Annotated in this window: 77 protein-coding genes and 3 pseudogenes; 56 read left to right on the forward strand and 24 right to left on the reverse strand. The window is 45.5% G+C overall.

From position 1 onward, the window contains the following. Nucleotides 1-378 precede the first annotated feature (378 nt). A pseudogene (locus QZZ36_RS05010) lies at nucleotides 379-954 on the forward strand (glycoside hydrolase family 16 protein); the annotation flags it as partial. 84 nt (nucleotides 955-1,038) lie between these two features. Here the strand turns inward: QZZ36_RS05010 and QZZ36_RS05015 are convergent. From QZZ36_RS05015 to QZZ36_RS05025, 3 genes are read right to left on the reverse strand one after another with little or no spacing between them, the layout of a single operon-like run. Then, complete coding sequence (locus QZZ36_RS05015) at nucleotides 1,039-1,689, reverse strand: hypothetical protein (RefSeq protein ID WP_295077781.1); 651 nt, start codon at nucleotides 1,687-1,689, stop codon at nucleotides 1,039-1,041. After that, nucleotides 1,679-2,752: an iron-containing alcohol dehydrogenase family protein gene (locus QZZ36_RS05020; protein WP_295077784.1), complete on the reverse strand. Its 1,074-nt coding sequence runs from the start codon at nucleotides 2,750-2,752 to the stop codon at nucleotides 1,679-1,681. Before QZZ36_RS05020 ends, QZZ36_RS05015 begins: the two co-directional genes overlap by 11 nt. A 24-nt stretch (nucleotides 2,753-2,776) precedes the next feature. Next, on the reverse strand, nucleotides 2,777-3,916 hold the full coding sequence (locus tag QZZ36_RS05025) for a glycerate kinase (RefSeq protein WP_295077786.1): 1,140 nt from the start codon (nucleotides 3,914-3,916) through the stop codon (nucleotides 2,777-2,779). A gap of 379 nt (nucleotides 3,917-4,295) precedes the next feature. On the opposite strand from QZZ36_RS05025, the gene QZZ36_RS05030 reads away from it, so the two are divergent. The 7 genes from QZZ36_RS05030 to QZZ36_RS05060 all read left to right on the forward strand — a co-directional run bounded on the left by QZZ36_RS05030 (nucleotide 4,296) and on the right by QZZ36_RS05060 (nucleotide 12,292). Further along, the gene (locus QZZ36_RS05030) at nucleotides 4,296-5,720 is read left to right on the forward strand and encodes an exopolysaccharide biosynthesis polyprenyl glycosylphosphotransferase (protein WP_295077789.1); all 1,425 of its coding nucleotides are present in this window, start codon (nucleotides 4,296-4,298) and stop codon (nucleotides 5,718-5,720) included. Nucleotides 5,721-5,747: 27 nt separating this feature from the next. Beyond that, nucleotides 5,748-6,908: a glycosyltransferase gene (locus QZZ36_RS05035; protein ID WP_295077791.1), complete on the forward strand. Its 1,161-nt coding sequence runs from the start codon at nucleotides 5,748-5,750 to the stop codon at nucleotides 6,906-6,908. After that, on the forward strand, nucleotides 6,905-7,951 hold the full coding sequence (locus QZZ36_RS05040; protein ID WP_295077793.1) for a glycosyltransferase family 1 protein: 1,047 nt from the start codon (nucleotides 6,905-6,907) through the stop codon (nucleotides 7,949-7,951). Before QZZ36_RS05035 ends, QZZ36_RS05040 begins: the two co-directional genes overlap by 4 nt. A gap of 31 nt (nucleotides 7,952-7,982) precedes the next feature. Further along, a complete protein-coding gene (locus QZZ36_RS05045) occupies nucleotides 7,983-9,680 on the forward strand; it encodes a hypothetical protein (RefSeq protein ID WP_295077796.1) in 1,698 nt (565 codons plus the stop codon). 10 nt (nucleotides 9,681-9,690) lie between these two features. Continuing rightward, nucleotides 9,691-10,197: a class D sortase gene (locus QZZ36_RS05050; RefSeq protein WP_295077799.1), complete on the forward strand. Its 507-nt coding sequence runs from the start codon at nucleotides 9,691-9,693 to the stop codon at nucleotides 10,195-10,197. A gap of 243 nt (nucleotides 10,198-10,440) precedes the next feature. Then, nucleotides 10,441-10,995 carry an RNA polymerase sigma factor gene (locus QZZ36_RS05055; protein ID WP_295077802.1) on the forward strand — a complete coding sequence of 185 codons (555 nt, stop codon included), beginning with the start codon at nucleotides 10,441-10,443 and terminating at the stop codon, nucleotides 10,993-10,995. Further along, nucleotides 10,988-12,292, forward strand: coding sequence for a hypothetical protein (locus QZZ36_RS05060; RefSeq protein ID WP_295077805.1), 1,305 nt, complete (start codon nucleotides 10,988-10,990; stop codon nucleotides 12,290-12,292). Before QZZ36_RS05055 ends, QZZ36_RS05060 begins: the two co-directional genes overlap by 8 nt. 34 nt (nucleotides 12,293-12,326) lie before the next feature. On the opposite strand, the gene QZZ36_RS05065 is transcribed toward QZZ36_RS05060, so the two are convergent. From QZZ36_RS05065 to murC, 14 genes are all read right to left on the reverse strand, one after another. Continuing rightward, entirely contained in the window at nucleotides 12,327-14,843 is a 2,517-nt protein-coding gene (locus QZZ36_RS05065; RefSeq protein WP_295077808.1) for a heavy metal translocating P-type ATPase, read from the reverse strand. Nucleotides 14,844-14,985: 142 nt separating this feature from the next. Then, a complete protein-coding gene (locus tag QZZ36_RS05070; RefSeq protein ID WP_295077811.1) occupies nucleotides 14,986-15,723 on the reverse strand; it encodes a glycosyltransferase in 738 nt (245 codons plus the stop codon). A gap of 138 nt (nucleotides 15,724-15,861) precedes the next feature. Next, nucleotides 15,862-16,641: a M23 family metallopeptidase gene (locus QZZ36_RS05075; RefSeq protein ID WP_295077814.1), complete on the reverse strand. Its 780-nt coding sequence runs from the start codon at nucleotides 16,639-16,641 to the stop codon at nucleotides 15,862-15,864. A gap of 221 nt (nucleotides 16,642-16,862) precedes the next feature. After that, nucleotides 16,863-19,160, reverse strand: coding sequence for a penicillin-binding transpeptidase domain-containing protein (locus QZZ36_RS05080; protein ID WP_295077817.1), 2,298 nt, complete (start codon nucleotides 19,158-19,160; stop codon nucleotides 16,863-16,865). A 52-nt stretch (nucleotides 19,161-19,212) separates the two neighbouring features. Beyond that, entirely contained in the window at nucleotides 19,213-19,791 is a 579-nt protein-coding gene (mreD, locus tag QZZ36_RS05085) for a rod shape-determining protein MreD (RefSeq protein WP_295077820.1), read from the reverse strand. Continuing rightward, nucleotides 19,781-20,647: a rod shape-determining protein MreC gene (mreC, locus tag QZZ36_RS05090; protein WP_295077823.1), complete on the reverse strand. Its 867-nt coding sequence runs from the start codon at nucleotides 20,645-20,647 to the stop codon at nucleotides 19,781-19,783. Before mreC ends, mreD begins: the two co-directional genes overlap by 11 nt. A gap of 11 nt (nucleotides 20,648-20,658) precedes the next feature. After that, complete coding sequence (locus tag QZZ36_RS05095; RefSeq protein ID WP_295077826.1) at nucleotides 20,659-21,675, reverse strand: rod shape-determining protein; 1,017 nt, start codon at nucleotides 21,673-21,675, stop codon at nucleotides 20,659-20,661. Nucleotides 21,676-21,854: 179 nt separating this feature from the next. Then, entirely contained in the window at nucleotides 21,855-22,115 is a 261-nt protein-coding gene (locus tag QZZ36_RS05100) for a DUF4321 domain-containing protein (RefSeq protein ID WP_295077829.1), read from the reverse strand. A gap of 230 nt (nucleotides 22,116-22,345) precedes the next feature. Then, nucleotides 22,346-22,786: a dUTP diphosphatase gene (dut, locus tag QZZ36_RS05105; RefSeq protein WP_295077832.1), complete on the reverse strand. Its 441-nt coding sequence runs from the start codon at nucleotides 22,784-22,786 to the stop codon at nucleotides 22,346-22,348. Further along, nucleotides 22,783-24,819, reverse strand: a complete 2,037-nt coding sequence (locus QZZ36_RS05110; protein WP_295077835.1) for a U32 family peptidase — start codon at nucleotides 24,817-24,819, stop codon at nucleotides 22,783-22,785. The genes dut and QZZ36_RS05110 overlap by 4 nt, the downstream gene beginning before the upstream one ends. Continuing rightward, on the reverse strand, nucleotides 24,819-25,181 hold the full coding sequence (locus QZZ36_RS05115; RefSeq protein ID WP_295077839.1) for a cell division protein ZapA: 363 nt from the start codon (nucleotides 25,179-25,181) through the stop codon (nucleotides 24,819-24,821). The genes QZZ36_RS05110 and QZZ36_RS05115 overlap by 1 nt, the downstream gene beginning before the upstream one ends. 87 nt (nucleotides 25,182-25,268) lie before the next feature. Further along, entirely contained in the window at nucleotides 25,269-25,769 is a 501-nt protein-coding gene (locus QZZ36_RS05120) for a hypothetical protein (RefSeq protein WP_295077842.1), read from the reverse strand. 24 nt (nucleotides 25,770-25,793) lie between these two features. Beyond that, complete coding sequence (lexA, locus tag QZZ36_RS05125) at nucleotides 25,794-26,375, reverse strand: transcriptional repressor LexA (protein WP_295077845.1); 582 nt, start codon at nucleotides 26,373-26,375, stop codon at nucleotides 25,794-25,796. A gap of 1 nt (nucleotide 26,376) precedes the next feature. After that, the gene (gene murC, locus QZZ36_RS05130; protein WP_295077848.1) at nucleotides 26,377-27,795 is read right to left on the reverse strand and encodes a UDP-N-acetylmuramate--L-alanine ligase; all 1,419 of its coding nucleotides are present in this window, start codon (nucleotides 27,793-27,795) and stop codon (nucleotides 26,377-26,379) included. A gap of 261 nt (nucleotides 27,796-28,056) precedes the next feature. On the opposite strand from murC, the gene spoVG reads away from it, so the two are divergent. After that, nucleotides 28,057-28,356 (forward strand): septation regulator SpoVG, encoded by a 300-nt coding sequence (gene spoVG, locus QZZ36_RS05135; protein WP_295077851.1) that lies wholly within the window; start codon nucleotides 28,057-28,059, stop codon nucleotides 28,354-28,356. Nucleotides 28,357-28,393: 37 nt separating this feature from the next. On the opposite strand, the gene QZZ36_RS05140 is transcribed toward spoVG, so the two are convergent. Next, nucleotides 28,394-28,930 carry an NUDIX hydrolase gene (locus QZZ36_RS05140; RefSeq protein ID WP_295077854.1) on the reverse strand — a complete coding sequence of 179 codons (537 nt, stop codon included), beginning with the start codon at nucleotides 28,928-28,930 and terminating at the stop codon, nucleotides 28,394-28,396. Continuing rightward, on the reverse strand, nucleotides 28,930-31,455 hold the full coding sequence (locus QZZ36_RS05145; protein ID WP_295077858.1) for a YfhO family protein: 2,526 nt from the start codon (nucleotides 31,453-31,455) through the stop codon (nucleotides 28,930-28,932). Before QZZ36_RS05145 ends, QZZ36_RS05140 begins: the two co-directional genes overlap by 1 nt. A 208-nt stretch (nucleotides 31,456-31,663) precedes the next feature. Here QZZ36_RS05145 and QZZ36_RS05150 point away from each other — a divergent pair, with 208 nt between their 5' ends. From QZZ36_RS05150 to QZZ36_RS05310, 33 genes are all read left to right on the forward strand, one after another. After that, complete coding sequence (locus tag QZZ36_RS05150) at nucleotides 31,664-32,794, forward strand: cysteine desulfurase family protein (protein WP_295077861.1); 1,131 nt, start codon at nucleotides 31,664-31,666, stop codon at nucleotides 32,792-32,794. A 30-nt stretch (nucleotides 32,795-32,824) separates the two neighbouring features. Then, nucleotides 32,825-34,009 carry a tRNA uracil 4-sulfurtransferase ThiI gene (gene thiI / locus QZZ36_RS05155; RefSeq protein ID WP_295077865.1) on the forward strand — a complete coding sequence of 395 codons (1,185 nt, stop codon included), beginning with the start codon at nucleotides 32,825-32,827 and terminating at the stop codon, nucleotides 34,007-34,009. Nucleotides 34,010-34,072: 63 nt separating this feature from the next. Next, the gene (locus tag QZZ36_RS05160; RefSeq protein WP_295077868.1) at nucleotides 34,073-34,609 is read left to right on the forward strand and encodes a CinA family protein; all 537 of its coding nucleotides are present in this window, start codon (nucleotides 34,073-34,075) and stop codon (nucleotides 34,607-34,609) included. Then, a complete protein-coding gene (locus QZZ36_RS05165) occupies nucleotides 34,609-36,519 on the forward strand; it encodes a sortase (RefSeq protein ID WP_295077871.1) in 1,911 nt (636 codons plus the stop codon). The genes QZZ36_RS05160 and QZZ36_RS05165 overlap by 1 nt, the downstream gene beginning before the upstream one ends. Before the next feature lie 5 nt (nucleotides 36,520-36,524). Next, nucleotides 36,525-37,487, forward strand: coding sequence for a class B sortase (locus QZZ36_RS05170; RefSeq protein WP_295077874.1), 963 nt, complete (start codon nucleotides 36,525-36,527; stop codon nucleotides 37,485-37,487). Nucleotides 37,488-37,520: 33 nt separating this feature from the next. Then, complete coding sequence (locus QZZ36_RS05175; RefSeq protein ID WP_295077877.1) at nucleotides 37,521-38,822, forward strand: SpoIID/LytB domain-containing protein; 1,302 nt, start codon at nucleotides 37,521-37,523, stop codon at nucleotides 38,820-38,822. Nucleotides 38,823-39,242: 420 nt separating this feature from the next. Further along, nucleotides 39,243-39,674 carry a division/cell wall cluster transcriptional repressor MraZ gene (locus QZZ36_RS05180; protein WP_295077880.1) on the forward strand — a complete coding sequence of 144 codons (432 nt, stop codon included), beginning with the start codon at nucleotides 39,243-39,245 and terminating at the stop codon, nucleotides 39,672-39,674. 59 nt (nucleotides 39,675-39,733) lie between these two features. After that, nucleotides 39,734-40,675 (forward strand): 16S rRNA (cytosine(1402)-N(4))-methyltransferase RsmH, encoded by a 942-nt coding sequence (rsmH, locus tag QZZ36_RS05185; protein ID WP_295077883.1) that lies wholly within the window; start codon nucleotides 39,734-39,736, stop codon nucleotides 40,673-40,675. Beyond that, on the forward strand, nucleotides 40,668-41,168 hold the full coding sequence (locus QZZ36_RS05190) for a hypothetical protein (protein ID WP_295077886.1): 501 nt from the start codon (nucleotides 40,668-40,670) through the stop codon (nucleotides 41,166-41,168). The genes rsmH and QZZ36_RS05190 overlap by 8 nt, the downstream gene beginning before the upstream one ends. A 313-nt stretch (nucleotides 41,169-41,481) precedes the next feature. Further along, nucleotides 41,482-43,902: a penicillin-binding transpeptidase domain-containing protein gene (locus tag QZZ36_RS05195; protein ID WP_295077889.1), complete on the forward strand. Its 2,421-nt coding sequence runs from the start codon at nucleotides 41,482-41,484 to the stop codon at nucleotides 43,900-43,902. A gap of 80 nt (nucleotides 43,903-43,982) precedes the next feature. Continuing rightward, nucleotides 43,983-45,422 (forward strand): UDP-N-acetylmuramoyl-L-alanyl-D-glutamate--2,6-diaminopimelate ligase, encoded by a 1,440-nt coding sequence (locus QZZ36_RS05200; protein ID WP_295077894.1) that lies wholly within the window; start codon nucleotides 43,983-43,985, stop codon nucleotides 45,420-45,422. 24 nt (nucleotides 45,423-45,446) lie between these two features. Continuing rightward, on the forward strand, nucleotides 45,447-46,490 hold the full coding sequence (gene mraY / locus QZZ36_RS05205; RefSeq protein WP_295077897.1) for a phospho-N-acetylmuramoyl-pentapeptide-transferase: 1,044 nt from the start codon (nucleotides 45,447-45,449) through the stop codon (nucleotides 46,488-46,490). Nucleotides 46,491-46,524: 34 nt separating this feature from the next. Continuing rightward, a complete protein-coding gene (locus QZZ36_RS05210) occupies nucleotides 46,525-47,802 on the forward strand; it encodes a putative peptidoglycan glycosyltransferase FtsW (protein WP_295077899.1) in 1,278 nt (425 codons plus the stop codon). Nucleotides 47,803-47,804: 2 nt separating this feature from the next. Next, nucleotides 47,805-48,938, forward strand: a complete 1,134-nt coding sequence (gene murG, locus QZZ36_RS05215; RefSeq protein WP_295077902.1) for an undecaprenyldiphospho-muramoylpentapeptide beta-N-acetylglucosaminyltransferase — start codon at nucleotides 47,805-47,807, stop codon at nucleotides 48,936-48,938. After that, nucleotides 48,935-49,813, forward strand: a complete 879-nt coding sequence (locus tag QZZ36_RS05220; protein ID WP_295077905.1) for an alpha/beta hydrolase — start codon at nucleotides 48,935-48,937, stop codon at nucleotides 49,811-49,813. The genes murG and QZZ36_RS05220 overlap by 4 nt, the downstream gene beginning before the upstream one ends. A gap of 52 nt (nucleotides 49,814-49,865) precedes the next feature. Further along, a complete protein-coding gene (murA, locus tag QZZ36_RS05225) occupies nucleotides 49,866-51,125 on the forward strand; it encodes a UDP-N-acetylglucosamine 1-carboxyvinyltransferase (RefSeq protein ID WP_295077909.1) in 1,260 nt (419 codons plus the stop codon). Between the two features lie 22 nt (nucleotides 51,126-51,147). Next, entirely contained in the window at nucleotides 51,148-52,365 is a 1,218-nt protein-coding gene (locus QZZ36_RS05230) for an FtsQ-type POTRA domain-containing protein (protein ID WP_295077912.1), read from the forward strand. A 187-nt stretch (nucleotides 52,366-52,552) separates the two neighbouring features. Beyond that, entirely contained in the window at nucleotides 52,553-53,701 is a 1,149-nt protein-coding gene (gene ftsZ / locus QZZ36_RS05235) for a cell division protein FtsZ (protein ID WP_295077915.1), read from the forward strand. A 199-nt stretch (nucleotides 53,702-53,900) separates the two neighbouring features. After that, nucleotides 53,901-54,518 (forward strand): helix-turn-helix transcriptional regulator, encoded by a 618-nt coding sequence (locus QZZ36_RS05240; protein ID WP_295077918.1) that lies wholly within the window; start codon nucleotides 53,901-53,903, stop codon nucleotides 54,516-54,518. Nucleotides 54,519-54,910: 392 nt separating this feature from the next. Then, the gene (locus QZZ36_RS05245) at nucleotides 54,911-56,374 is read left to right on the forward strand and encodes a hypothetical protein (RefSeq protein WP_295077921.1); all 1,464 of its coding nucleotides are present in this window, start codon (nucleotides 54,911-54,913) and stop codon (nucleotides 56,372-56,374) included. A 77-nt stretch (nucleotides 56,375-56,451) separates the two neighbouring features. Further along, nucleotides 56,452-57,051 (forward strand): sigma-70 family RNA polymerase sigma factor, encoded by a 600-nt coding sequence (locus tag QZZ36_RS05250; RefSeq protein ID WP_295077924.1) that lies wholly within the window; start codon nucleotides 56,452-56,454, stop codon nucleotides 57,049-57,051. A 97-nt stretch (nucleotides 57,052-57,148) separates the two neighbouring features. After that, complete coding sequence (locus QZZ36_RS05255; RefSeq protein WP_295077928.1) at nucleotides 57,149-57,424, forward strand: zinc-ribbon domain containing protein; 276 nt, start codon at nucleotides 57,149-57,151, stop codon at nucleotides 57,422-57,424. A gap of 99 nt (nucleotides 57,425-57,523) precedes the next feature. Beyond that, nucleotides 57,524-58,969 (forward strand): Nif3-like dinuclear metal center hexameric protein, encoded by a 1,446-nt coding sequence (locus QZZ36_RS05260; RefSeq protein WP_295077932.1) that lies wholly within the window; start codon nucleotides 57,524-57,526, stop codon nucleotides 58,967-58,969. 9 nt (nucleotides 58,970-58,978) lie between these two features. After that, on the forward strand, nucleotides 58,979-59,806 hold the full coding sequence (locus QZZ36_RS05265; protein WP_295077935.1) for a putative RNA methyltransferase: 828 nt from the start codon (nucleotides 58,979-58,981) through the stop codon (nucleotides 59,804-59,806). Between the two features lie 192 nt (nucleotides 59,807-59,998). Further along, a complete protein-coding gene (locus QZZ36_RS05270; RefSeq protein WP_365685718.1) occupies nucleotides 59,999-61,765 on the forward strand; it encodes an NFACT RNA binding domain-containing protein in 1,767 nt (588 codons plus the stop codon). A gap of 1 nt (nucleotide 61,766) precedes the next feature. After that, entirely contained in the window at nucleotides 61,767-62,285 is a 519-nt protein-coding gene (locus QZZ36_RS05275; protein ID WP_295077938.1) for a DNA-3-methyladenine glycosylase, read from the forward strand. A 423-nt stretch (nucleotides 62,286-62,708) separates the two neighbouring features. Beyond that, entirely contained in the window at nucleotides 62,709-63,518 is an 810-nt protein-coding gene (locus tag QZZ36_RS05280; RefSeq protein ID WP_295077941.1) for a polyphosphate polymerase domain-containing protein, read from the forward strand. 5 nt (nucleotides 63,519-63,523) lie between these two features. Then, the gene (locus QZZ36_RS05285) at nucleotides 63,524-64,267 is read left to right on the forward strand and encodes a DUF4956 domain-containing protein (protein WP_295077944.1); all 744 of its coding nucleotides are present in this window, start codon (nucleotides 63,524-63,526) and stop codon (nucleotides 64,265-64,267) included. A 103-nt stretch (nucleotides 64,268-64,370) separates the two neighbouring features. Then, nucleotides 64,371-65,729: a carbohydrate-binding domain-containing protein gene (locus QZZ36_RS05290; RefSeq protein WP_295077947.1), complete on the forward strand. Its 1,359-nt coding sequence runs from the start codon at nucleotides 64,371-64,373 to the stop codon at nucleotides 65,727-65,729. A 515-nt stretch (nucleotides 65,730-66,244) separates the two neighbouring features. Then, on the forward strand, nucleotides 66,245-66,889 hold the full coding sequence (locus QZZ36_RS05295) for a hypothetical protein (RefSeq protein WP_295077950.1): 645 nt from the start codon (nucleotides 66,245-66,247) through the stop codon (nucleotides 66,887-66,889). Between the two features lie 51 nt (nucleotides 66,890-66,940). After that, the gene (clpB, locus tag QZZ36_RS05300) at nucleotides 66,941-69,538 is read left to right on the forward strand and encodes an ATP-dependent chaperone ClpB (protein ID WP_295077953.1); all 2,598 of its coding nucleotides are present in this window, start codon (nucleotides 66,941-66,943) and stop codon (nucleotides 69,536-69,538) included. A gap of 594 nt (nucleotides 69,539-70,132) precedes the next feature. Then, the gene (locus tag QZZ36_RS05305) at nucleotides 70,133-70,408 is read left to right on the forward strand and encodes an HU family DNA-binding protein (protein ID WP_294752033.1); all 276 of its coding nucleotides are present in this window, start codon (nucleotides 70,133-70,135) and stop codon (nucleotides 70,406-70,408) included. Between the two features lie 19 nt (nucleotides 70,409-70,427). Continuing rightward, a complete protein-coding gene (locus QZZ36_RS05310) occupies nucleotides 70,428-70,898 on the forward strand; it encodes a DUF6465 family protein (protein ID WP_295077956.1) in 471 nt (156 codons plus the stop codon). 128 nt (nucleotides 70,899-71,026) lie between these two features. Here QZZ36_RS05310 and QZZ36_RS05315 read toward each other — a convergent pair whose 3' ends face one another. Then, a complete protein-coding gene (locus QZZ36_RS05315; protein WP_295077959.1) occupies nucleotides 71,027-72,925 on the reverse strand; it encodes a dockerin type I repeat-containing protein in 1,899 nt (632 codons plus the stop codon). Between the two features lie 391 nt (nucleotides 72,926-73,316). On the opposite strand from QZZ36_RS05315, the gene QZZ36_RS05320 reads away from it, so the two are divergent. The 4 genes from QZZ36_RS05320 (at nucleotide 73,317) to QZZ36_RS05335 (ending at nucleotide 80,383) form a co-directional block, all read left to right on the forward strand. Continuing rightward, nucleotides 73,317-75,374 (forward strand): dockerin type I domain-containing protein, encoded by a 2,058-nt coding sequence (locus tag QZZ36_RS05320; RefSeq protein WP_295077962.1) that lies wholly within the window; start codon nucleotides 73,317-73,319, stop codon nucleotides 75,372-75,374. 37 nt (nucleotides 75,375-75,411) lie between these two features. After that, entirely contained in the window at nucleotides 75,412-77,586 is a 2,175-nt protein-coding gene (locus tag QZZ36_RS05325; protein WP_295077965.1) for a glycosyl hydrolase, read from the forward strand. A 306-nt stretch (nucleotides 77,587-77,892) separates the two neighbouring features. Beyond that, the gene (locus QZZ36_RS05330) at nucleotides 77,893-79,860 is read left to right on the forward strand and encodes a GGDEF domain-containing protein (protein WP_295077968.1); all 1,968 of its coding nucleotides are present in this window, start codon (nucleotides 77,893-77,895) and stop codon (nucleotides 79,858-79,860) included. Next, the gene (locus QZZ36_RS05335) at nucleotides 79,832-80,383 is read left to right on the forward strand and encodes a GNAT family N-acetyltransferase (RefSeq protein ID WP_295077971.1); all 552 of its coding nucleotides are present in this window, start codon (nucleotides 79,832-79,834) and stop codon (nucleotides 80,381-80,383) included. The genes QZZ36_RS05330 and QZZ36_RS05335 overlap by 29 nt, the downstream gene beginning before the upstream one ends. A gap of 27 nt (nucleotides 80,384-80,410) precedes the next feature. Here the strand turns inward: QZZ36_RS05335 and cls are convergent, their stop codons facing one another. Continuing rightward, the gene (cls, locus tag QZZ36_RS05340; protein ID WP_295077974.1) at nucleotides 80,411-81,943 is read right to left on the reverse strand and encodes a cardiolipin synthase; all 1,533 of its coding nucleotides are present in this window, start codon (nucleotides 81,941-81,943) and stop codon (nucleotides 80,411-80,413) included. Nucleotides 81,944-82,017: 74 nt separating this feature from the next. Here cls and QZZ36_RS05345 point away from each other — a divergent pair, with 74 nt between their 5' ends. Then, complete coding sequence (locus tag QZZ36_RS05345; protein WP_295077977.1) at nucleotides 82,018-82,461, forward strand: acyl-CoA thioesterase; 444 nt, start codon at nucleotides 82,018-82,020, stop codon at nucleotides 82,459-82,461. Nucleotides 82,462-82,512: 51 nt separating this feature from the next. Here QZZ36_RS05345 and QZZ36_RS05350 read toward each other — a convergent pair whose 3' ends face one another. Both QZZ36_RS05350 and QZZ36_RS05355 read right to left on the reverse strand, forming a co-directional pair. Beyond that, complete coding sequence (locus QZZ36_RS05350; protein WP_295077980.1) at nucleotides 82,513-83,919, reverse strand: family 16 glycosylhydrolase; 1,407 nt, start codon at nucleotides 83,917-83,919, stop codon at nucleotides 82,513-82,515. Between the two features lie 180 nt (nucleotides 83,920-84,099). Next, on the reverse strand, nucleotides 84,100-85,620 hold the full coding sequence (locus QZZ36_RS05355) for a glycoside hydrolase family 3 protein (protein ID WP_295077983.1): 1,521 nt from the start codon (nucleotides 85,618-85,620) through the stop codon (nucleotides 84,100-84,102). A gap of 325 nt (nucleotides 85,621-85,945) precedes the next feature. Between QZZ36_RS05355 and QZZ36_RS12935 the strand changes: the two are divergent. The 3 genes and pseudogenes from QZZ36_RS12935 to QZZ36_RS05365 form a co-directional block, all read left to right on the forward strand. After that, nucleotides 85,946-86,200 (forward strand): annotated as a pseudogene (locus tag QZZ36_RS12935) (DUF6076 domain-containing protein); the annotation flags it as partial. Between the two features lie 391 nt (nucleotides 86,201-86,591). Next, nucleotides 86,592-86,921, forward strand: coding sequence for a hypothetical protein (locus QZZ36_RS05360; protein ID WP_295077986.1), 330 nt, complete (start codon nucleotides 86,592-86,594; stop codon nucleotides 86,919-86,921). A 323-nt stretch (nucleotides 86,922-87,244) separates the two neighbouring features. Further along, nucleotides 87,245-88,033: an NAD(P)-binding domain-containing protein gene (locus tag QZZ36_RS05365; protein WP_295077989.1), complete on the forward strand. Its 789-nt coding sequence runs from the start codon at nucleotides 87,245-87,247 to the stop codon at nucleotides 88,031-88,033. A 96-nt stretch (nucleotides 88,034-88,129) separates the two neighbouring features. On the opposite strand, the pseudogene QZZ36_RS05370 reads toward QZZ36_RS05365, so the two are convergent. Beyond that, nucleotides 88,130-88,494, reverse strand: a pseudogene (locus tag QZZ36_RS05370) (transposase); the annotation flags it as partial. Between the two features lie 301 nt (nucleotides 88,495-88,795). Between QZZ36_RS05370 and QZZ36_RS05375 the strand changes: the two are divergent. From QZZ36_RS05375 to QZZ36_RS05400, 6 genes are all read left to right on the forward strand, one after another. Further along, nucleotides 88,796-89,926 (forward strand): FtsX-like permease family protein, encoded by a 1,131-nt coding sequence (locus tag QZZ36_RS05375; protein ID WP_295077992.1) that lies wholly within the window; start codon nucleotides 88,796-88,798, stop codon nucleotides 89,924-89,926. A 2-nt stretch (nucleotides 89,927-89,928) separates the two neighbouring features. Further along, nucleotides 89,929-91,149: an ABC transporter permease gene (locus QZZ36_RS05380; protein WP_295077995.1), complete on the forward strand. Its 1,221-nt coding sequence runs from the start codon at nucleotides 89,929-89,931 to the stop codon at nucleotides 91,147-91,149. Further along, entirely contained in the window at nucleotides 91,142-91,795 is a 654-nt protein-coding gene (locus tag QZZ36_RS05385) for an ABC transporter ATP-binding protein (RefSeq protein ID WP_295077999.1), read from the forward strand. The genes QZZ36_RS05380 and QZZ36_RS05385 overlap by 8 nt, the downstream gene beginning before the upstream one ends. 156 nt (nucleotides 91,796-91,951) lie before the next feature. After that, the gene (locus QZZ36_RS05390) at nucleotides 91,952-92,152 is read left to right on the forward strand and encodes an antitoxin VbhA family protein (RefSeq protein ID WP_295078002.1); all 201 of its coding nucleotides are present in this window, start codon (nucleotides 91,952-91,954) and stop codon (nucleotides 92,150-92,152) included. Beyond that, nucleotides 92,152-92,754 carry a Fic family protein gene (locus QZZ36_RS05395; protein ID WP_295078005.1) on the forward strand — a complete coding sequence of 201 codons (603 nt, stop codon included), beginning with the start codon at nucleotides 92,152-92,154 and terminating at the stop codon, nucleotides 92,752-92,754. Before QZZ36_RS05390 ends, QZZ36_RS05395 begins: the two co-directional genes overlap by 1 nt. A gap of 623 nt (nucleotides 92,755-93,377) precedes the next feature. Further along, nucleotides 93,378-94,684: IS1182 family transposase (locus tag QZZ36_RS05400; protein ID WP_295078008.1), on the forward strand; the 1,307-nt coding region annotated here is incomplete at its 3' end.

A 94,684-nucleotide genomic window follows, 5' to 3' on the forward strand; every position in this document is an offset into this window, starting at 1 on the left:
AATAACAATCAGCAGAATAACTGGTACAACTGGGGCGTAAATGACTGGAATAACCAGCAGAACAACCAGAACAATGACTGGAACAACGGTCAGCAGAACAATGACTGGAACAACTGGAATAACGGTCAGCAGCAGAATAACGACTGGAACAACTGGAATAACGGTCAGCAGCAGAATAACGACTGGAACAACTGGAACAACGGTCAGCAGCAGAATAATGACTGGAATAACTTGAATAACGACCAGCAGCAGAATAATGACTGGAATAACTGGAACAATAACCAGCAGTCAGGCAATGCGGCAGCAGGCACAGAAATGAACCAGTCCGCTACAATGGCTGATGATTTCAGAACCGGTTCATCACGTTATTTTATCGCTTCTGACGGCTGGGAGAACGGTGATCCCTTTGACTGCGGCTGGTATGCTTCACAGACCGGCTTCAGAGACGGTACACTTAATCTCACGATCGACAGGGATAATACCGGCAAGTACAACTATGCAGGCGCTGAGTACAGGACCACTGCATTCTACAGCTATGGTTACTATGAGACTTCAATGCAGCCTATCAAGAATACAGGTGTAAATTCGTCCTTCTTCACATATACAGGAGAGTCCGACGGAAATCCATGGGACGAGATCGACATTGAGTTTCTTGGTAAGGATACCACAAAGGTACAGTTCAACTACTATACCAACGGACAGGGCAACCATGAGAAGATGTACGATCTTGGTTTTGACGCTTCACAGGGCTTCCATACTTACGGATTTGACTGGCAGCGCGACCATATAACATGGTATGTAGACGGAAAGCCTGTTTACACCGCATATGACAACATTCCTCAGACACCCGGAAAGATAATGATGAATGCATGGCCCGGAAGAGGCGTTGATGAGTGGCTTGGTCATTACGACGGAAGAACACCTCTTACAGCGCGTTACCAGTGGGTAACATACAATAAACAATGATTACTTCCCCCCAGGTTTAATACTATTTCTAAGGGAAAAAGGAGCAATACGCAGGTATTGCTCCTTTTTCTTTTATTCTGTACTGATATCGAGTTTATCCATCATGAAATCGAACAGGTTCTTGTTCTGATCCTTGGCGTCAAGGTCAACGTCCTTCGCGCTTTCCTTCCAGCTGCCGTCGGGAAGAAGGTAGTAGGCGATGTTGTGCTGAGACCATTCATAAGCCATATCCTCCGCAGTCCGGTAATTCTCCATATCGGCGCTGTGTACCGGATGAACGTATATAAGTGCCTGACATATGATAACTATGTCATCATAGTCTGTGATAAGGTACGAGTCTGAGATATGCCAGTTGTCAGGTTCATAGGCGGCACTGAATGTACTGCCGTTGTAGGTGAACTCATAGCTCTGGCTGCTTTCGTCTGTACAGTGCAGACCTGTATCCTCCGGAGAGCTCAGTATATGATGAGCTTCTGTGGTGACTGCCGGAGCTGTTGCCGTGACTGATGTGGTATAAGCAGTAACGGCTTTTGTCGTGACAGTCGTTGTAGATGCCGTGACAGTCGGTGCGGCTGTTGTTTCTGCTGCCTGAACAGTGTCATCTGTCGGTATATTGTTATCGCTGCAGCCGTAAACCAGAGCGGCAGCCGCCGCGGAAAGCAATAACAGGGGTATTATCTTTATGAAACGCATTTCCTGTGCCCTTTCCTTATCAGATGTCAATGATATCCGCCATGATATCCTCAGTCATCTTATAGGGGCAAATGTCAAGCTTAGCCTTATTTGCGAGGACACATACGGCGGACCTTTCAAGCAGTTTACGGCTGACGGACACAGGCGCAAGCTCAGAGATGAACTTTCCGAGTTCGTCGGTATCTGTGAATCCGGCAGCGCTGAGGATAGCTTTCTGTCTGTTGGTATCCGCGTATTTCATGTACTTTGCAAGGAACACACCCACAGCCGGACCGTGAGGGATACCGGCCTCATAGGTCAGCATATAGCTGAGAGAATGGGGGATACCTGTGCCTGTCTGTGCAATGGACATACCTGCAAGAGCGGCTGTATCCATGAGCGACTGGGCAGCCTCCTCGCTGAGCTGTCTGCTGCCGTCGATGTACGGGCGGCATTCTGCCCATTTGGCAAGTCCTGCAAAAACGATCATATCGCTGTATGTGTCCGCGAGGGTATTCACACCGCTTTCAATAAAATGTGAAAGCGCGTCTGTTGCAGTATTTACGATCATCTTTGCCGGAGCGGAAAGGATATACCTTCCGTCTATAAGGGCAATATCCGGGAATATCCTGTGTTTTGCCGACAGCTTTGTATGCAGGTCATGCCTTGTGAGAACAGATACCCCTGTGACCTCAGAGCCTGTTCCGCAGGTTGTGGGTACTGCCGCTAACGGGAGAGCGCCGGCAGGAACATTTTCATAAAGAAAGTCCCATTCCTTATCGCTGTTTTTCATCATCAGCGCTATGGCTTTTGCGGCGTCCAGCGGAGAACCTCCTCCTATACCGATGACAAAGTCGGCGCCGCAGCGGAGACCTGTGTCCCTTGCTGACATGACGGTCTCAACGGAAGGATTTTCTTCTGTCCTGTCGAAAACGGTATAGGCTACGGAGTGCTTTTTCAGAGCGTTTATAACGTCGTCAAGCGAGCCGTTGAGCTTTGAGGAGTTCTGTCCCGTTACTATGAGAGCGTGGGAGCCCAGTGCGGCAAGCTCTGCGGAGTGGCTGGCGATGCAGTTTATTTCACTGAATACTTTGGTTGGCATATAGAATTTCATTTTATCCCTCTTTCATAATGTGTTTCAGCGGCGGAACGTCTTTATTGTCCTGAATACCTGTTCTGCGGTATCTGCAAGGTTACGGGCGGCGTTTCTGCTGTCCATCGCCTCTTCCGCGGAAGAAACCTGCCTGAGTATAGGAAAGAAAGCGTCTATCCCTTTTTCATTGCAGAGAGAAGCGTCTTTCCCTGCCACGCCGCAGAAAGCGATCACAGGCTTTCCGTATTTCTTAGCCAGTGCGGCAATACCGGCTGGAGCCTTACCCATAGCAGTCTGACTGTCTATGCAGCCCTCGCCTGTAACGACTATATCAGCGTTTTTTACCGCTTCTTCCATGCCCGAAGCCTTTATCACAAGGTCTATACCTGACATAAGTCTGGCGTTAAGGTAGTACATAAGGGCGAATCCGAGACCGCCTGCTGCGCCTGAGCCTGCTGTATCGGGGTCAGCGGCAGGGCAGAATCCCTTTGTGAGCTGAGCGTATCTTTTCATATAATCGTCCATCAGTCTTATCGTATCGTCATCTGCGCCCTTCTGACGGGCGAAGACAGCGCTGCAGCCGTTCTCACCGCAGAGTGGGTTGCTGACATCGCAGGCGACATGGAAGCTGCATTCCCTGAGCTGCGGAATAACGTCATTATCGTTTATAGCTGTCAGATGTGAGAGTCCCTCAGCGCCGAAGCAGACCTGTTTGCCGTCAGCTCCCAGCATACCGAAGCCGAGAGCCTGCAGGCAGCCTATGCCGCCGTCGTTGGTGGCGCTGCCGCCGATACCGATAATAAAGCTGCGGCAGCCCTGCTCTGCGGCGTCACGTATCATTTCGCCTGTGCCGTATGTAGTGGTATGCATGGGATCACGCTCTTCTTCGGCAAGGAGGGTAAGTCCCGAAGCGGCAGCCATTTCTATGACCGCTGTTCCGTCGGGGAGAATGCCGTAAGCGGCGTTTATGGACCTTCCGAGCGGGTCAGGCACATTTATCCTGCGGAACTCTCCGTTCAGACCGCTGACCAGCGCTTCCGCAGTACCCTCGCCGCCGTCCGCAACAGGAAGCACAATAGTCTCAGCATCTGTGAAGACCCGCTTTATCCCTTCGGCGGCGGCTTTTCCCGCCTCGGCGGAGGAAAGGCTACCCTTGAATGAATCTATTGCTATAACTACTTTCATTTTACACCTCATACTGTATGTATCAAACATATTATAGCACGAAAGAAGAGTTTATGCAAACCTGCCTCTGAACGATATGCAGGCACATTTTATTTGGCTTTTTTGACTATGAATTATACGGAGTTTTGTTAAAAGTGACAAGAAAAGCCTTTGACCTTCTGTTTGGCTTGCTTTTTTTTAGTTCAAAGGTTATAATAATTAGTGTATACACAATAACCGACATAAGGCGGTTATTGCCCCGTAACTTGCTCAGGTGGCGCAGGATCCTTATAAAAAACGGGAAGTCTGCGCGGACACTGATAATAAATGACCTATACCGGAAAACGGACGTTGCTTTAAGGAACGTAATATATATATGTCGGAAAGACAGGTGTGTTTTATGCATACGAAAAACAAGTATTCATGGCTCGGACATCTTGATTTTATGGCAGTTGACCTGCTTGCGATGATAATATCGTTTATCTGCGCCTATTTCATAAAATTCCGTGACTTCAGCTTCATCAGCAGTCCTGACTGGCTGAGGCTCATACTTCTTTTTTCGGGCTTCAATATAATCATAGCCCTTGTAAAGAATCCCTACAGCGGAATACTGAAGCGTTCCTACTATATGGAAGTCATAAGGGCGATGCAGCTGACATTCTATAACCTCATCGCGGTCGCTCTGGTGCTTTACATATTCAAGATAGGAGCTACCTATTCCCGTGCTGTATTCATTATGATGTACAGCTTTTATCTGCTGCTGTCGCTGCTGATGAAGTATATATGGAAGCAGTTGGTGGTGTCAAAGAAGGTAGTGCTTTACAACACGAGACCTGTTTCGCTGTTTATCGTCGGAAACAGGACGGATATCGGAAACATACTCACAAATGTCGCTGCAGGAGACTTTGATATCTATGATGTGAAGGGGATATATTTCCCTGACGACGGCAGCTGTACCGATTATAACGGCATACCTGTTGTAAATAAGGATTTTGCGGACTATGTTGTAAAGAACAATATAGACGATGTACTTATAGCCGTTCAGCCTGCTGCGGTAAGCAGTGACGAATACAGGAAGCTGATAGGCAATGCGGTGAATATACATATAAGTGTCGAGTCTGTGGTAGGTATGCAGACAGAAGACCAGTTCGTATCAGATGTGGGAGTATACAGGACGCTCAGTGTCGGGGCATATTCGTTCACTCCCAGTACGCTTCTTTATCTTGCTCTGAAAAGAGTGCTGGATATTATTATCGGCGCTGCCGGACTTGTCCTGCTGATACCTGTATCTGTCATTGTCAAAGCGGCTTCGCTGTTATCCGGAGACAAGGGCAGCATATTCTACACTCAGAAGAGAGTGGGACTTAACGGCAGGAGCATAAGGATACTGAAATACCGCACAATGGTGACAGACGCTGATAAAAAGCTGAAGGAGCTGCTGAAGGAAGAAAAGTACCGCAAGGAATGGGAAGAGAACCAGAAGCTCACCAATGATCCGAGGATAACAAAGGTCGGAAGGGTGCTCAGAAAGCTGTCGGTCGACGAGTTCCCCCAGTTCCTCAATCTCATAAAGGGAGATATGAGCCTTGTCGGTCCCCGTCCTCTTGTTGAGGGCGAGCTTGAAGCCCATGACGGACTGAAGCTCTACCAGAAGGTAAAGCCTGGTATAACAGGCTGGTGGGGCTGCAACGGCAGGTCGAATATCGAGTACCGTGAAAGACTTGAGCTGGAATATTACTACATAAAGCATTTCTCCATGTATCTTGATATACTCTGCGTTTTAAGAACGATCTTCGCAGTTCTGAAGAAGGACGGCGCGGAATAAAACCATAGATTAAGGACGGTCGCAAAAATGAAGATACTACAGATATCCAATTATCTATATCCGCATATAGGCGGCATAGAGCAGGTGGCGAGGGACATTGCCGCTTCACTGCATGACAGGGAAGATACCGAGCAGATGATAATATGCTTCAACGAGGACGCGCAGGACGGTGAATATACCTGCCGCCGCGGTGAAAATGTCACTGACGAGGTGGACGGCGTAAAGGTAGTCCGCTGCGGCTGTATAGCGAAAGCAGCGTCGCAGTCCATATCCCTTTCATATCCCTGCGGACTGAAAAGGACGCTTGCTGATTTTGCGCCGGATATAGTGATATTTCATTATCCGAACCCCTATGTTGCCAGCTTTCTGCTTCCGATGCTGAAAAAAGAAACGAAGCTGATAGTGTACTGGCACCTTGATATAACAAAGCAGAAATACCTCGGCAAGCTGTTCCATTTCCAGACCCTCAGGCTTTGCCGGCGCGCCAGCAGGATAGTTGCCACCAGTCCGAACTATATCGACGGAAGTCCCTATCTTTCAAGTTTCAGGGATAAATGCACGGTCATACCGAACTGTATTTCTGCCGACAGACTTAAAACGACTCCTGCCATTGAGGAAAAGGCAGAGAAGATACGCAGAAGGTTTGCGGGAAAGACCATTGTATTTGCAGTCGGCAGGCACGTGGAGTACAAGGGCATGAAATATCTTGTAAGAGCCGCTAAGTTTCTCGGTTATGATTTTGCGGTGCTTATCGGAGGAAAAGGTCCGCTTACCGGCGAGCTGTTCCGTGAGAGGGCAGGAGATAAAAATGTGCGTATGCTTGGCAGGATAGACGATGAAACTCTTGCAGCCTGCCTGACGGCCTGTGATATATTTGCTTTCCCGTCGATAACAAAGAACGAAGCCTTCGGAATAGCTCTTGCTGAGGGAATGTACTTCGGAAAGCCTGCTGTGACATTTACAATAAAGGGCAGCGGCGTCAATTACGTGAGCCTTGACGGAGTTACAGGCACAGAATGTCCCAACGCGGATACTGAGGCTTATGCAGAGGCGCTGAAAAAGCTTGCATACGATGAAGAGCTCCGCGGCAGATACGGTGCAGCTGCAAGGCAGAGAGTCATGGACAATTTTATGTTTGAGGGATTCAGGGACAGAGTAAACAGACTGATAACAGAGGTGGAGCCGTGAGGACTATAATAATAAACGGAAAATTTATGGCTGAGAGGATGCAGGGCATAGTGCGCTATGCCCGTGAGATAGTCTGCGCAATGGACAAGCAGCTTTGCAGCGGAGAAAGGGTCCTGCTCGTTATCCCGGAAAACGCTTTTGATATACCTGAATTCAGGCATATAAAGGTAGTAAGATACGGCAAGAGGACAGGGCTTCTCTGGGAGCAGCTCGAACTTAGACATTTCGCGGCACGCCGCAAAAAGGCAGTTCTGCTCAATCTCTGCAATATATCTCCGTTTTTCACCGGAGACAGCGTAACAGTCATACATGACGTGATGTACAAGGTCAATTCGGCAGATTATACCACTCTTCGCAACCGTGTCTCACGCTTATGGCACGTGCTCCAGTACAACTACCTCTGCCGCCACGAGAAAATGATAATAACGGTCAGCAGGTTCAGCAAGGGGGAGATAGAGCGCTGTTATCCCAGTGCAAATGGAAAGATAAGGGTGGTATACAATGCTTGGCAGCATATACGCACTTTTCATGAAAGCAGCGACTGGCAGGAGCGTTATCCCATGCTGAAGAGCGGAGAATACTTCTTCTCTCTGTCTACTCTTTCGAGGAACAAGAACGGCAGCTGGATAATTAACGCCGCAAGGAAGAATCCGGACTCTGTCTTTGCGATGGCAGGAAAGATATATGAGACAGAGTATGACGAGCTTCCTGAGAATGTGCATCTTCTCGGTTTCATATCCGACGATGACGCCTGTGCGCTGATGAAGAACTGCCGGGCTTTTATATTCCCGTCGCTGTATGAGGGCTTTGGTATCCCTCCCCTTGAAGCTATGGCGCTCGGCGCTCAGGTGATCTGTTCTGACGCGGCGTCGCTGCCGGAGGTATACGGAAGCAGCGTACATTATATAGATCCCCGTAACAGCGATATCGACCTTGAGGCTCTGCTTGCGCAGGAATGCGGTGACAGGGAGGAGACTCTCGCCCGGTACAGCTGGGACAGATCGGCAAAAAAGCTGCTTTATCTTCTGAGAGGTATGGGATAAAAGGAAAAACAGTTATCAGAGGTGATCTAACATGAAAAGCAGCGTTGGTTCTGACATAAGGGAATTCAGTCTGCTCTTTCCAAATGAAAACAGGGAATGCTTCCGGCTTGGCGCAAATACGGCAAATGACCTTTCCGTAAACTTTATTGCCGAGAGTATCTGCGGCAATTCCACTGAGCAGGAGGTAGTGAAGAATATCCTTCTTGAAATGCCGACGAGCGAGAGGATAATAAATTACCGGAGGGAGATATATTCCGAGCTGAAGGAAAAAGAGGAGCTGTGCGGAAAGCTTTATGGCATATTTGACGTCATGCGCTTTTATGCCGGCGAGCGTCCAGTTCAGATAGGTGAAAGCTCGACCCTTATTGAATTCCTTAACCGGCTAAGGGCGCTTGAGGGCTATATCAGTTCCGTGATAAGGATAAGTGAAGCGATAGAGGGGCAGGAGTTCCGCTCGGAGGGCATGAAGAAATTTGCCGGATATGTAAATGATATCTGCAACAACAGCGGATTTAAGGAGCTTTTGGAGGACATCTCCGCAGTAGGCGACGATGTCCATGACATAAAGAGCATAACCATAGGCATAAATCTTGACGCTGAGTTCTATCCTCTGGAGTCGGGTATAATCTCGCTGAACAAGTATTATTTTGACCGTCAGAGCGTTTTGAAGCGCTTTATAAAGTACCGCCTGAAGGACCAGAAGAACGATAAGGACCTCAGACAGTTCACTATGGAAATGCCCAGCAACGAGCTTAACTGGATACATCAGAAATACCGCGGTATACCGTCTCCGACGAACCGTCCTACAGATACTCCTCTTATGAACAATCTCAACACCATAATGGAGCGTATGCTCCCGTCAATGACTTCAAAGCTTAAAAAGGTGCTGAATAAGTATGTTGACGTAAGCGGAAGAGCTCTTGCGGGACTTGCGGACGAGCTCCTGTTCTATTTCCGCTTCATAGGTCTTGAGAAGAAGCTGACTGAATACGGCATACCGTGCTGTTCAGCGGAGGCGTCGGACAGCGATACTGTACTCAGGGATTTCTGCAATTTAAAGCTTGCGATATGCCGTATGAAAGGAACTGTTGAGGAAGATATAGTATGCAATGATATGGAATTCACTGACGATAAGACGGTACAGGTACTCACAGGCCCCAACCGCGGAGGCAAGACCATACTGACACAGGGCATAGGACTTGTGTTCCTGCTGTATCAGAGCGGAGTGTTCGTACCTGCCTCATCGGCGAAGATACGCCCCTGCAATGGTATATACACTCATTTCCCTGTGGAGGAGGAAAAGACTGTTTCTCTCGGAAGACTGGGTGAGGAAGCCGAAAGATTCAATGAGATATGCAGGACAGCCGATCATAACAGCCTTCTGCTCTTCAACGAATCCTTTGCCACCACCAGTCATACCGAGTCTCTTTACATAGCCGAGGACGTTCTGAAGTATCTCTGCTGTATCGGAGCAAGGACGATATTCAATACGCATATGCACGAGCTTGCCGAGAATGCGGATAAGCTCAGCGGCAGCGCAGGCTCCGGATACGGTGCTGTGAGCGTTGTGATGGAGAACGATAACGGAAAGCGCTCCTACAGGATAAGCTACAAAAAGCCTGACGGCAAGAGCTATGCGCATGAGATAGCCTGCAAGTACGGCATAACCTTTGAGCAGCTAATGGAGAGAACGGCTGCCCATACCGACAGTCGGGACCTGAACGGGTAAACGTAAGAATATGGATAGAAAAAAACTGCACATTATCGGTTACGTGATGATATTCTGCGGATTGTCGGTGCTTTTGTTGTTCGCGTACAGAAAGATAAGCAGGGAACTGTATCTGCGGAAGCTGCTTAGGGAGAATATAGTATTTGAGATACCGAGCCTTGATATACGTGTTCCTGTTCTGGAGGGGACGAGCCAGAAGGCACTTCAGGCAGCGGCAGGACATTTTGAAGGGACAGGAGCTCCCGGCAGAGGGAATTACTGTATAGCGGGACATAACAGCACTGTTTATGCCGAGATATTCAACGACCTTGACAAAATACAGGCAGGCAGCGAGATGATACTGACGGACAACGATGAGAAAAGGACGAAATATACCTATATCGTTACCGGGTATGATATAATCGCACCGAGCAAGGTGGGCGTGCTTAACGATTTCGGAGATGACAGGCTCACTGTTATCTCATGTACTGACGACGGAAAGTACAGGCAGGTCGTGGTAGGTATGCTGAAAAAGTGACTTTGATTCAACAGCAGAATAAATGGCAAAAGGCAGTCAGTATGGACCGACTGCCTTTCGCGCGTATATGGAATAATTAGAAAAAAGCATATTTCCTTCTATATAATAAAACGAAGCATGAGACCAGAATGTGACAAAAAAATCTCACTTAAAAAATTTTTTCGGAACTGAAATATTCCGCGCTGAAATTCGACTGTATAGACAAGAGGACCTCAGAACCTGATGAAAGGAGGTTTCCCGGTTATGAATGATGCATCTATCATGGAACTGCTCCGTAACAGAGACGAAAGCGCTCTGAGGGAGCTGAAAAACAAATACGACGGACTGTGCCTTTATGTTGCGGGAAATATCCTGTCAGGGCGCGAGGACGCGGAGGAGTGCGTCAATTCCGCATACTATGACCTGTGGAAGAAGATACCGCCGGAAAGTCCCTCAGACCTGAAGACCTATCTTTGCCGCATTGTAAAGAACAAGGCTATAGACAGGCTGAAGTATAACTCCGCACAGAAGCGCGGCAGGGGATATGCGGTCTCGCTTGACGAGCTTGCGGAATGTATCCCTGACAGGGGAGGCGACGATATATCCGCGGAGAAGCTTGCGGTGGTGATCAGCAGCTTTCTCAGGGAGCAGGACGAAAAGCACAGAAAGGTATTTGTAAGGCGATACTGGTACGGCGACTCCCTCGCGCAGATAGCAGGATATTACGACATGAACGAAAAAACAGTAGCGACTTATCTTTTCCGGACAAGAAAGAAGCTAAGAGAATATTTGAAGAAGGAAGGTTATGATTATGGATAAGCAGAAATTTTATGACGCTGTGAATATGATCGACGATGACCTTATAAAAGAAGCGGAGGTAACTCCCGATAAGCTTACGGAAAGCGACGGCGAGGGCATTACAGTATCCGGCGTTGAGGTGTACAGCAGCAGGATAAAATGGCACAGGATAGCCGCGGCTGCTGCTGTTGTCGCACTTGTTGCAGGCATTGGAGCATCGGTGAATATGCTGATGAAGCACCGCCCGAACGTAGTGCATAATCTGACAGATGATACACTGGAGGACAGCATAGGCAGCGATCCCGCAGAAGAAGTTACAAAAGAAAGTGAACATAAACAGGGAGCAGGGGGCGAGACGACCGCAGCTCAGCACATCGAGGGGCCGAAACCTGTTGATACCTCTGAAAATACAAGCACGGCTCCCGATAATGGCGAAGAGCCCACAGCTGTTCCGATAGTGGAGAACAACGGCAGACAGCAGGAGACAGTACAGACAGCGGCACAGCAGACCACTAAGCCGGCAGAAAATACTGCCTCAAAGACTACTGCCAGAACCACATCAAAGACAACTGCAAAGACCACGACCAAGCGCACAGAGCCCGTTACTACGACGACAAAGTCCGTAACTACAGAGAAAATGGACGTTTTCGCACGTCTCAATGAGCTGACCTATTCTCCCGATTTCTGTGACGGACTTCCCGAGTATGTGCTGAACGCTCCCGGAGATACGGAGATATTCTATTTCAATTTCAGAGAAAAATGGGTATGGCGCAACGGTTCGGCAAGCAATCCTGTACTGAAGGAAGCCGTTCTTCCAGATGACCTTGCCGAATACCTTATGGCTCACGGCGAGGAGATAGGAATGTATCCTTCACAGTACAGCATTCCGGTGCCTATGCAGGGCTATAGCTTCAATGCTCAGTATATCCGCACTAACGGTTACAGTGACGGTGCAGTATATCCCAAGAAAAAGCTCATAACGAGCCGTGCGGAGCTTGATAGCTACATTGAGGCTAATAAGGACATATATGATTTTAAAGGCTGGGATACAATAACAGGCTTCATGAACGCGACTGCCAAATATGACGATAACTGGTTCAGCAGCCATAAGCTTCTTGTAGTTGTACTGGAAGAGGGAAGCGGTTCTGTAAGTCATACAGTAGCAGAGGTCAACGGACTCGGTGTAACGATACAGCGTGAAATACCAGAGGTCGGCACTTGTGATATGGCTGAATGGCATATCCTTATAGAGGTAGACAAGGACGTATATGTCCACAGCGACTTTATGGTAAGCACCTACGAAAAACACATAAGATAAAAAGCAGAAGGCAAGCGTAAAAGCTTGCCTTCTTTTATACTATCTTCGTGACCTTGTAGCCTGCGGCTTCAACAGCCTGTTTCAGCTCGTTATCGGAGATATCGCCGCAGAGCTCGACAACAGCCGTTCCGCTCTTATGGCTGACTTCTGCGCTTTTCACGGCACTTAGCTCATCCAGAGCCTTTTTGACGCGAGCCTCGCAGTGTCCACACATCATGCCCTTTATTTTTATGGTCTTTTCTGTGCTGCTGTCGGGATTTCCCTCAGCCTTTACCTGTACCGACCGCTTTTTATCGCGGCTTGCGTCATATGGGTTGAACATATTGAGCCTCAGCGCGTTTGTAACCACGCAGAAGCTTGAAAGGCTCATAGCCGCCGCCCCGAACATGGGGTTCAGCTCCCACCCGAAAAGCTTTATATAAGTTCCCGCGGCAAGGGGGATACCTATTATATTGTAGAAGAACGCCCAGAAAAGGTTCTGTTTTATATTCCTGAGAGTTGCCCTGCTGAGTCTTATTGCGGCAGGAACGTCATTGAGACTGCTCTTCATGAGGACTACGTCAGCCGCGTCTATGGCAACGTCAGTGCCTGCGCCGATGGCTATGCCCATATCTGCCGAGGTGAGGGCGGGAGCGTCGTTTATTCCGTCACCCACCATTGCGGTAACTCCCTGCTTTTTCAGTCTGCGTACAGCGGCTTCCTTCTCATCGGGAAGAATGCCCGCAATGACCTCGTCCACGCCAGCCTGCTCGCCTATAGCCTTTGCGGTAGTTTCATTGTCCCCGGTGAGCATTATCACCCTGATACCCATATCTTTCAGCTGCTTCACGGCTTCCGGACTGTCTTTTCTGACTACGTCAGCAACAGCTATAAGACCTGCTGTTTTTCCGTCCTCCGCAAAGAAAAGTGGAGTTTTTCCCTCTGCGGAAAGCTTTTCGAAAGCAGCCCTGATATCCTCAGGAATCTCTGCGGAAGCCCCTATAAATCTGGGATTTCCTCCCGTTATTTTTACACCGTTTCGTTCTGCTGTAAGACCGTTTCCCGAAACCGCCATGAAAGAGCTTACTTCATCTGCTGAGATATTTTCCTCTCCGCACCGTCTGACAACAGCCTTTGCGAGAGGGTGTTCGCTGTGAGATTCAAGGGCAAGGGCGAGGCTGAGGAGCTCCTTTTCCGTGTATCCCTGTGCAGGGATAATATCTGTTACTACAGGCTCGCCGGCGGTTACAGTTCCCGTCTTGTCGAGAGCCACAATGCTGACCTTTCCCGTCTGTTCGAGAGAAACAGCGTTCTTGAAGAGTATGCCGTTCCTTGCGCCTGTGCCGCTTCCCACCATTATCGCCACTGGAGTTGCAAGACCGAGAGCGCAGGGACAGCTTATAACAAGGACGGATATCGCCCTTGCAAGGGCAAAGCCAGCGGACCTGCCCACAAGCAGCCATATTACAAGAGTTACCGCAGCGATTATTATTACCGCGGGAACGAAGATTCCCGATACCTTATCCGCGGTCTTGGCAATAGGAGCTTTTGTGGCAGCCGCGTCGGAGACAAGTTTTATTATCTGAGACAGGGTAGTGTCAGCTCCAACCTTTGTTGCTTCACATCTGAGATATCCCGAAGTGTTTATGGTAGCGGCAGTTACGGCTGAGCCGGCTTTTTTATCGGCGGGAATGCTTTCGCCTGTTATGGCAGCTTCGTTTACAGAGCTTTCGCCATCGATTACTATACCGTCAACGGGTATGCTCTGTCCGGGACGGACTATGAATATATCGCCCTTTACCACGTCATCGGCGGCTATCTCGGTCTCCTTGCCGTCCCTTACCACCACGGCTGTTTTCGGGGACAGCTTCATCAGTCCCTTCAGAGCGTCCGTTGTCTTTCCCTTTGAGCGCGTTTCAAGGAGCTTTCCCACAGTTATGAGAGTTACTATCATTGCAGCCGACTCAAAGTAAAATTCGTGGGTATAGCTCATGGCTTTTTCGATACTGCCCTTTACCTGTGCGTCAGCCATTGCAAAAAGGCTCCACGTGCTGTAAATGAAAGAAGCCATTGAGCCCATAGCCACAAGGGTATCCATGTTAGGAGAGCGGTGAAGCAGTCCCTTTGTGCCGTTTATGAAGAATTTCTGATTTATGACCATTACCGTCGCCGCAAGTATCAGCTGTGACAGTCCGTTTATGAGGTGATTGTCAGCCATTACTGCCGGAAGCGGAAGACCCAACATGGAATGTCCCATTGAAATATACATCAGTATCAGCAGGAATACAAGAGAAGCAGCAAGCCTGCGCTTCAGTGTGCGGAGCTCCCCATCGTTTGACAGAGCGTCATCGGAGCTGCGCTTTTTCTCTGCTGGATCTGCCGGAGAAGCTCCGTAGCCTGCGTCTGTGACGGCTTTTATAATAGCGCTTTCCGTAGCGCTGCCCTCAACTCCCATGGAATTAGTCAGCAGGCTTACAGAGCAGGAGGTAACGCCTTCAACGGAGGAGACAGCTTTTTCCACCCTTGCACTGCACGCCGCACAGCTCATGCCTGTTATATTGTATTTTTTCACTTTTTCACCCCTGTCTGTAATCTGTAAGGTTAGTATATCACAGAACGGCAGTTTCGTCAATCAGAGCAGCTAAACTGTTATACAAGGCTAATAAATATCAAGCTCCGGGGCAGTGCCTCAGAGCTTGTCAGTTGTTTGCAGTTCAGCGCACATCATAGTAAAAACTATCCGCTGCGGCACGGTCTTTGCCGGTGAAGATACGTTTTGTGAGCTTACGCTCTTTTATAAGGTACCAGTCTCCGAATTCGTCGAATTTGCGGGCAGAAGTCAGTACATATGACCGCTTGAGAGTTCCGTATTTTTTCCCTCTTTTTTTTCCGTGTTTTTTGAGCCTTACAGCGAAATCCATATCCTCAAGGCTTATAAGGCTTTCGTTAAAGCCGTTCACAGCGTTAAAGTCACGTTTATAAAACCAGAACATGGCACCGCTCAGGTAGCCGCCGTTTTTTATCATAACAGGCAGAAGCTTCAGAAGGACATATACAGATGAACAGGCTATCCCGACGGACATTCTGTCAAACTTAGGATTGGTGCCGCCGCCGATATACTTTCCGCTTTCGAGTTTATCCCTTATTTCCGCAAGGGAGTATTTCGTCATCAGGCTGTCAGCGTCCACAGTTACGATTATATTGCCTCTGGCAGCCCTTATGCCGGTATTTCTTACGGCGGCGATACACTTGTCGTTATTGACAAGTACCCTCGCACCGTAGCGCTTTGCGATAGCGCAGGTCTTATCAGTACATCTGTTTGCGACAACAATGATCTCGACTATGTCGGGTCTGACATATTTTGACGCGCTAATTACAGCCCGTAAGCACCTGCCGATGTATTTTTCCTCATTGTGTGCCGGAATAACGACGGAAAAAGCAGTTTTGCCCATAGTACACCTCCGGATCAGGATATTTCATAGGAATATTATACATCGGAGCGTTATTGCTGTCAATAGAAAAGCCATGATACTTCTGAAAATGATATCAGGAATATCATGGCATTTTTAGTCCTGTATGAGCGGTATAAATCAGCTGGCGAGCATACTCATAGGGTCAATGAATTCGCCGTTGTGGATAAACTCAACATGGAGATGAGGCGGAGTACCGCTTTCGATGTCGGCAGTTTCGCCCACTGCACCCACAAGGTCACCGCCGTTGACCTTATCTCCCTGTTTTACCGCAAGATCAGAGCCAAGTCCGCAATATTTCGTAGTATACCCGTTCAGGTGGTCGATCGTCACGGTAACGCCCCACAGGGGATCGTTTGAGATCTTTTTGATCTCTCCCGCAGCCGGCGCATATACATCGGTACCAACTTCCGCGGCGATATCTGTTCCATTGTGGGTCTGCCACGTTCCCGTGGTGGTGTTTTTCACCAGCTCTCCGCCGCTGAACTCGCAGAGGATACTGCTCATATCGTCGAGAGGAGGCCTTGCGGCAGTGAATATTGCAGCTGCAGGTTCAGGCTGTTCAGAGTAGCTGTTTTCCTTGAACGGTGCGTCAACTGTTATTTCCGCGGCAGGCACTGTAGACTGTACAGTTCCGGTCATGACCGCAGAAGCTGCAGTTGTTGTGACTCTGTATGCCGGAGCAGTGGACTTAGGTATGTTGGTAACGTATCTGTCAACGGCAGCCTCATGCACTATGGTATTATTTTCGGAAGAGGGCTTGACCTGCGGCAGTCTGTCACCCTGTTTATGTGCGAAAAGGCAGGCGGCGCCTATCATTACAGCGCTTATGCCGAGTGCGGCATAGAAGCCTTTTGAGCCTTTTTCGTAATGTTTTTCGGTCAGTTCATTTTTTTTCACACTAACACCTCCGACCATATTATTGGCTGCGTGGTCGGAAAATATACACATTTTCTGAAAAGCGGAAAAGTAATGCACAGAATGTCCACTTCAGGTGTATCTTTTTCAATATTCAACTGTTTTTGGTTGAAAAAAGCCTCATTTCAGCCCTTTTATAGAAATGCATTTTCATACTTTCCTTGTCAATGAAAAAGAGGTGTGAAAATCACACCTCTTGGTTATCAGTTATTGTCCGGTTCCTGTGAAGCCTCCGGAGCTAAGCCGCTTGTATCTACTGAAGAAGCCGGCGGCAGTGTTGCGGCAGGAGCCGTCCACGGCTCGGTTGCCTGAGTCCACGGTTCTGTCGGCTGAGTCCAGGGCTCGTAAGGAGCGGTCGTCTCAGGCTCGGTATATGGCTGATATGCCGCAGTTGCTGTTGTTCCGGCAGTATAAGCAGCAGACACCGTTGTAGTGGTGGTGGTAGTAGTTGTTGGTGTTGTGGTGAGTACAGGACGAACTTCGTCAGGGAGCTTGGGAGTTGTTGGCTTTACGCCGTTCAGACCGTAGCATTCCTGATAAGCGAGTATCAGGTCCCTTATCATATATTTGGAGTATTCACCGTGCTCAACAACGCCTGCAAAGGCAATCTCAGGGTCGTCTGCGGGAGCGAAGCCGATGAAGAAGGAGTTCTGGTCGTTAGGGTTTGCGCCTACCTGCGGAGTACCCGTCTTTATAGCCACGTCAAAGCCGAGGTTTGTGAGGGAGTATCTTGCGGGCATACTGCGTGAAGCGTCTATCATACCGCCTATGATATAGTCATAGAGGTCCGGGGAATTCATCTCGATCTGATTTGCGATAACCGGTTCGGTCTTTTTTATGAGCTGACGTGAGCCGTAGGAGTAGTAGCTGTCAACGATATACGGCTGATATCTCACGCCTCTGTTTCCTATGGTGCTTGCAACGACAGCCATCTGCAGGGGAGTGATACCGCAGTCCTGGTTACCGATACCTGCCTGGATAACATTTCCTATGACCCATTCCTGACCGTGTTCCTCAAAGGTCTCCGGGTTACAGAGATAGCCCTCTGCGTCGCCTGTTTCGATGCCTGTATGAGAGCTGAGACCGTACATTTTTGAGTATTTTGTGATATTGTCGATACCCAGCATACGTGACAGCTCATAGAAATAGCAGTTGCAGGATACCTCTATAGCATGGCGCATGGTGATGTTTCCGTGAGTACCCGTACATGAGTAATGACTGCCGTAGAACCAGTAGTCATGACCGCAGAAAAGGGGAGTACCGCCTGTTACAACGCCTTCGTTGAGACCTGCCGTAGCGGTAATGGTCTTGAAGGTGGAGCCGGGACGGTAAAGACCGTAGGTGCAGCGGTTTACAAGGGGAGAATCCTCAGCCTGCAGGAAGTATTCGTAGTTCTCAGAGTAATCCTTGAGGTTATATGTGGGAGCCGTAGCCATTCCCTTTACAGCGCCGGTTTTAGCGTCAAGGACGCATACTGCTCCGCATTTTCCCTTCAGCAGACTTGGCATGGGATTTATTGAGGGAAAGGTATAGTTCAGGAAGTTGTCGAGGATATTCTGCAATTTCAGCTGATAAGTGCCGTCAACGGTGAGCTTTACCGTCTCTCCGGAGTTTGCTTCGAGGATAGTTTTGACGTCTCTTACAACGCCGTCCTTGACGGCTATCTGTTCCTCGCCGTTCTGACCTCTCAGGGGAGTTTCCATAGCGGCTTCGATACCGCTCTTACCGAGGGTGTCGTTATAGCTGTAGCCCTTTGACTTCAGATCGTCGTATTCCTCCGCGTAGATTGGACCAACAGTGCCTATCTCATGGGGAAGGATATCTCCGCGGACTATCTTCCTTTCGGAAGCGTCAACAGCTTCGAGACCGCGGTAGAAATTGCTGAGCTCCTTCATATCAACGACGGTCTTGTCGTCAACGCCTTCAGCAAGAAGAAGGTCGTTGGTATAGGAGAAGTCCTTGTCTATCATCTGATAGCGCATACCTGCGATGATACGCTTTTCCTCGTCGGTATAGGTATCGGCTATCTCGTAATCTGATATGAGCTTGTCTATGCAGTTCTCTGCGGTAGCGTAGACATTGAGGTTGAGGTCTGATATGAGCTCCGAGTTATCTTCCTTCAGGAAGATGTAAGGCTTTGAAAAGGATACGGGGATACTTTCCTTGAACTTGTATCCGTGTTCCTCAAGCGCCCGGTAGATGCCGAGCAGTATTTTGTTGCCTTCCTTGAAGTCAGTGGGGAAAAAAGCCATCTGCAGCACTATATCGGTACGTGCGTCGTTGGTGACTATGGTATTTCCGTTGAAGTCTATTATTTCTCCACGGGTAGCCTTTATGCCCTTCTTGTAGGTAAGGGTGCCGGGCTCGTACTGCTGTGGAGTTTCGATGGCGTTGTCGCCGACCACCTGTATCCTCATAAGTCTCAGTGAACTCAGGAGCGCAAGTGATATGACAAGGAATATTATGATAATAGATTTGAGGTTTTCTGCAAATCCTTTCAAAAGGTCTGCCTCCTTTATTATTATGACCGCACCTTTGGTGCGGTCTGAGAGATTATCTTCTGTTTTCCGACTGGATGTTTGTATTCATAGCTTCCTCTACGGTGAGGTGTTCCTTTGGCATCAGCAGGCGGTTAACCAGCTTCAGCAGGAAGTATATCAGCACTGATGATATGACAGTATATATCCAGACTCTGAGCGTTACTCTTACGAAGATACGGTGTACGTGCTCGTATCCCCATATCTGGTAGTAGAACTTGTAGTCCAGCCAGCACTGTATGTACGCGGCGGCGGAAGCTATTATCATAAAGTTTATGAAGCGGTCTTTCAGGTAAAGCTCGAATACGAGATTTGCGGCGATACAGAAAAAAGCAAGTATCACAGCGTTGTATCCGAAAAGCTTACCGCAGCATATATCTATGAGAAAGCCGCAGACAGCTCCTGTTACAGCCGAGGCGTAGATATTGTTGTTTACAGCTATTCCTATCGCGAGAGGAACAAGGAGCACAGGCTTATATAGAGTGCCTGAACTCATAATTATGAAGCCGGCAAAAATGAGCAGATAGTATATGACCCAGCGGAGAGCAGTTTTTATACGAAAGATACGCTGCTCACGGGTAGTTCTAATCCTCATCTTCTTCGTCCTCCTTCTTGCCGCTGAAATCGGTTATAACGATGACAGAGGTAAGACGGGAAACATCCACACAGGGATTTATATCGGCGCAGACTGAAAGTCCGTTTGAGTCGTAGCCTATATCAAGGATAGTTCCGATAGGGTAGTCCTTGGGGAAAAGACCGCTGGAGCCGGCGGTTATCATAAGGTCGCCGCGCTTCAGCTTGTTCTTTTTAGGAACGTGTATGAGCTTGGTCTGACCGCTTTCCGAGGAGAGTACATTTCCCTCGATTATGCCCTGATCCGCATTTGACGATGAAGCCACAGCAGCAACTGACAGGTCGGGGGAGAGTATCGTTCTTACTGTTGAAAGGTGCTTTGAAACCTCAACTGTTATCCCGACGAGTCCTTCTGCGGTAACTACGGGACAGTTCACAAGGATACCGTCTGCCGAGCCCTTGTCGATAGTGAAGGACTTGAAAGGGTCATTTGTGACATAGCTCAGCACCTTGCAGGGCTGGGAGAGCTGATAGTCCTCGTTGTTTTCCTTTATGGTAACGAATTTGCGGAGCTCCTCCACCTCTGCCTTTATAGCGTCATAGTCGGTAAGCTGTGCGTTGAGTTCGCCGATCTGCTTTTTCAGGCGTTCATTCTCCTCATAGTATTTGTCAGCGTTTTCAAGTTTATCCACGGTGCGCTCCATTTTTGCGCTTATACTGTTTGAAGCGGTGCGGAAAGGCTTGGTGACGGTATTTATGAAGGAAGCTCCCGAAACGGAATAGCCGCCCTTTGTAACGGCGTAAACCATTATGCCGACGAGAAATGCGAGAAAAGCAAGCAGAACCTTGAATCTGGTGCTTTTTATGAAATCACGCATGGAGCTCCCCCTTAATAGTACTTGACGTTTTCGGTGAGAGCGTCCTGATAATCGTTGATATTTTCAAGTATCTTGCCGGTGCCCTCGGCAACGCAGTCAAGTGGATACTCGGCGATATATACCGGCATACCCGTCTCACGGTTTATGAGCTTGTCCAGACCGCGGAGCAGAGCGCCGCCGCCTGCAAGAGTTATGCCGTGGTCGATGATATCTGCTGAAAGTTCGGGAGGAGTTTCCTCAAGAGTTGACTTTATAGCGTCGATCACTCTTGAAAGGGGCTCAACGAGAGCGTCGCGGATCTCAGCAGAGGTCACTGTAATATTCTCCGGGAGACCGTTGAGCAGGTTCCTGCCCTTTATCTCCTGGGATTCCTCCTTCTCGCTTGGGAAGGCGGAGCCGATATCGAGCTTGATATTCTCAGCTGTCCTCTCACCGATAAGGAGGTTGTATTTCTTCTTGATATAATTTATGATAGCGGCGTCGAACTCGTCGCCTGCGCATCTTACAGAGCGTGAAGCGACTATGCCGCCCATTGATATAACGGCTACCTCGCTGGTGCCGCCGCCTATATCAACTATCATGCTGCCGGCAGGCTCGTTGGTGGGGAGACCCGCGCCGATAGCGGCAGCCATAGGCTCTTCTATTATAAGTACGTTGTTCGCGCCTGCTTTTTTGCAGGATTCGCGGACCGCACGCCTCTCGACGGCTGTAACGCCGGAGGGGATGCATATAATTACGTTTGCCTTTGTGAAGAAGGTACCCTTCAGGGCTTTTCTTATGAACTCCTGAAGCATTGTCGTTGCTATGTCGAAATCGGCGATAACGCCGTCCTTCAGAGGTCTTACGGCAACTATCGAGCCGGGAGTACGGCCGATGACGTCCTTGGCTTCCTTGCCGACATAGCGGCATTTGTCCGTTCTTGTATTTACGGCAACGACTGACGGCTCTCTTATTATTATACCCTTTCCTCTCATATATACGAGGGTATTAGCAGTGCCGAGGTCAATGCCAATATCTTTTGTAAACATTCTGTAGCTCCTTAAACTGCTTTGATTCTGATATACACATATTTATATTATATCACCAACGGGAAATATGTACAAGATTTTTTTCCGGGAAAATCCCATGGCTGCAAATTTTGGTATAATACGGTAACTGCTCCGCATAAACACGGGAAAAAACTGTCAAAATGGACGACAGCGCCATATCACTTGGAGGTGATGAGCTTGGGAGCAGTTTTTATGTATGCGTATATAGCTATGATTATGCATATTATCTGCGCGATGTTTATATTGAATGTGAAACCGAATGTAACGCTGAAAAGCTCCATTGAGAATGTGCTGTTATCAAGGCTTATACCTCTTGAATAGCCGAGCCATGCAAATGAGCCTGAAGCGATAGTACCGATAACTCCGCCGAAAATGCAGGCGCAGATGAAAAGAAGCAGAAAATAGAGTGTCTTTTTCATAATGAAATCTCCAATCTTTTGTTTTAGTGTATTTATCGGGTAAATAACATTTTACCTGGCTTTTTGAGCAACGGACGTTCGCAATTGCATATTATGCCACACACTCACAGCCGGTCAAGACCAGTGCAAGCGCCGTAAACGGCGGTCCTGACAGTCTGTGAGTGTGTGGTCCGGAGCAATTACGCAAACGTCTGCCTGCCTTCGACCACAAAAAAAGTTATATTCCCTGTTTATTTAATTCCCGATGAACCGAAGCCGCCGTTTCCGCGCTCTGTTTCGGAGAGCTCCTCGCTGACTTCGATATCAGGCATTAATATACGTGTTGGGATCACCTGAGCCACACGCATACCGTGTTCCACGGTAAATGTGGCTTTTCCGTGATTTATAAGGGGGACGAACCATGCGCCGCGGTAATCGCTGTCAACTACTCCCACGCAGTTGGCAAGGGATACTCCGTACTTTGAGGAGAGCCCCGAACGCGGGTATATCAGCAGGGCGATATCTTCTGAATCAGGCTCTGCCGTGATACCGATGGGTATCATCTTTATCTCGCCCGGTGCAAGAGTCACGGGAGAATCAAGGCAGGCGCAAAGGTCAAGACCTGCGCTTCCCGGAGTTGCACGGGAGGGGATAACAGCTCTCGGATCGAGCTTTTTGAAGGTAAGTTTCATGTTGCGATACCTCTGTAATAAAGTCCTCTTGTGATATTTCCCTGCGGCTTGAAGCCGCTGAGAGCGGCAAGTGTGCCTTCAGCGTCCTCGTCGGAAAGGTAAATGACGCCGTAGCTTATTCCGCGGAGCTCTTCTGTCCTGTCAAGCATATAAAGCCTGTCCGGATTGAGTATCTCGGTATAATCCTTTGAGCATACCACAGGGAGCTCCCTGCCTGTGCGGTCGGTGAGCTTCTTTGTGCATTTTCCGCAGCCCACCTCGTTTCGTATCGGGCAGTTCCTTGTGAGCATAAGCGGCAGTCTACCGTATACCACGGCTCCCAAAGGGAGAGCGGTATGTACGGCGGCAGTCTGCGCAAGAGTTGCCTCAACAGAGAAAACGCAGTCCTCAAGACCGAGCCCACGGAGATATTCCGCAGAGAAGGAATTGAAAACATTCAGCGTAAAGCTGCCGTGAAGCCTGAATCCGAGCTCTCTGCCTATTGCGATACAGTCAGGAGTGTGGCAGTAAAGCCTGTCAAGTCCCATAGTCTTCAGCTTTTTGAGCCTTTCCGCAAGGCTGTCCTCGTTTGCAATGAAACGGGGAGGCGAGACAATGAGCTTTTTCACGTCCACGCTGCCGAGTATTTTCTCGTTCAGCAGCTCTTCGGGTACTATGAGATACTCCGAAAGCTCTGCGGCAGTCTTTATCTGTTCAGCTGTGCGACAGAAGGTGCGGAGAGGAAGCTTTCCGGCAGTCTCTTCCCGGCTTTGCTGCGGGATATCCGGAGCATAGTCGGAAACTGTATATACAGGTGTATTTTTCGCAGTTATGGCGGCAGTAAGCTTTTCGGCGACGTCCCGGCGAAGCTCGTTGAGCTTTCCGGCAGGGACCATAAGTCCCTCATCTATGTCGGCGGTAAGTTCACCCATGCTGAAAACCGTATCTCCAAGCTTTGAGAGCTGTTTTTCAAGAGCGTCTATGTCAGTGGGGCGGCTGAGCGCCTTTTCGGGAGCTTCGCCCACGGAAGAGACCGTAATGCCGTTGCATTTTCCGGTCAGCTCCACCGGCTGTCCCTCTTTTATCACTGCGTGAAAATCAACTGTGTAAGCCTTGCGCTCGAAGCGGTAAAGCTCGTGTATCTTTGGTATCAGCTCATGTGCTGAGATAACATCATCCTTTTCACGGACTCCGAACATATCCTGCCTTTTGCCTGTGAAATAGCCGTCAGTAAAGCCGCTTCGGGAGAATACTCCGCGGAGGAGCTTCATATCGGGGGCATTGCCTTCAAGCGAAGCTTTCAGCTCATGTACAGCGGAAGCCACGTATTCGGGGCGCTTCATGCGTCCCTCTATCTTGAAGGAATCAACTCCCATAGCCGCAAGCTCACGGGCATTCGGAAGCAGGGAAAGGTCTTTCAGCGAAAGAGCAGCCTTATCCTTATTGCCGACAGCAGAAAAGGGAAGTCTGCAGGCTTGTCCGCAGCAGCCGCGGTTTGCGGACCGCGAGCCTATCATTGCCGACATATAGCACTGTCCAGAGACTGACATACACAGCGCACCGTGTACGAATATCTCGGTCTCAATACCTGTACCGCAGATACGGGAAATAGTATCCCTGTCAAGTTCCCTTGCGGGAACTACTCTTGCGTAGCCGAGCCCGCGGAGCATTGAAGCGCCTGCGGCGGTATGCACCGACATCTGCGTGGAGCCGTGGAGCACGGCATCCGGAACGCAGCGGCGTATCAGTTCCGCACAGCCCCAGTCCTGTACGATAAAGGCGTCAACACCGCTTTTGGCGGCGGTTTTTATATACTCGCAGAAATCAGCGGTCTCATCGTCGGAAATGACAGTATTCACCGCAAGATCGAGCTTTGCGCCGTACTTATGGCAGAGCGCTGCGGCTTCCGCTATTTCATCTTCCGAAAAGTTATTGGCACTGTTTCGCGCGGAAAAACGCTTTCCGCCTATGTATACAGCCTGTGCGCCTGCTCTGAGAGCCGCACGGAGAGTTTCCATGCTGCCTGCGGGAGCAAGTATCTCTGTTTGTTTCATTAAATGCTGTCGCTGAGCTGCTTGAGCTTGACCATATTTTCAAGCTGAGTTATCTTGGATTTGAGGACCTCTATCTCCTTCTGAGCAGCGTCGCGCTCTATACGTGTCCTGCCTGCCTCGTCAACATATTCCTTTGTCTGGTCGCGGATATTGTCAAGTCTCTGGTTTGACTTGTTGAGATCGTCGAGAAGAGCCATTGCCACCATTATGGAAGCTGCATAAGGCGAAGAACCGCTTGCTGCGGTGATCTCGGTGATCTTTGTTTCGAGAGCTCTTGCAAGAGCATAAACGTAGTTCGGAGCTTCGGCAGTCTTTATCTTGTACTCCTTGCCGCATATTATGACCTTTACTTCATTAAGCATAGTATCGTCCTTTCCGTGGCGTATTATTAACCACTCTACATTATACACTATTTCTCGCAAAAAGGGAAGTGTTTTTTGAAAAAAATTTTATTTACGGGATATAATAATAAAAATACATATATTGACAATAAAGAGCAGAACTGATGCGATATTTAATATGTATTTTTTCCTGCCCATTGCTCTTTTTACAAGGTACAGATCTCCGTTTCCGAAGAAAGAGCACAGTACCGAGTACCCCGGGTCGCTGACAAGGAACATGGCGGACATTATCCATAAGAATAGTCTGATATATCCGCTTGGAAGCAGCAGATAAACGAGAACAAGGATATACGCTGTCAGCGTTGTTCCGATTATACCCGCAAGAGACATATATATCCATGCTTTCGGAATATCCCTGTTATTCTCGTCGCATATCTTTTCCTCGTTTTCAAAGGTGACTTTGGTTCCGCCGTGATAGCTGAACCATTGTACGCTTACAAGTTTAAGACCTGCCTTCTGACCGGCTATGATGTGGAAAAGCTCATGGGAGACATGGTAAAGCAATCCTGAAATGGCTAAGAAAATTATTATCAGAGCATATATTTTCATAAGAAACAGAGTTCATAGCCTTTATCAGTAGTACCGCTTCAAGCCTATTACCTTGCCGAGGACCTCCACCTCGTCCACGATGATAGGCTCCATAGTGGTATTTTCCGGCTGAAGGCGGTAGTGTCCCTTTTCCTTGAAGAAACGCTTTACAGTAGCCTCCTCGCGGTCTATGAAGGCTACGACTATATCTCCGTTATCTGCGTAGTTTACACGCTTTACTATTACTATATCTCCGTCAAGTATGCCTGCGTCTATCATGCTCTCTCCGCGGATTTTCAGCGCAAAGAGCTCCTGAGGATCGACGCCGGGAGCTTCAAAGCCTATATATCCCGTGATGTCCTCAACGGCTGTGATAGGCTGTCCTGCGGTAACTGTACCCATTACGGGAACAGATGTGGTGCCGCTGTTGGGCAGGCGCAGGGTGCGGTTGAGATTGCCTGTTTTCTCGATAAGTCCCTCGCGGACAAGAGTTTCTATGTAGCGGTGAGCGGTGGACGTGGACCTGAAGCCCATAGCGTCCATTATCTCCCTTACAGACGGTGACATACCGTCGCTGAGACGGGATTTTATATAGTTGAATACCGCTATTTCTTTATCCTTCAGCATATTATTTCTCCTCCGAAAGCTTTTTCAGTACCATTTTGGCTATCTTGTATGCGTCTCCGCAGCCAAGTGTTATAACGAGGTCGCCCTCCTGTGCGTGGTCGCAGACATAGTCGCATATCTGCTCAAAGTTGGCGTACTTGCGCTCGTCTGTCCACTCTGCGGACTCGTCCTGCGGGAACCAGATACAGCCGGGTATCTTTTCTGCAAGATGACGGGTGAAAATACCGTAAGTGTTCTTCTCGCGGCTTCCCATGATATCGGTGAGCACGGCATGATCGGGTATCTGCAGCACTCTCGCGAAATCGTCAAGGAGCAGCTTTGTGCGTGAGAAGGTGAATGGCTGGAACACAGCCCAAACCTGCCTGAAGTTCATCTCCATTGCGGCGTTGAGGGTAGCTTCGAGCTCTGTGGGGTGGTGAGCGTAGTCATCGACTACGGTTATGCCCTTTTCAAAGCCCAGCTTTTCAAAACGGCGCTTGGCTCCGCGGAAGTCCTCAAAACCCTGCTGTATGAATTTGAAGTCAACTCCCACATAACGTGCAGCCGCAACAGCTGCAAGGGAATTGAGCACATTGTGTATGCCTGCTACATGAAGCGTCACGGTTCCCAGCTTTTCGCCCTTATACATCGCGTCATAGGTGGTGAGAAGTCCGTTCTCGTGCTTCACGTTTTCGGGGTAGTAGTCGCAGGAGCTGTCCTTGCCGAATGTGATTATCTCCTTGCCTGTGATACCCTCAAGCGATTTCATGGAATTTTCGTCGGAGCCGTTTACGATAATGCACTTCGAGGCGTTTTCGTTGAATTTACGGAAGGACTTTATTATATTTTCAAGTGTGCCGAAGTAGTCGAGGTGGTCGGCATCGATATTCAGGATAACGGCTATATCAGGGAAGAATTTGAGGAAGTGATCCTCGAATTCACAGGACTCGCACACCATTATATCGCTCTTGCCGGCAACTCCGCTTCCGCCTATACAGGGGAGCTTTCCGCCGATATACGCGGAGAGGTCAATTCCTGCGGTGAAAAGTATCTGCGTTATCATTGAGGTAGTGGAGGTCTTGCCGTGAGTTCCCGAAACACATATAGCATTGCTGTACCAGCTCGTGACTATGCCGAGAAGATCAGCTCTTTCGAGTACGGGGACTCCGCTTGCCCTTGCTGCCATGAGCTCCGGATTGTCAGCCATGATAGCGGCTGTGTGTACGATAAGATCCGCGCCCTCGATATTTTCGGCTCTCTGACCGATAAATACGGGTATGCCCATTTTCCTCACAGCGTCGAGAGTCTCGGTCTCGTTGTTGTCAGAGCCTGTGAGGTAATAGCCCTGAGAGTGGAGTATCTGCGCCAGGGGATACATTCCCGAACCGCCTATACCGATGAAGTGTATGTGCTTTTTTCCCTTTAAAATGTTGATATCCAAAATGATCACCTTTCCTGAATGAATTTATATAACACAGGGGCATAAGCCCTGAGAAACAGTCTGCGTAAGAAGTTTCAGCTGTATCTCCACAGAGTTGTTATAATATTTTTGACTTGGTTTCGCATAAAAAGCTTGCATTTTTACAAAATATGAGTTATAATAGTTTACAGGTTTACTTTCAACCGAAATTAATAGTTATAAAAATGAAATATTTCGGTGCTCGTACCGTTGATCACATAGAGTGTATTAAGGAGGAAAACTATGGAAATTACAGATGTAAAGATCAGAAAGATCATCTCTGAAGGCAGGCTGAGAGCGGTAGTTTCGCTGACTATCGACGATATGTTCGCTGTACATGACATTAAGGTCGTACAGGGCGACGAGAGACTTTTCGTTGCAATGCCAAGCAGAAAGGACGAAAACGGAGTGTTCCGCGATATCGTTCATCCCATATCGGCTGCGGCAAGAAAGATGTTTGAGGAAACCATACTCGAAGCCTATGAAAGACAGCTTGCCGTTCTCGAAACTGAGGAAACGTCTCCTTCAGAAGAAGCAGTTTAAAATTACTGTATAAGGACCTGCATTTTGCAGGTCTTTTTTATATTCCGAGGATACGCGCTGCCTTGAGTACCGCTATCTGAGTTTTTCCGTCGCGGATAGTTCCGTCCATTACCTGCTTTACAGCCTCTGAGAGCGGTATGCGCTCAACGTCGAGGAATTCGTCGGGGTCAAGATCCTGTCTGTTGAATTTCAGTCCTCTTGCAAGATACATATAGGTTATCTCGCTGTTGTATGCGGGAGTGGGAAGCATTTCGCCGAGATAGACATACTCCGAGCAGTAATAGCCTGTTTCCTCAAGAAGCTCGCGCCTGCCGCATTCGCTGTGATCCTCGCCTTTTTCAAGCTTTCCTGCGGGGACCTCCCGTGTGACCGTCTGGAACGGATAGCGGAACTGCTTCACGAGAAATATCTCATTGTTCTCGGTTATCGGTATAACACATACTCCGCCGTGGTGGTGGAGGACATCGCGGACTGCGGTCTTGCCGTTTTCAAGCTCGGCGCTGTCATGGGTTATGGTGAATATGGGACCTTTGTATATAAGGTCGCTGGATACTGTTTTTTCCTGTAAATGCATTACTGATTCTCCTTTTTATCGAAAAGACTGTCGCAGTGGCTGACTGCGGTCTTTATTTTACTGCATGAGTCGTAGCCGTACCAGTGCCTGAAGGCATAGTCGTTATCCTTTCCGTCTTTGCGGCGGAAGAGGAGCACATATACTGCAAGTGCTGCGGCTGCGCATATGCTTATTATAATGCCTGCTGTAAGGTAAGGCGTCCTGTACCAGAATACTATGGTGTTTTTGCCTGTTTCAGCCCTTATTGCCATGAAGCCCTCGTTTACACGCTCCACATCAGCCTTTTTGCCGTTTACCTCAGCTGTCCAGCCCTTGCTGTAGGGTACGCTGAAAAATATAAGCTGCGGTTTCGGGAGCTCTATTTCCGAAACGAAACCGTGAGAGTCATATGTGAAGCTGTCGGCGCAGCACTGCTGCTTCTGACGGCAGAAGAACTCGTATGTCCGGCGGTTCATTGCCGCGGACATGGACGGATCAAGCTCAATGAGTATATCACTGTACTTTTCAGCCTGCTTGTCGGAAAGTACAATGGAGCGGAGCATTATTATCTCGCGGTTGAGCTCGTTCTTTTTTTCTGCCGCGGACTTTGTGATGTATGTGTCGTAAGCCCAGCCCATAGGTATGAACAGCTTGTTTTCGTAGATCTCGAAGTTGTCGGTCTCACCGGCGTATTCAAAGCCGGTAAGCTCGTCGGGGATTATAACTCCGCTTATGTCTTCTGCGTCGGAGGAAGAAGTTATTTTTCTTACCTTTGGCGCGGAAGCGCCTGAAACCAGCTCGTCATAGCTGCAGCCCTTTTTCTTCTCCTTGTAGAAATACTTTACCGAGAGCAGACTGCGCAGAGGATAGTGGTGGAGTGTAGGACGTGATGCCACGTCGCGGTTTATGCCGACAAATCTGTAGAATTCCATTATGGACGGATCTACGACGCTGTGAAATGCTCTTATCGAGGGGATACCCCATATCATAGAGGCGTTTTCGGTGTTGAAGCCGGTGTCGATGCGGAAAAAACTGTTGCTGTCCGGCATTTCGTACACATCGTCCTCATAGTCTATGAACTCGCTGATGTATTCCCTTGCCGAGCTGACATTGTCAGCGGCATACAGTGTGGTGGTAAATATGCATATCAGAGAAGAGGCACAGGTCAGAAAAACAACGAAATCCATGCGGAGAGTGCCCTTTTTCTTCCTGCGGAATATAAGGAACGCGCAGAACAGCATTGCGGCTGCAACGCCTATAATCAGCCAGAAATAGGGGATATCCTCAGGCATTGAGAACAGACGGGGCTTTTTGCCCTTGTCGGGCTTTGCCGGCAATGCTCCTGTTACCGCAAAGGCTGCGAGAAACAGTGCGCTGATCTTCAGACCGCGGGAGCCGTCGGACTTTTCGTCGTCAATAGTATGTGCGGTCATCATTGCCATTATCAGTATCGGCATATAGAACCACCGCGCGTAATAGTAGGAGTTCATTGCCTGAAAAAGACTGTTCAGTATCGGTATGAATGCGAATATTATGCATATCACCGTAAGCTTTGAAGCCCAGTGCTTCTTCCTCAGATGCATGAAGGATATGACGCCTGCCATTGAGAATAACGGCAGATAGCCGCCTATTGACGCCCACATTTCATAGTTCGTACCGAAAAGCACAGGGTAGCCCGGCGGGTCGCAGGGCATGAAGAAGCTCTGTATTATCTTTGGTATCAGCGTTTTGTCCGCATATACTACCATATCAGTGCCGTAGAGCCTTTCGCTCAGACGGAAATTTCCCATCAGTGCCATTGCCGAGGGCAGAAGTATGAATGCTGCAAGAAGAGTGCCGAGAACGGCTTCAAGACAGAGTCCGAGGAATCTGCGCCATGAGGTATGAAAATCAGGACTTTTCCTGCGGCAGAGGTAGTATATCACAATGAATACTGCCTGACCTGCGAAGAAGTAATAGTTCACGCAAGCCATAAGCGCGACAGACAGCGCAAAGACGCCTTTTCTGCGGCAGTTGACACATTCCTCCACCGCTATGAGCATCAGCGGAAAGAGAGCGGTGACATCCTGAAAGTGATTGAAGAATATATTGAATATCTGAAATCCGGAGAACGAATAGAGCAGCGCTCCGGTAAGAGCGGCATACTTGCCGCGGACAAAACGCCTGATATAAGCGTAGGCGGTGAGTGCCGCAATTCCGTGCTTCAGCGCAAGCACGAAGGGTATGGCGTGGAGCAGTATGCTTCTCGGCAGAAATGCCATAAGCCAGAAAAACGGACTTCCGAAAAGGTAGAATGAGTAAGAAGTCATAAGGTCGGAGCCAAGATCCGTCAGCCAGTTCCAGCCGAACTGTCCGCTTTGTACTGCTGTGCTCGCAAGACAGTTGAATGGTATCTGCTGGGCGTTGAAGTCGCCGTAGTATATGAAATAGCCGCGCTCTGTCAGCAGCATGGGGAGCATTGAAAGCAGCATGGTGCAGAAGCCCGCAAGGAATGCTGCCAGATATTTTTCTTTGGTGCAGCCTGAGCCACCGAAGCTCCTTTTCACAATAATGTCCTCCGTAAAAAAAGATATACATATGAATTATATCACAAACCGCTCGAAAATGCAACAAAAATCGAATATATTTTCGACAAGCGGTCTTTGGTCAGCTAAAGTCTGACGGCTGAGGGCTGATAATGCGGCGGCGGTTGCTTTTTTTTTAATAGTGTGGTATAATTAAAAGAATGCTTATGACAAAGGAATGAAAACGTAAATGGAAGTTTACCTTGATAATGCGGCTACTACAAAGCCCTGCGCTGAAGCTGTTGCGGCGGCTGTGGAAGCCATGACCGAAAAATACGGCAATCCTTCCTCTCTTCACCGTGCCGGACTTGATGCGCAGCTCCTCGTTGATGACGCGAGAAAAGCCATAGCTTCGGCAATAGGTGCGGACAGCGGGAATATATACTTTACCTCCGGAGCTACCGAGAGCAATAACCTTGCGCTTCGCGGCGCTTCTGCGGCTTACGGCAGAAAGAGAAAAAAGATAGTTATATCGGCAGTTGAACACGCTTCCGTTGAGGAGACCGCCGCAGACCTCGAAGCAAAGGGCTTTGAGGTCGTGAGAGTTTCTCCCCGTGAGGACGGGCGGTACTACGCCGCGGATTTTGTGAATGCCTGCGATGATGATACCTGCCTTGTCAGCATGATGTACGTCAATAATGAAACAGGATATATCCTCCCCGTAAAGGAGACCTTTTCGGCGGTAAAGCGGAAATATCCCGATATAATCACCCATACCGACTGCGTACAGGCTTTCATGAAGCTGCCTGTCAAGGCTAATACCATGTGTGCCGACCTTATCTCCCTCAGCGGACATAAGATACACGGCGGCAAGGGCGTGGGAGCTCTTTATATAAAAAAGGGAGTGCGTGTGCTTCCGGTAGTTACCGGCGGCAAGCAGGAAAAGGGCATACGTTCCGGTACCGAGAGCGTTCCCATGATAGCGGCTTTCGGAGCGGCTGTGAAGAAGCTTTCTCCGACTGTAACGGAACGCTATGAAAAGGTGAGCGGACTTAAAGCTTATCTGCTGGATAAGCTCAGCGGAATAGAGGGAGTAACTGTGAACTCTCCGGAGGACGGCTCGCCTTATGTGGTGAATATCTCCGCAGTGGGAAAGCGGTCTGAGATAATGCTCCATTTCCTCGAAAGCAGGGAGATATATGTTTCCAGCGGCTCTGCCTGTTCAAAGGGACAGCAGAGCGGAGTTCTGGGGCAGTTCGGCATTAGGGACAAGCGTGCGGACAGCGCTCTGCGAATCAGCATGACTGCGGAGACCACGGAAGCGGAGCTTGATATGTTTTGCGAGGCACTCAAAGAGGGTATGGAAAAGGTAAGAGGTTAAGACATATTAATATAGTATAGGAGAAACGGAATGAAAGAGTTAATACTTGTAAAATACGGTGAAATGGCACTGAAGGGTCTCAACAAAAAGACCTTTGAGGATATGCTCATAAAGAACATAAAGCGCAGACTGAAGCCACTCGGTCACTTTCAGCTGACCAGTGCTCAGTCCACCACATATATAACCCCTCTTGACGAGGACATCGACCTCAATGAGGCAGCGGACAGAGTTGGCAAGATATTCGGTATCGCCGCATACTGCCGCGCCTGCGTATGCGAGAAGGACTTTGAGGATATATGCAATAAGAGCTATGAGTATCTTGACGAGGTGCTGAGCAGCGCAAGGACCTTCAAGGTCAACGCAAAGCGCTCGGACAAGGCTTTCCCCATGAAATCCCCTGAGATATGCATGGAGCTGGGCGGAAAGCTCCTTGAAAGGTTCCCTAATCTCACTGTTGATGTAAAAAATCCTGAGGTTACGGTAACTGTGGAGATACGTGACGAGAATGCCTTTGTTCACGCTGAGAATATCAAGGGAGCAGGGGGACTTCCCGTGGGAAGCAGCGGAAAGGCTCTGCTTCTTCTCTCCGGCGGTATAGACAGTCCCGTAGCAGGCTATATGATGGCAAAGCGCGGAGTTCACATAGCTGCAATACACTATGTCAGCCCTCCATATACCTCGGACCGCGCACAGCTCAAGGTGGAGCAGCTCTGTCAGAAGCTGACGGACTACTGCGGCGGCATAGCCTTCTACTGCGTGCCCTTCACGGAATTGCAGGAAGCTATAAAGGATCACTGTCCGGAGGAGTTCTTTACTATTATAATGAGAAGGCTCATGATGGAGATAGCTCAGCGCATTGCAGCGAAGGACAACTGTCTTGCTCTCATAACAGGTGAGAGCGTGGGACAGGTGGCAAGTCAGACTATGGCTGCTATGGTGTGTACGGACGCGGTGTGCCGCATACCTGTATTCCGTCCCTGCGTCGGCATGGACAAGACCGAGATAATCGAGATCGCACGAAAAATAGATACCTTTGATACATCAGTGCTCCCTTATGAGGACTGCTGTACAGTATTCACTCCCCGTCACCCTAAGGTGAGACCTCAGCTTGCGGATATCGAAAAAGCGCAGAATAGCTTCGATTTCGAGCCGCTTATACAGAAAGCTGTGGAAAATACTGAAATGAAGACGTTTAATTTCGAGGATTCTTTTTAAGTTTTTCACAAAATAATCACATCTTTTTTGTATAATGTAAACTAAAGCAAGGACGGCGATTTAGTGGTTAGCGTTAATTTTTCTGAATGTGACACCGATAAACTTGACAAAACAGTCACAAATGTTGTAAAATTATTAGAACGGAAAGGTCTGACTATCGCTACGGCTGAAAGCTGTACCGGCGGACTTCTTTCTGAACTTATAACATCAGTATCGGGCGCGTCTGCGGTCTTTGAACTGGGATTATGTACTTATTCCGAGCGCATAAAGACTGAATTTCTGGGGGTACCTGCCGGAACTATACGTGATTTCGGCGTGGTAAGCGAACAGACGGCACTTAGTATGGTCAGGGGACTTAAAAAGTGTTCGGGTGCAGATGTGTGTGTTTCCGTTACGGGTATAGCAGGTCCTTCGGGCGGAACTGCGGAAACGCCCGTCGGAACGGTGTATATCGGTTTCGATATCTGCGGCAGAGAGTTTGTCAGACTGCCGGAGCTTTGGAAGCTCAGCGATATGAGCAGGAGCAATATCAGAAAATGCGCGGCTGTTTATGCTTTTGAAACTGTAGAAAAAATGCTGATGGAGGCGATCACAAACTGATGAGCGACAAATTCAATGAAGTTAGCTCAGAGGCTCAGCGCAGAGCTGAGAAAATAAAGGCTATAAGAAGGTCTATACACGGAGAGGCTGAGGTCGCTCCCACGACCTATGAGAATAAAACGGAAATCGAACGCACGGAAAGTATATCCGAACGCATATTGAGGGCTAAAGAAAAAAAGCAGTCCACTGCGGCTGATATACTCGACGAGCTTGACGCTGCTATCGCATATGAAAAGGCTCTGGCTGCAAAGAGAGCTGAAGAGGCTGCAAAAGCCGCTGAATTATCAGCAGCTAATGCTGCTCCCGATATATCGGATCTTATCCCTGAACTGGGAACTCCTGTTCAGGCAGAGCTGAAGGAGATAGCAGAGGAGATAGCAGGCGACTTTACAGATACTGCCGGTACGGCCGCTGAGACAGGCGATCTTACCGGAAATGAGATAGCTGAATACGGTGAATATGTTCCGGAAGAGGCTATTTCATTAAATACTGACACTGAGGAAGCTGATGATCTCATTTATGAGGATCAGGTCTCTGATACTGTTTATGAGGAAACAGCTCCCGGTGTTGTTTACGGAGACGAAGCTTCAGACGTCATTGACGAGGGACAGGCTCCGGACGTTGTTTACGAAGATGAAGCTGCCGGTGTGCTGCCGGAAGATGAAACAGAGCAGGCTGCAGAGGTGACAGAGCCGGCGGCTGAAGAAATTATACCCGAAAAGAAAGAAGCTGTTACCGGGGGATTCAGTGTGCCTGATGAAAAGCTGCGCACGGATACTGCGGAAACTATTGATAATAAAGCGGAGATAAGCCCGGCGCCTGCAGAACAGGCTGCTGCTGCGGTCGAAGCTCCTGCGGAAAAGAAAAAACATAAGAAGAAAAGGAAGAAAAGTCTTAAACAGCGCTTTATCGGGCTTTTCCCTCATAAGGGAGACAGCGTCGGGGAGTGCATAAGAAAAGCTGTGTTCCTTTGCAGCATGATCGCGATAATCATCTGCGGCTGCCGCATAGCTGATTATTACTACGACCGCTGGACAAGCAAAAAGAAAAACAACGAGATCATGGAGATATATGATCTCTATGCGGAACGCGAACCCCAGGTAGTGATCGAGGATACCTCCGAGGGAGACCCGCGCAAGCACTATAACGGTATGCTTGACGGAGCAAGAAAGCTCTATGATATAAACAATGAGATCGTGGGAGTTATAAATATCCCTGATACTCCTGTCAATAACCCTGTGCTCCAGGCTGAGGACAACGACAAGTACCTCAGAATGAAGTACGATCTCACGGAAAATGACGCAGGTGAGATATTCCTCGACTACAGGAACCATTTCGACGACGTGGGAGAGGACGGATACCTTAAATACCCCAATTCCGACAACCTTATAATCTACGGACATAATATGTACGACGATCAGATGTTCGGATCACTTAAATATTACATCAGGAACGAGGCGTATTACGGGCTTCACCCCATTATAAACCTCAGCTCCAACTATGAAAAGTACCAGTACAAGATATTTGCATTTTTCGTACTTGACGCTGCAGATGAAACGGATACAAAGTTCAGATGCTGGGATATGCTGGACTTTGCCGATGAGACAGCTTTCTATGACTTTGTCAATGAGGCAAAGAGAAGATCTGTATTCCTCAACGATGTTGATGTTGAATACGGAGATCCTCTGCTCACGCTGTTTACTTGCAGTACCTATTTCCCTGATGAAAGGGGAAGACTTATCGTTCTTGCAAGACAGGTCAGAGAAGGTGAGGATCCGTTGAAGGGCACTCAGCACAGCTGGCTCAATCCGAATCCTAAGTGGCCTACTATCTACTATGCGGATTATCCGAATGAGCACTATGATCCCGACGCAGAATTCATTCCCTACGGTCCAAAGGGAGGAAAGTGACAAGTATGAGCAGATCTATCAAGATAATTTCAGCCTGTGCCGCCTGTGCGGCTGCGCTGGGACTCGGCGCTGTGGCTGTTTTTCTCAATAACGACAAGAAACAGGTACCGACAATCAGCAAAAGCGAGGAAACGACAGTCCCTGTGGAAACGACCACTGAGCCGCTGATACCGGAAAATCTCTCGGACAGGTACTCTTACGTTCCTTCAAGAACAGGTGAGTGCGAGAGGACAAAGTCACTTAAACGGCTCAACAAGGATATAATGGGTTATATCAAGATAGACGGTACACAGGTGGATTACCCGTTCCTGCTGGATCCGGGAGAGCTCAACGGAAGTGACCCGTATTACGGAGAGGGTAGTTATATACCCGATTCCTACTATCTTGAAAAGGATATTTTCAGACAGTATTACGACAGGGGAAGCCTGTTTGCGGATTACCGCAATATATTCGGCAGCAATGAAGCCGAGCATTCGGAAAACCTTGTTATCTACGGTCATAACTGGTACGACGGCACTATGATGGGCTCCCTCAGAAAATACCGCTCCGGAGCTGATTTTTACAATCAGTACCCCTTTATAAAGGTTAGCTCCAATTACAGGGATTACGATTACGTTATTTTTGCTTTCCTTGTTACAAGCGGAACCTATGACGCTACAGACTTCCATTACTGGAATATGGAAGAGATAGACACTGAAGAGGAATTCAACTTCTACATCGACTGCTGTAAACGCTCATGGTGTATAGATACAGGCATAGATGTGAAGTACGGCGATCAGCTCCTGACCCTCTCTACCTGCTATGCGGACTGGGACAACTCTCGTTTCATAGTCGTGGCAAGAAAGCTCAGGGACGGCGAGGTAGCAGGAGACCTTAATTCAGTGCAGCATACTGAGGAATTCCTGAAGGCACAGAAGGAAGCTGCTGAAAACGCTGCAAAGCAGGCTGAGGAGCAGCCTCAGCAGTAAGCGGCTATACTATTATAATAAAAGGAGATCGTTATGAAGGTACAGACAATGCTTAAACGTGCGGCAGCTCTGACTTCCGGCGCCCTGGTCATATCAGCTTCTTCAAGCGTGACCATTGCGGAGGAAGATACCACGTTGACCACTACGTCGTCAGTCACTGAGACGGCGACTGCTGATGTAACAACAGCTGCGGGAACGGAAGCAGTTTCTGAAGTCTCTGACGAAAAAGAGGACAGGGATATCACAATGCCTGAGGACTGGGAAAAAGCTGATGTCAGCGATTACGGTTCCAGTCTTTCGCTTGTAAGCTATGAGCTTGCTACTCCGGAAATGGCAAAAGTCGGCGAACCTGTTGATCCTTACGCCGGTCTTTCCGAGGAAGAGCGCAAGGCGCTTGAGGAAAGCATTGCTAAAAAGAAAAACGCTCTCAGAAAGGCTACGCCTACTCTGTCAAAACACGCGGCAACAAGCCATACAAAGGAGCCTACAGTCGTGGAGAGAGTTACCTCCGGTGCTGCTGTCGGTGATATACCGGCTGAAAGAACAGCTCCGGACGTTGAGGAGCAGCCCGGCAAATTCGCCTTTGTTACCTACGGCTGGGGACACGGCGTCGGAATGAGCCAGAACGGCGCTAATTTCTACGCGGCTTATGCCGGATGGACTTATCAGGATATCCTGTACCATTACTATCCGGGAACTGAACTGATGAATACAGAGGAGACTGAAGAGGAAGAACTCACTATAGCCCATCAGCCTGCAGGAGATACCCTGAAGGTGGTTTCGGAGATCGTTAACCGCGAGGTTGGCGGTAGCTTCTCCTATGAGGCTATCAAGGCTCAGGCAGTCGCTGTATATACTTATTTGAAATACAACGGAGATGATTCAAGCGATCTCAGAGGCAAGCCTGATCCTCCGCAGATAGTTATAGACGCCTGCAACGACGTTCTCGGCGAGGCTCTCTTCTACGACGGCAGCTACGCTCTTACAGTGTTCTCCGCTTCGAGCGGCGGCTGCTCCGCAAACTGCTATGAGGTATTCTACGCTGACTACCCGTATCTCAGAAGCGTGCCCAGCGATTTCGACGCAGCCTTTGATCCTCACTGGGGAACAGTTACATATATGAGCGCGGAGGACGTGAAGAAGAAGCTTGAGTCGCTTTATCACGTAACTCTTTCCGATGATCCCGGCAACTGGATCCAGCCTGTATACTCTGAAGAAACAGGCTATGTCACCGAAGTCTGCATAGACGGTCAGACAACGGTCAAGGGATATCCTTTCTCGCAGAGAATGGGACTGAAATCATCTAAATTCAATCTTACATATACATACGATTGATAAAACGGCTCAGTGCCGTATACGAACATAGAACAAAAGAAATAAGTCTTTGGGTATCAGTGGGGCAGGTGTCTCATCGTATTCAGAGACTTATTTCTCCTTTTGGGTGATGAAAGGTGAAGCCAAGAGGTGAAAAATTCCTTGAAATTATCCGAAAAGGTGAAAAAAGGTGAAATTACTGAAAAATATTTAACGAAAAAGAAAACGTTTGTTTCTTTTCTTGCTAACCGCAAGTTAATGATTGAACAAAATCGACGAAATATCTTTGATTTTGTGGAGAAAAATCATTGAAAACACGAATTGTTTTTTTGCTCTATTAATGCTAAAATAGGTTTAGGGTGAAAAAAGGTGATTGGATGTGAAATTTTCCAAAAAGTGGTGAATCATTCCTGAGGTTACAAGAAAGGAAGGCGAAGTTCTATGACAGATCTGTTATGCGGTACATATTACCCCAGCATAGATCAGAAGGGTCGTATGAGCTTCCCCACAAAGCTGCGAGAGATACTCGGAGCTGAATTCTTCCTTTGTCAGGGACATGATGACGCTTACATCGCCGTTTACTCGCCGGAAGCATTTCAGGACTACTGTGATAAGCTTTATTCCATAACAGGCAAGAAGGGCGCCGACATCAGGCGTAAGCTCCTTGCAGGTGCGGATAAGCAGACCCCCGATAAGCAGGGACGTATATTTATCACACAGCAGCTCAGGGATCACGCCGGGATCACCGATGAGGTGGTCGTTATCGGCTCAAACAACAGAGCTGAGATATGGAATAAGTCCAAGTGGGAAGAATTCAACAGTGGCATCAGTCAGGAAGAGATCAACGAGGCACTCGAGGATCTTGTTATCTGATGCGGACGTTTTTGCCTTCGTTGCCGATATAACGTCGGCTGTAAGGAGAGAATTGTTTAATGGAATTCAGCCATATACCTGTAATGCTTGAGGAATGTATCGAAGGACTTGACATTCGTCCCGACGGTATCTATGTTGACGGTACCGCAGGAGGAGCAGGTCATTCCTCTGCAATTGCAGCCCGCCTCGGTGAAAAGGGCAGGCTCATCGCTCTTGACAGAGATCCGGACGCAGTCGCTGTAGCGACACAGCGTCTGTCTGTATACCCAAATGCAAGGGTGTTCCACAGGAATTACTCTGAGATAAGAGCGGTCCTCGATGAACTTGATATCGACTATGCCGACGGTATCCTTATGGATCTTGGCGTTTCGTCATTTCAGCTTGACGAGGGAAGCAGAGGCTTTTCTTACCACTCTGACGCTCCGCTCGATATGAGAATGAGCAAGGAGGGAATGAGCGCAGCCGATGTTGTGAATAACTTTTCGGAAGCTGAGCTTGCAAAAATTATATTTGAGTACGGAGAAGAAAAATTCTCCAGAAGAATAGCTTCAAATATCATTAAGGCAAGGGAAGATTCACCGATAGAAACAACATTGCAGCTTGCGGACATCATAAGAGAAAGCGTTCCTCAGAAAGCGAGACGTGAAAAGAACCCTTGTAAGAAGACCTTTCAGGCAATAAGAATAGCTGTCAACGGAGAATTCGAGCACCTTGAAAAAGGACTTGAGGAGGCTTTCTTCAGTCTGAGGGCAGGCGGTCGCCTTGCAGTAATAACCTTCCATTCCCTTGAAGACAGACTTGTAAAACAGAAGTTTGCGGAATGGTGCAGAGGCTGTATTTGTCCGCCGGATTTTCCCCAGTGTGTATGCGGACGCAAGCCGCAGGGAAAACTTGTGAACAGAAAGCCCTTGGAGGCTAAAGAACAAGAACTCGAAAGAAACAACAGAAGCAGAAGCGCAAAGCTCAGAATAATAGAAAGGAGTGCGGAAAGCAATGGCTGAAAACACTGTACGCTATTATAACTACGAAAGCTATGACGATGCAGGCTCGGACGAGACAACCGGAACAGGCGACGTTATGCGTGATGGAACTGAGCGTAAGACCGAGATACAGATGAGAAAGAATGAAGCCCGCAGCGGCTCCGTGATGATGATCATATTTGTATCCCTTCTGGCAGCCGCACTGCTTGGCTCGGTCATCTATTCGCTTGACAAGCGCAATACAATGTACAACAAGGTATTCGCCCTGAACGAGAAGCTCGATAGCGCCGCAGCCGAAAATGTAAGACTCCAGTCTGAACTTGAAGGCAAGGTTTCTGCCAAGAGTATTGAGGAATATGCAAGATCTCTTGGAATGGAGAAGATAAACTCCTCACAGATAAATTATATTGCCATACAGACGGACGACGTCGTAACTATTCCTGAGCAGGAAAAAGGTCTGATAGCGAAAATAAAGTCCTTTTTCGACAAGTGCGTGGAATATTTCAGAGGGTAGTACCAATATAAATATAACAACGGACTGCCTGTATAAAATGAACACTATCGGCGAAACAAAATATATATAAATGCCGAAGTTATATGTAGAACAAGGAGATACAGCGGGTGATCGTAATAACGGAATCGCAGTTCCCGGATCCGGGCGGAATAAAGGATCCGGGAGCGGCAGTTCCACGCTTGAATAGCGATAAATCCTTCGTCGTATCAAAAGAAAGGACATCCCAGAAAAAAATAAGATGTTCAGAGGCGGGGCATATAAATACCCTGCCTTTATTTATTTATACAGATCATCACGGAAGGAAGATTTTTCAGTGATAAATACAAATCCGTCAAAGGCCATGAAGTTCAGGACGAAATTCGTAATGACGGCTGTATTCAGCGTACTCTTCGTGGCAGTTGCTGCGAATTTTTTCAAGATATCGGTCCTCGATAACAAGAAATATCAGAATATGGCAAATAATCAGCACTTTGCCTCTATGACGATATCAGCCCACAGAGGCTCTATATATGATTCAAAGGGCGTGGCTCTCGCAAAGAGCGCTACAGTGTATACAGTCTTTGTTGATCCCAAGCAGTTCAGCGAGGACGTAAAAAGGCTCCAGAATCGCATAGACAAGAGAAATCTTGACAAGGCAAACGGCAATTATGTGCCTAAGTTTGACGAGGAAGGAAACGAGCTCGATGTGCTGCCGGCTTCTTCAGATGAGTTTGTGGCAAAGGCTACAGAGTTCATATCCATAAAGCTTGAAATTGCTCAGAGCAAGTTCTCGGCGGCGCTGAAAGCGGATACACAGTACAAGGAACTGAAGAGCAAGGTGGAAAAATCCATTGTCGATGATATTAACGAGTATTTTGACAATATGGGATTTGTTTCCATAGGCTATGTCGAGGATACAAAGCGCTACTATCCTCAGGAGGATCTCGCGGCAAGCGTTGTCGGATATACGAACGGAAATATATTCTACGGCGTGGAAGCCTCCTACAACAAGTATCTTTCCGGCGTTGACGGCAGAACTATATCTGCCAAGGACTCCCACGGAAACGCTCTTCCGTACAAGTATTCAAAGACATATGATCCCAAGGACGGTTCGGACGTGTATCTCACCATCGACAGAGAGATACAGTACATACTTGAAAAAAATCTCAAGAAAATGTGCGATGAGCATTATATAAAGAACCGTGCCTGTGCTATACTCATGAATCCCAAGACAGGCGCTGTACTGGGTATGGCGCAGTATCCGAGCTATGACCTCAACAAGCCCGAAGAGATAAACACCGATATGCTGTATCAGAAGGTATACGCAGAAAAGGCGATATATAATCCCACCAAGGAAGACGAGGAGAAATACGAGTCAGAGGTGCTCGAAAGGCAGAAGAGAAACAAGTGCATCAGCGAGCGCTACGAACCCGGTTCGGTGTTCAAGATAATAACAGCTGCAGCAACACTTGAAGAAAAAACAATAGATACGGAGACATGGACCCATTACTGCAGCGGCGTTGAATGGTTCAAGGACGGTGATAAGGACTTCCCTATACATTGTCACGAAACAGGCGGACATAAAGTCGAGACATTTCAGCAGGCTCTTACGGATTCCTGCAATCCGGCGTTTATGGCGCTCGGAAAGCTGCTCGGCGCAGAGAAATTCCACAGCTATTTTGAAGCCTTCGGATTCAAGGAGGAAACAGGCATAGATCTTCCTGCGGAGGCTGTCGGCGATATACCTCCGCTTGTAAAAACTGAAGGCAGAGAGGCAATGACCCATATCGACCTTGCATATTCCTCATTCGGACAGTGCGAGACTGTTACTGCCATAGAACTCATAACAGCGTGCAGTGCCGCTGTAAACGGCGGTTATCTCCTCCAGCCCTATGTTGTTGACAGAGTAGTTGACGGCGACGGCAATATAGTTCTGAAAAACGAACGCACCGTAAGACGTCAGGTCATATCCGAGGACACCTCCGCTAAAATGCGTGAGGCTCTTGAAACGGTCGTTGTCGATAACCAGAAGGGCAATGTTTATATCAAGGGCTATGCTATCGGCGGAAAATCCGGTACATCGGAAAGACGAAGCGAACCGGAAGTAGTGCGCAATCTGAACGATAATAACATAACCGAAGGAAACGGTCTTGAGTACGGAGCTTCATATATATGCTTCACTCCTGCTGACGATCCGGAACTGATACTTCTTGTGCTTGCGGATATGCCGGACAACTCACCGGGTGCTTATTACGGAAGCGGCGTTGCAAAGCCGTGCGCGGCTGATATGCTCGACGAGCTCCTGCCTTATCTCGGAATGAGTCCGGAGTATAACGAGGAAGAACTCAAAAACCTTGACATAAATGTGCCTCAGCTCACGGGTTCGAGCATTGACGACGCTGTAAGGATACTGGACGAAAAGGGCGTAAAGCACGTTGAGTACGGAAACGGTATCGAAGTCGTTGAGCAGTCTCCGCTGACCGGCAGAACTATGGCCAAGGACGGCTGTATATACCTTTATACGGAAAAGTATACTGAAAGCGAGAAGATGGTACAGGTACCGTTTATCGTGGGCTGCTCTATGGAAGTAGCGAATCAGTCGCTGAGCCAGGCAGGTCTCAATTATATCGCAAAGGGAGTCCTGAACGTGCAGGACGGAGCATACGTAAAGAAACAGAGCTACGCCGGAGGGACGATGGTGCCAAAGGGAACAGTCGTGGAACTGGAATTTGAAACCGAAACATTTACCGACTGACAAAATGAACGCGGTATATTTTCAGCGGATATCATAAACATAATAAAGAAAGAGAAGCAGAAAGACAGGAGGCAGACAAGATGAAATTGAGCGACCTTATAGAAGATAATGCTGTTACAGCCATAGGCGATACCGAGATAAGTTCCGTGACTGATGATACGCGCAAGGTGACTGAGGGCAGCCTCTTTGTCTGCGTTAAAGGCGGAAGCTTTGACGGACATACCGCGGCTGCGGAAATGCTTGAAAAGGGTGCGGCGGCTGTAGTTTGTGAGCGCGATCTCGGACTTGGTGACAGACAGATAATCACCGGTAATTCAAGAAAGCTCTACGGACAGATCTGCTCTGCGTGGTTCGGCCACCCGGAGCGTAAGATGAAAATGATAGGTGTTACCGGTACGAACGGCAAGACCACTATTACAAACGTGATAAAGCATATCCTGATGAAGAACGGTCACAAGACCGGTCTTGTGGGTACTATACAGAACGAGATAGGCGACGAGGTGCTGCACACTGACAATACTACTCCTATGGCATATGATTTCATGGAGCTGCTGGCTAAAATGGCGGACGCAGGCTGCGAGTACGTTGTCATGGAGGTATCCTCCTTCGGTCTCTGCCAGTACAGGATAGGCTCATCATACTTCGATGTCGCTGTATTTACCAATCTTACGCAGGATCACCTCGATTATCACAAGGATATGGAGGACTATTATCAGGCTAAGAAGATGCTGTTCGATATCTGCGGCTGCGCTGTAGTCAACATCGACGACGATTACGGCAGACGTCTCATGGGTGAGATAAGCTGCAGGAAGTACGGCTTCAGTGTAAAGGAAAACGCGGATATCTATGCGGACGGCATAAAAATAAAGTCCACTGGTTCAAGCTTCTGGTTCTGCAGGGACGGAAAGTCCCACCTCATAAAGACAAGGATGCCGGGGCTTTTCAATGTATCGAACATAACCGCGGCTATCGCTGTCTGCATTGAGGAGGGTCTCGGCATAGACAGCATAATCCCGGCTATAGAGGAGTACAACGGCGTAAAGGGTCGCTGCGAGATAATCCCTACGGGCAGGGACTTTACTGTGATATGCGACTACGCTCACACTCCCGACGCTGTTGAGAATATCCTCAGAAGCGTAAAGGAATATACGGAAAACGACCTGATATGCCTTTTCGGCTGCGGCGGCAACCGCGACGCGGCAAAGCGTCCGAAAATGGCACAGGCTGCGGCAAAATACGCTGATAAACTCATTGTTACCTCGGATAATCCGAGAAACGAGAAGCCGGAGGCTATCATCGACGACATACTTGCAGGACTTGAAGGAATGTCCGTGAACTACGATGTTGTGACCGACAGACGGGAAGCTATATATCATGCCTTGAAAATTGCTGAGAAAGGTGATATAATAGTACTTGCCGGCAAGGGACATGAGGATTATCAGATACTTGCGGGCATGGAGCATATCCACTTCGACGAGCGTGAGGTCGTCGCTGACGGACTTAAACTGCTCGATCAATAAGAAAACTGGAGTTGTTATAAAAAAATGTCAATGTCTTTCTGGATAATCAACCTTCTGATAGTGCTTTTGTCATTCGTTATCGCAGGAGTATCTGGTATATTCCTCGTTCCTTTCCTGCACAGGATAAAGTTCGGTCAGCCTATAAAGACCGTGGACGGTCCGAAATGGCACGTGAAAAAGCAGGGAACTCCCACAATGGGCGGTTTCATGTTCATTATATCCACCATAATCGCCGCCATTGCCGGCTACTGGATATGCAGATGGAAAACAGGCATAGATGCCACCGATAAGGAGAGCTTCAACGGCTTTTACATGATGCTCAGCTGTATAGTATATGCGGCTTCCTTCGGACTTATCGGATTTATCGACGATTTCCTGAAGGTTGTCAGAAAGAAGAACGACGGTCTTACCGGCTGGCAGAAAATAGCCATGCAGCTTGTCTTTTCCGTGGGATTCCTCTTTGCTTTGCGCTGCTTCGGCGATAAATCCACAAAGATAGACCTGGGATTCTGGACCAGTCCTTCGCTTGGCATTTTCTATTATATACTTATGATGGCTTTGATAATTTACCTTACAAATGCGGTAAATCTCACAGACGGTATAGACGGGCTCTGCGGCTCCGTCACCTTTGTAGCCATGCTGATATTCACGGTATGCTGCTCAATACTTAAACAGTACGAGATGATATGCTTTGCTATGGCGCTTGCCGGCGGCTGTCTCGGCTTCCTGCTCTGGAATCTGAACCCTGCGAAATGCTTCATGGGCGATACGGGTTCGATGTTCCTCGGAGCAGCCGTAACAGGCGTGGGACTTATTCTCCACAAGCATCTGCTCCTTATACTTGTTGCAATGGTCTATATCCTCGAAGCTCTCTCGGTCGTTATACAGGTGCTTTACTTCAAGCGTACAAAAAAGAAGTACGGAGAGGGCAGACGTATATTCAAGATGACGCCGATACATCACCACTTTGAAATGAGCGGCTTCAGCGAGTACAGGATAGTGATAACTTTTTCACTCTGCGGCATTATTTTCGGAGTTCTGGGAATAATTACACTGCTGGTATTCTGAGCCGGCATAAATTCATCGTACCTTAGGAGGAAAAATGGCTGCAAGCAAAACTAAAACCAAAAAGAACAGTGCCGTTCCGAACCCGTTTTCGGGCGGCAGGCGCGGAGACCTGAGTCTTTCGTTCTTTGCTTATGTTATGATACTGCTTGTTGTCGGTATCGTAATGATGTCCTCTGCAAGCTATGCGTGGGCATACAGCGAGCACGGCGGCGATGGTCTTTACTATGCCAAGAATCAGGCAAAGAATGCGATAATCGGATTCATAGCCATGATATTTTTCATGAAGATGGACTATCATAATTTCAAGAACCTGAAGCTGCCCCTCCTGAAGAAGCTCAATATCGCAAGCATTATGTATATCGGCGGAGCGGTACTTCTTGTTGCGGTACTCCTGATAGGCAACGACGAAGGCGGCACCATGGGCGCAAGACGCTGGATAGATATAGGTCCCATCAACCTTCAGCCCTCTGAGGTGGCAAAGCTGGCACTGATAATCTTCTTTGCCTACAGCATGGAGCGCGACGGCAAGAAAATGAATACCTTCAGAACCGGTGTAGTGAAATATGCCGCTATACTCGGTGTGTATCTGCTGCTAATAGTTCTTGAGAAGCACATCTCCGGCTGTATACTCATAGGTACTATCGCTGTAGCTATGATACTCTGCGGCGGTGTGAACAGGAAGCATTTCATCGGACTGGGCGCTGCGGCTCTCGGTATCGCCGTTGCCTATATCTCATGGCAGGCACAGGTCCCCGGAAGCTATGTAAGCGTCCGTATAAAATCATGGCAGTCGCCTTTTGCCGACAAGCTCGGCGATACATGGCAGACGGCAAACTCCCTTATCGCAATAGGTTCAGGCGGACTCTTCGGTCTGGGACTGGGGAACTCCCGTCAGAAATATCTTTATCTTCCGGAAACAAAGAACGACTTCGTTTTTCCGATAGTATGTGAGGAGCTCGGCTTTGCCGGTGCCCTTGCCATTATAATCGTATTCTTCCTTCTCATAGTTGAAGGCTATTCTATCGCGGTCCGCTGCAAGGACCGTTTCGGTATGCTGATAGCTGTTGGCATCACAACTCAGATAGGCATACAGACGGTCCTCAACCTTGCCGTTGTAAGCAATCTCATACCCAATACCGGTATAAGCCTGCCGTTTTTCAGCTACGGAGGTACTGCTCTGATCATGCAGCTGGCGGAAATGGGAATAATGCTGAATATTTCACAGCAGAGGTATTACCCTGACGACAAGCCGCGGCAGAGTACAAGGAGATCGCGCAAAAACATGGAAATCAATGAGCCGGAGGGAGCATGAGCATGAAGGTTCTTATCGCGTGCGGCGGTACGGGAGGACATATCAATCCCGGCATCGCCATTGCTGATATAATAAAGGAAAAGTATCTGGACGCGGAATTCCTCTTTGCGGGAACTCCAAAGGGTATGGAGGCAAAGCTTGTCCCCAAGGCTGGATACAGACTTGAAACTATAAAGGTAGCTGGATTTCAGAGGAAAATATCACTTGAAAACATCGGCAGGAACGCCAAAGCCCTTGTATATCTTGTGACCTCAGGAAGAAGGGCAAAGCAGATAATTGAGGGCTTCAAGCCGGATATTGCTGTCGGTACCGGCGGCTACGCGGCAGGTCCTGTTATCAGGAAAGCCGCGAGAATGGGCATACCTACAGCTATACATGAGCAGAACGCCTATCCCGGAGTAACAAACAGACTCCTCTCAAAAGAAGTAGACTACGTTATGCTGACCGTTGAGGAAGCCTTGAAGTTCATGGACAAGAGCAGATTCGAGTACAGCGTTACGGGACTTCCCGTAAGGAGCAATATCAATACCATGAGCCGTGAGGAAGCAAGGAAGAAGCTGGGCTTCGACGACAGCTTCACTATACTTTCATTCGGCGGCAGTCTCGGTGCAGGGTGCATAAACGACACCATGACTGAGGTGATAAAGTGGCATACCGGCAAAAAACTTCCCATAAACCACATACACGGCTACGGCGGCATGGGTAAGGATACATTCCCGCAGGCTATGAAGGCTGCAGGGATACCTCTGAAATCAGACAGACTGCGCATAACCGAGTACATAAACGATATGGACGTGTGTCTTGCGGCGGCAGACCTTGTTATATGCCGGTCGGGAGCTTCAACTCTTGCGGAGCTTGAAGCCGCAGGAAAGGCTTCTATTCTTATACCTTCGCCTATAGTTGCGGGAAATCATCAGTACCACAATGCAATGGTGCTTGGAAATGCGGGAGCTGCGGTAGTTATCGAGCAGAAGGACGTTACCAATGAGCGCATGATATCTGAGATAGAAAAGCTTTACGGCGACAGAGCAAAGGTAAAGTCAATGTCCGAAAGTGCGGTAAAGCTCCACCTTTCGGATACTGATGAGAGAATACTTGCAGTTATAGATAAGCTTATCGAAAAGAGCAGAAAATGAACTACGAAAACAAAGTGCAGGTCGGCGAAACGGCTCTGAATGTGTATACCGAGGGAAGGGGCGCTCTTACCATAGTATTTATGGCAGGAAACGGCGTTACCTGTCCCGTGCTTGAATACAAGCCGGTATACAGGAGAATGTCCGCGAAATACCGGATAGCCGTAATTGAAAAGGCAGGCTACGGTCTCAGTGACCGTGCAAAAACGCCGAGGACTATCGAAAACCTCGTTTCAGAGGACAGGGAAGCTCTGCGCATGGCAGGGCTTGAACCGCCTTATGTTCTCGCACCTCACTCCTATTCGGGATTTGAGGCGGTATACTGGGCGAATACCTATCCTGACGAGGTAAAGGCTGTTCTCAGTATGGATATGGGCGTACCACGGCTTGCAGTATTGCAGGCGGAGGAGATACCTGAGGAAAAGCGGTCAAGGCTCCTTGAAAAGCAGCATAAACTGCTGAAAAGGATAGCTAAGGACGGCTTGCTTGCAAAGCTCGTAAGAAGCAGGACTGAAAATATATCGGGACTTATGACAGGCAGTGAGCTTACTGCCGCGGAAAAGTCGCTGTACCGCAGGCTCTTTTATCAGAATATTGCAAACAGCGAGTATACCGAGGAGTCGCGGCTCATGACTGAAAACGCAAAGAAGGCTCTTGAAACGGGCAGTCTGAAATGTCCCTGCTGCTGCTTCATCAGCGATATGAAAACTCTTAGCCGGAAGCTGTCATGGCGTCAGGCTGGTCTTGATTTTGCGGAGCAATGCGGCGCCGAGGTGCATCTTTCCGATAAGGGCCATACGATGTACGCGTTCATTCCGGACGAGATGTCGGATACATTCAGCAGATTCCTTGAAGCGCACGGTATAGGCGCTCAGTAACATATTACACCCCCAATGCATACTATACATAAAAATGCTGTGGGGTGGTATAATGCAGAAATTCATAATAAACGGAGGCAGACGGCTGAGAGGCGAGCTCGCATTGCAGGGCAGCAAGAACAGCTCGCTGCCCATAATGGCGGCGGCACTTCTGTGCTTCGGCGAATGTACGCTGCACAGCTGTCCAGCTCTTACCGATGTATACGCAGCCTCAAGAATACTTAACTTTGTGGGCTGCAAATGCACATTTTCCGACAATACGGCGGTGATAGACTCATCGGCGGTCGGCAGCACAGCCGTTCCCGAAGGACTTATGCGCGAAATGCGCTCTTCCATTATATTCATGGGGGCTATGCTCGGCAGAACAGGGGAGTGTACGGTAAGCGTCCCCGGAGGCTGCGAGCTCGGACCGAGACCGATCGATATGCATTTGTCCGCTCTCAGAAAAATGGGGATAGATATCCGCGAAAACGGTGGAGATATAATATGCAGAGCTTTCGGCGGCAGAGCAAAGGGCGCAAAGATAAGCCTTGCCTTCCCGTCAGTCGGAGCTACCGAGAATGTGATACTTGCAGCAGTCACCGCAGAGGGCGAGACAGTCATAAACAATGCGGCGCGTGAGCCGGAGATATGCGATCTTTGCAGCTTCCTCAGAAGGTGCGGAGCAGATATCAGCGGAGACGGTGAGAGCCGTATAATTATAAACGGAAAAAAACAGCTTCACGGCTGTGAATATACAATAATGCCCGACAGAATAGCCGGAGCGACATATCTCTCAATGGCAGCAGCCACAAAGGGAGAGATAATACTTACAAATGCCTGCGTTCCGGAAATGGAGCCGTTCATTTCTGTGCTTGAGCAGACAGGATGCAGTATCTATACATCTGAAAACAGGATATATATGCGCAGCGGTACACGCCTCAGAGCCGTAAGGGACAGGATAAGGACAATGCCTCATCCTGGATTTCCCACAGACGCGCAGGCTGTACTCATGGCTGCACTGACAGCAGCGGACGGTACCAGCGTCTTTGAGGAAAACATCTTCGACTGCCGTTACCGGCATACGGACGCTCTTTTGAAAATGGGAGCGGATATACAGGTGCTGGGCAAGGTCGCCGTTGTGAAGGGCGTTGAAAAACTGCACGGAGCAAATGTGGAAGCAACTGATCTGCGCGGCGGAGCTGCAATGGCTGTTGCGGCGCTTTGTGCTGAAGGATGTTCAGAGATCACAAAGATCTGTCATATCGACAGAGGATATGAAAAAATGGAAGAAGCCGTAAGACTCCTCGGTGGCGAAATGCGCAGGAGCTGAGGCGGAAAGATATGGAGAAAGTATGAAAGACGTCGAAAAAACCAGTGTTGAAAGGCAGAACAGCCGCAAAAGAATAAGAAGGCGGCAGAGATGGACCAATGTCTATGGTCTTGTAGTTTTACTCCTTGTTCTGACCATAGGTATAACAATAAGCTATACCTTCCTTTTCAATATCAGCGAGATACGTGTTACGGGTGAGTCGGATATGTATTCTGCGGAGGACATAGTTGCTGCTTCGGGTATAAATGAGGGCGATAACCTTCTGAGACTCGACTGCAAAAAGAGCGCAAACCGCATACTCGATGAACTTCTGTATGTGGAGACCGCAGAAGTGAAGAGAAAGTTCCCGTCGTCCCTTGAGATCTCGGTAACACGCTGCATACCTGCTTTCAATGTGAATTACGGCAGCGGTACTCTCCTTGTTAGCAAAAAAGGAAAGATACTTGCCGATAACGGGTTTATAACCGATGGGCTCCCGATAATATACGGGCTGGATCCTTCAGAGAAAAATCCGGGAAAGATCATCGCTTCGGACAATAAGCACAAGAATGAGGCCTTCAGCGAGCTAATTGCAAGTATCGTAAAAATGGGCGATGAAAAGATAATGACAGTGGATATGAGCGACGAACACGCTATTGTCGTGAAATACAAGAATGAAATGATATTCAAGATGGGCAACTGGAACGATGTGGAATACAAGCTGAAGCTTGCCGAAAATGTTATGAATCAGGACGACGTCAGAGGCAAAAAAGGCTATCTTACCATGATCGGCACCAATGAGATCGGTTTCAGGATAACCGATGGCCCTGTTATCGTTCCGGGGGCGTCCGAAACTACTACCGCAGCAGTCACCGATGAATACGGCAATCCTATCAAGGGTGAGCGTGATCCTAAACAGGAAGCACTCTTCGAGGAAGCTAACAACAAGCGTAAAACAGAAAATCAGACAACTACATCTTATTATTCCGGTTACACCGGCGATCAGTGGTCCGATAACAGCGGAAGCCAGTGGACGGACAACAGCGGAAGCCAGTGGACGGACAACAGCGGAAGCCAGTGGACGGATAACAGCGGCAGTCAGTGGTCCGATAACAGCGATAATCAGTGGTCGGACAACAATTACGGCAGCTCTGTGAGCGAAACTCAGTGGAGCGGCGACAGCAGCAGCGATTATGGCACCGTGACAACGGATAACAGCGGTTATACCGACAACAGCGGCGTTCAGGACGCTCAGTGGTAAAGGATTCTCCTATGTACAAAACGCTGTGTTTTCAATATGCGTTCTTGTTGAATTCGCCGAAAATAAAAAATGTTTAATTAGGACTTGAAAAAAGTGCTTTTATATGCTAAAATATAAAGTGTATTTATAGATTAATATATAAATTTAGATGAATTAAAGGATAATATAAATAGTAGGAGGAGTTCAAATGTCAGATTTCAATTACGAGGAAACACTCGAACCCGATGTTAACATTAAGGTCATCGGTGTTGGCGGCGGTGGTGGAAACGCCGTAAACTGCATGGTAGATTCGGGTGTCAATAATATAGAATATATCGCAATAAATACTGATGCCAAGGCTCTCAACAAGTCCAAGGCCACTACAAGGATACCGATCGGCGCAAAGCTCACAAAGGGCAGAGGCGCAGGCAACAAGCCTGAGATCGGTCAGCGCAGTGCCGAGGAGAACCGCGACGAGATCGAGACACACCTCAAGGGTGCTGACATGATCTTCATTACTGCCGGTATGGGCGGCGGTACAGGTACAGGAGCTGCTCCCGTAGTTGCAAAGATCGCAAAGGAAATGGATATCCTCACAGTTGCAGTCGTTACAAAGCCATTCCTCTTCGAGAGAGAGCAGAAAATGGCTCAGGCTGAAAGAGGCATCGCCGAACTCAGAAAGTATGTTGACTCCCTTATTGTTATCCCTAATGAAAGACTTCTCGTGGGCCTCGACAAGCCCCTTACAATGCTACAGTCATTTGCTCTGTCAGATGACGTGCTCAAGACAGGTGTAAAGAGCATCTCCGACCTCATCGTTGAGGAAGGATATATCAACCTTGACTTCGCCGATGTTTCCACTATCATGAGAAACGCAGGCTACGCTCATATGGCTATCGGTCACGGTACAGGCAAGGACAAGGCAAGAGACGCTGCAAACGCAGTTATCTCCAGCCCGCTTCTCGAAACATCTATCTCAGGCGCAAAGAGACTCCTTATCAATATCGCTATGTCTGAGGATATCCTTTCATCCGATGTTGACGCAGCTACAAAGATGATCACAGATACAGCTGCTGACGGAGTTGAGTTCATCTTCGGTACAGCATTCAAGGAAGATATGCAGGATGAGATGACTATCACAGTTATCGCTGCAGGCTTTGATGATATGGATTCTGCAAATGACGCGGCTGTTGCTGCAGCAAACGCAGATGAGACACATGAGGACGATATCATTCCGATCGACAATCCTCTTATTGACGGACTTGGCTTCGGCGCACCGAGCAGTGCTCCGAGACCGGCTTCAACAGCAAATCAGGATTACGATCTTGACGACATCTTCAAGATGCTCGGCAACTAACAGATATATAAAGCGGTTCGTTATGAACCGCTTTTGTTTTATGCGGAGAAAGCCGCAGAATGGCTTGAGATCTGCTTGCCAAATGATTTTGACAGCGTATTTTCGAGGTCTGCAAAAGACTTTTGGTTGAAAAGATATGCCGTGTCTGCTATGATGAGTTCAGACAAGGGAAGTACCCTTGCGGAAAGGAGTGGAACGTATGGAACTGAGCAACAGGATAAAGGAACTGAGAACTGAAAAGGGCTGGTCGCAGGAGGTACTGGCACAGCGCGCGTATGTCAGCCGTCAGACCATATCCAACTGGGAGACAGAAAGGAGTTATCCCGACGTACACAGTCTGCTTATCCTCAGTGACCTTTTCGGCGTTTCTCTCGATGAACTTATCAAAGGAGATGTTGATACTATGAAAGAAACGATTAACAGGAATGACGGGAAGGAAATGAAAAAGCTTTATAATCTTGCAGGTTTAGAAATGCTTGCAGGGTTGGCATCAGGGGTGCTCGCTTCTGTATTGAATGCCGAGCCGCTGAGAATGTTATGTGCGGTACTTACAGGAGTGTTTCTGACAGCCGATTTTATAACATTCCGCAGAATGGGGCAGATGCAGGAGGAGCACGATGTTCAGACATACCGCGAGGTCATTGCTTTCATGAACGGCGAAACTCTCGATGAGATCGAAAAAGCCGCGGAGCTTGAAAAGCGGAAGGTACTGAAGAAGAAACGCATTCTGGCTTTGGTTTTGATCCTGGGTATAGGTGTGGCGATCGAAATTATCATTTTTTCGGTTTTATTATTGATAAGCCGCGGATATATCTGAACCTGAAGCGTGAGGAGCCCTTCGGGCTTTTTACTTGATGTTTATAAAAGCACATTTTGTATAGCTTTTGTATTTCCAAACTGTAACTAAATATATTTTTATAACGCATAAAAGTAAAGACATTGACTCTAAAATATCAAATGAGCAGTTTTTACTGCATTTTTATAGTAAATTGCACTAAAATCAATTCAAATTTTCTACATTTCAATAGTTGAAATAATATAATAAATATGTTATAATTTACATAAGGCAAAATCATCAGAACCTGTATTCATGGACTGTGAAGGCTTTTTTATATGCAATATCACTAACTCCGCCTTCATAGCGCTCGAATATGGGTTCTTATTCCTTAATTTTTTACCTCGGTCTGACCGAGGGGAACGGAGAGTACCATGAGCGAACCAACACCAACCGTATTAAGAGAGACCAAGATCGGTCAGAAGGGCTTTATCAAAGAGGACGTTATCACATACCTCGACGAACTCAATTCAAAGATAGTTGCCCTTGAAGAAGAAAATAAGGCGTTAAAGGATAAAGGAGGACAGGCTGACCCTGAAGAGATCAACAGGCTCAAAGGTCAGGTAGAGAACCTCCAGGAGAAGCTCAATACCTCCAATAATGCTCTCAGAGCTGCGAAAAAGGAAAATGAAGAGCTTCAGAATACGATCACACAGCTCAAGGCTTCGGGCGGCGGACAGCAGGCTGCTGCTGCTCTGGAGGCTGCCAAGAAGGAAATAGATACACTCAAGGAAAAGCTCAAGGCCGCAGAACAGAAGGCTGCTGCAGGTGCTGCTAATCCGCAGGCAAATGCACAGACAACAGCTGCTCTTGAAGCTGCCAAGAAGGAAATAGAGGATCTCAGGAACAGGCTCAGAGCTGCTGAGCAGAAGGCTGCCGCAGGCGCTGCTGCCGGCGGAGCTGCTGACGGTGAGCTTGCTAAGGTTAAGCAGGAGCTCGCCAAGATCACTGATGAGCTCAACGCCAAGAAGAAGGAGATCGCTGATATCACCGGCAAGCTCGACGCCAAGACCAAGGAGGCTGCTGACGCGGTTGCCGCTAAGGACGCTGAGATCAAAAAGCTCAACGACGAGATCACAGATCTCAAGGAGAACGCTGCTCCTACATTCGATATGGGCGCTCTCTTCACAGAAGCTCAGAAGAATGTAACTCAGATCCAGAACAAGGCCAAGAGAGACGCTGAGGCGGTTACCAAGGAAGCTAACGACAAGGCTGCTCAGGTCCTCAAGGACGCTAATATCGAAGCTGAAAAGGCTGTTGCAAATGCAAATGTTGCTGCTGAGGCCTGCATCAAGGAAGCTAACGATCAGGCTCGCAATACAGTAAATGAAGCTAATTCACACGCTGATAAGGTAAACGCGATGTCAAAGACTGTACGCGAAATGCTCCTCACAGAGATCGAGAGCATCAACAGCAAGTTCACAGATATCGCTTCTGTACTCAATAACCTTACAGGTCAGTGCTCCGGCAGAATGAACGACGCTCAGAATATCATCAGCGAAGCTCGCAAGGCTGTAGACGTTCAGAAGAACGACGGCGTTGTCAAGAGAGCTGATCCTCCGAGAGCTGAATTCAAGCCCCTGAAGGCTCCTAAGGCTGATATTTCCGAACTCCCTTCAGCTAAGGTGAACGAGGTAAAGTCTGATGACAGCTTCAACAGGAACAACAACAATAACAACAATAATAAGCCGGCACAGCCCAGCGCTAATCAGGCAAGTGTTCAGAACCAGCAGAATAAGCCTGTACAGAACGGCAACAAGAGCGCTAACTTCAATTTTGATATGGCTGAGCTCCTGAAGGCTGCTGAGGAAGAAGCTGCCAAGGACGGCGAAAACTAAGAGAATATCTGTCCGTTTCCCCGGCAGGTCCGGGGGAACGGATAATAAACATATTGATCGGATATGCAGATTGTTGGGTGGATATCTTGCTTGATTTGGATTTCAATTTGAATGAACTTAACAGTAAAACTGATGAGGAGCTTGCCGTTCTCGGCAAGACAGACAAAACAGCCGCTGCTGTTCTTGTATCACGTTTTTCAAAGCTTGTTTTTATTAAATCAGAAATTTATGCAAACTCCGAGACCGACAGCGATGACCTGCATCAAGAGGGTATGATCAGTCTGCTTAAAGCTATCGAAGCCTTTGACATACGAAAAGGGGTGAAGTTCTCTACATTTGCGGAGGTGTGTATCACCAACCGTATGAGAACAGTGTCAAAAAAGTCCGTAAGGGACCTCAGCTTTGCCGAGAGGATAGACAGCGACGAGGCAGCAGATGTACTGTCTGTGGAGGAAACTCCGGAAAGTATATATTTTTATAAGGAATTCTTTTCCGAGCTTTGGAAGGATATATGTTCTGTTCTTTCACTTACTGAGCTGAATGTCCTTACGCTCTGCGTACAGGGGCTCAGTTACAAGGATACTGCGGAAAAGCTGGGGATGACCGAGAAATCAGTCGATAATGCAATGCAGCGTGCAAGAAAGAAAATACGTGCGCTTATGCATGACACAAATTGAATATGACCGTGTAGCTCAAGCCAGCAGAGCGTTGTTTTACAAAGATGTGGGTGGAAATCCAACCGTGGTCGAAAAAAATTAAGCGAGGTATAGTACTATGTACGAAGACAAGACATTAGTTTGCAAGGATTGCGGAAACGAGTTCATTTTCTCCGCAGGCGAGCAGGAATTTTATGCAGAGAAAGGTTTCGTTAACGAGCCACAGAGATGCAAATCATGTCGTGACGCAAGAAAGAACGCAGGCAAGGCTGAGCGTGTAATGTACACAGCGGTTTGCGCATCATGCGGCGGCGAAGCAAAGGTTCCTTTCGAGCCGAAGGAAGGAAGAGCAGTTTATTGCAGCGATTGCTTCGCAAAGATGAACGAGGCATAATTTATGAGACCGAAAGCACAGTCGGAAACGGCTGTGCTTGGTTTTGTTTATGCGTACTGCTGTGCAGTGCGCTATTTTTAGTATGGATGAGGTGCAGTAATGCTTGATAACAGACTGAAAAAGATAGCGGAGCTCGTGAGCGGAGAGGGTATTGCCGTTGACGTCGGTACAGACCATGCCTATCTCGCGGCTGAGCTCGTGAAGAGCGGCAAGTGCAGCAGGGTAATAGCTTCTGATGTAAAGGAAGGTCCCCTTGAATCTGCAAGGAATACAGTTGAAAAGTACGGCGTGAGCGATAACGTGGAGCTTGTCCTTTCTGACGGACTTGAAAATATCTCGCTGAATGGTGTGTCGGATATTGTCATTGCCGGTATGGGCGGCGAGACTATCGCCGCAATAATGGAAAATGCCGCAGCTGATAAGCCTTATGACATCAGGTTCATACTGCAGCCTATGACAAAGGTGGAGCTTCTGCGCCGAAAGCTGTATGAAATGTGCTATGAGATAACTGAGGAGCATATTGTTGCAGACGGCGATAAAATGTACGTTGTAATCGTCGCAGAGAATGCAGGTGACTGGCGCCTGCTGACCGAATTTGAATCGCTTTACGGCTTTTTTGAAAACGATGAGCCCGGATCTGAGTACCGCAGAAATGAAGCACAAAGACTTGAGAAGGTGAGCGCTGCCCTTGAAGGCAGCGGAAAAAGTCCGGAAGCACAGCATTATGCAGCTCTTGCGTATAAGATCAAAAATGGCGGCGACATTGTAAAAATAGATGATATTTACAGATATCTCGATACCCTTTATCCGTTCTCATCTCAGGACAGCTGGGACAATTCGGGACTTCTTGTGGAAAATTATGATATGGAGTGCAGCAAGGTGCTTCTTTCCCTTGATATCAGCCGGGAAGTTGTGCATGAGGCTGCAAATAAAGGCGCGGAGCTCATTGTTTCGCATCATCCTGTGATATTTGAGCCGCTCAGAGCCATAACCCGCAGCAGTGCGGTGTATGAGCTTATAGACAGCGGTATCGCCGCATTATGTATGCATACCAACCTCGATATCAGTGAGGGCGGCACTAATGGAGTTATCCTCAGGGAGCTTGAGAAGAAGTACAGGCTCACAGGAGAACCTGAGCCCTTTGAGGAAATAGGCGGCGGCAGACACTATGGCTGGATAGTTCAGCTTGCTGAGCCTATTCTTCCTGCGGAGCTTGCGAATGGACTCAAATCCATATTCGGCTGCGAGTATGTCCGCATGAGCAGACGCAGACACAGGATATCAAGGATAGCATTCTGTTCGGGTTCTGGCGGTTCAATGCTGGGGGAAGCTCTTGCAAAGGGCTGTGATGCGCTTATAACGGGCGATGTTAAGCATGATGTGTGGATATCCGCCAACAACAGCCTTATATCGCTGTTCGACTGCGGACATTTCCACACGGAGAATATAGTTCTCAATGAACTGCGGCGTGTACTTGAGGAGAAGTTCCCGCAGCTGGATATAGAAATATCCGGGAACAGCATCGATCCCTGTGAGTACGTCTGAGGTGAGCCGATGAGTATATTTATATGTCCTGTATGCGGCGAAAAGCTTGAACGGAAGGAAAACGCATATATTTGCGGCAGGAATCACAGCTTTGATGTGGCTAGAAGCGGATATGTGAATCTCCTGCTCTCGAAGCATATGGGAAAGACAGTTCACGGGGATAACAAGTTCATGGTGCAGGCGAGACGGAGATTTCTTGACAAAGACTATTACGCACCGCTGTGTGACGCTATCTGTGACTCGGTATGCGACAGCTTTGAAGGTGGAACGATTCTTGACGCAGGCTGCGGCGAGGGATATTACACCGCCGCAATAATTGATAAGTTGCATGAGCAAAATATTGCTTATGACGTGTACGGGATAGATATCTCAAAAGCAGCGGTTGAGTATTCGGCAAAGCGCTGCAGGGATGCTGAGCTTGCTGTGGCAAGCGTGTTCCATATCCCCGCGGCAGACAGCAGCTGCGATATGCTGGTGACTCTCTTTGCGCCGTATTGCGGCGAGGAGTTCCGGAGAGTGCTTAAAGACAATGGCGTGATGATAATGGTGATACCCTCGGAAAATCACCTTTGGGAGCTGAAAAAAGCTATATACGATACCCCCTACAGAAACGAGGTCAAGCCCTATGAGCTGGAAGGCTTCAGGCTTGAAAGCAGGAAGAGGATAACCTATGAAATAAGCCTTGATTCACAGGAGGATATAGACGCGCTGTTCTCCATGACTCCCTACTACTACCGCACGGGCAGGGAGCAGCAGGAGAGACTGGCGCGTATCGGCAGTATTTGCACTGAAGCTGATTTTGAATTGCTTGTATATCGCAATTTTTGGTTAGAATAAATTCAGGAAAAATGATATAATTATTAGATGTGTGGTGGCTGCCGTCGGGCAGCCGCTGATCTGAACTCTGTTCAGAAAGTGCAGATCTTTCCGGAAATTCAGGGATCTGCCCGGACACAGATAAGAGAAGAGAGTATGCGTGCGGTTCTGAGGACGCAGCAACCTTGAAAACAGGGCTCTGCGTTCATTTTTTTGAAAAGGAATGATACTATGGCTCTTGACGGGGCTTTTCTGTATGCAGTCAGAAACGAGCTTCTGCCTCTGATCGGCGGAAGAGTTGAAAAAATACACCAGCCCTCCCGTGAGGAAGTAATAATATCAGTACGTACCCGAAGCGGCAGCAAAAAGCTGTATATCTCGGCAAATGCCGGCAGCGCAAGGGTGCATATAACAGAAAACAGCGTTGACAATCCGCAGACTCCGCCTATGTTCTGTATGCTGCTGAGAAAAAGGCTGGGCAGCGGCAAGCTCACGGATATAAGGCAGGACGGCCTTGAAAGGATACTCTTCCTCGACTTTGAATGTGTGAACGAGCTCGGTGATATGGTCACTGTTACTCTTGCCTGCGAGATAATGGGACGCTGCTCAAACCTTATAATAATCTGCGACGGAAAAGTCGTTGACAGTATAAAGCGTGTTGACGAGGATATGTCCCGTGAGCGTCTGGTGCTTCCGGGAATGAAGTACACCATGCCGCCGAGAGATGACAGGCTGAATTTCCTTGCGGCTGAGCCTGAGGAGATAAAGGAAAGACTTGCCGGTACAGAGCCGAAGGAGCTCTCCAAGGCGCTGATAAGGATATTCGAGGGAATCTCTCCCATACTTGCAAGGGAATGGACGTTTTTTGCCGGCAGAGGTGCCCACATAGATAGCGGAAGCATAACAGAGGATCAGCTCGACAGGCTCCTTTTTGCTGTAAAACGAACCCGTGAACAGCTTGTAAGCGGTGAGTGCTGCTTTTCGGCTGTAAGCGACAAGGAAGGACAGCTGAAGGATTTCTCATTCATACGCCTTTCACAGTTCGGTACACTGATGTATACAAAGGAGCTGGGAAGCGCTTCAGAGCTGCTGGACTACTTTTACTCTGAACGCGACCGTGCTGCGCGTACAAAGCAGCGTGCCAATGATCTTTTCAAGCTTCTTATGAACCTTACCGACAGGACTTCAAGGCGTATCGCCGCGCAGCGTGAAGAGCTTGCAGCCTGCGCCGGAAAAGATGAGGCAAAGCTCTGCGGCGACCTTATCTCAGCGAATATGTACCGTATACAGAAGGGCGACAGCAGCGCTACAGTCGAGAACTTCTACGACGAGAGCTGTCCGCAGATGACGATATCACTTGATGTGAGAAAAACTCCTGCACAGAATGCGCAGCATTATTATAATGAATACAAGAAGTCGGTAACGGCAGAGGAAAAGCTTGCCGTTCAGATACAGAAGGGCGAGGATGAGCTCCAGTACCTGGAAAGCGTTTTTGACTCGCTCACAAGAGCTTCCTCCGAGAATGATATAATACAGCTTCGTCTGGAGCTCCGTGAACAGGGCTATGTTAAGTACGCAGGCGGCAAAGCAAAGCCTCCCAAGGCGCTTCCCCCCATAGAGTACAGATCAAGCGACGGGTTTACCATACTCGTAGGACGCAATAATAAGCAGAATGACCAGCTGAGCCTGAAGTTTGCGGAGAAATCTGATATATGGCTCCATACTCAGCTTATAACAGGTTCCCATGTGCTGATACTCACTGACGGAGCGACACCGCCCGACAAGACCATTGAAGAGGCGGCGGTGATAGCTGCTGTCAACAGCAGCGGCAGAGATTCCGGACTTGTTCCCGTGGATTACTGCCTTGCAAAATTCGTCAAGAAGCCGGCAGGCGCCAAGCCGGGAAAGGTCATTTTCACAAATTACAGAACAGCTTTTGTCAAGCCCGATACAGAGCTTGAGCAGAGCCTGAGGGTGTGATATGAGCAGGCGTATCGGCGCGGACTTCTTTCACCGCGATGTTCTCGAAGTAGCTCCTGACCTTGTGGGGAAGATACTGGTCCGCAGACTTCCTGACGGTACAGAGCTGAGAGAGCGCATCGCAGAAACAGAAGCCTACCGCGGAGAAGAGGATAAGGGCTGCCATGCTTCAAAGGGCAGGACAAAGCGTACAGAGCTCCTTTACGGGAGCAGCGGCGTGATATATGTCTACCTCTGCTATGGTATGCACTGGCTGATGAACGTCATAACAGGCGAGAAGGATCAGCCACAGGGCGTTTTGCTCAGAGCGGGGGAACGGTACGACGGCCCCGCGAAGCTCACCAAGAACATGAAGATAGACGGGAGCTTCAACGGGAAAACTCTCCTCGGTAATGAGGAGATATGGTTCGAGGACGACGGATCACGTCCGGAGATAAGAACTGCGCCGCGGGTCGGAATAGACTACGCCGGCGATCACTGGAAGGAGATCGAATGGCGGTTCATCGGCGACGTAAAGTGATATTTCCGGAGCCACTGAAAATCGTACCTTCAGAAGAACGTTCAGAAAGCCCGCAATGGCTGCTCTGAAAATTTACAGTAAAAACTGCTGAAAAAACACGAGTATATTTATAGGAAGTGATAAAAAAACAATGCATTTTATACTATCGGTCAAAAATTGCTGTTTTATAACAAAACTTTGCATTTTGTGCCATATTTTTGACAAGCGCAATGAGCGTGGAATCCCCGTGAAAGGGCAGCAATTTTTGAAAGCACGGTATATTGCCGAAAAAAGGCTCTTTGTATCAGATATCCTTCTGAAAGATGAATATTGAATGAAAACAAAATACTTTAAGACTATTTTAAGGAAATAACGCTATACTATAATCAAATGATACGAAAGGAGTGTGAGTTCCGGGCAGTCAGGCACTGTTCCGGAAGAGTTATGGCAATTAATACATTCGCGCGTAAAGAAATCAAATTCCTCCTTAATATGGATCAGTATCACGGACTTATGGAGGTCATATCAGAGTACATGAACCCTGATAAGTTCTGCATAGGTGGCAAGGAATATGGAATCTACAACATCTACTACGACACACCAGACGACTATCTAATCAGAGAATCACTTGCAAAGCCTTATTATAAGGAAAAGATCAGACTGCGCAGCTACTATTCACCGGCTGCTCCGACTGATACGGTTTTTCTTGAGATAAAGAAGAAGATCGGCGGTATCGTAACAAAGAGAAGAGTTTCCATGACTCTTGAAGAGTCAGATGCTTACTTCCGTGACCGCTCCAAGCCTGAATTCACAAAGTATATCACACAGCAGGTCTTCGGAGAACTGGACGTATTTCTGGACACCTACCCCATCGCACCCAAGCAGTACATCAGCTATCAGCGAGAGGCTTTCTTCGGTAAGTACGATAACGACTTCCGTCTGACATTTGACAGAAAGATTACCGAGCGCCGCTACGATCTCGGACTTAATTACGAGAGCTACGGCAATTACATAATCGGTGCGGATCAGAGACTTATGGAAATCAAGGTCTCAAATGCTATACCCGACTGGCTGGTAAACAAGCTCTCAGAGCTTCAGATCTATAAGACGAGCTTTTCAAAGTACGGAAGAGCTTACCAGAATTTCGTAAAGAGCCAGATACAGGACGCTCAGCTCACTTCGGGCAAAAGGCGTATCTATATATCGGGTATATCAATGGTAAATAATAACATTATGATGAACAGGAGCGTTTGATTTTTATGTTTGAACATGGTTTTTTTGGAAATGTGCTGTCAAAGTACTACGAATCCGGTGATTCTGTAATAAATAACGGCAATTCCATTCTGAGCACTATCAAGCCCGCAGAGTTTTTCCTCTGTGTAGGTGTTGCGATTGTGATAGGATTTCTTATCAGTCTTATCTATATGCTCACACACAGAAAGGAAGGTTACTCACAGAGCTATGTTCTGACTATGATAATGCTTCCTACAATAGTTGCAGCTATACTTCTCATTATCAATACTACAGCAGGTGCGCTCACTCTTGCGGGTACCCTGACTCTGGTACGATTCAGGAGCGTTGCAGGTGATCCCAAGGATATGGCTTATATTTTCTTTGCAATGGGAACCGGTGTTGTTTGCGGAGTAGGTTATATCGGATTTGCGCTTGTATTTTTTGCGGCTCTCGGACTTATCCTCTTCGTACTCAGCGTTACCGATTTCGGCGGCTGCAAGAAGAGACATATGACTCTCAAGATAGCTATTCCGGAAAACCTTGACTATCAGGGAGTATTCGAGCCCGTACTTGCAAAGTATACAACTTTCTACAAGCTGAGAAGAGTAAAGACCACAAACTTCGGTACTCTCTTCGAGCTTATCTACAGCGTTGATGTTCTCGATAACATCGATCAGAAGAAGTTCATCGACGAGCTTCGTACCCACAATGGTAATATGACTATCAATCTTGTATTCTTCAGATACGATGATAAGATATATGAAAACTAAGTAAAACCTAAATAAAGAAAATACCCTCTCTACCCTTTGCCGGACTTAATATGCAATATTGAGTCCGGCAATTTGAATATGAGGGGGATAAGGAGATATGTATATGAAATATAGAAGGATTGTGGCTGCACTTGCAGCGCTTGCCCTGATGGCTTCGGCTTGTTCATGCGGCAAGGAAGAAATCAAAACATCAGATGTCTCCGGCAGTACTGTAACGGAGAACACAACTGCTTCCTCTGACGGGGACGAGGAAGAGTCCGGAAAGGTGACGGAAAAGAAGTCCGACGACAAGAAAACTACTACAAAAGCAGCTGACAAGTCGGACAAGAGCACGACGACCACAAAAGCAGGGGAGAAGAAGTCCGACGCAGCAACGTCTGCCGCAAAGAGCGGAGACAAGACAGAATCCACTACGGCTGCAAATAACAGCGGCAACGATAACAGCAACAGCGGCAACGATAACAGCAACAGCGGCAACGATAACAGCAACAGCGGCGGAGACAACAGCGGCTCCGGCAGCGAAGCCTCTCAGGGAGAAGACTCCGGCGAAGAAAAGGTATATACGGCTGAGATACAGCTCGGAGCTTCGCCTAAGGTCACAGGCAGCAATGTCAGCGTGAGCGGCTCCGTGGTCACAATAAACGCAGGCGGTGATTTCAGATTTTACGGCAGCGTCAGCGACGGTCAGATATGCGTTAATACAGCTACCGAAGAAAAGGTCACAGTTATACTTGACGGTGTTGATATATCAAATTCAAACGGTCCGGCTATATTTATCAACGAAGCAAAGAAATGTACTATCAAGTCACGTGAGGGCACTGTCAACTACCTCAGCGACGGCGGTAAGGACAAGGTCAACGACGGCGTTATTTTCTCCAACGATACCGTTCGCCTCAAAGGAAACGGCGAGCTCAACATCACTGCAAACAATGCTCACGGCATTGCAAGCGACGACGATATCATCATTGACAATGGTACATACAATATAACCTCAAAGAAGTCGGGATTGTTCGCACACGACGATGTTACCATAAATGAGGGCAGGCTCAATATCAAGGGCGGGACAAACGGTATAAAGTCAAAGGGCACACTTAATGTAAACGGCGGATATACCGTCATTTCAGGCGGTACCAAGGAGGATAAGAGCTCCGTATACGCCGAGGGCAGCTTCAGCTATACAGGGGGATATGTTTACGCCGCAGGAAACCGTGTTTCAGTGCCAACATACTCCGAGGCGCCTTATATAGTCCTTGATCTCGGCAAAACAGAGGCTGCAGGAAGCAGCGTTGAGATACTGCTTAACGGACAGAGAATGATCTCATTTGAGCCGCATAACGATTTCCGTTGTCTGCTCATGCTTGCCCCTGAAGTAAAAGATGGTAATACATTCCGTGCAAATGTAAACGGCAGCGGAAATGATTTTACAATATCTGGTACAGACAATGTCTTCAGCGTGAATTAACAAAAAACAAAATTCACACTTTTTGTAAATAAGAGAAATCAGAAAACATATTCACGAAAAATTAACGTGAAAAATAGTGAAAAAACAGTCAAAAGTACATGATATTATATTTATGTGTATAAATGTATATTGAAAAGTACGTATATATGCAATATAATAATATCAGCAAATGAAGTTAATCGGTATTCAGCATCAAGTACCCTCCCCTCTCATGTGCTTGATATTGAGTATTAGTTTCACTTGCACGCCATAGAAATAGTTTTGTCAAGTAATAAAACTAACCCCTTTCATTTGTAATTTTTTCATGTTTTCTATTCTCAATAACTTATTTTAACTTATTGTCTATGGCTCGGTCCACAGTGCTAAACGACTTGATCGTTTGGGCCGATTCTCCGCTCCTTGTGGGCGGACTTTTTTTACTCTGTGAAATTTGCGTGAAAGATTATATAATCCGATTGACAAATTCATTAATACGTGCTATGATATATATAACATAGAAGGGAAGTGATGTGCCTATGAAAAAAAGCGTTTATAGTCTCGTACTTATGGACGATGTAATAAAAGCTGTCGATGAACAAGCGTACAGGCTCGGTACGAGCCGCTCAAATCTCATTAATCAGATACTTGCCGAGCACCTTTCATGTGTGACTCCTGAAATGCGAATGCGCGAGATTTTCGGGCAGGTTGCTCAGTTGGTCAGCAGCTCATTCAGGATACAGGAGCAACGTTCTCCGTCGCTTATGACGGTCAGGACAGCACTTGAATACAAATATCGACCGACTATAAGCTATAAGGTGGAGCTTGAGCGTTCCCCTCAGAAGTACCTTGGTACTTTGCGTGTTAATATACGAACGCAAAGTGTTGCTCTTATAGATATGTTTCACAGCTTTTTTGCATATAGGGCAAAGCTGGAAAGTGCTTATCTTTCAGGTATCGGAGTTGACGGCTACAGCTGCGAGATAGGTGATGGAAGTTTCTCAAGAAAACTCATAAATACAGGAGCACTAACTGGTGAACAGGCTGGTGAGGCTATTGGTGAGTACATAAAAGATCTAGATCATGCCGTGAAGACATATTTTGCCGCTCCGGAATCATTTGCGGAGAGCGCACGTATACTTGAAAAAAACTATCGTGCTCTTTTGAGCAGATACATTATTTAGGAAGAAGAAAAGGATAAATTTGAAAAATAATGACAACAGGAGGGTATTGTTATGAATGCAGAGAAATTAACTCAGAAGTCTATTGACGCAGTAAGAAAGGCTCAGAGTATTGCTGTTATGAAGTCAAATTCAGTAATAGAGCCTATTCATCTGCTTGCGGGACTTGTAAGGCAGGAGAACGGTCTTATTCCTCAGCTCCTGAAAAAAATGAATATTGACGAAGATATCTTTGACGGTGAAATTGAGAAGATAATAAACGGACTTCCTAAGGTAACTGGCAGCGGCAGAAGTAGCAATCTCGGAATATCTGCCGTGTGTGACCGCGTGCTTACAAATGCTGAGAGTATTGCTTCAAATATGAAGGATGAATTCGTATCAGTTGAGCACCTTATGATTTCACTCATTGAGTGCAAAGACAGAGATGTTGAGCAGCTATTAAGTACATTTAACATAACTAAAGACGGTTTCCTCGGAGTTCTTATGTCGGTAAGAGGCAATACACGAGTTACAACGGAAAATCCAGAAGACACCTATGATGTTCTTACAAAATACGGTCAGGAACTCGTTGGCCTTGCGAGGCGTAACAAGCTCGACCCGGTTATCGGACGTGACAGCGAGATACGTAACGTTATCCGAATCCTTTCAAGAAAGACGAAAAACAATCCTGTCCTCATTGGTGAGCCGGGCGTCGGAAAAACTGCTATTGCAGAAGGACTTGCCCTTCGTATTGTGGCCGGGGACGTTCCTGACAGCCTCAAGGACAGAAAAGTATTCTCCCTCGATATGGGTGCTCTCGTCGCCGGAGCAAAGTACAGAGGTGAATTTGAGGAGCGTCTGAAAGCTGTTCTTAATGAAATAAAGAACAGTAATGGTCAAATACTCCTATTCATTGATGAGTTGCATACTATTGTCGGAGCAGGTAAAACTGATGGTGCAATGGACGCAGGAAATCTCTTGAAGCCTATGTTGGCAAGAGGTGAGTTACACTGTATAGGTGCTACGACACTCAATGAGTATCGACAGTATATCGAGAAGGATCCTGCACTTGAAAGGCGTTTCCAGCCAGTTATGGTTGACGAGCCAAGCGTTGAGGATACTATTTCAATACTGCGTGGCCTTAAGGAGCGCTATGAAGTATTCCATGGTGTTAAAATAAGCGATAACGCACTTATCTCGGCTGCGGTATTATCTAACCGCTATATCACTGATCGTTTCCTTCCGGATAAGGCTATCGACCTTATTGATGAAGCTTGTGCGACTATTCGTACAGAAATGGATTCCATGCCTACCGAGCTTGATGTTATCTCCCGTAAGATTGTTCAGTTGGAAATTGAAGAAGCTGCTCTGAAAAAAGAAAGCGACAATATTTCTCAGGAACACTTGGAGGAAATCCAAAAGGAGCTTGCGGAGCTTCGTGAGAAGTTCAACAGTATGAAAGCTAAATGGGAAAACGAAAAGAACGATATATCTGCTGTTCAGAAGCTTCGTGAGGAGATAGAACGTACAGGTGGCGAAATTGATAAGGCTGAGCGTGAGTATGATCTTAACAAGGCGGCAGAACTCAAATACGGAAAGCTTCCACAATTACAGAAGGAACTTGAGGAGCTTGAAAAGCAGGCAGAGCATGACGTTGAAAACGGAAGATTGCTTCGTGATAAGGTGACAGAGGATGAAATTGCAAAGATAGTTTGCCGTTGGACTGGAATACCTGTTTCAAAGCTTATGGAAGGCGAAAAAGAAAAGATACTTGGACTTGAGAAACTTCTTCACAAGAGAGTTATCGGTCAGGATGAAGCAGTTACAAAGGTGAGCGAGGCTATACTGCGTTCACGTGCAGGTATCCAGGCTCCAGACAGACCTATCGGATCATTCTTGTTCCTTGGCCCTACTGGAGTTGGTAAAACTGAGCTTGCAAAAGCTCTTTCGGAGATACTATTTGACGATGAGCGAAATATAATTCGTATCGATATGAGTGAATATATGGAGAAATTCAGCGTAAGTCGTCTGATTGGAGCGCCTCCTGGATATGTCGGATATGATGAGGGCGGTCAGCTTACAGAGGCAGTACGCAGAAAGCCATACTCTGTAGTGCTCTTTGATGAGATAGAAAAGGCACACCCTGATGTATTCAATATTCTGCTTCAGGTGCTTGATGATGGTCGTATCACAGATTCTCAAGGCAGGACAGTTGACTTTAAAAATACTATCATAATACTCACTTCGAATCTCGGTTCACCGTATATACTTGAAGGTATTGATGCAAACGGTGAGATAACCGACGAAGCACGCAGTCAGGTTGAGGGATTGCTGAAAACTCAGTTCAGACCTGAATTTCTGAATCGTCTAGACGAAATAATCTTCTATAAGCCGCTTGCAAAGACTGAGATAATCAAGATAGTTGATCTCATGCTTGCTGATCTGCAAAAGCGTCTTGATGACAAGCATATCCGTATAAATGTCAGCGAAGCTGCTAAGAATTACATCGTAGATTGCGGTTATGATCCGAATTTTGGTGCAAGACCACTGAGAAGATTTATTCAGCGTAATATTGAGACTCTTGCCGCTAAACGTATCATAGGCGGAAATCTCGGTGCAGGGGACATTATTGATATAGACCTTGACGCTAATGGAAAACTGATTGCTGACTAATCTTTGATTAATTTGTAATTTGTTCAGGACTATTGAAGTAAATAGATAACTGTGAAAAGGGCGGAAGACATCCGCTCTTTTCATTTACCAATACAATTGATAAAAGGGACGGATGATCGTTATTCTAAACGTCTATAGTTATTAATAATGTAATTCTATGTTATGCACAAAATTTTTAACGTAAAATTGGCAGAATTGTCAAGGCATATGTAATCACGCATTGTATGTCTATAAATAGTAATTAACTACCATTTCTAGGTAATAAGCTAAAAACCGGCAGTTAATTAATGATTTTTCAAAATTGGTAAACCAATTTTGAAAAATTGGTCAACAACTTTTGAGATTTTAAAGTTGCCTGTATTCCTTTATATTTCGGAATATATTGGCCAAATTATACTATACGTAATACAAAATTGCGCGTGAAAAAATTATCGGAACGTAAAATAGGCAAAAACTATGTCTGATTTGAATAAAAAAACCCTTGCAAATGGCTGTATATACGTCAATTTGTCTTTTTTTCATGAATTACTTGACAAATTGGAATAATGGGTATATAATTCAATTGTAAAATCTTATTTATGGAGGATACTAACTATGACAAAGACAGAATTAATCAGTGCAGTAGCTGACAAGGCTGACTTCACAAAGAAGAACGCTGAGACTGCTGTAAACGCAATCATCTCAACAATTACAGACGCTCTCGCTGGCGGTGAGAAGGTTTCTATCGTTGGATTTGGTACATTTGAGGTTCGTGACCGTAAGGCTAAGCAGGTTATCAACCCTCAGACAAAGAAAATGATGACAGCTCCTGCTTCTAAGGCTCCTGCTTTCAAGGCTGGCCAGGCGCTCAAGAACGCTGTAAACAAGTAATTCTAAGGAGGATACTATCATGGCTGAGAAAACTGCAGAAAAGAAAGTAGTAGAAACAGTTGCTGCTGCTCCTGCTGAGGAGAAGAAGGCTCCTGCTAAGAAGGCTTCCGCTGCTAAGACAGCTGCTGCTGCTAAGAAGCCTGCTGAAAAGAAGGCTGCTGCTAAGAAGCCTGCTGCTAAGAAGCCGGCTGACAAGAAGCCAGCTGCTAAGAAGCCTGCTGAAAAGAAGGCTGTTGCTAAGAAGCCAGCTGCTAAGAAGCCAGCTGCTAAGAAGCCTGCTGCTAAGAAGACTGCTGCAGCTGCCGTAGACAGCAAGGTAGTTATTCAGGCAATGGGTTCAGAGGTAAGCACAGCTGATCTTATTGCAAAGGCTACAAAGGCTTCAGGTGTTAAGAAAGCCGATAAGGTTGATATCTATATAAGACCTGACGTTAACAGAGTTTATTATGTTGTTAACGGCGATATCCTTGGCGATTTTAACCTCTTCTAAGAATGATTAAAGCTCCGCTTTTTGCGGAGCTTTTTTGCAAATTCAAGGTATTTTTCTATAAGTTTGGGCTCTCCTGAAGGAGAGCCCTTATCATATCTATATCATGTTTTCTTTGTTCTTGTATATTTTTATAGTCCTAGGAGCTTGTTCTGTATGAGCTGGGCGTCAAGTACAGTTATTCCGTCACCGTTCATGTCGGCAATACTCTCACCACGTTTTGTGAGATGGCGTCCGTCAGTGCCATCAATTCCGTACTTGTTTGGATTTGCAAGAGCCTGCATTATGAGCACAGCGTCAGCCATACTCAGTGAATTGTCGCAATTTGCATCGCCTGTTTCACCTCCGTATTTTACAATTTTTAGGTCACCGAGAATAACATAATTACTCTTTGAATCAATTTTCAGAGCTCCTGATACTACATCACCTTTGCGGATATCTTCTATTTCATATCCGGGGTACATATGCGCGTCCATATCTATTCTTAAAGCGTCCATCCCCTTAAGCTTGAAACCGTAGTTAGAAATACCGTATTCAAAAGACTCAACCTCTGCGTTGTCTATACGTATGAATTGTGATGCTTTATCAGGCTGATTGATATATACTCTGAACGTAAGGCCACTAACACCATAAAGCTCTCTTTCGTATTCATCACCCCTGATGCTGAGCTTTATGCTTGAGTATCCGCCTTTGCCGAACTTTACGATATAAGCACTGTCACCGCTGAGTTTTGTGAACTCGTCTACTGTATAGGTTTTTCCAGTGAAATCAGATATTGTTATGTATTCAGAAGCTATATTATCAACTTCCCATACGTAATCAGTTCTCAGTACCTCACTTTCACCCTTGTTGTTATGTCTTGATACAGAATGGTAAGCATTGATTACAAGTCCGCTTAGATCAAATTCCTCTCCTTCATTATATATAGTCTTTGTAGGGAGAGTTTTTATGCCGTCAAAGTGGTCCACGCCTGTGCCATACATCCACATTACAGGCTCTTCTGTGGTAGTGGTTGTTGTTGAGTTTTGGACATCATCATTGATAGTTACATTATAGGAGAATTTTACATTTGTGCACCAATTGAAATCATAATAATTTCCTACAGTGCCATCGTAGCTTACAGTATAATCTCCTGCAGGAAGTGTGTTGAACTTACTTCCGCTTACGCTCTTTTCATTTTTGTCAGTAACATTAAAGCTGCTGATAGAAAAGTAGCTTTCATCATATTGTCTGCTGGTATTATTGTTAGGGTTGTTTTTGGGATTTTCAGTTGCTCTGATTAATAGTCTCTTGATATTAAGCTCTTCACCTGTATTATAAACTGTTTTTTCCGGATAATACAACACTTTGTTGAAAACATATGTTTTATGTGTTGTTGGCATTACCATTGTTGTTGTTAAAGTAGTAGTTGTAGTAATTGTTGTGGTAACAGGATTAGTCTTTGTTGCGTTTGGGCTATCGTCAATTATAGTTACATTGTAGGAGAAAACTACATCGTTGCATCCATTGTAGCTATAATAATCTCCTATTGAATCATAGTGACTAACAGTATACTCACCTGCAGGAAGCGTGCTGAACCTATTTCCGCTTACGGCGCTTCCTTCTTTGTCTATAACAGTAAAGTCGCCAATTTTAAAGTAGCTCTCGTCATATTGTATTTCGGCTGCATCGTCAGAGGAGTTACTGTTTACCGTTGCGCTGATTAAAAGCCCTTTTATATCAAGCTTTTCGCCTTTATTATAAACTGTTTTTTCGGGATAGTTTATAACCTTTTTAAATACAGAAGAAAAATGCGATGAAGTAGTAGATGTTATAGATGGAAGAGTAGTAGTTGGCGTTGTCTTAACAACGTTTGCCATTGTTGTAATTTTCGTCGTTGTTATAGCCGGAGATGTTTCTGTATCAGCAGCAAATACCGTGTCAGCTTTCTGAACAGACAAAGAAGTTTTTGCATTAGTGGTTGGAACTGTCATAGTTGAAACCAGAATTGCCGATGTGACAATCATCGATAATATTTTTCTTACTTTCATAATGATCCCTCTCCTTTACTATGCTTTTTTAATTTAGTTTTCCTGTTTTGTAAATTAATATTGTTGGTTTATGATGTGATGATATGTTTGATACCTCCTGTCTTTTTTGGGCTTTTCTATTACTTAGACGTATGAAGTAAGTAATTCTCTCACATTGTTTCAAAAAAATTTTCTTGTTCAGGAAAAACGGATATGACAGTATCAGACTTATCATCTACAAATACCAGCGGCTTTTAAGCAAAAACAGGAAAAAGACATTTGAATAGCTCAAAAGTATATTTTTTGAGCGCTAATTGCCATTGAAAAGTACATATTCTCATTATATAATATATAGTGTAAAGGTATGCAGTAGGCATACAGGTGGATATTGATGTAATGGAGGAATTTTATTATGAAAAGCAGGCTTTTTAAGCTCAGGACAGCAACAGTAGCTGCAGCTGTAATGTTTACCCTTTCTTCTTTTGCTTTTGCGTATGTACCTTTTACGGATACGGCTGTGATTACAGCATCTGCGGCTGAGAGCAGCGTAAAAGTGCTGAGCTCCTCAGGATTCGGCGAGGGTATCTGCGCAACGTGGACTTCTGTTTCTGGCGCTTCAGGGTACAATGTATATGTTGACGGAAATAGGATAGATGATATGCTCATAAGACAGTATAAGGGTTATATGCGTGCCGACGCTGTGGGACTTAAGGCAGGCAGCCACACTATGAAGATAGTGCCTGTTATCGACGGCAAGGAAGACAGCTCGAAGGCTGCGGAGACAAAGACAAATGCATACTCTCATGACAGAAGCGGTTTCGGATTTGTGAACGGAAGTTCAAGCGGTGCATATAACGATGACGGAACACTGAAAAGCGACGCTGTTGTTGTATATGTCACAAATGAGAACAAGGATACTGTTACTGCAAGTATTGATGCTACAGGTAAGGGAGCTGAGGAACTGACAGGTGTGCAGAATATTATTCTGGGATATAAGAAAGGCAAGGAAAAAAGACCACTGAATATACGTTTTATCGGTAATATCACCGATCCATCCGTTCTTACAAAAGGTGATATTATGGTAGATTCCGTAACGGCAGGATGTACTATTGAGGGAATTGGCAGCGACGCAACTTTCAACGGCTTTGGTCTTGTAATGAAGAATTGCTCTAATGTAGAGGTCAGAAATTTAGGCTTTATGAACTGCAACAGCAATGAGGGCGATGACTGCGGACTTCAGCAGAAAAACAATCATATATGGGTTCATAACTGTGATTTCTTCTACGGTGACGCAGGTTCAGACTCTGATCAGGCAAAGGGAGACGGAGCACTTGATACAAAGACTTCCACCTTTGTTACCCATTCCTATAACCATTTCTGGGATAACGGAAAGTGCAATTTACAGGGAATGAAGTCGGAATCAACTGAAAACTACATTACGTATCATCACAACTGGTACGATCACTCAGATTCTCGTCATCCGAGAATAAGGACCTGTTCCGTGCATTGCTACAACAACTATTTCGACGGAAATGCGAAATATGGCGTAGGAGTTACTATGGGAGCTTCATGTTTTGTTGAGAATAATTATTTCCGCAACTGTAAGTATCCGATGCTCATTTCCATGCAGGGTTCAGACGAAATCACTGGAGGCACATTTTCGGGTGAGGACGGTGGTATCATAAAGTCATACGGTAATATCATACAGGGACAGAAGGCTTTCACTCCATATCAGCAGAACAGTACAGACTTTGATGCTTATGATGCTTCTTCAAAAAATGAGAAGATAAGCGATAATGTCAAGGCAAAGAGCGGTGGTACGACATATAACAATTTCGATACTTCGGATATAATGTATAAGTATACCCCCGATAAGGCAGAAGATGTACCTGAGTTGGTAATGGCGAAAGCGGGAAGAGTAGAAGGCGGCGACTTCAAATGGCAGTTCAACAATGACGTTGACGATGCGGCATCTGATGTGAATAAGGAGCTTAAAGCTGCGCTTGTATCATATAATGATGGCATCATTGCTGTTGGAAGCGGCTTTAAGGCTGATGATACGCCTTTTGTTACAACTACTACGGTTGCTTTGACAACAACCACCACAACTACAACCACCACAGCTACAACAACAGCTTCAACGACTAAAACTGTAAATGAGACTTCAACGACTGCTTCTTCAACTACTACAGTGGAAACAACAACGACCAATCCTGCAACTACTACCACTGTGACCACAGAATCTGCGCAGCAGGGGATGGCAGGCGATTCAAACGGCGACGGAGCTGTGGATATGTCGGATGCAGTGGTTATAATGCAGTCTCTTGCAAATCCTGATAAATATGTTATTGCAGCGGAGAATATGCTGAATGCGGATGTTGATAACAGAGGTAATGGAATAACCTCTTCCGATGCTCTTGCAATTCAGAAATATCTGCTCGGACTGATAAAGTCTCTGCCTAAATCATAAAAATAGATAAATATTCAAATTCAAGGAGGATAAAAACATGAACAGAAAGATAAGTAAACTCATATCCCTGGCTGCAGCAGGTGTTCTTGCAGCTGCACAGGTAAGCTCTGTGCCGTTATTTACTTCCGTTGCGGCTGATGATGCGACTGCTACAAAGTTTCCTTACACCATAGAAGGTGAGGACATGAAAGGTGCTGAGCTCTGGGAAAAGATATATCAGACGGAAATCCCTGGTTTTTCAGGAAAGGGCTTCTTTTACCTTACTGCTAAGCCAGCGTCCTTTGAAGTGACTGTTCCCGAGGACGGAATGTATTCCATAACTGTTCACGGCGCACAGATACTGAATCAGGAGGGCAGACAACAGGCTGTTACCATCAATGGTGTGAAGTACACCACTCAGGCAGCTTATTCCGATGAATGGAAGGATTACGATTTTGGTATGGTACGCATGAACAAGGGCGTCAATACCGTCGAGTTCATCTGCGAGTACGGCTATATGGCCATTGATACGGTAACTATCTCAAAGGCGGTTTTCCCTGATCTTTCAAAAGCCAGCGGTACTACCTGCGACCCTGACGCAACTCCGGAGACAAAGGCTCTTATGGCTTACCTTAAGAGCGTTTATGGAAAGAATATCCTTTCAGGACAGCAGGAGATATACGGTGGCGGTCATCAAGTTGACACGACTATCCGTTTTGACGCTGAGAAGAAAAAATGTGTAGATCAGGACGGCAAGGAATATAAATTTGACGAGGCTGATATCTCGACTGCGGATGACGGCTCAAAGTTCGTGTGGAAATGCTTCGACGAGGAGGGCCAGCAGTACAACTATCAGACTCAGAATCGTAATTATACCCTCAACGATTACAATTATGAGGTTAGATACATCAAGGAACTTACAGGTGAGGAGCCGGCTATCCGCGGCTTTGACTTTGGAAGTTACTGTCCATGTTATGCCTGGGATGATGGTGTTGCAGGACGTATGATAGACTGGGCCAAGAACAAGAACGGTATCTGCACGGCTTCATGGCACGTTAACGTTCCGGTTACAAAGGCAGATTATACTCTAGGTGAGCCTCTTGACTTCGGCAGAACAACTTACAAGCCCAATACTGACTTTGTTACAGCAAACTGTATGGTAAAGGGCACTATGGAGTATGATTACTTCCAGCTTTGCATGAAAAATCTTGCAGCTGAGTTGAAGAAACTTCAGGACGCAGGAGTTCCTGTAATATTCAGACCTTTCCACGAAGCAGAAGGTAATCCCAGCAACACACAGGATCCTATCGATGGCTCCGGAGCATGGTTCTGGTGGTCGAAGGAAGGCGCTGTTGTTTACAACAAGCTCTGGACTTTCTTACAGGATACACTCAGAGACGAGTACGGTCTTCATAACCTTATCTATGAGCAGAACCTCTATGCGTGGTCTGATAACTCAGCAAAGTGGTACTCAGGCGATGATAAGGTAGATATCGTAGGCTACGATAAGTACAACTGTCAGTACAACCGTCACGATGGCAAGCAGGCAGGAACTCCCAACGAGGACGCTGAGGCAGGTCTGTTCTATACTCTCAACAAGTTTGTAAATGGTAATAAAATGGTTTCAATGCCGGAAAACGACACCGTACCAAGTCTGAATAACATGACAGTTGAGCACGCATACTGGCTGTATTTCTGCCCGTGGTACGATTCTGAACAGGAGCACTTCCTCTGCGGTAAGGAGTATCAGGATCCAAAGACACTTACTGAACTTTATCAGAGTGATTTTTGTATTACCCTTTCGGAGCTGCCTAAGGACCTCTATAAGGGCGGTAACAGCGAGCAGCCGAAAACAACAACTACCACTACAAAAACAACAACCACAACCACAACAACATCTACTTCAACTACCACAACAACAACTACTACGGCAACTACTACAGTAACAACTGTAACTTCATCATCTACAGCACCTACTCCGGCAGATGTAAAGTACGGTGATGCAAATTGTGATGGCGAGATAGATATGTCAGACGCTGTGCTTATTATGCAGGCTTTGGCAAATCCGAACAAGTACGGCATAAATGGAAGTGACAGCAAACACATCACTGAAAAAGGCGAGAAGAACGCTGACGTTGATATAACTATTAAGGGTGTGACTACCAATGATGCTCTCCGCATACAGGAGTACCTTCTTGGTAAGCTCACTACTCTTGACCCACATGAGAAATAATGATAATATGACACCATACAGAAGTGTGAAAGCTTTTGTATGGTGTCTTTTTATCTGTTTGTTGTATATAATATTTATCGTACTTTTTTACTAAAATTACTTGAAATCTAACAATAAATATGTTATAATAAGTGTATATTTTATAGAGATACTAAAAAGGAATGTCCTTTTTGTATATTTTTCGGGCAGAACAGTTCAAATCGGGGAAATTTGATCTGCACGTAAAACTTACAGAAAAAACACAAAATATACTAGAGACATATTTGCTAATCAATTTCTTTTTTATCGCGTAAAAGGGGTGTATTAATGGAGAAAATAATCGAAATTGCAGTCATCGTTGCAGGAATCGACGAAGAATATCAACATAGTGTCATCGAAGGTGTCATAAACTGTGCTAAGGTTAATAACGCTAATATATCGTGCTTTAGCGCGTTCGGTGGAGTTATTTCAAACAGTAAGTATGACGTTGGAGAATACAATATCTATTCTCTCATAAATTTTGAAAAATTTGACGGAGTTATTCTTCTAAGTAATACAATAAGTGATCCGATAGAGAAAGAAAAGATCGTCAATCGTGTGAAAAAATCAGGTCTGCCTGTAAGTATTCTTGATTGCAGCGACTATAAAGATTTTTATAACATAAGCATTGACAACTATTCAGTCATGAGGACGCTCGTTAGCCATGTTATTCTGGCTCACGGCGCAAAGATAATAAACTATATCTCAGGACCTGTTGCAAACCCGGAGGCAGCTGACCGTCAGCGTGCTTTTTCGGAGGTAATGAAAGAGTACAGTCTTGAAGTTGATGAAGAGCGGATATATCACGGCGATTTTCGCGCTGCTGACGGAAAAAAAGCGATAGAGTACTTTTTCAGCAGCGCTCTCGAGCATCCGCAGGCGATAATATGTGCCAACGACGCAATGGCCCTTGCAGCTATCGAGGAACTCAACAATATGGGCTACAAGGTTCCCGATGATGTCATTGTTACCGGCTTTGACAATACCTATAATGCTAAGCATCATCTTCCGGCGCTTACTACTGTTTCACGTCCGCTGGATGAGGCAGGATATAAGGCATGTGAGGTTATTCTGAAAGTAATCAAAGGAAAAAAGCAGAAGGGAAACATTACTCTTAAGTCCTCACCAGTGTTTACGGAAAGCTGCGGCTGTAAGACAGCTGAGAAAATTGATATTGATGAATACAAGATAACAACATATAAAATGCTGAATAGCTTCAAGAACGATATCTCACTTCTCAACCGCATGACTGCTCAGCTAGTAGAGAATGAGACTCCAGAAGAAAATTTCAGGACGGTTGCTAGTCTTATTCATGAGGTACAGTGCGAGCGCTTTGCAATTTGTCTATGCTCTAACTGGGACCAGGTAATAACTGGTAAATCTTCAGATGAAATGCCTGAGATATATCAGATACAGGGCTATACAGAAAAAATGAGTGCACCGCTGCTTATGATGAACGGAAGGAACCATCCCGTTACAGCTTTTGACAGCAGTGATATGCTCCCAATGCCTGTTTCAGGTGGCGGAAACGTAAGCTTTTTCATGCCGCTACATTTCCGTGAGCGCTGTCTTGGCTACTATGTATTCATGAACAGCACATTCCCATTAAAGAGTCTGCTTTGTCATGCTCTTATGCTGAGCATAAGTAACTCTATTGAGAATATATGCAAGATCCTCCATCTGAACAGCATGATAGATGAGCTTAATAAGCTCTATACTGTAGATCAGCTCTGTAATATCTATAACAGAAATGGATTTATCAGAATGGCTGGTCAGATATATAATTCCTGTCAGAATGCAGGTAGGAAGGTACTTATTTCCTTCATTGACATGGACGGACTTAAGTATATCAACGATAATTTCGGCCATAAAGAGGGCGATTATGCTCTTCAGCACCTTGCAAGGATAATCAAGGACTGCTGTAAGAGCGGCAGGATTTGCGCACGTTTTGGCGGCGATGAGTTTATAATTCTCGGCGCAAATGCTACTGATGAAGATATTCCTGCCCTTGAAAGCACCTTCAATATACAGCTTGAGAGTATTAACCGTATTATAAGAAAGCCTTATAAGATATCTGCAAGCATTGGCACTATAGTTACAGACGCAACTGCTGATGTAACGCTCTTTAATCTTATAACACAGGCTGATGAGATAATGTATGAAAACAAGAAGCGTAAGAGGACTTCCCGCTATCTGCGTCGAGATCATGACCAGGATGATATGAATTATGACACACGTTGGAACTATAAGGCTTGAAACGACTAGGCTGATACTCAGAAGATTTGAGGAAGCTGATACAGAAACTGCTTTTCACGTGTGGACCAGCGATCCTAAGGTCACGAAATACCTGCGCTGGGAGCACCACCGCAGCATAGCTCAGATGAAGAATCTCGGTCAGTTGTGGCTTAAGAAATATGACGATCCTCAGTGGTATCATTGGGTAGTCGTGCCGAAGGAAGTTGGATTTCCAATAGGTACTATTTCTGCTGCCAATGTCTATAATGAAACTGATACCATAGAGGTTGGATTCTGTTTAGGTTCAGAATACTGGGGACTCGGTTATATTACCGAAGCCTTTGCGGCAGTTATCGAGTTTTTCTTTGAGGAAGTCCATGCAAACCGGATAGAAGCAAAATACGCTCCGGAGAACAAAGCCTCGGAGCGTGTAATGGAGAAATGTGGTCTTACATTCGAGGGAACTCTCAGGAGCTCCGACCGCATACAATCGGGTATTACCGATGTTTGTGTATGCAGTTTGCTTGCAAAAGACTATTTCTGACGATATATTTATATCTTTGCGATAATATCATAGAAGGGGAGCAAATATATTCAGTATTGCTCCCGCTATTTTTTTGACTACCGGTCTTTTAGAACATTCTTCGGCAGTTATCAGGTGAGAAGCAGATATTGTTTTTTCAAAGTCGGAAACAATGTCCTTTATTACAGATACATTATAAAGAACTGAACCGCATTCAAAATGCAGGTAAAAGCTGCGATAATCGAAATTAATAGTTCCCACAACAGCTGTAAGACCATCTGCTACACAGGTCTTTGCATGGATAAATCCGGGAGTATACTCATATATCTTGACGCCCATAGCGGTGAGCCTTTCATAGTTGTTCCAGGCTATCATATGGACATACCACTTGTCTGGAATATGTGGAGTGATTATTCTAACGTCAACTCCCTTTTTGGCGGCAAAGCCAAGAGCGTTAGTCATTTCTTCGTCAAGTATGAGATATGGAGTAGTTATGCACACGTAATTCCTTGCATTGCTGATAAGCTCGAGATATACGCGTTTTCCAACAGGTTCTTCATCAAGTGGAGAATCAGAGAATGGCTGTATAAATCCGTCAGCAGGACTTGCATCATCAATCGATTTGAGTGGAGGAGAGAATTTCCGTATCTCATCGCTTTCAGCTTTTTCCCACAATTGCAGAAACATTACCGTGTAATTCCAGACAGCCTGTCCGCGGACCATTATTGCCGTGTCCTTCCAGTGCCCGAACCGTTCTATGCGGTTAATGTACTCGTCTGCCAGGTTGGTTCCACCGTTGAAAGCGGTATGACCGTCTATAACAACTATCTTGCGGTGATCACGGTTGTTCTGAACAGAGGATATCATGGGGCGGAAAGGATTGAAAACCTTGCATTTCACACCGTTTTCTTCAAGTCTCCTGAATGGTTTGACGGAATTGAGCATTCCCGTGCCGATACCGTCGTACATGAGCCTTACGTCGATGCCTTCCTTTGCCTTGCGGATAAGGAGCTCAGAAATTGTGTCGAACATATAGCCCTTGCTGATTATGAAGAATTCCAGGAATATGAAATGCTTCGCTTTTTCAAGCTCGGCAATTAGTTCATCAAACTGCATTTCACCTAACGTGAAGTAATGTGTATCAGTATTCCGATAAACAGGATATAGCCCATAATCTGATATATAGCGTGCAAGATTCAGAGAATCTGGACAGCTTTCTGAAAGATCTTTTACAACGTTTTTGTCCTGTACCAGAAGCTCCTTTGACTGCTTCTGATTTCGCATATCAAGGGATTTAGGAAACTGCTGCGATAGTTTGAGAAAAAGGTAGGAAACTCCGCCGAAAAGCGGAAAAACGCTTATGGCGACTATCCATGCCATTCTATAGGATATAGGTTCGTTTTTGTTTGTGATGTACACTAGAAGTATGATATCTAGTACTATCAGCAGGAAATACACTAGAATAAAGCGTTCGCCCAATCTTGTTACCATAAATAGCAAGAAGAATATCTGTAAAAGCAGAAGAATGACAAAAGCGGCATTTGTACTGAGAAGGCTGCTCAGCAGTTTTTTCAGCTTCATAGTTCACCTCCGACGTTATTATTTATCATGATAATAATATTATACCACATTTATTTACTGAAAGGAAGATTATTTTGAACAAGATACGCCCATATGAAAGAAAGATTTTTTATTATGAAACTGACAAAATGGGAATAGTTCACCATTCAAACTACATCCGTATATTTGAGGAAGCAAGAGTGCACTACCTCAGTGAGGCAGGACTGCCTTTTCCAAAAATAGAAGAAATGGGTATACTCATGCCTGTTCTTTCCGTGGAAGCCGTATACAAGCGCCCACTGAGATTTGACGAGCCCTTTGCGGTATATCTTAAGATAGACAAGTTCAACGGAGCGACATTACATGTTTCATACAGGTTGGTAAGTCGTGAAACAGATGAGGTATGTGTTGAGGGAAGCTCTTCTCACTGTTTCACGAATACTGATCTTAAGGTAGTACGTACAAAGGCTAAATATCCTGATGTCTATGAGGTATTTTCCAGATACAGTGGTCTGGACTTCGATGAAATATTTGAGTAAAATAAACAGCCGGCACATCGTGCCGGCTGTTTTAGGGTAAGAATGGGGAGATTACGATATTTCTTCAACTCTGACATTAGAGATATATACTGTAGCAGTTGATCCTCTGTGTCCGAGGTTGAACTCAAGGCGGCCGTTGTTGTCGTCTTTGTCCTTCATCTCAAAGTCATATGTGAATGTCTGTTTTTCTGGCGTTACCTTGAGAGTTGTGTCTTTGAGGTAACGAATCCATCCTGCGGACGGAGCAGAAACACATACGATGATGTCTCTCTCCTCGTCTGCATAAGCATCGAATGTTACGCGGTACTTCTTGCCCTTGATCATAGGAAGATCAGGTTGTACCAACTGTACAGAGTAGTCCTCTGTACCTTCCTTTTCGGAAGTAATTACTATCATATTATCCTTTATCTCAGCCGCGCCTTCTCCGCCGTTGAAAAGGAGAAATTTCCAGTTAACGTCGTCAGTAAGATCCTCAGCTTCTGAGAAATCACCGTTGAAAATGAAATTTCCGTCCTCAAGCGCCTTGCGGAATTCCTTTTCAGGCTTCTTAACATTTGTATCATACTCTGGTTTCTGATAAACTCTTACGTAGTCTACTTCAAACTCAGCCTTATCAAAATCGGTGGTTGCGTCTGGATTTCCTGGCCATGTACCGCCGACTGCAAGGTTGAGCTGAACAAAGAATGGCTGATCGAAAGGTGCAGGGTATGGCTTTTCGTCTTCTCCTTGAACTGCTGTGAACCAGTCGTTTACTGTATTATAGAGATTACCGTCGATATACCAACGCATTTCTCCTGGTTCCCACTCAACAGAAAACTCGTGGAAGCTGTCAGCGTATGTCTGACCTGTCAGTCCCCATGTGCCCTGCTGTTCGCCGTGAGGCTCACCATAGTGAAGAGTACCATAAGCAGTACTTACATCGTTTCCGAGGACTTCCATAATGTCAATTTCACCGCATTTAGGCCACTGACCGTAATAGCTTTCGTCCTTTGGCATCATCCAGATTGCAGGCCATAAGCCCTGGCCTTCCGGGACCTTTGCACTTACTACTATCTTACCATAGGTGAAATCAGTCTTGTTCTGACCTGTTACCTTGCCTGATGTATAGTAGTCCTTGCCGTTCTTGTCAGACTTGATTGCTTTTATGACGAGCTTGCCGTCACGTACGAATACATTGTCTGTTGAAGTTGTATACTCCTGTAATTCTTCGTTTGTCCAACCTGGCTCATGTGGTTCATAGTTCCATTTTGTCTCATCGAGAGCGCTGCCGCTGAACTCATCGTTCCAAAGCAGATTGTAGCCTTCAATTTCGGGAACATCCACAGCCTCTTTAGGAGCTTCTGTTTTTGCTTCTGTAGGTTTTTCGTTATTTGTGTCATTATTGTTGCTGCTGCAGCTCACAGAGCAGGCGAGCATTGAAAGGGCAGCAATTATTGATAAAGCTTTCATTTTTTCCATGTTTTTTTCTCCTTAGATATGAGGTTTTTAACCTTATGGCATTATTATAACTTTTTGAAGTGAAAAATGATAGTAAAATGCAGAGAATTATAGTAAATTGGTGACATAACATAGAACGCCGCACTATTATCCAAGTGCGGCGCGATCATTCATAATATCAAAAATCTATGTAGCTTTTCGTTACTTTTTCAGAAGACCGAGAGCATATTTTTTTCTGAGAATACGCATGACACTTTCATTTATGCGCTCCTCAGATATCTCGCCGCTGCGTACAGCCGCACAGACTTCATTCACAGCCTGTCTGTAGTCAACCGGCATGAGAATAATGTCAATTCCAGCCTTTATGGAGAGCTTTGCAGCTTCTCCCGAGTTATACACATTTGCGATTGTGTTCATACGCTGTGAATCGGTTATTGCAATTCCTGTGAAGCCAAGCTCACCGCGGAGTACTTCTGTAACAGCTTTATAGGAGAGATCACATGGAAGATTATCGCCAAATCCAGTTACTGACTGATGACCAACCATTATGAAGTCAACTCCTGTCTTTATTCCTTCAGAAAAAGGAATAAATTCTGCCTCACGGAGCTGCTCAAGTGTTCTATCTATGACGACTGTTGAATTAGTGTGGGTATTTCCGTTTGCTGCACCTAATCCAGGAAAATGTTTCAAAGTTGCGCAAACTCCTTCGTTACGGAGTCCCTTTGCGACATACGATGACATATTCGCAACAACCTGTGGATCATCACTGAAAATACGATTCCCAAGCTCATTTGAACTGCATATATTTACATCTGCAACGGGCGCGAAATCAACGTTGAAGCCAAGAGATTTCAAATCCCTGCCGATAGAACAGCCGATATTTAATGCTGTATCGCTGTTGTTGTCCTTGCCATAGGAGGCCATATCATCAAATTTAGCAGTGCCTAGTTTTTGAGCACAGCGTGCTACAAGTCCGCCTTCTTCATCAACGGCAGTAAAAAGTCCGATGCCGCAGGCGCTTTTTGCGTATCCTTGAGTTGCAGCAAGCATTTGTTTTGTCTGATCACGTGATGTGAGGTTTTGAGCAAATAGGATAATACCGCCCACAGGGATCTCTTCAATTGCTTTCTGAGTTCCGTTGCCAACCTGTGTCATAGGTGTTATTCCTGTCAAAGCTTCTGGTGTAACCATGAACATCTGAGCAACTTTCTGTTCCAGAGTCATGCCGTCAAGCACTACCTTTGGCAATGGATTCCTATTGGTAGTAGTTGTGGTCTCTGCCTGTGTTGTCATGGAAGTTGTTATGGTCATAGCCGTTGTGGTGATCTCAGAGATCGTGGTAGTTGTATCTTTACGTTCACGAGATTGATCTTCCGTGTGAAAGCTTTGCTGATCATTTGACTGCGAAATAGGAACTTCTGTAGTCTTCTCTTCACGATGTTCATTCTGAACTTCTGCTTTTTGCTGAGTTTTCGGAGCTTCGGTAGCCGTATTTGAAGCATTGGCGGTAGTTTCAGAAGTCGTTTTTGAAGTTACGGCAGAAATGATATTTGATTCAGCCTGTATATATGTTGTTTGCGTTTCTGTATTTAAGGGCTCTGTTTCGGTAATCTCCACTGCAGCTGATTCTGAACTGTTGGTTTCAGTGGGGAAATCTCCGCCGCAGCCTGTAAGAATCAGGCTGAGAGAGAGTAGGGCCGCAATTATTTTTATTTGTTTCATTGCTGATTCCCCCTGTAAAGGTTCTACAATAAAATTATAACATAGAATGTCGAAAAAAGCAACAGTCTTGGGATAATAGTTGAAAAAAAGTTCCTTTATTGTTTGGGAACCATTAACTCTGCCCATGGTTTTGTCAAGAAAATAGCGGATTCGGTGAGAGTCCGTTTAATGCTTTTGAATGATATTTACTTAAAAATCTACCGAATCAACATAGCAAAAGTCTTCTATCCGACTTCAAAGACAGACTGCAATATAGCTTATATCTGTATGAACGGTTAGAGCTATCAGGCACTATGCAGTTATCCTATGAAGTCCTGAAAAAAGAAAGGCCTCCGAACTGTGTCAACACTATACTTTCTCTACGCTCGGAGGCTATCTGTATATTGAATTGTTTAAAGGTCTGGAATCACATTATCTTCCAAAGAAATGTGGTTACTGCGAAAAATACTTACTTCTCACAGCAGGTATTTTCTCTGATTACTGCACAAGAGAGAGCGAAGGAATGGAAGGCAGAACATGCCGTGATATGGGACACAGAAAGAAATATGCCGATAAGATCAAGAATAATCCATACTGGTAGGTTCAAAGTAAAGCATACAAGCAGCATTACGCATGTTATATGAAAAAAAGATGACAAAAGCTGAATTGGCTGAATGGATGAATTGTGCTCTTGATCTCAGGTCTAAGACTGAAAATTGAGAAATTGAGTTTGAGGTTTATAGAGAGATGATGATGAATCAAAATTAATAATTTTAAAAAATGTTGCTTGACAAATGTTTAAATCTTTATTATAATAATAGCAAATTGATATTCATTGTTATTGAAACTATGAATATTTGATTTATAGCCGGCAATTAATCTATATATTATATTTTCAACAACAACGTATTATTATATTTGCAATAATTAATCCAATAATTAATCCAATAATTAATCCAATAATCAATCTAATAATCAATCTAATAATCAATTTGAAAGAACGATTTACTATCAGACTCAAAAGAACTGCTTTTTTAGCTTCTCTCGCTTTGTGTGCAACAGCAGCAACCTCTTTAGTAGCTGCTGCAGCTACTGATTCTATATCTAAAGGTGGTGTAACCCTTGAAGGTTATGTATCTGGCGTTGAAAGCCCAACTATCACCCCTGATAAAGTATTCTGGAATGCTTATGTATATGGACCAGATGTAGAATATTTAGATAAGAAAGACACAGAGGTATATATTGAACCAGGTACGGATAAAAATACCTTAGAAACAATTTACCTTCACAAGGGAGTGTGTGAAAGTTTTTCTGTAAATTAGATATCCTAAGATAATTGACGAGCTGTATGGCAGTAAGATTACCATTATTCAACTCGTTTTGACTATACCTAATCCCATTGATTTCGTCAAGAACTATGTTAAAATTGGTACATAATTATATTTTAATATAAATGAGTATGACAAATCGGAGTTTTGTGGAGGAAAACTATGGTGAGTGAATATAATGCCTTACAGCCTATCATATGGGGAGATATTTTAAGGATATTGAAATGTCCGGACGTACCAGAATGAACAAAGGAAGAAATATATGTTTGCTTATGGAAAGAAACTAACAAATTCAAACTTGTGAGGAAACACTATAAATGAAGATTGGAATTATAGGTTATGGCAGTATGGGGAAAATGCTGCTATGGAAATTTGCAGAACAGGACTTTATCAGTAAACAGAATCTTTATGTATTTAATAGGACGATTGAGAAACTTAATGAAGCAAAAGAGGTTGCACAAATAGTGGGTTCCAATGAACTGGCATCGTTTTGTGATTTTATATTTATTTGCGTTCGTCCAGCTGATATACAGATCGTATTGGAAGAAATCAAAGATTCACTCAAGGAGGGCGCGCTTGTTATTTCTTTAAACGGAAGCGTTTCTTTTGAAAAGATTAGAACAACGCTCGATTGCAAGACTGCCAAGGTAATCCCGAGTCTGACGGCTGAAATCGGAAGATCACAGACACTTGTATGTTTCAATGAAAAGGTTGCTTCAAAAGATAAGTGTGCACTTAAAGAGCTTCTTGCAGCTATTGGCGACGTTATCGAACTGCCGGAAAACGAAATGGGAATGGGTTCCGAACTTGTTAGTTGCATGCCGGGTTTCATAGCATCAATTTTCGACGTTATTTGTAATTCTGCTAAGAAACACACGCAGATTCCCGACGATCAGATAGTTCGAATGGTCCTACAAACTTTGAGTGCAACGGGCGAACTGATGCTAAAAAATGACATGACATTTGAGGAGGTCGTAACAAGAGTCGCAACCCCTGGTGGAATTACGGAAGAAGGAACGAAGGTAATATATGCAGATTTCCCCGGAACGGCAGATCTTCTTTTCGAGAAGACACTGGAGAAGAGGAGGAAGACTGCTGCAAAATGATGCGATTAGACTATTATCTCGGAGTTTGTAGAGTTGAATCGCTAAGGGAGAGAGCTCGGCAAATTCCAATTTGTCGGGATGAAGGCATAGCCTTTTAGAGATAATCTTCTGATCAATCTCTGAGATATCCTTCTGTCTTTTCTTTACTACCTGTGGTTCGAATGTAGAGTTTCTGTCCTGTGGAACCTGAATATCAAGACTTACAAAGCTGGAATTAACACGCTTAGTCTTATATCCGTTTCTGTAATCATCGCTTTCGCTTCGCTCTGATTTGTGATAGCAAAATGGTCATCCATTTCTGCTTCCATCATTTCCTTGATGGTTCCGCCGAGAAGATCCTTGAGAGCATCTTGGATATCCTCAGCTGTCTCGATGTCATACTCCTGAATGAGCTGTTGGATGATCTGGCGCTTTCCGTCTGTCATCTGAACTTTGTGTAAGTTTTTCTTTTCTCTTGCCATAATAAAGGCCTCCTTAAAGTATTTAGATTTTACCCTAGGAGACCTTAATAATACATAGCTATTATTTTTTTACAGACTTTGTTTCATAGAATCTCACAAGGTAAGAAAAGTTGTATCAGGAGAAAAAATGTGTGGTTATGGTGGTTCAGAAGCAAGAATGAGACTTCGTTGCGGAGACAATTTTGATGAATACACTGTAATTTCTGAACCCTTGATATAATAGTATAGTTCTGTGAGATGATGTTGTATGATACAATATCATCTCACTTTTAATTTTAAAACTATTTGTATAGGTGATTCAATGAAAAAAATAAGTATAATTAAACGTTTTGGGTTAAATGGAATTGTATTCATATTAGGTCTTGTAATTTCATCTTTTGTTTTAATAAATACTATCGATATATCAAGCAGAATCGCTAAAGAAGATGAAAGTAATAATATGTATTCTGAAAATATACAATATCGTTTGAGGTATTGTGGTAAAAGTAAGTTGTCAGAAGAAAATTGCTATAATGTTGTTAATGATATTATCAACTCGTTGAGGGATCTAAATTGCAATGCAAGTATAGAAGGTGTTGGAATTTGTATAAACAATCAAATAGATAATATGTTTCCTAAGATAATTATAAATACACAAGATGATTATAAGTTACAACTCAACAATAATAAAATTGTTTCTTCTAATATATATGAATATGAACTTATAGTTGGTGAAAGTATTATCAAGTTATCTGATATTCAGAACGTAAATCAGCTACATGTTGCAGATATGTCGGTTCCGATACAAGGTGTTTTAAAAAACAATAATGCTGCATCCATTGATTATTCAATACTATTTATTTATGATAATTGTAATGAGAATTTAAAACAATATTTGACTAATCAAATATGTGATGTTTTTCGTGATTTCAATATAAAGGTTAATTTGTATAGCGATTATCCGATTGACAAAGAAAGCAATAAATTTATAGGCAATATGAAAAGTTTAGATGTCGCTTGTGAAAACTATATTTCCAAATATAAAGGCAGCGATTATCAAAATTATTGGTATCGGTTTTACAACAAAATTTTTATTACTATTTGTTTAGTATTTTCGTTATTTACTTGTTTCAGTTTATCTTTTCTTTGGATTTTAGGCAGAAAAAAAGAAATTGCAATTAGAAAAGCTTTTGGATTCAGCGATTTTAGCATATTTAAATTACTTATGAAAGATATAGCCAAGTTGACTGTTTCAGCGACTCTAATTTCAATTGTTGTAGAAATTGTTTATTGTATTGTGTTTAATAACCTCTCATTTTTTGATAAATACTTTATTGTAAAATTCTTAGCAGTATATTTAGGAGCATCTATTATCGGAACTTTATGCGCTTTAAATTTAATGAAAGAAGTCTCTAAAATAACTCCTATTTCAGCTATAAGAGAGGAGCTATAAATATGGTAATAAGATTTGCTATTGATACAATTATCAATCATATAAGGCAATCATTAATATCCATTCTTCTACTTGTAATAAGCATTATTCTTATTATTTTTTCTACGATGATTCGTTTTAGTCACGATTACGTATACAGCTCTGTTGATAAATTATTGAATAGTGGAGCAGAAAAGACAGCCATATTGAGAATGGAAGAAAATAATTACGATTTTGTAAAAGAACTTGCAAAGCAACCAGAAATAAGCACAATTGGATGTACCACTACATTTGGAATTGAGCCTTTCCCAGAACTATATAATATACAGAAACAATACAAGTCAAATACAGAGGAATACTTAGGAGATTATCTAGAAGTAATAGAAATTAATAAAACAGCTGCAACACTTTGTGATCTGACTCTAATTAAAGGAAGAAAACCTATTGATTTAGATTATACTCCAAGAAACGAAAAGGATGTTGAATATATGTATCTTGGTTCATACTTCTCTGATATTCAGATAGGAACCGAATTTGAAGATGAGTACACTATATTCATAGTTGCCGGAATATTGGATAGTTCACAAAGATGGATAAGTGAATCTCTTTTAAATGGTTTTGATATTAATACTATAGATTATACAATAGACTGTAAAAGTAGTATATTATCATTCTATGATGGAAATCCAAGCTCATCTGATATGTGGGTATGTGCTGCGAACAATTATAACATTTCTCAAGTCATAAATGTTGTTAACAAATTGGCAAATAAGAATAATATTGATGTTAGATATACAACTTTAAAGGCATCGTATGAACACTCGGCACAGGATTGGATTATATTAAACAGTATTCTATCTAAGTTAATTGTAATCGTATGTTTTTCTTGTGTTCTAATGTTGATTTGCTATCAACTTTATAGAATTTTAATAATGAAAAAAGAAATGGGAATAATGCTTTCTGTTGGTTTTTCTATTTCAGAGATAAGTAAAGCCATGATATTAAGTAACATTATCCTATCTCTTATAGCTTTCCTTTTAGTTATACCCATTAGCTTTTTTGTAGTTAAATGGTGGTTCCGAACAAATAGTGTGATTGACATAGTTTGTAAAGCACTTCTAAAATATTCATATCCTGTTTCGCTTGGTGTTATATTATGCATAACTATTATAATATCAATATTCATTACAAGGTTCTTAAAAAAATTATCGCCACTTGAAATGATAGGAGGACAAAATGATTGAATTAAAAGACGTAAAAAAAGACTATGGAAAAGGAGAATACATTACTCATGCCTTACAAGGCGTTAACCTAAATATTGAAAAGGGAGAATTTGTTGCTATTGTTGGAACATCAGGGTCTGGTAAATCCACACTACTTCATATAATTGGTGGTATGGATCAAATGTCATCGGGTATATATCGTTTTGAGAATGAAGTTATATCTGATTATTCATTAGCAAAGCTACAAGAATTCAGAAAAAAATATATTAGTTTTATTTTTCAGAATTTTGCACTTATGAATAAATATACTGTTTATGAAAATGTTGAGATGCCTTTACTTGCACGAAAAGTAAAAGGTCGTAAAAAAATTGTTATGGACTGCCTTGAAAAAACAGGAATCTCTGATTTGAAAAATAAACTGCCATCTCAATTATCTGGTGGACAACAACAGAGATGTGCTATTGCAAGAGCATTAGCATCTGATTCGCCTGTAATTCTTGCTGATGAACCTACAGGAGCTCTTGATAATAAAACAAGTGATGAAATCATGTCATGCTTTGAGGAAGTATTAAGTAATGGACGAACTATTATACTGATTACACATGACATAGAAATTGCAAATCGATGTCAAAGAATTGTTAGGATTGAAGACGGTAAGATAGTTTAACCTCTTTCAGCTAGAAGCCCCCCACCTCTAAGGTGGGGGAAGAATTGTGGGGAAGAATTGTGGCCCTCAAAAATGGGAAAGCTATTGCTTTTTAAACATAACCATGATATAATGTTATGTGATAGTGTATCAGAAATTTGCAAAGGAGGCAGATGCGTGAAACAGCAAGCGCAGAGAAAACCAGTCAGCGCTGAGCAGCATAATAAAATGATTCAAAGTGTTGCTGGAACAATGGCAATCGAAGGTTTAACACTTAGCGAGGCAAGCAGACGCAACCTTGACCGATATGCCAGCGGGCAGGCTAATTATCAGCAAATTATTGCAGAGCTGAAAGAAAAATACCAGAGGGCGGAGTAGTGTATTCAAAATATGATGTTAGCACAACGGCGCAGTCGCTTTATTGCTATCACGAATCCGATGTGCTAATAAATAAGCTGAATATCAGAAACAGTGACGAGCTGAAACGTGCTGAAGAGGAGATAACTGCCCTGAAGCAGTACATGCTTATGGAATCACCAATCAAGGGAAGATTCACTAAGACACAGCTTATAAATATTCACCGTTTTCTGTTCGGGGATATCTACCCATTTGCGGGACATATCCGTCGTGAACAAATCAGCAAGGGTAACACTATGTTCTTTCCACCGCATTTGATTGGTCCGGAACTTGACAAGGTGTTTTCGAAACTTCATAATGATAATATGTTGCGTGAAACGGAAAGAAATAACCAGATCAAGCATTTATCCTATATAATGTCCGAACTGAATATTATTCATCCATTCCGTGAGGGCAATGGACGAAGCATTCGTGAGTTGATACGCTGTATGGCGCTACACTATGGATTTTCGCTGGATTGGAGTAATGTCGATCGTAATACTATGCTTAATGCGGCAGTTAGATCGGTGGTTGATAATATGGCGTTTATTGACATTATAACGAAATGTGTTGTTAAGTTATAAGGGATAGAGCTGATTGAAGGATTACGTTACGTTTACAGTCCGTTTAAGAATAATAATCCTAATATGGGCAAAAAGAAGCACTACACTTATATAAGATAATCAAAGGATAAATACATTTAGTTATGACGCTAATAGATTAGTAAATCACGGAACACTTTACCGCTATAAGTAATAAAGCTGCCGACAACAGTCGACAGCTTTTAATTTTACTGCGGTTCAAGCTCAGGCTCACTGGTTGAGATAACGTCCTCATTCTCAAAGGTAATGATGTCCATTTCCGGAGCAGTGTATTTATCCTTCATTTCCTTCTCTCCTCTCGTCTAATTTATTTGCCAATATAAGCTTCTGCTGTTTTAGCATAAACATATTTTGCCTTTACCATATCTATAAGCTTACACTTGCGTTTTCATTAGTATAAATCAAGTTGCTTTAAACAGATTGTATTCAATTAACAGATTTATTTTATCATATATTATATTTCAAGTCAAGACAATTATTGCTTTTGGCAAGATTTTATAATAAGAAAGACGCTAGTCTTTCAGTCTGTCGAAAAAGTCCAGTGAAAAAGCTGGACTTTTTTTGATGAAATGTGGTAAAATAGGAGAGAAAGGAGCTGAGTGATAATGCTGAGAGAAAACAAGATAGAACGAGAACAAATGGAAATGGTGTGTATAGAGGAAATGGTGCCTAAGGATCATATTTTGAGGAAAATAGACTCGGCAATAGATTTTACACACATATACGATTTGGTAGAAGATATGTACTGTAAGAATAACGGAAGACCAAGCATAGATCCTGTAGTAATATTCAAAATGGTATTGATACAGCATCTTTTCGGCATACCATCACTCAGAAAAACAGCAGAAGAAGTGCGTGCCAATATATATTATCGTTGGTTTTTAGGATATCTTCTGAACGAACCAACACCGCATTTTTCAACGCTGAGCTACAATTTCACACATAGGTACACATCCGACGTAGTAGAACGCATATTTTACTGGATATTGAGTGAAATAGAGAGAGCAGGCTATCTTACACCAGAGACAGTATTCGTAGACGGAACACATATCAAAGCGAATGCAAACATGAAAAAAGCAGTAAAGAAAGCTGTGCCCAAAGCAGCAAGAATCTATGAAGAACAGCTGATGAAGGAGATAAACGAAGACAGAGAAAAGAACGGAAAAAAGCCATTTGATGATAATGACAAGAATAACGGTTTAAAAGCCACAGAAGAAAAAACAGTGCTTGAATCAACAACAGATCAAGAATGCGGAGTTTTCCACAAAGGAGAACATAAAAAGTGTTTTGCATATGCGGCTCAAACAGCCTGTGACAAAAACGGATATGTAATGGATGTAACAGTAAATCCTGGAAATGTGCATGACAGCGTGGCTTTTGATGGATTGTACAAAAGGCTTATTGGCAAGCATCCGGAGATAAAAAATGTAGTAATGGATGCGGGATATAAAGTACCATACATATGCAAAGAAGTATTAGATGATAAAAGAATCCCTGTTTTACCATACAAAAGGCCAATGGGAGGGAAAGACTTTTTCAGACCATCTGAGTATGTTTATGATGAATATTACAACTGTGTGATTTGCCCTGCAAATCAGATTTTAAACTATTCAACAACCAACAGAGAAGGATACCGAGAATTCAAAAGCTGTCCTCGGATATGCGAAAAATGCCCCAAAATAAAGAACTGTACGAACAGCAAAAATCACCAGAAAACTGTTACAAAGCATATCTGGAGCGAATATCTTGAAGTGGTTGAAGATATCCGTCATACACCAAAGTACTGTGAGATGTATGAGAAACGAAAAGAAACAATAGAGCGTGTATTCGCAGATGCCAAAGAAAAGTATTCAATGCGTTACACAAATCATAGAGGCCTCTCCCGAGTAACTAATTGGGTTAGGCTTAAATT

The sequence above is a fragment of the Ruminococcus sp. genome (assembly GCF_016287535.1).
In the GTDB taxonomy this organism is placed as follows: domain Bacteria; phylum Bacillota; class Clostridia; order Oscillospirales; family Ruminococcaceae; genus Ruminococcus.

What these genes read in the sequence shown, in the direction of transcription:
- QZZ36_RS05350 (WP_295077980.1), bottom strand. Translation starts at nt 83,919, where the DNA reads ATGGAAAAAATGAAAGCTTTATCAATAATTGCTGCCCTTTCAATGCTC.
- QZZ36_RS05380 (WP_295077995.1), top strand. Translation starts at nt 89,929, where the DNA reads ATGGTAATAAGATTTGCTATTGATACAATTATCAATCATATAAGGCAA.
- QZZ36_RS05260 (WP_295077932.1), top strand. Translation starts at nt 57,524, where the DNA reads ATGCTTGATAACAGACTGAAAAAGATAGCGGAGCTCGTGAGCGGAGAG.
- QZZ36_RS05230 (WP_295077912.1), top strand. Translation starts at nt 51,148, where the DNA reads ATGAAAGACGTCGAAAAAACCAGTGTTGAAAGGCAGAACAGCCGCAAA.
- QZZ36_RS05070 (WP_295077811.1), bottom strand. Translation starts at nt 15,723, where the DNA reads ATGGGCAAAACTGCTTTTTCCGTCGTTATTCCGGCACACAATGAGGAA.
- QZZ36_RS05045 (WP_295077796.1), top strand. Translation starts at nt 7,983, where the DNA reads ATGAAAAGCAGCGTTGGTTCTGACATAAGGGAATTCAGTCTGCTCTTT.
- spoVG (WP_295077851.1), top strand. Translation starts at nt 28,057, where the DNA reads ATGGAAATTACAGATGTAAAGATCAGAAAGATCATCTCTGAAGGCAGG.
- QZZ36_RS05050 (WP_295077799.1), top strand. Translation starts at nt 9,691, where the DNA reads ATGGATAGAAAAAAACTGCACATTATCGGTTACGTGATGATATTCTGC.
- QZZ36_RS05110 (WP_295077835.1), bottom strand. Translation starts at nt 24,819, where the DNA reads ATGAAACAAACAGAGATACTTGCTCCCGCAGGCAGCATGGAAACTCTC.
- QZZ36_RS05025 (WP_295077786.1), bottom strand. Translation starts at nt 3,916, where the DNA reads ATGAAAGTAGTTATAGCAATAGATTCATTCAAGGGTAGCCTTTCCTCC.
- QZZ36_RS05240 (WP_295077918.1), top strand. Translation starts at nt 53,901, where the DNA reads ATGGAACTGAGCAACAGGATAAAGGAACTGAGAACTGAAAAGGGCTGG.
- QZZ36_RS05305 (WP_294752033.1), top strand. Translation starts at nt 70,133, where the DNA reads ATGACAAAGACAGAATTAATCAGTGCAGTAGCTGACAAGGCTGACTTC.
- lexA (WP_295077845.1), bottom strand. Translation starts at nt 26,375, where the DNA reads ATGCTGAAGGATAAAGAAATAGCGGTATTCAACTATATAAAATCCCGT.
- QZZ36_RS05150 (WP_295077861.1), top strand. Translation starts at nt 31,664, where the DNA reads ATGGAAGTTTACCTTGATAATGCGGCTACTACAAAGCCCTGCGCTGAA.
- dut (WP_295077832.1), bottom strand. Translation starts at nt 22,786, where the DNA reads ATGAAACTTACCTTCAAAAAGCTCGATCCGAGAGCTGTTATCCCCTCC.
- QZZ36_RS05295 (WP_295077950.1), top strand. Translation starts at nt 66,245, where the DNA reads ATGAAAAAAAGCGTTTATAGTCTCGTACTTATGGACGATGTAATAAAA.
- QZZ36_RS05255 (WP_295077928.1), top strand. Translation starts at nt 57,149, where the DNA reads ATGTACGAAGACAAGACATTAGTTTGCAAGGATTGCGGAAACGAGTTC.
- mraY (WP_295077897.1), top strand. Translation starts at nt 45,447, where the DNA reads ATGTCAATGTCTTTCTGGATAATCAACCTTCTGATAGTGCTTTTGTCA.
- thiI (WP_295077865.1), top strand. Translation starts at nt 32,825, where the DNA reads ATGAAAGAGTTAATACTTGTAAAATACGGTGAAATGGCACTGAAGGGT.
- ftsZ (WP_295077915.1), top strand. Translation starts at nt 52,553, where the DNA reads ATGTCAGATTTCAATTACGAGGAAACACTCGAACCCGATGTTAACATT.
- QZZ36_RS05245 (WP_295077921.1), top strand. Translation starts at nt 54,911, where the DNA reads ATGAGCGAACCAACACCAACCGTATTAAGAGAGACCAAGATCGGTCAG.
- QZZ36_RS05315 (WP_295077959.1), bottom strand. Translation starts at nt 72,925, where the DNA reads ATGAAAGTAAGAAAAATATTATCGATGATTGTCACATCGGCAATTCTG.
- QZZ36_RS05375 (WP_295077992.1), top strand. Translation starts at nt 88,796, where the DNA reads ATGAAAAAAATAAGTATAATTAAACGTTTTGGGTTAAATGGAATTGTA.
- QZZ36_RS05190 (WP_295077886.1), top strand. Translation starts at nt 40,668, where the DNA reads ATGGCTGAAAACACTGTACGCTATTATAACTACGAAAGCTATGACGAT.
- mreD (WP_295077820.1), bottom strand. Translation starts at nt 19,791, where the DNA reads ATGAGGATTAGAACTACCCGTGAGCAGCGTATCTTTCGTATAAAAACT.
- QZZ36_RS05180 (WP_295077880.1), top strand. Translation starts at nt 39,243, where the DNA reads ATGACAGATCTGTTATGCGGTACATATTACCCCAGCATAGATCAGAAG.
- QZZ36_RS05335 (WP_295077971.1), top strand. Translation starts at nt 79,832, where the DNA reads ATGACACACGTTGGAACTATAAGGCTTGAAACGACTAGGCTGATACTC.
- QZZ36_RS05120 (WP_295077842.1), bottom strand. Translation starts at nt 25,769, where the DNA reads ATGAAAATATATGCTCTGATAATAATTTTCTTAGCCATTTCAGGATTG.
- QZZ36_RS05095 (WP_295077826.1), bottom strand. Translation starts at nt 21,675, where the DNA reads ATGTTTACAAAAGATATTGGCATTGACCTCGGCACTGCTAATACCCTC.
- QZZ36_RS05220 (WP_295077905.1), top strand. Translation starts at nt 48,935, where the DNA reads ATGAACTACGAAAACAAAGTGCAGGTCGGCGAAACGGCTCTGAATGTG.
- QZZ36_RS05365 (WP_295077989.1), top strand. Translation starts at nt 87,245, where the DNA reads ATGAAGATTGGAATTATAGGTTATGGCAGTATGGGGAAAATGCTGCTA.
- QZZ36_RS05200 (WP_295077894.1), top strand. Translation starts at nt 43,983, where the DNA reads ATGAAATTGAGCGACCTTATAGAAGATAATGCTGTTACAGCCATAGGC.
- QZZ36_RS05355 (WP_295077983.1), bottom strand. Translation starts at nt 85,620, where the DNA reads ATGAAACAAATAAAAATAATTGCGGCCCTACTCTCTCTCAGCCTGATT.
- QZZ36_RS05210 (WP_295077899.1), top strand. Translation starts at nt 46,525, where the DNA reads ATGGCTGCAAGCAAAACTAAAACCAAAAAGAACAGTGCCGTTCCGAAC.
- QZZ36_RS05115 (WP_295077839.1), bottom strand. Translation starts at nt 25,181, where the DNA reads ATGCTTAATGAAGTAAAGGTCATAATATGCGGCAAGGAGTACAAGATA.
- QZZ36_RS05285 (WP_295077944.1), top strand. Translation starts at nt 63,524, where the DNA reads ATGTTTGAACATGGTTTTTTTGGAAATGTGCTGTCAAAGTACTACGAA.
- QZZ36_RS05165 (WP_295077871.1), top strand. Translation starts at nt 34,609, where the DNA reads ATGAGCGACAAATTCAATGAAGTTAGCTCAGAGGCTCAGCGCAGAGCT.
- QZZ36_RS05060 (WP_295077805.1), top strand. Translation starts at nt 10,988, where the DNA reads ATGGATAAGCAGAAATTTTATGACGCTGTGAATATGATCGACGATGAC.
- QZZ36_RS05330 (WP_295077968.1), top strand. Translation starts at nt 77,893, where the DNA reads ATGGAGAAAATAATCGAAATTGCAGTCATCGTTGCAGGAATCGACGAA.
- QZZ36_RS05325 (WP_295077965.1), top strand. Translation starts at nt 75,412, where the DNA reads ATGAACAGAAAGATAAGTAAACTCATATCCCTGGCTGCAGCAGGTGTT.
- QZZ36_RS05320 (WP_295077962.1), top strand. Translation starts at nt 73,317, where the DNA reads ATGAAAAGCAGGCTTTTTAAGCTCAGGACAGCAACAGTAGCTGCAGCT.
- mreC (WP_295077823.1), bottom strand. Translation starts at nt 20,647, where the DNA reads ATGCGTGATTTCATAAAAAGCACCAGATTCAAGGTTCTGCTTGCTTTT.
- murG (WP_295077902.1), top strand. Translation starts at nt 47,805, where the DNA reads ATGAAGGTTCTTATCGCGTGCGGCGGTACGGGAGGACATATCAATCCC.
- QZZ36_RS05310 (WP_295077956.1), top strand. Translation starts at nt 70,428, where the DNA reads ATGGCTGAGAAAACTGCAGAAAAGAAAGTAGTAGAAACAGTTGCTGCT.
- QZZ36_RS05020 (WP_295077784.1), bottom strand. Translation starts at nt 2,752, where the DNA reads ATGAAATTCTATATGCCAACCAAAGTATTCAGTGAAATAAACTGCATC.
- rsmH (WP_295077883.1), top strand. Translation starts at nt 39,734, where the DNA reads ATGGAATTCAGCCATATACCTGTAATGCTTGAGGAATGTATCGAAGGA.
- QZZ36_RS05280 (WP_295077941.1), top strand. Translation starts at nt 62,709, where the DNA reads ATGGCAATTAATACATTCGCGCGTAAAGAAATCAAATTCCTCCTTAAT.
- murA (WP_295077909.1), top strand. Translation starts at nt 49,866, where the DNA reads ATGCAGAAATTCATAATAAACGGAGGCAGACGGCTGAGAGGCGAGCTC.
- QZZ36_RS05275 (WP_295077938.1), top strand. Translation starts at nt 61,767, where the DNA reads ATGAGCAGGCGTATCGGCGCGGACTTCTTTCACCGCGATGTTCTCGAA.
- clpB (WP_295077953.1), top strand. Translation starts at nt 66,941, where the DNA reads ATGAATGCAGAGAAATTAACTCAGAAGTCTATTGACGCAGTAAGAAAG.
- cls (WP_295077974.1), bottom strand. Translation starts at nt 81,943, where the DNA reads ATGAAGCTGAAAAAACTGCTGAGCAGCCTTCTCAGTACAAATGCCGCT.
- QZZ36_RS05100 (WP_295077829.1), bottom strand. Translation starts at nt 22,115, where the DNA reads ATGAAAAAGACACTCTATTTTCTGCTTCTTTTCATCTGCGCCTGCATT.
- QZZ36_RS05140 (WP_295077854.1), bottom strand. Translation starts at nt 28,930, where the DNA reads ATGCATTTACAGGAAAAAACAGTATCCAGCGACCTTATATACAAAGGT.
- QZZ36_RS05385 (WP_295077999.1), top strand. Translation starts at nt 91,142, where the DNA reads ATGATTGAATTAAAAGACGTAAAAAAAGACTATGGAAAAGGAGAATAC.
- QZZ36_RS05175 (WP_295077877.1), top strand. Translation starts at nt 37,521, where the DNA reads ATGAAGGTACAGACAATGCTTAAACGTGCGGCAGCTCTGACTTCCGGC.
- QZZ36_RS05030 (WP_295077789.1), top strand. Translation starts at nt 4,296, where the DNA reads ATGCATACGAAAAACAAGTATTCATGGCTCGGACATCTTGATTTTATG.
- QZZ36_RS05055 (WP_295077802.1), top strand. Translation starts at nt 10,441, where the DNA reads ATGAATGATGCATCTATCATGGAACTGCTCCGTAACAGAGACGAAAGC.
- QZZ36_RS05290 (WP_295077947.1), top strand. Translation starts at nt 64,371, where the DNA reads ATGAAATATAGAAGGATTGTGGCTGCACTTGCAGCGCTTGCCCTGATG.
- QZZ36_RS05265 (WP_295077935.1), top strand. Translation starts at nt 58,979, where the DNA reads ATGAGTATATTTATATGTCCTGTATGCGGCGAAAAGCTTGAACGGAAG.
- QZZ36_RS05170 (WP_295077874.1), top strand. Translation starts at nt 36,525, where the DNA reads ATGAGCAGATCTATCAAGATAATTTCAGCCTGTGCCGCCTGTGCGGCT.
- QZZ36_RS05035 (WP_295077791.1), top strand. Translation starts at nt 5,748, where the DNA reads ATGAAGATACTACAGATATCCAATTATCTATATCCGCATATAGGCGGC.